This window comes from Bacillus sp. UNC125MFCrub1.1 (assembly GCF_000701305.1).
In the GTDB taxonomy this organism is placed as follows: domain Bacteria; phylum Bacillota; class Bacilli; order Bacillales; family Bacillaceae; genus Bacillus; species Bacillus altitudinis.
Genome location: NZ_JNIG01000013.1, coordinates 1 through 115,343, shown reverse-complemented (window position 1 = coordinate 115,343; position 115,343 = coordinate 1). Strand labels below are relative to the sequence as shown.

Sequence of the window (115,343 nt, the reverse complement as noted above, 5' to 3'; positions counted from 1 at the left end):
AAGGCACGCATTTTGACCTTCTGCCACTGATGTTTCAGCTAAAAGATCAGCCGCCGGTTCTGTATGATCTTCCGAAAGAGATTGTTCAAGAGGTAGAGATCACTCATCCTGAATATGATGAATTCGGTGATTTAGGACTGAAATGGTATGCTGTTCCGATTATTGCTGATATGAAATTAGAAATTGGTGGCATTCATTACAATGCGGCACCGTTTAATGGATGGTATATGGGAACAGAAATTGGCGCACGAAATCTAGCTGACGAAAACCGCTACAATATGTTGAAAAAAGTCGCTTCTATTTTAGGGCTCGATACAACAAAAAATTCGTCACTTTGGAAAGACAAAGCCATTGTCGAATTGAATGTCGCGGTTCTGCACTCTTATCGCGAGGCAGGGGTAACCATTGTAGATCACCATACAGCAGCCCATCAATTCAAGCAGTTTGAAAAACAGGAAGAAAAGGCTGACCGTAAGCTGACTGGTGATTGGACATGGCTGATTCCGCCAGTATCACCAGCTGCTACGCATATCTTCCATCGTCACTATGACAATACGATCGTGAAACCGAATTATTTTTATCAGGAAAAACCCTACCACGGGACGGAAAGAGCCTAGCGAAAAGCTAGGTTTTTTTGTATGAAATGAGTCTTTTGAATGTTGTTTGATTTGGAAAATGATGGTTTAATGGCGATGAAATCAAAAAGGGGGAATATAGATGAAAAAAATGACATTGCTCATATTTTTGGCTGTATTCAGTTTCAACGGATTTCTACCACTAGGTGATGAAAGAGCTAAAGCAACGACTGGAGCAATGGTTCAGAATGACATCGATTTAAAGGTGACAACCGATCGTTCAACTTATACTTCGCTTCATCCTCAGGTCAACGTCAACATGACCGCAACAACAAATGAAACACTTTATTATACAGCTGCTGTTCGAAAACTTACTTTCCCAGTGACACCAGTCTTTACACACGAAGGGTCTATCTCTGGACAAAACGCTTTTGCAGCACCTACTCGTTTATTACTTCCTAACAGTGGATCAGCCAACTATGATGTTCATGTGAGTCTCTACAAAGATGCTTCACGTACAACCTTGATTGGTTATTATGTTGCAAACCCATTTACTGTTGTGAAATAAAGGATACACATCAACTATCCTTTAATCCGAAAGTCTTGATAATGGGCGAACTTGGTGAGCGGCTCCATGTCCAAATGTGTGACTTTTGAAAAAGGACTACCTTTACGGACGGTCTCTAAAAAGTCAAACACCTCCTGCTGCTCTCCTTCTACTTTTAACTCCACGTGACCCTCATCTGTGTTGCGTACCCAGCCTTTTATCCCTCGATTGACGGCTTCTCCTTGAACAAAATAACGAAAACCGACTCCTTGAACTCGTCCTTTTACAATAGCGTGATAATGAACCAATGTCATCTCTCCTTTTTTCTCATCGTACCATAACCTGTCTCGTTCCTTCACGTACCGACTATGATTTGACTGTCAAACCATGTAAAATAAAAGCAATCAGACAATCAAAGGAGATGGCGAGAGTGGGGCAGACAAGGTACGACATCGAAGGAATTCAAGTAGGACAACCTATCACCACCTATGTGAATGGTAAAGAAATCAAAACAGCCATCAACAAAAAGCGTATTCACAAGCCTGTCTATTTGAGTCAGCTCAATTTTGGTGGAGACGGACAAGGTGATTTGGTTCATCATGGAGGTTATGATAAAGCCGTTTGCGTCTTTCCATATGATCACTATACTTATTTTGAGCAATTTTTAGGGGTGCCGTTACAGGAGGCAGCCTTCGGTGAGAACGTGACCGTGCATCAGCTTGTAGAGACAGAAGTCCGTATTGGAGATGTATTTCAGTTTGGGGAAGCGATTGTTGAGGTCAGCCAGCCAAGACAGCCATGTGTGAAGCTCTCTCTTAAGCATGGAAACATGAAGCTTGTGAAGGAAGTGCAGCAAACGGGATATACCGGTTTTTATTTGCGTGTGCTGAAAGAAGGAATGGTCTCTCCTGATGAAGCTCTTGTGTTAGTCGAAAAAGCGCCCCATTCCATCACAGTCCACGAAGTCAATGAAGTCAAATACCGTCAAGTAGATCAAAACAGGCTGAAAGCAGTTCTTGAAGTAGATGCCTTAGCAGATGTGGTCAGGAAGTCTTTAGAAAAACGTGTTCAGCCCATATAAAAAAGCCGTACATCTGATATGGATGTACGGCTTTTCAACATTTAAGAGCTCGTTTTCTTTTGCTCAAGAAGATTTGCAAGGAAATAAGTTTTAAAGCTTTGAAGCTTTCTTCCTTCATGCTTGGTCACACCAAGCTTCTTTAATTCTTCGACATACCAGCCTTTGCTACCATAATGCATGATAGAAAACTCCTTTCAATGGAAACTGCCTGCATTGTAACATCTCAAAAAAGGACGTGAAAAGTGTGCAGGTGTTTAGAAATGAAAACTGATTCTATCTGCCTATGATCCATGTATATGCTGGAAATAATCATTTATGAATTTGGCGGGTTGAGGGTAACGATGATCATGCCGACTGTCATAATCATGATGACAATCCCGAGGTAGGTCATCATGGATTGTTTTTTCTTAATACCTACAACCGTTAAAATAATACTTTCAATAAAGAAGATAATACCGATGATGATGAACCACATATCAAATAAGACCCCTTTCGCATATCTTTGCCTATTTTACCACAGGCATTTTTGTTTAGTCGTGACAGATTCGTGAAAGGGTTTGTCTACACGCTGAAATCCCCTCCAGTGAAGGAGGGGACCCGCTTACTTACAGCTTTGTTAAAATAATCGGTTCGTCTTTTGTGATCACAATCGTATGTTCAATCTGTGCGACCAGGCTCTTATCAGGTGTTTTAAATGTCCAGCCGTCATCCGCTTGATAAATCGATTCAGCATTTGTTGAAATGAAAGGTTCAAAGGCGATCACTGTCCCATTCTTAAACAAAGCATTATCGAATGGATCATAATAGTTCAAAATATGGTTAGGTGCTTCATGCAGGCTTTTCCCAATGCCGTGTCCTGTCAAGTTCTTAATGACGGTAAATCCTTGTTCTTTCGCCGTATTGTAGACTGCACGGCCAATTTGATTTTGTCTTTTTCCGGCTTTCGCGTGCTTTAATCCTTCAAGGAATGCATCCTCTGCACACTGGCATAATGCTTCAAGACGAGCATCTCCTGTACCTAAAACGAATGAAATCCCTGTATCGGAATAATATCCATCAAGCTCTGCTGAGATATCAATATTAATGAGGTCGCCCTCTTGTAAAATGGTTTTTTCACTTGGAATGCCATGTGCGACTTCATCATTGACACTGATGCAAGTCGTACCGGGGAAATCATATTCTTTTTCAGGAGCTGAATTGGCTCCATGTTCTTCTAATATTTTTTTCCCAATCAAATCTAATTCTTTTGTAGACATGCCTGGTTTCGCTTGGCTTTTCATTTCTTCTCTTGCCAAAGCGACAATTCGGCCGACTTTTTTTAAGGCTTCTAACTCATGATCATGTTTGACAATCACTGTTCATTCCCGCTTTCTATAACTTCATTCTATTCAATAGCTTACCACATTTTACGCCAAAAGAGTAAAGGCTGAGATTCGGGTGAGATGTGGACAAATTGGTATAGATAACTAGATGTGCATATGATATATTTTTTATGAACATCATGAGAGATTTGTTCATGATGATGACGAAGGGGGGAGAAATAAGATGGTGTTTCAGTTTTTTCAAAAGTTAGGAAAATCATTTATGCTTCCAATCGCTGTGCTTCCTGCAGCGGGTATCATTTTGGCTATTGGGCGAGAAGATGTATTCAACATCCCGTTTATTCATGCTGCAGGAAATGCAATTTTTGCGAATTTGGCTTTAATTTTTGCTATGGGTGTAGCGATTGGTATTTCAAAGGACGGTAACGGGGCAGCGGCGTTATCAGGAGCGATCTCTTATTTTATTTTGTCAGCTGGTACCACGTCGATCAATTCGACCAACAATATGGGGGTATTGGGTGGTATTTTGTGCGGACTTTTGGCAGGTTACGTTTACAATAAATTTAAGGACACGAAACTGCCTGAATACTTAGGTTTCTTTAGTGGAAGACGGCTTGTGCCTATTATGACAGCACTTTTTACCATTCTATTAGCAGCCGTTTTTGGTTATGTATGGCCTCCAATTCAAAGTGTGATCAATGATTTGGGAGAGTGGATTTTAAGTCTTGGAGCAACGGGTGCCGGGCTGTTTGGCTTCTTTAACCGCTTGCTCATTCCATTAGGACTTCACCATGTGTTGAATAATCTATTTTGGTTTCAATTCGGTGAATTCAGCGGAGCGACAGGTGATTTAGCGCGGTTTTTCAAAGGAGATCCAAGTGCAGGTGTCTTTATGACTGGTTTCTTCCCAGTGATGATGTTTGGGCTGCCGGCGGCATGTCTCGCGATGGTTGTGACCGCAAAGCCTGAAAAACGAAAAGCAACAGCCGGTCTAATGATTGGAATGGCACTGACGTCATTTATTACAGGAATCACAGAACCAATTGAATTCTCATTTATGTTTTTATCTCCACTTTTATATGGTGTTCATACGATATTAACTGGTCTTTCGCTCTTTATTGTCAACACCTTAGGCATTCATAGCGGTTTCGCTTTTTCAGCCGGTGCGATTGATTACGTTTTAAGTTTTGGAATTGCGCAAAAACCCATTCTGTTACTTGTGGTTGGGGTCATCTATGGCGTGATTTACTTTGTTGTTTTCTATTTCCTGATTAAATTGTTAAAGCTAAAAACACCGGGCAGGGAAGATGATGACATCGAAGATATTTCAGGTGATGATACACATACTGCCGGAAGTATGCTCGTAGAGGGACTAGGCGGCAAAGACAATATCACCACAATTGACCATTGTGCGACCCGTCTTCGTTTAACAGTAGAAGATACCAATTTATTAAATGAAGGTACATTGAAAAAAGCAGGTGCCAAAGGGGTACTGACGTCAGGAAAAACTTCCGTACAAATCATCATTGGAACAAATGTCGAATTTGTCGCCGATGATCTTCGCAAGGAAGTCGCTCGGGACTAAAAAAAGCGTTCAGCCAGATCAAATGGGCTGAACGCTTTTTTGTTTTCGCTGTTCGATCACCAGTACAATGCTGATGACAACAAGTAAAAACCATGAACTGATTTTACCAAGATGGACGAGAGACCAAGCATGCTGCTGATTTGGATATTGCCATGCTCCTAAAAAGGTCGTGACATTTTCGGCCACCCAAATAAAAAATCCAATCAGCAAAAACGAGATAACAAGCGGCATGCGAAAGGTCGATGAACCGACCTGAAAGGAAACTGTTGTTTTTCGAAACACAACCACTAGGAGTAATGTCAGCCACCAGCGTAGATCATAAATCCAGTGATGAGTAAAGAAATTGAAGTAAATACATAAACTGATCCCAATCGAAAGATACGGATGAGGCCATGCTTTCACCTTCACGTGAAGCCGAGTCAGTGCCTGATAAATATAGCTTGCCACGCTCGCATACATAAAACCGCTATAGAGCGGAACCCCAAAAATTTTCGTATAAGCTTCTTCAGGATAGGACCATGAACCCATATGTACTTTGTAGATTTCTAAGCCTATTCCAATCACATGAAAGAGACAAATAACCTTCAACTCTGTCAGCGTCTCAAGCCGTAGCATCAGCATGAGAAGCTGTGCCATAAGGCAAAGCAGAAGAATAACATCATATCGATGAAGAAAAGGAATAGACACGACCTTTGATAGGGCAAGCACCGTAAAGATCATGACAGGAAATAGACAAGAGATGGCCTGTAAATAAGCAAAATGAAATAATGTTTTCATACAAAATGTAACCCCTTTTTACTGTCTGAAATAACTTAGACGGCCATAGCAAGGGGAAAGTTTACCTCGACTAGATATTCATGAACAATTTGTGAATATATATGTGAAAAGGATCACAAATGTATATTAAGTAGTATAATAAGATCATAAAGAAAATGTGAAATATTTCACATAATTTAAAAGGAGGCATCATCATGTTTACAAAATTCTTACAAACGAATGTATGGGCAGCGGTTATCCTTTTGGCAGCAAGACTTTATATCGGATGGACTTGGCTGACATCTGGTATTGGAAAACTAACAGGCGGATTCGATGCATCAGGATATTTGCAATTTGCCATTGCTGAACCTGTTGTGAAAGATGGACATCTTGTTTATCCGTTCTATGTCTGGTTTTTAGAAAATGTCGCGTTGCCAAATGCCGGACTCTTCAGTGCCATGGTCATGTGGGGAGAAATCTTAGTTGGTCTAGGACTAATTGTTGGATTGTTCACAACAACAGCAGCCTTTTTTGGAAGCGTGATGAATGTCTCTTTCTTACTAGCTGGAACCGTTTCTGTTAACCCGCTTCTTCTTCTGATCGCCGTCTTTATCATAGCAGCGAAAGGAAATGCCGGAAAACTTGGCCTTGATTATGTAGCAGGTCCAGTCCTTAAGCGAAAACTGAAAAAAAAGCCGCATTTAGAAGTGGCATCATAATAAAGAAAAGCATCCTGAGCGAAAACTCAGGATGCTTTTTATTTAAGAATCACTTTTTATAAGGTTGATATGCAAGACTGTTAACGAGTGCTGACTGATATCTGGATCATGTCCGACGATAAATTCGAGCTCATAATCACCGGTCTGATAAACGTATTTCTTCTCTTTTGTTTGTGGGATGGTGCTGACTGAATCTGCTGGTCCAAGCTGTTTCTTTAATAGGGAAGGAGTCATTCCTCCGATATTCGTTTCTTTTTCTACATTTGTTCCAAAATAACGGATTTCGTTAATCTTGCCTTTTTTGTCATAGTGAAAAGCAAATCCAGGGTTGCCCATTTCGGCATGATACAAATCAAAGCCGCTTTGACCCGTTTCTGGATAAGGCTGTCCTAGTTTATGCCGAACGTCTTTTTTTGTTTGAACCCCTATTTTGAGTCCTTCTGCATAGTATGGCATTTGTCCTTTATGCGCCAGCTGATAGATGCTGTTTAGCGCTGCATTCGGCCCTTGAGGAATGGACTGTTCTGCCTGCGTTTGGGTCATGGCGTGCGCTGAAATCGATGGGCTGAAAGCAAATAAGGTGGAAGAAGCGAGTGAAGCGGTCACGAGAAATGCTGCTGTTTTTTTCATGATCAATAATCCCTCCTTCTTCACCTATACCCGGTGTCATGCGGATCAAACGTAAAAAGCCCCAGCTGATCTTGGATCGGCTGGGGCCTTAAATGAGAAAGTTATTTGGAAGACGAGCTGGATTCATCTTTGGCGGAAGAGGAATCTTTTTCATCCTGTACTTTCTTTGTGTAGTCATAATCATTTCGCTCAATTGGTGTAAAGCCTTTAGGTTTGTAGAAACGGAGTAAATCTTCCGTGACAATCTTATCAGATGTCTCTAGCATCTTTTTCACCGTTTCGTTTTCTTGTGATGCCTTTTCAGTCGGCTCGATTTTTTCACCTGTTTTGTTGCTGTAATAATTGTTGCCTACTTTCGTGTAGTCCTTAGACACGAAGTCTCCATTTCTAAATGGCACAAGCTCTTTAAAGTTCTTCGATAAGATATCAGAACCAGACATTAAATAGTTCTTCGTATCATCTCCGAGCAGGTGGAGAAGGGTAGGCGCAACATCGACTTCACCAGAGTATTTATGAATCTGTCCGCCTTTTACGCCTGGCACATGGATAAAGAGCGGCACACGCATAAGCTGGGCATTTTCATAATCTCCAATTTTTTCGCCAGTCACTTTTTCCATCGCTTCATTATGGTTTTCTGAAATGCCGTAATGGTCACCGTACATAATGACGACGGTATTGTCATAGAGACCGGATTTCTTCAAGTCATTAAAGAACTGTTCAATGGCTTCATCTAAATAATGAGCAGATTGGAAGTAGTTATCAACGACGGAGTCTCCGAAGTCGCCAGGTTCAAAATCGGTATCACCTTCATCCATACCAAATGGGAAGTGGTTTGACAGCGTAATGAATTTCGAATAAAACGGCTGTTTTAGATTTTCAAGCATTGGCATGGATTCTTTGAAGAAAGGTTTGTCTTTCAATCCATAGTTCTTCGTATCTTGTTCATTCATATCGTAGTACTCAGAATCGTAAAATCTGTCATATCCAAAGGACTTAAACATTTCATTTCGGTTCCAGAACGTTTTCGTATTTCCGTGGAATTCAGCGGACGTGTATTGGTCCTTTTTCAAAATGCCAGGAAGCGCCTGATATGTGTTTTGAGCTTTGTTAATAAACACAGAGCCTTGTGATAATGGGAAAAGCCCCGTATCCATCATAAATTCCGCATCAGATGTCTTTCCTTGTCCTGTTTGATGGAAGAAGTTATCAAAATAAAACGTTTTGTTGTCATGGGCTAATGAATTGAGGAAAGGAGTGACCTCTTTTCCATTCACTTTGTAATCAATGACAAAGTTTTGCAGTGATTCAAGAGAAATTGTAATGACGTTCATGCCTTTCGCTTTCCCGTAATAAGCCGGGTTAGGATCAGCGCTGTTCGCCTTTAGATAATTCTCTACATCTGTTACGTCACTTGAATTTGCCAGGGCACGCTGGCTGTTTGATTTCACATTTTGAATGGCATCAAACACCGTAAAATTATAAGCACCCAAGTATTTGACTAAATAATTGCGGTCGAACGATCTTGATAAAAGCTCTGGGCGATCAATTTCTGCTGCGATTAAGTTGACAACAAAAATCAGAACAGAGGACACAAGAACGAGTCTAAACGATTTTGTTTTTTGAACAGGTACAGTCGCTGTACTTGTTTGCTGCTGTCTTTTCATGCGGACTGCGAGTACGATCAAGATGATGGTATCGAGAAAGTAAAACATATCAGTCCAACGCATGAGTGAAAATGCACTATCACCTAATTGTCCGCCATTCGTTCCTGCCTGCATCACTGTAGGCAGCGTGATAAAGTCATTGAAGAATCGATAGTACACGATATTTGCGTAAAGTAAAAAAGACATGAAAAAGTGAATCACAATGATAGCGGCAGGCTGCCATTTTTTCTTGAACAATAAAGCAAAGCCAAGAAAGAACAAGCTGGAGCTAATAGGATTCACAAAAAGCAAAATATGCTGAAGCACATTTGATATACCAAGTTTAAATTCGATTAAATAAGCTGTATACGTCTTGAGCCATAACAAGATGGCTGCAATTACAAAGAAGCCGAGGCCCCTTTTTTGAATAAATGTTTTCATTTAAACACTCCTTTTCTCCGTTAAACGGAAGAGGCGGAACGAAAGAAAACGAACCATTAGAATATACCATGAAATGCACAAATAGAAAAGTCATAACCGGTGAGCACCTAAGGCAACCTGTCCGAGCTAGAAATGGGAAGACATCGAAAATATTCGATCTCCGAAAAACTTTTTGTGAAATTCATCCTAATAATTACAGAAAATTCTGTAATTTTCCTGTTGCTATATCAATAAAACAGGTAAAAAGACACAAGTCTAAAGAATTAATTTGATTTCTACAATGGTGCATTTAGGCGGATTTCCAGTGTTTATTAATGTTTATGCAGGTTAAGTAAAAAAAATGAATGAATAAACCGCTGAATTGTCTGGATAATAATTCCTTCATGAAAGTATATTGATATATATTGTTGTTTCACAAACATAATGGTTTTGATGTGTATTGTAAGGGTTTTATTCTTTTTGACGGGTGAACAAATTATCTAAATATACTTAAGTGTACAGTTCGACACTATAAACTTTTGAAACGGGGTCGATATAGACAGTGACAGGAAATCTTCCATTGAAAGGATTGATAGTATATGACTGTACGAGCACAGAACCTCGTTCAGAACTGGTTTCCGAGTGAGGACGGAAATGCAGAAGAGCGGAAAGAACTCATTAAATTAATGGAACAGATCATTTCAGGGGTCGATGACCTGAAGGATCCGAACCGTGCTCACCTAAAAGGTGAAAAGAATCGCGAGGAGGACTTTTACAAAAAGCTCACTGAAACAAGTCAAATTCCGATGAACGGACAACAAGCGGAACTTGTGAATGAAGAATTACTGAAGCTTTTACATAATCATCCATACCACACGAAGTATTTCTTCACGAACATTTTGCCAATGGCAAGTACACCAGGAATTCTAGGCATGCTGACGGCTATGCTGGTTAACGGAAACAACCTTTGGGATGTGTATGGACCAGCAGGTGCGGAAGCTGAGGTCAGAGTGGTCTCAATGATGTCTAAGCTCATCGGATATGATCCAAATGTGAGCGGGGGCTACACAACATGGGGAGGTCAAGGGGCTATTTTCTCGGGGCTTCGTTTAGCGATTGCGAAAGTTGCACCGGAGTCATTACGAAAAGGCGTCCCGCAAAATCTTTATGCGTTTTGTTCTGATGCAGCACATTACAGCTTATTTAAGTCAATGGAAGCAACAGGGATTGGCACAGACAACTTAATCAGAATTAAGACGAATAAAGATCATTCGATGGATATGGAAGATTTGCGTTGTCAAATGGAACGTGTTGCCCAAAATGGCGGAATTCCCGTTTATATTGTGGCAACAACCGGAACAACAGATGCCATTGCAATTGATGATGTAAAAGGGGTGCGTGAAACGGCAGAAGCCATTGCTGAGAAGTATGGTCTCAAGGTGCCGCATATTCATGCAGATTCGGCGCTTGGTGGATTCTTTGCTTTCTTTAATGAGTATGATGTATCTGAAAACCCGCTGCAATTCTCAGACGGTGTTCTTCGTATGCTAAAAGAAATCAAAGCGAAATTCCAGCATCTTTCTCTTGCTGACACGATGTGTTTTGACTTTCAAAAACTCGGACAAACACCGTACACATCTAGTTTATTCTTAGTGAAAAACGCTGCTGACTTAAAGCGCTTGGATCTAGAAGAACAAGAAACACCATATGTTGGACATAGAGGATACGGGGAATACCATACCGGTTATACGCTTGAATGCTCAAGAATGGGAAGCTCCATCAGCATGCTAAGTGTGCTGCTAACGTTTGGAATTGAAGGATACCAGCGCTTGCTCGGTCAATTTTTAGAGGTGAACCTTGCATTTAGAGAAGCACTTCGTCAGGAAATTCCACAAGCAGAAGTCGTCAATGATGACAATGTCGGAATGGCTACATTGTTTAGAATTTACCTAGACGGCTCTCCTCGTTTTAAGGAAGAAATATCTGGAGAAGCAACTGCTATGGAAATTGAGCGCAACAATGATTTGAACAAAATCCTCTTTGAAAAGCTTGGAGAGAAAAGAGACGAAATGTTCTTTGGTGATACAACGAAGTTTTTACAAGTCAATGCCAAAGAAGGTCAAGAATTCTATCTAAGTGTGAGTAAATTTTTTGTGATTTCACCTTATACGTTACCGGAGCATATCCCTCATATCGTATCTTATTTAAAAGATGTCATTGCATCTGTTTGTGGACAATTTGAAAGTGTAGAGGCTTAAATTAAAATTGAGAGTGGAGATGTAGAAAAAAATGGCGAAACAAAGGAAGTTTGGAGGACTTACGATATCCTCCAAAATCATGTCAGTCGTTGTCGTAACATTACTCGCAACCGTTGCATTATTCGTTCTAACATTTTATTTAGTTAGCCAGGATTTATCTTCCCAATTATTAAAGCAATTTGATTATCGATTAACAACAGATATTGATACAGCGAAAAAAGAAATCGATCATATTGATGGAAATGTCCTTAGCATTAGCGGGAAGGATGATCCCATTTATGTGGAGATCAAAAAGAAATTCACAGAACTACAAAAAGATCATACGCTTGAGAACTTATACGTGTTATCAAATAAGGGCGGCAAAGAAAGAATCATCGTACTAACAGGGGAAGACAATGATTTTGATCAAGATTATGTCTTTTCAGATGAAATGAAACAAGCTCTTTCTGAAGATAAAATGGTCAAAAGTGACATTTACGTTGATTCGTATGGGACTCATAAATCCGTCTTTTTACCAATTAAAGATTCAGGCGGTGAACTCACGGGGATTTTAGGAATTGACTTAGATGCCTCTGTTGTTCCAGCAACAACGAAAAAGCTGACAATTTATATCACAGTAGCATCTGCGATTGTGCTCATCGGCGGATTACTCTTCTCATTCTTCATGGGAAGAAGAATTGCAAAACCAGCACGCTCATTAATGGAATCAGCGGATCGAATTGCAGATGGTGATTTAACTGGCATGGTAGAAGTTCAAAGTAAAGATGAGATCGGTCAATTAGCGGCTTCCTTCCAGAAAATGCAGGGACGGATCAAAGAGCTTATTGGACAGATCTCAAACTCATCAAGTGAAGTGTCGAAAATGTCTTCACAGCTTCGCACAGTGACAACGGAATCTAGTCAAAGTGCACAACAAGTGTCAGAAGCGATGACGAATATGAGTGAAGGAATCAATGATTCAGTCGCAAACATTACAGACTGCACAACATCTGTTGCGGAAATCGATACTCAAATCGAAGGCGTAACAAAAGAAGTGGATGAAATGAAATCTGTTTCATCAAAAGTACAAGAGCAGTCAGAATCTGGTCAAAAATTGGTGCAGCATGTGCTTGAACATCTCAACATGTTACATGACATGATGACAAGCTCCAAGCAAGCGGCAGAAGAATTGCAATCACATTCAACAGAAATTGAAAGTGTCATCTCCATTATTACGGACATTTCAGCGCAAACGAATCTGCTTGCACTGAATGCTTCTATTGAAGCCGCACGTGTAGGAGAAGAAGGAAAAGGATTTGCTGTTGTGGCTGATGAAGTCCGTAAGTTAGCTGAACAGTCAGCTGATGCAGCTAAAACGGTCTCAGACTTAGTCATTGGCACACAGGAAAATAGTCAGCGTGTCCTTGAAAGCGTGGAGGAAAGCAGTAAAGCAGTGGAAGAAGGCCGTGAGCAAATGAAAGGCACATCGCAGAACTTCGCTGGTATTTATGATGGAGTGTCTCAATTTGCAAGCAGAACGAACAATTTGCTTCAATCTATTCAGCAGGTAGAACGAGCATATCAAACAATTTCTACATCGATTGAACAAATTTCGGTCGTGTCAGAAGAACATGCGGCAAGCTCTCAAGAAGTAGCGGCAGCAACAGAACAACAAAGTGCTGGCATGCAGCAAATTTCAAGTGCGATTGAACAGCTCTCTGACATGTCAGAGGACTTGGCACAAATGGTATCTACTTTTAAAATCGACAAAAAATAACGAGAAAGCTGGCTCTTGTGAGAGAGTCAGCTTTTTTGCTATGCTTAACCAAAATATCAGACGATCTGAAAGGAGACGTGTCATGGATTTTGCGCAGAGATTGTCAGAAGAACGGATCAAAAAGGCGATGGACCATGGAGCTTTTGAAGGACTATCAGGCTTTGGGAAACCTCTGCCAAAGGATGATGCTGCTCATGTACCAGAAGAGCTGAGGATGGGCTATCGAATCATGAAAAATGCTGGCTTTGCCGGGGAAGAAACCGCTTTGAAAAAAGAACTAATGACGGTCAAAGAGTTACTGAAAACGAGTATAGATGGAGAAGAAAGAAAAAAACTCTCTCTCGTATGTGAGGAAAAACAAAAACGCCTCGATGAACTCACATCCAAGCGCCAAACGTTTGCTCGACCAGCCTCCTCCTTTTATAAGAATAGGGTCTACGAAAAACTAACGGAGCATAAAAAAAGATGATGACACGCTGCCTCTCTGAGCACATTGAGGGAGCTTTTTTTATGAAAGCGCTACATTTTCTTATTGACTACATGTATATACAAATATAAAATATGAGGTGAACATGTATATACAAGTTTTGATTCTTTTTTCTTATAAAAAAACGATCTCGGAGGGGATAGCATGGCTGATTATCAGGCAGCGGCAGATCAGATTTTGAAAGCCATTGGCGGCAAAGAAAACATTGATCAAGCCACACATTGTGTGACAAGACTTCGTTTTGTGCTAAAAGATGAAGGTAAGGTGGATGAGAAAGCACTAGAACAAATTGATGAAGTGAAGGGATCTTTCTCAGCGAATGGCCAATACCAAGTGGTCATTGGTCAAGGAGTGGTGAATCGGGTTTATGCCGAAATGGTCAAACAGACGGGAATCGGCGAAGCGACAAAAGAGGACGTCAAGCGTGCCTCTGATCAGAAATTAAATCCTTTACAGCGTGCGGTGAAAACGCTTGCAGATATCTTCATTCCAATCCTTCCAGCTATCGTGACAGCCGGTTTATTGATGGGGATTAATAATATTTTAACAGCTCCTGATATTTTCTTTGATCAAAAATCCATTGTGGATGTGTATCCGGCATGGGCGGATTTAGCAAATATGATCAACTTGATTGCAGGCACTGCCTTTACCTTTTTGCCAGCATTAATTGGCTGGTCGGCTGTCAAGCGGTTTGGAGGTAATCCACTTCTAGGGATGGTCCTCGGACTGATGCTTGTACATCCAGATCTGTTGAATGCTTGGGGGTATGGAGCGGCGGAAAAGACAGGTGACATTCCTGTTTGGAATTTGTTTGGACTTGAAGTACAAAAGGTAGGTTACCAAGGGCAGGTTCTTCCGATACTCGTCGCCTCCTATTTACTCGCAAAGCTCGAATTATTTATAACAAAACGGACACCTGAAAGTATTCAGCTGTTAGTTGTTGCACCAATTACATTATTACTCATTGGATTTTTATCATTTATCGTCATTGGTCCCGTTACATTTGCGATCGGAAACGTTTTAACATCTGGACTCGTCACCGTATTCCAGCAATTCGCAGCACTTGGCGGTCTTTTATATGGCGGATTGTATGCAGCGTTAGTCATTACAGGGATGCATCATACGTTCCTAGCAGTCGATATTCAGCTGATTAACTCAAAACTGCACGGCACGTTCCTATGGCCAATGCTCGCCTTGTCTAATATTGCTCAAGGATCAGCGGCACTTGCGATGATGTTTGTCTTAAAAGATGAAAAGCAAAAAGGGCTCTCGCTGACATCAAGTATTTCTGCTTACTTGGGCATTACTGAACCGGCGATGTTTGGGGTGAACTTGCGCTATAGATTCCCGTTTATTTTTGCCCTGATCAGTTCAGGGATAGCTGGTATGTTTATTGCCTCACAAGGGGTACTGGCAAGTTCAGTCGGCGTTGGAGGCATTCCAGGAATCTTCTCGATCATTCCGAAATATTGGGGGGCATTTGCCATCGGAATGGTGATTGTGCTGATCGTCCCATTCATTGGTACCCTTTTATATGCAAAACTTAAAAAGAAGGATGTATCACAAGAACTTAACTAGTGGTGGTGAAGGAAATTGAATCAACAAACAAACGAACCGTGGTGGAAAAAAGCCGTGGTCTATCAAATCTATCCGAAGAGCTTTTTAGACACAACAGGCTCTGGTACAGGTGATATCAATGGCGTGACGAAAAAGCTCGACTATATCAAAGAGCTAGGGGCGGATTGTATTTGGCTGACCCCTATGTATGAGTCACCACAGCATGACAATGGTTATGATATTAGTGATTATACAAAAATCCATGACATGTACGGCACAATGGCTGATTTTGAGCACATGCTGAAAGAAGCACATGAACGAGGGATCCGTGTCATCATGGATCTCGCCGTGAACCATACGTCGATTTTCCATGAGTGGTTTCAAGCCTCCCGAGAGTCGAAGGAGAACCCGTATCGAGACTATTATATTTGGAAGGAGCCGAAAGCGGACGGCTCTCCTCCGAATGATTGGCAGTCAAAGTTTGGCGGGCCAGCGTGGGAATTAGATGAAGCGACAGGTGACTATTATCTTCATTTATATGATGTTACCCAGGCAGACCTCAATTGGGAACATGATGAAGTGCGCAGGAAAGTATATGACATCATGCACTTTTGGTTTGAAAAAGGGATCGATGGATTCAGACTGGATGTCATCAATAACATTTCAAAGGATCAACGCTTTTTAGATGATGCCGGGCAATCAGTGCAAGGTGATGGACGTATGTACTATACAGATGGGCCGAGAATTCATGAATTTTTGCATGAAATGAATCAGGAAGTGTTTTCGAAATATGATAGCATGACCGTGGGGGAAATGTCTTCAACGAATATTACAGACTGCATTCGGTATACAAGACCTGATCGGCAGGAGCTGGATATGACGTTTAATTTTCATCATTTAAAAGTCGACTATCCTAACGGTGAAAAGTGGGCCATTGCGCCATTTGATTTTCTAGAGTTGAAATCAATTCTGTCAGAATGGCAGACGAAAATGCATGAGGGCGGCGGCTGGAACGCACTCTTTTGGTGCAACCATGACCAGCCACGCATCGTGTCTAGATACGGTGATGATGGCACGTACCATCAGCAATCAGCGAAGATGCTGGCGACCACCATTCATTTGATGCAAGGCACTCCTTATATTTATCAAGGTGAAGAAATTGGGATGAAGAATCCTCGCTTTGAGGACATTTCGTCATACCGCGATATTGAATCACTCAATATGTACGAAGTCATGCTTGAAAAAGGGAAAACAAAGGAAGAAGCTTTGGCGATTTTACAGGTCAAATCAAGAGATAACGCAAGGACACCTATGCAATGGACGTCGGAAAAAAATGTGGGATTCTCAAAAGGTACACCTTGGATTGAACCAGCTCAAAACGATATTTCAGTAGAAGCTGCATTAAAAGACGAGACGTCGATTTTTTATCATTATCAAGCCCTTTGCAGACTTCGAAAAGAACTTGATGTGATCACCTATGGGAGCTTTACTTTACTGCTTTCAGATGATCCAAAGGTGTTTGCGTATGTGCGAGAAGGCAAAGATGAGAAGATTCTCGTGATCAACCATTTTTATGCAGGCGAGACGGACTTTACACTTCCAGATGAGCTTGCAAAGGATGTCAATGAAATGGAAGGGCAAGTCCTGCTGTCCAATTATGAGGATGTGCCGGCAGATATCAAGGGATTTACGTTGCGCCCATATGAGTCAATCGTTTATCATTTAACCAAACGCTAGTAAATGGGGCGGAAGGAAAATGAAAGAGAATAAGTTTCGAGTGATTTATGATCAGCTCGCAAGACGAATTGAACAAGGTGAATGGCAGGATAAAGGCATCCTCCCATCAGAACATGAGCTGTCTGTCATGTATGACACATCCCGTGAGACGGTGAGAAAGGCATTAAACATCCTTGTGCAAAATGGCTATATCCAAAAAATTCGTGGGAAAGGCTCAGTATTGCTGAATCGAGAGAAAATGCAGTTCCCAGTTTCGGGTCTTGTCAGCTTTAAAGAGCTTTCCCAAACGCTTGGGCGAAAGACGGTAACAACGGTTCATGAGTTCGGTTTAATCAAGCCAGATCAGTATATTCAGTCTCAGCTGAAAATCAGTGGGCAGGAGGACGTTTGGGAAGTGATTCGCTCTCGCAATATTAGCGGAGAAGAAGTCATTTTAGACAAAGATTACTTTTTGCAAAAACATGTGCAGGTCTTGTCTAAGGACATTTGTGAAGGATCGATTTACGAGTATATTGAAGGAGAACTTGGGGTCTCGATTAGTTATGCTCAAAAGGAATTTGTGGTCGAGCCATGTACTGAAGAAGATGAAAGGTATCTCGATTTGAACGGGTTTGATCATGTGGTAGTGGTGAAGAATTATGTGTTCTTGGAGGATACGAGTCTATTCCAATACACAGAAAGCCGCCACCGCCTAGATCGTTTCAGGTTCGTGGATTTTGCTAGAAGAGAGAAGTAGACAGGGCCGAGGCTCTGTCTATTTCAGGTTTTAGGGAAACAAGAGCAACATTCTAGGAGGACAAATGATCAGACTGAATAGACCATTAAAATTAAGAGATTTAGAAATTTTTAGCGTGATGAAAGATCACAGGATTTTATGTTATGTCATCATTGAAGACACGCGAAAACCGTTTACGGAAGAAGATAGAAAATTAGAGCCGTTATGTTATATGGATGAAGAAGACATTCAAGCGATTTTGAATGAATTTCATATTTCAATTATCAGTGATGAAACATTAAATGAAGAAGATTTAACCCTTGTGAAATCGTACTTTGCTGAATTTGTGAATAACACGAACTTAACGAATTTCATTACGAGAGAATATGTTCAAGAGGATTTATATGCCGTTGATGATGAAGATGATATCGCGTTTTTTAATAGAATGCTGCGTCATATAGGGTCAGATGATGTGAAAGAATTTGATGACCGTCATTGGATGTATTTATCCCAAAATTGATAGTGAGATGGAAAAAGGACAGAGCCGAAGCTCTGTCCTCAGCGTGTAGACAAACCCTCGCATTCGTTGTCAAATCTGTGCTCCGGTGCTCACGAATGTCAAATTCGCTCCGCTCCGGTGCTCGACTTTCCTAGACTGCAAAGGTTTTCTATCACGCTGAAAAAAAAGACAAAGGGCTAAAATCAAGTCCATTTTAGCCCTTTGTCCACAATCTGAAAGGACAGAGCCAATGCTCTGTCCTTTTCGATTAAGATGATACTTTGTTTCGTGTGCGCTTGCGCTGGTAGTAATAAAGGATACCGCCTGAGGCGAGCATGAGTAAGCCAATCAATACCGCTGTATACATCATCGTTGCCGTATTCGGCAGTGTGCCGCCTGGCATGCCGCTTCCATCCTGATTTGGATTCGAACCGCCTGGAGCAGAAGTTCCACCGTCTCCGCCATTTTGGTCTGGACTTGTTCCAGCAGCTTCACTTTGATTGAGTACGGTGTATTCACTAAAGTGCTCCGTTTTACCTGAGACAATCCCGTTTTCGAATGAACCGTTACTTGTTTTGGCATAGCGGTTTTTCTCACGATCGACATAATAGACACCTGGTTTTTTCGCTTTTTCAGGCGCGTCTAATGTAAAGAACAGTGTGACGGGATCTTTAAAGGTAGACACATTTTTCTGATCTTGTTTGATTTGGAAATCGTATGTGTCGGTTAATGCGTTTTTCACCTTATTTGTTTTTGCCATCGATATATCTGCATCTTGCTCTGACAAATTGGAGAGCGGTAATGCTAGACCGACTTTGTCATGATAGATGGTGACGTTTGGATCTTGCTCTCGTTTCTTCAGTTCAGCTACTTGCCCTTTTGATAGAGACAATTGAACCTTTTTCGCTTCGGTTGCTTTGTCTAAATAGAGCAATGCTTTGTTCGTATGCTGCACATACGTTTGGAATTTCTCATCATCTTGAATGTCATAGGCGCCTTTTCCTTTCAAGCGAGGAAGGAATACTTCTTTCACTCGATGGTCGATGACTGGAGAAATATGACCGTCTGCCTGTTCAATTTGCTCTTTGAAAATTTCATAGTCAACATAGCCTAAGTCTTCACCATGAGACGCTTCTGTAAAGACGCTGTAGCCATCACCGCCTGTGCCGACAAATGCATTAGTCGCCACGCGGTATGTTTTCTGATCATCAATGTCAGTCAGATTGCCATTTTGATCTTTCAATTTGACATCAATCAGTCTGCTGCCAGCTGGTTTACTCAGTGTAAACGTATATTCAATACCGGCTACATGAGGGAATGCGCCTCCGCCTTCTTCAATGCCTGAAAGACCTTGTTCAAGCGCTTTTTTAATTTGACTGCCTTTTAAATCTGCGACATATAGTGTGTTTCCAAAAGGCATCACGGTTAAAATATCCCCTAATGTGATATCTCCTTTTTCAATGCTGCCTCGAATACCACCGCCGTTTGTAATGGCAAGGTCAGCCCCAGCAGATTCTTGTGCTTTCTTTAACATGCCATCTGCAATAAAGTTTCCAAGGTTCGTTTCCTTTGCACGGACGTGTTCACGTTGTCCATCTAAAAAGACATCTGACGTCCCGACTTTTTCGGTTTTTAAATCTTGGATATCTGCCTTGTACTGATCAAGAATCGCTTTTGCGTCCGCATCTTCTTTCACAGAGTCGTCGATCGTGATGAGGTCAAAAGTAGATTCTTTTGGCTGTACGACGCCTTTTTTGTCAAAGGCCACGTCTACTTTTCCTAAAAATTGTCCGTAGTCTTTTACTTGCGCAACAATCGTTGGTTCTTTTTTATTGATGACCTTTAATTTTTCAACAAGGGTGTGGGTGTGACCACCAATGATGAGATCAATGCCATCTACTTTTTGAGCCAGTTCTAGATCACGGTTATAGCCAATATGTGTGAGCGCAATAATTTTATTGATTTTTTCTTTAGTTTGAATGGTTTTGACTGTTTCTTTTGCTTTTTTGTATGCATCTTGAAATTGAATGTTGGGACCACTGCTGGATGTAATCGCTGTGTCTTCAGTGGTTAGACCAAATACAGCGACCTTTTCACCATTTACGTCAAGTAGAATGTAAGGGTAAATGCCAGCTTCTTTTTTCTCACCAGCTTTAAATGTTGCTGGTTTTTTCACTAAATCGCTTAACTGTTTTTCCTTAGAGACATTCACGTTTGATGACACGATCGGGAAGTTCGGTTTTTCAAACTGGTGACGGTTTTTAGCATCTACACTGGATGCATCACCTGTCAGGAATTGACGAAGGACAGATGGACCTTTGTCAAATTCATGATTCCCGAACGTCATGGCATCGTATTTCATTAAGTTCATCAGTTTCAGATCGGCAAGTCCTTGCCATTTTGTGAAATAGAGATCACCAGAGAAGACATCTCCAGCGTCTAATAAAATATTGTTTTCGCTTTGGGCGCGAACTTCTTTGATCTTGGTTGCGCGTCTTGCTGCATCATCCAGATGTGCATGTGTATCGTTTGTATGCATCACCGTTAAATGCCAATTGTCTGTTGCAGGTGGTTCTGTTGTACCATCATCTTTAAACGCTAGCTTGTACACGCCAAGTCCGTCTGTGCTGGCATTCCGAATAAAGTCGACGCTGCTTGATTTCTCTGCGAACGGTTTTGCAAGTAGAGAAGATTCAAAGGTGACTGTTGCGCCTTTTACTGGTGCAATGGACCAGTTTTGATCTGCGCTTGGGTTAATGGTTTTTTGTTCAATAATATAATCCATCAGCACTTGGCGGTTCTCATCTGCTGAGGCGAGCACCACTTTATCTTGTGTGAGGTGCGGGAACCCTCCGCCGCCAGATGCACGGTAGTTGTTTGTCACGACTAAAAATTCTTGATTGTCAGAAACGGGTTTTCCGTTGTAAGACAAGTTTTTGATGCGGTTCGCACTAGCGTTAACAAGTGTGCCTGTTGTGCTGTATTTAGCAGGCTGTGTGACATCTACTTGGTACGTCACACCATCGATCACATCAAAATTATATGAGCGGTATTCTTCGTTTAAAATAGGCTGTTCATTTGAAGTATTTGGTTTGATTTGGTTAAACTGACCAGCAGACATTTCAAGCCAGTCTTTTACTTCACTGCCTTTTAGTTTTACAATCTGCACGGTGTTATCGTAAAGGTAAAGATCACCGATGTTTTTAATCGCTAAATCACCTTTTGCGATATTTGTATAATAGTTCACACCATTGCGTCCGCCGGCTTTAAATGGTGCACCTGCAGAGAGAATCGGCAAGTTTTTGTACGAAGTATCTTTCATTTTTTCTTGTGCATACCATTTCTGGGCATCTGTCACGATTTGAATAGAAGGGTCATCCATCACTTGAGCGAAAAAGCTGTTAATGTCTGCTTCTGTTTTTCCAACTGGCTTTCTGACGTAATCTAGGGTGTTTTGGTGAGTTGTTTGAATGGCATTTTTCACTGTACTGTTTTGATATGTCACCCCGGCAACGGATTCAATTTTGCCTGTTCCGTCTGTGACTTTCCAGTTGCTGCCGTCTGGCTCTAGTGTTAAATCAATGACTCCGAGGTAGCTTCCCCAGTTTTTTGACATGACGACAGGAATGCCATTAATGGTTCCTTTTGCGACATCAAATTTGTCGACGCCGCTATATTCAGCGCTTGGGAATGTGCCATGCTGATGGCCAGACACAATCGCATCAATGCCTTTTGTTTTCGTGGCAAGGTCAAAGATCATATTTTCTGATCCTTTAGGTGAAGCTGTTTTTTCAATTCCTGTATGAGCAAGAGCGACGATCACATCTGCGCCTTTTGCTTTCATTTCTGGAATGGTTTCATTGGCAGACTCCACAATATCCTGCACTTGAACTTGTCCATCTAAATGCTTCTTATCCCACGTCATAATTTGTGGTGGTACGAATCCTATGTAACCGACTTTCACAGTTTGGGAGGCTCCGTTTGCATCTTTAAAGGTTTTATCCTGAATGACATAAGGAGTAAATCGGTGTTCTCCGTTTAACTTTTTGACGTTCGCATTGACAATCGGGAAGTTGGCGCCCGCAATGGTACCGTCAAGAAAAGATAAACCATAGTTAAATTCATGATTGCCGAGTGTACCTGCATCATATTTTAATTTGTTGAGTGTATGAATAATGGGGTGAACCTTTGTTTGATTGATGATGCTGTCTTTTTCATTTTTATAAACGTATTCTCCAAGAGGGGTTCCTTGAATCAGGTCTCCGTTATCAACAAGGAGTGTATTGGGATTTTGTGAACGGTGCTTGTCAATCAGCTCGGCTGTTTTTGCCAAACCGAATTCATTTGTTTCTTTGTCACTGTAGTAATCATAATTCATCATGTTCGCATGAACATCTGTTGTGGCTAAGATACTGACCTTTACGGCGCTGCCGCTTTCTGTTTCTGCATAAGTAGGTACTGCTGGGAGAATGAGACTAATCAACATCATGGAAGTGAGCAGAATAGACAGGTTTTTCCTTCGTTTAGACCTATGTGCTTGTTTCTTCACCTGATCTCCGCCTTTCTAATTTTTTTGACCACAATACCTATTGTAGAAATGTTTCGTTAACTTTTGTAGTTATTTTTTGCAGATTATTGTAAAGATAACATAAATCATACGAATTACCTTGTTAAGGGAATGTGAATGAGTCTAAATGCTTATTTTTCTGAAAGGGGGTTTTCTCATAGGGATAGGATGTTTGATTTCAATTGGCGGGGGTATAGTGTGTAGTGTAAACGATAATTAAGCAGGAGGGTTTCTACATGGGTAAGAAAATTGCAGTTGTCTTAACAGATTACTTTGAGGATGTTGAATTCACCGAGCCTGCAAAAGCCTTTAAAGACGCAGGCCATGAGATCACAGTCATTGAAAACGAAAAAGGAAAAACAGTGAAAGGAAAGCAAGGAGAGGCAGAAGTAAGAGTCGATGCGTCTATCGATAACGTGAAACCAGAAGACTTCGATGCACTTCTGATTCCTGGCGGCTTCTCACCAGACATTCTGCGTGCGGATGATCGCTACGTGCAATTCACAAAAGCCTTTATGGACGAGAAAAAACCAGTATTTGCGATCTGTCATGGACCGCAATTGCTTATTACAGCGAAGACGCTGGAAGGAAGAGGCGCGACCGGCTATACATCCATTCAAGTAGATATGGAAAACGCAGGCGCCAAATTCAAAGATGAAGAAGTTGTCGTTTGTCAGGATCAGCTTGTCACAAGCCGTACACCTGATGACATTCCAGCATTTAACCTTGAATCATTAAAACTGCTCGCAAAATAAGTAGTTTTGACAGGATAAACAAAGCCAGCACCTTGCGAGGTGCTGGCTTTTTCTGTGCATGGATGTAAGAAAGCGGCGTCAACCGCAATTCAGTATCAGGTGCACGATTATTTTCTTAAGCTTTTCAGCTCGCTTGCAATGGCTTGCATTTCACTTGGGCTGAATGAAGATTTTTTCATCACCATTTGGTGAAGAAATTCAATATCTTCATACTTATCTGGACTGAAGTCTTCGGCTTTGATGACTCCAATATTCAGCATATTGAGCTTTTGCGAAATGTCTTCAATCAGCTGATTGACTTCAGCCGCTTTTTGCTGTGACAAGGGCGGCACGTCCTTTCCTGCATGTGTCGAATAATATGTCTATTTTAACAGAAAAGCAAAAGAATAAAAGGGCTATTATGACGACACTGAAATGTTTTTTTCCTTTTTCTCCTCTTTGATCTTATCAATGATTCGTTTGGATTCAAACACCACAACACCTGATAAACCGATGAGTCCAATTAAGTTTGGAATGGCCATCAGTCCATTGAGCATATCTGCTACGCCCCAGACGAAGTCATTCTTAAACACGGCACCGAAAAAGACAGCTATCACAAACACGATACGATAATACATGACGTACGAATCCTTCGCCAAATATGTAAAGCATTTTTCCCCGTAATAGGACCAGCCAATGATGGTTGAATAAGCAAACAGGAGCAGCCCGATTGCCACGATGGTTGAGCCAGCTGGACCGAGGAAGTGAGCAAAGGATAACGAAGTCAGCGCATCACTTTTTTCTGTTAAATACATATCTGCCATGACAATCGTAATGCCAGTGATAGAACAAACAATGATGGTGTCAATAAACACTTGTGTCATAGAGACGAGAGCTTGACGGGCAGGCATATCCGTTTTCGCAGCCGCAGCAGCAATTGGTGCTGATCCAAGACCAGCTTCATTGGAAAAGACGCCTCGTGCAACACCCCAGCGAATAACGGTTCCAATCGCACCACCTGCCACGGCTTGACCTGTAAAAGCATCTGAGAAAATAAGACTGACTGCGCCAGGAACAAGATCAGCATTCATGACAAGAATGATGAGCCCGCAAATGACGTAAAATAAAGCCATGACTGGTACAAAAATAGATGTCACTCGGCCGATACTTTTAATTCCGCCTAAAATCACGAGTGCCGTAAAGGCGGTAATGATGATACCTGTTACCCAAGTTGGAATTTGAAAAGTAGAATTCATGACGCCTGAGATGGAATTAGACTGTACCAGGTTGCCGATCCCAAAGGCAGCACTGGCACCGAAAACAGCAAATAGCACCCCTAGCCATTTCTGTTTTAAGCCATGCTCTAAATAATACATAGGTCCGCCAGACATTTCGCCTTTTTCGTTTTTGACCCTGTATTTCACAGCCAGAACAGCTTCTGCAAACTTGGTGGCCATCCCGAAAAATGCAGCAAACCACATCCAAAATACTGCACCAGGACCACCTGCAATGACAGCTGAGGCAACACCGACGATATTCCCTGTACCGACAGTTGCAGCAAGAGCCGTCATTAATGCTTGGAAATGGGAGATATCTCCTTCTGATGTTTTGTCTTGTTTTGAAAAAGCGAGCTTTAAAGAATAAGGAAGTAATCTAATTTGAATGAAGAGAACGCGAAAGGTGAGGTAGATTCCAGTACCAACAATTAAAATCAACAGGGGAGGTCCCCACAAAAAATTGTTCATCGTCGTGACAAATTGCTCAATGATTCCCATCTAATGTCCCCCTTTGTTTGTGTAATTCTCCTAAAGTTTCTCCTGTTTTTGTGTAATTTGTCAATGCCGATGGGAGTTTTTCTTGCAAAGTTTCCAAAAGAAAAAGGGCTTGATATGATAGAGAAAAGGTTTTCCAAAGGGATTCTTAGGGAAAAGATAGGAGGAGAATGAAGGATGATTCATGTATTATTTGTGTGCCTCGGCAATATTTGCAGGTCACCGATGGCAGAGGCGATGTTTAGAAAACGAGTCGAAGACGAAGGGCTGAGTGAACACTTTGTGATTGATTCAGCAGGCATTGGCGGCTGGCATCAAGGCAGTCCTCCGCATGAAGGAACACGAAAGCTGCTTGATGAAAAGGGTATCAGCTATGAAAGAATGACTGCAAGACAAATCATGGATAAGGATATCACCACATACGACTATATCATTGCGATGGATGCTGAAAATGTAGGCGCCCTCCGCAGTTTAGCCGGCTATGGAAAACATCACTTTATTGGCCGTCTTCTTGACTTTGTAGAAGACGACGATCGAGACGATGTGCCAGATCCTTATTACACTGGGAACTTTGAGGAAGTACATGATTTAATTGAAACAGGAATTGATCGTTTTTTGACGTATGTAAAAAAAGAGAAACACCTTTAACTGAAAGGAGTCAGATGAGATGGAAGAGAACAAACAAATCGTGCTTCGGGGAGCTGTTATAGGCGCAGCCTGCGGCATATTGCTGACATTATTTCATCGTCCAACAAGAACTGCACTGAAAGAAAAATGGAATGACTGCCAGCAAAAGCTGGATGAATACCGCCTGGAGCCTGGCAAGATGTCTGCTTGCGTGAAGGAAAAAATGGAAGAAACGAAGCAATTGATGAGAACGGTCTCAGATGATTTGTCTTTTCTGAATGAACAGGTGAATCAGTTAAAGGAAACAACACCAAAGGTATTAGAGATTATTGAAGAAACAAAGGATCACTTTCAAAAGAAACAGAAAGATTGATCATTGGAGATGAGGCGTATGGGTTTTGTTAAAGCGTTAATCGGACGCTTTTTGCTGCATGAAGGACCGGCAAAATCAGCTGAACTTGCGTATTTCTTTTTGCTTTCATTATTTCCGTTTCTCATCTTCGTGCTGACGCTTGTTGGTTATTTGCCGCTGACATCAAAGGATGTTCTAAGCGTCATTTCTGGTTATGCGCCAGAGGGAGCGCTTTCGATGATTGAATCCATTGCCGAAGAGACGCTGAATAACCGTAACGGCGGATTGTTGTCATTCGGGATTATTGCGGCACTCTGGTCTGCATCCAACGGTATTAATGCGGTTGTCAGAGCATTTAACCATGCTTACGAAGTTGAGGAAAATCGTTCCTTCATTCTCGTACGTTTAACATCGATTATCTTAACCATTGCGATGGTGCTTACGATTATTTTTGCCTTGATGCTGCCTGTCTTTGGAAAAGAACTTGGCTTATTCGTTGCCAAATTAGTAGGGCAGTCAGATGCGTTTCTCACCATTTGGACCGCCATGAGATGGATTATTAGTCCACTGATTTTACTAATTGTTTTTACATCCCTATATTATTTTGCCCCCAACATCAGGCTGAAATTGAAATTTGTGCTGCCGGGCGCCATATTCGCATCTGTTGGCTGGATTCTCGTCAGCATGCTGTTCTCATTTTATGTAGGCGAATTTGCCAACTATAGTGCGATGTACGGAAGCATTGGGGGAATCATTATATTAATGATCTGGTTTTATTTAACCGGCATTATGATCATCCTCGGCGGCGAGCTCAATGCGCTTTTACATAAGCGTAAAATCGTACCAGGCAAGGTGTGAAAAAAACCGGGCATCCTAAAGAAGAACGAACTTGTTCAATCTTAATGGATGGGGGAATACCGAATGTCTAAACAATCGAAAAAAGGCGGAAGCAACACAAAACAAAACAAAGGCCATCAGCCAAAGCACAAAACAAGTGGAAGTGCGAATGGGCAAAATGGGTATCACTAGATGAAAAAACTCCTCTGCATAGGTGCAGGGGAGTTTTTAATGAGAAATGGATTCGTTTGGAGTGTCGACCACTGACTGTGTACGCCCAAATCGAACACAACAAAACACAAATAAAATCACAATGCTGACAAGGTAAAGTAAATTCATGCCCTCGAACGTCTGCACAAAGAATCCGCCAAGAACCGGACCGAGAATACTTCCTGCACTAAACGCCATCCCGCACATCAAATTCCCAGCAGGCAGCAGATGCTTTGGCAATAAGTCCGTCATATAACTGATGCCAAGTGAGAAGGTCGAACCTACAGCCATACCTGCGATAAAGAAACAGATCGCAACAGACAAAACGGACTGAATAAAAATTCCTGCTAAAAGGAAAAAGAATGAACCGACGAGTGTCACAACTAAAATCAAGCGTCGTCTGCCGAAACGGTCACTCAGCATCCCGAGAGGAAGCTGAAAAACAATACTCCCAATCGCAAACGCAGGTAAAATAAACGCAACAGCATCTATCGTCACCCCGCTTCTCAGCGCATACACAGGGAAGTTACTATTGAGCGTCGTTTCTAAAAAGCCATAGCAAAACGGCATCATAAACGCTACCCAGCCAAATTGAAACGCCTTCTTGAAGCGCTTCAAACTATTTGTCTGCTCTGACGTCTGCATCTCACCTGTATCAGGATATGTATTTTTTAAAACAAACACAAGCAGCCAAATACACAAACTAACTGCACCAGACACAATAAACGGCAAGGATGGATTGATTTCAATGAGTGGTGTTAAAAAAGGGCCAGCGGCAAAACCGAGTCCAAAGGATAACCCATACAATGAAATATTTCGCCCGCGATTTCTAGATGATGAGGCATAGGTTACCCACGTCTGTGTGGAGAAATGAAGCATATGATCACCGATGCCGATCATCAGCCGCAAGAAGAACCAGACGACATAAGATTCAATAAAGACAAAGCTAAACAAACTTAAAAAGACAGCAGCGCCCCCAATGACGATCAATGGTTTAAATCCGAAGCGGCGAAGCGGCGCTTCCATAAAAGGAGACGCAAGCAGCACGCCGATATATAAACCGGTGGCATGCAGTCCGTTTAACGTCGGAGAAGTGCCGGCATGTTCGAAAATAATCGAAATAACTGGCAGTAACGCTCCCTGTGAAAAACCAGATACGGATACAAGTAAAATTAAAATCATAAAATGAATTCTCGACATAAGAAGCTCCTTACAAGTTCATGCTTTCATCGTACAATGGAACCATAGGGGTTTCAATAGAAAGGTGGAAAAGGAATGAAGCTGATATACGAAAATGATCGGTGGGTCGCAAATGCTGATCAAAGGCAGCTACATATTTCAGGAAATGAAGAAGCGGGATACAGGCCGTATCAATTGTTCGCCTCGGCTATTGCGGGCTGTTTTGGAGAAATGGTCATTCATGTATGCCGAAAAAAACGAATATCCTATCAAGGGCTGACCATTACGCCTGAAACGACAAGAGAAGGAACTGTAAACAAAATCACTCATATTCATTTACATATGATCTTTGAAAGCATCAGCACCTCTGATGAACAGCTGGAAAAAGTAATGAAACTTGCGTTGAAGCATTGTTCCATGGTGCAATCCGTGAAAGGAACGATTGATATCACCCTTTCACACGAACGAATCTAAATGTATATGATGCCGGCACTCACGAAAGAATAACAGTCAGATATGATGTAAAGGAGATTGGCTGTATGAATCGTTTGTTTCTTGTGATTGTCGCAATCGGTGTTCCATTATCTGTAATTGGTAGTTTTCTTCATTTCCCGCAGGCTGTCATGTTCGCCGTCTATTGTATCGCCATCATCGGTCTTGCAAGTTATATGGGAAGAGCGACAGAGAGTCTTGCCATTATAGCGGGACCAAGAATTGGCGGTTTGTTAAACGCTACTTTTGGAAATGCAGTGGAATTAATCATTTCATTTTTTGCATTAAAACAAGGACTCACTGCCATTGTCCTTGCTTCACTCACTGGCTCAGTGATTGGCAATTTACTGCTCGTGGCTGGACTGTCTTTTTTCGTTGGCGGATTGAAATTTAAACGACAAGAGTTCAACGTCCACGATGCAAGGCATAACTCTGGGCTGCTTATGTTTGCGATTATTGTGGCATTTGTCATTCCAGAAGTCTTTTCCATGGGGATGGCAGAAGATCGTCAATTTGTTTTAAGTATCGGCATTAGCATCGTGATGATTTTGCTTTATGTCGCAGCACTCTATTTCAAACTTGTCAGCCACAGGGGTGTTTATGTTGCCAAGCAAGAAATTGCGGAAGGGGAAGCCGCTACGGAAGAAGAAACACCAGAATGGTCGGGGAAGTTTGCCACGGCGATTTTACTCCTTGCGACAATTGCTGTGGCGTATATTTCAGAGCGGCTCGTCCATACATTTGACACAGTCGGAGAACAGTTTGGCTGGAGTGAACTGTTTATCGGGGTCATCATTGTTGCGATTGTCGGTAATGCAGCAGAACACGCATCTGCTGTGATTATGGCGTATAAAAACAAAATGGATGTCGCAGTGGAAATTGCTTTCGGTTCTACGCTTCAAGTCGCCATGATGGTCGCACCGATCCTTGTGATCAGCTCTCTGTTTTTTGAAAAGCAAATGCCACTGATCTTCTCATTACCAGAGCTCATTGCCATGGCATCCTCTGTTTTACTAACGGTCATCCTCTCAAATGATGGGGATACGAACTGGTTTGAAGGTGCTACATTGCTCGCTGCCTATTTCATAATGGCGATTGGATTTTTCCTTTTATAATCTTTTGTGGATAAGGGACGTCTTTCGGGAAAATACTATGGAAAAATGAATGAGAAAGAGTGATGATATGAAAAAGATGCCCCGCATCATGTTTGTTGTTCTCTTATCCTTAAGTTTTCTATACAGCTTTCCAGCCGAGGCAGCAAAGCCGTTTAAGGTGCCATCGTCTGTCGCCAGTATCTCAAAGGAAAATACGTATCCAAATGCGTCACAGGATCAACCGCTGCTCCAGCCGAGCGAGCTGACGGCCGAATTATTTAAAACAACAAGTGTACCAATTGAAAATACACATTTGATTAAAATGCTGAATGAATCCAGTATCTCAGGTACACCGTTAGCAGTTGGCTACAGGGCAACAATTTTTCTTGGAAGATGGGCACTCAGCTATGATTCAAACGAAACCGTCGCCAATTGGGAATACAAAAAAGTGAACACGAATCACATTGATAATAGAGGCGGAAACAAAACAGCCATCGGCAAATATGTGCAAAAGCAACAAGTAAAAGTAAGTGGAGGGCTCACAGCAAAAGTACCAAACCCAGAAGATGTGAAAACATTGATGATGCAAAAAGCCATCCAAAAAACAAAACTTCCGCTCGCCTTCGACACAGTGATTGGTGCAGGAACAAAGCGAGATCAGTCCTACCACGTCTCTCCGAAAAAAGCAGCAACCCTGCATGCATACGCTCCAGCCATTAACGAAAAAGGAAAGGTTACTTACGGAGAAGTGTATCTTGTGCTCAAGGGAAATAAACGCAAACTTGTCGTAAAAAATGTGACCTCACAAGGAATCGGCGCTTGGATTCCTGTTCAGGATCACCTGACGTTTGGGTTTCAAGGGATGAATTAAAAACAGTCATCTCCTCTTACCAAGGGGAGATGACTGTTTTTTGATTAAGATGTCCTATCTTTTTTCTTTTTCATTTCATGAATGTAAAAATCAAAGGCGTTATATAAAAACCATACAAAGAAAAGAAAGAGAAAGACTTTCGTGAATATCGTCAAATTGTTGAAAATTAAGCATAGGCCAATAAAAGGGAGGATCATAAAGCCATAATACGAAAACCACCATGTTTTAAAAATGAAACTCAGCTCCTTGGTTATTTGTGGAAACGACTCTTTCTTCATATTACATGGTCTTGAGTAGAACGTAAACCTTACCTAGACAATAAAAAAGCCAACGCGGAAGTTGAATGAATCCAACAACTACGATGGCTTAGCTGATTATTCTCCTAAATCCACATTATGATAAACTTGCTGCACGTCTTCAAGCTCTTCTAATACATCGATTAGTTTCTCGAATTGTGCTTTCGATTCATCATCTAATGTCACTTCGTTTTGAGGCAGCATTGTGATTTCAGCGACAGTAAATTCTTCTACGCCTGCCTGTTTGAACGCTTCTTGAACTTGATGGAATTGATCTGGTTCAGCGTAGACGATCACCGTATCATCTTCTTCCATAATGTCACGTACATCAATGTCTGCTTCCATTAAAAGTTCAAGCGTTTCTTCTTCACTTTTCCCCTCGACACCGATCACCGCTGTTTGGTCAAACATGTAAGCAACAGATCCACTGACGCCCATATTTCCGCCGTTTTTCCCAAATGCTGCACGAACATCAGACGCTGTGCGGTTGACGTTATTGGTCAGGGCATCAACGATCACCATAGATCCGTTTGGACCAAATCCTTCGTAACGCAGCTCATCGAAGTTCTCTTCTGCACCGCCTTTTGCTTTTTCAATCGCACGGTCCACAATGTGTTTTGGGACACTATATGTTTTTGCACGTTCTAGGACAAAGCGAAGTGCTTGGTTTGATTCTGGATTTGGCTCACCTTGCTTGGCAGCCACATAGATTTCACGCCCGAATTTTGCGTAAATACGACTTGTATTGGCATCCTTTGATGCTTTCTTTTCTTTAATGTTGTTCCATTTACGACCCATCTTATTCACTCTCTTTCAATTAGTAAATACACAGTATGAGGGTCCCCATGCTGCATGAAATCAATCTGCTTTCTATTATACATGAATCAGTCAAGAGGATAGAAGTAAGACGGCTGAAAAGAAAAGAATTCCTTAGCTGATATGTCCAAGTTGTTCAAGCGTCTTATTTTTCTCATGCGGTCTAGTCAGCTCATCACACCGAATGATTCTACCATCTAATAAAGTAAATAACGCCATCACATCTATTAGACCATGGTCTCCTGTGGACAGCTCAACATGTACAGTGTAACGAAAACACCCTTGCTGAGTCTCTTCATCAAACAACATATCATGAAAGGCGGGGATGTCGAGCTGTTTGGTCATGACTTTTAATGTGGAGAGATGCTTTTTAAATTCATCAAGGGAAGAGACCTTTCCATCAGTGACTTGCTGATAATCTGAAGAAAAATAAGTCTCCACCTTTTCTATATCTAATTGGATTAACACCTCTTGATACATTTGCTTAATAAAAAAAATCGCTTCAGTTTTTCTCAATGTAAACATCCTTTCTTTTAGTTAACCGGTGAACTATATAATATTATAATTAACTGGTTAACTAAAAACAATCAAAAAAATAACCCCATCACAAATGAGGTTATTTTGCAGGCTGTGGATAGACGAGATCCTCAAGCAATTTCACATCATGCTGATGAAGTTGTGTGATCATTTCTTTTCGCACAGCGAGGGCGGCTTCGAAGTATTTTTCATCCTCGACCATTCCTTTTACGGTGATCTCAATCCCGCGATTCAATTTATTGAGCCCCATAATGCCATGAACCTGAAAAGGTTCAATGGCGTTTTGGAATTCATCTTTTTTCAGTAAATCATGATGCATTTGATTTAACTGATCACATGCTGTTTCTAGCGCCTTGAAAGCAATGTCAGGATTTTGGTTTGCGCTGATCAAGACTGACTCTGTGATACGCATGTAGTGCATATTGTAGTTTTGGATTTGACGAATGTCTCCGTTTGAAATGGTTAACAGCTTGCCGCTCCATTCTCTAATTTGCAAAGACCTGAGACCGATTTCTTCAATGGTTCCGTTAAAAAGATTATTGACCGTCACATAGTCACCTTTATGAATTTGCCTTTCATAAATGAGGAAGATGCCGGCTAAAATATCACGAATCAAGGTCTGAGCGCCAAAACCAATGACAATTCCAGCAACACCAGCCCCCGCAAGAATCTTCCCAAAGTCATGAAAAAATAGAGAAATCACATATAAGACAAAACATATGGAAGCTGTATACTTTGAAACCGATTTGACCAAGCTCTCAATCGTTTTTTTCTTTTTATCTTCAATGAATTCAGTTCGTTTAAAGAAAATCTGAAGCGCTTTGTTGATCATAAAGACGGCAAGCCAAAGAATGAGTCCAACAAGGAGAATTTCAATGTATTTGTTCTTGACCACTGTCAGAAATGTTTCGTCCATCTATCGGTTACCCCCTGGCTGTACGAGAAGTAAAATCAACATCTTGATAATAACTGTTTTTCACAAGAACATTTGGACCAAGGCATTGCACACTTGGGCAATGACAATTCAGTTCTTTTGCCAATTTTGTGTTCATCCAGCGTGTATAAGCTGATTGCAACGTATCGGTTTCAATATTTCCTAATGGCGGTGTATCGCCAAAGTCTGTCACAATAATATTCCCATCAAAAATATTCACATTCAACCGTGAACGGCCATCAGGGTCATTTCGTACTGTCACATTTTTCGCTTGACGCAATCGAGTCAAGAGGCGCTGGTCTTCTTCATCTGTGCTGCATGAATAAAATGGCAATGTGCCAAACAGCATCCATGTGTTCTCATCACGAACATCGAGCAACTGATGAATCGCATCCCGCATTTGCGGAAGCGACAATGATTCAAGGGCGCTGGCAAAATCACTTGGATACATCGGATGAACTTCGTGGCGCTGGCATTTCATCTCGTCCACGATTTGACGATGAATGTGTTCAATATAAGGAAGCGTACGCTTATTCAGCATCGTTTCAGCAGATACGGTTACACCCGCTTTCACAAGGGCCTGACTATTCTCAATCATGCGGTTAAACAATTTCTCACGCTGCTCAAAGGTTGGCTTTCGGTCCATCATTGCAAAACCAACCGTAGCAAACTCTTCGACCGTCCCCCAGTTATGTGAAATGTGTAGGACATCCAAGTATGGAATAATCTCTTCATATCGAGCCAAATCAAGTGTTAAATTCGAATTAATTTGGGTACGGACGCCGCGTTCATGGGCATACTTTAATAAAGGAACGACATATTCCCGTACAGATTTCAGAGACAGCATCGGCTCTCCGCCTGTGATGCTAAGGGAACGCAAGAGCGGTACTTCATCTAAACGGCGAAGCAGTAAATCGAGTGGCAGTGCATTCGGATCTTTTGGCTGCAAAGTATAGCCAACCGCACAGTGCTCACATCTCATGTTACACAACGTCGTTGTCGTCAATTCAATATTTGTCAGCTTCATTTCTCCGTAATCCTGCACATCGAGATAGGCTTCCCAAGGGTCGAATGCAGGTGTAATCGGACGAAGTGCTGTTTTTTGGTTCATGGTATCTATCTCCTTTTCATTCGGGCAAACATAGACCCGCCAACAGTTAATTTTAAGCCCCATCACCGTTATACGCAAGAGGGGACACAATTGATTTACAAAGGAAAAAAAGATAAGCTATAAACAAATGCTAAAGGGAGTGTATCTATGGGCAAGGCAGCAGACAGCAAAGAGCAGCAGGTTGATTATTTAAAGAACCGATTAGATATGTTTATGAATGTGATTGATTCATTAGATCCTGAATCCACAGACGTTGAGGATATAGACAGACTCATCCAGATGATTGACGACCTAGAAGCGAAATATGAACGATTTAAAACCGATTGGAAGGAAGAATAGCTCGCGCTGATGCGGGCTTTTTTCTTTAAATTGGCAGGTCAAAAAGTGTATGAGTACCCGGTATATTCTGCACAATAGAAGAAAAACCGGGAAGTGACTTAAATGAAAAAATGCATACTGATCTGTCTATGTGCGCTTTTTGTATCGATGCCTTTTTCAAACTTAGAAGCCGTGTCTAATCAGCCGATTCATTGGGGATTTGCTAAAAGCAAAGAGCACAAGCCAGCAGATGCCGGCAAGGAACTGAAGACACTCTTAAAGAAATATGATGCTTTCTATTTAGGAAATACGAAAAAGAAAGAGATTTATTTTACTTTCGACAATGGCTATGAAAATGGGTACACACCCAAAATCTTGGACGTGCTGAAAAAGCATCAAGTACCCGGCACCTTTTTTGTGACTGGGCACTTCGTAAAGGACCAGCCCAAGCTCGTCAAACGTATGGCAGAGGAAGGTCATATTATTGGCAACCATTCCTATCACCATCCAGATTTAACAACAAAGAGCACGAAAGAAATCAAAGAAGAGCTAGATCGTGTCAATGAAGCGGTATACAAAATCACAGGAAAACAAGATAACCTCTACCTTCGTCCACCGCGCGGGGTGTTCAGTGAAAGGGTACTAAAGGAAACGAAACAGCTTGGCTACCAAACCGTTTTCTGGTCAGTAGCGTTTGTAGATTGGCACATCCACCATCAAAAAGGAAAACAGTATGCGTACAATCAAATGATGAAACAGGCGCATCCGGGTGCCATTTACTTACTTCATACCGTCTCAAGGGACAATGCCGAGGCACTTGATGATGCCATCACTGCTTTAAAAAAACAAGGATATACCTTTAAAAGCTTAGACGATCTCATGCTTGAAAAAGTATGGCATCTCCCTTAGCTATAGAAAAAAGCTTGCAGACACTGCAAGCTTTTTGACTTATCCTTCTCTTATTTTACGCTGGAACAAAAGGGGACGATGACGAGTAAAGGAGTCAATCAAGCCCTCACCGAAAATCGTGATGCTTTGCTCCCAAGGATGTCCTAGTAAACCCCAGGTCATCTCTTTCGATAAAAAGAAATAGTAATCCCCATTTGGGAGCACAGGGACTCTCCATTCTCCAAATTCATCTTTTTCAAATGAGCCGTATGGTGTGATCCAATAGCATTCGTGCTGCCAATCAAGTACCAGCATATATTCGCCGGTTCCGGTGATATTCTCCTGAAAAGACAGCAGTGCCTTCTTTTCAAGGTCTTCATCCGCACTTAGGAGAGAAGGGTCCTCGAAATAAGCAGAGATATCATATGTGATGTAAGGAGATGGTGCTTGAAAACCGGGAAAGCGAGAGATGCTTGGGTTAAATTTAAACTCTTGATCAAATGTTTTCCATGCGTACTTTAGTTCTTTGTCTGTCAGTGGAATCCAGTTTTCCATAGTATCTCCCTTTCAAGCACTTCTCTCAAAAAAACTATTTGAAAATCCTAAACCATCCTTTATGTTTAAACCACAAAAGCATCCCTGAGACAAGCAAACCCATGAAAATCAGTACGCCAAAATAGCCATATTTCCAGTGTAATTCAGGCATGTTATCAAAGTTCATCCCATACACCCCAACAATAAAGGTCAGTGGAATAAAAATCGTCGAGACAATGGTCAGTGTCATCATGATGGCATTCATTCGATTGGAATTTAGTGTTTGATAGCTGTCTCGTAAATCGGCTGTCATATCACGGTTTGACTCAACGATTTCTGTTAGTTTCAATAGATGATCATAAATATCATTAAAATATGCTTGCCGGTTTGCATCGCTTTTCATCATATTCGTGTTCACAATTCGATATAAGAGGTCCCTCATCGGAATAATGGTTCTGCGCAGTTTGAGCAAATCGGATCGAATACCGAATACTTCGTTCATCAAAGTACCATACGTTTTATGCCCTTCTTCATCCTCGATTTCATTGAGCCTGTCCTCAATTTGATAAATAATAGGAAAATAATCATCGACGAGCTGGTCAATCAGCATATAAGCCATATGCTCTGGCCCGCTCTCTCGTGCTTTATCAGACCCTTTGAGCTTTCGAATGACTCGATCAATGTAGGGGGCTTCCTTCAAATGAAAAGTAACGATATAGTTTTCTCCAACAAACAGGTCGACTTCTTCAGATCGAAGTGTTTTTTGATTGAGGGCATGAAGGACGAAAAATAAATACCCTTCATAAAAATCAAGCTTTGGCCGCTGTAAATAATGGAAGCAATCTTCAATCGCAAGCGGATGGAACTGAAAAAATTCCTTTAACAGTGCTGCTTCCTTTTCCGTTGGCGCATAAAAATCAATCCAATACCAGGCAATATCGGGGCTTGAAAGCTGCTGCAATGTTGCATGTTCAATCAAGTCGCCGTTTTTTGTCACTGCAAGTTTTTTCAGCATGTGCACCCCTCCAGACTTGCATTATATCATGAAGCAGCAGCGGTGAACTTATACGTTTTCACCATAAAAAAGCCGATCTCATCGCTGAGATCGGTCCAATGTGCGTGTATGATTGATGGATAAAGCGAGAATTAAGGACGACGGAAGTTGACGAAACCACCGTTACGGTCGAACCAACCTCTAAATGCCCAGTTGATGTAACCGCCATCACCTTTGTTTGTGAAAGATCCATTTTCAAATACCCAAACTCCGTACGTAATGCTTCCGTATTTAACAGTAGCAAACGTTTTAACACCGTTGAAACGAGTCTCATAGCCTTGGCTTAAGTTAAAGACCATGACATTGTATTTTGCGCCAGCAGCATAGAAAGCAGACTCCATTAATCCTTTGACAAAGCCTTCACGGTTCGTGTTAGCATTTGCAGCATTAATTAATGCATTGGCAATTCCAAGTACGTCAAAGTTAATGTTAACATTTGTCGCATTTGTCGTTGCTTTACCTTCAGCAGCTTTGTTTAACACAGTTTGCTGAATAGTTGTTGAAACTGGAGCAGTTTTTTGCTCAGCAGCGTCAGCGAATACTGGTAGTGTCGAAGAAACAGCAGTGGCAAGGGCAACAGAAAGAATTGTTTTTTTCATTGGTCGGATCTCCTTTGTTTTTAAATTTTGGGTCTTCTTTTAGTAAAACGTGAAACTAGGTGAAGCCGGTTATCAATGAGGTAAATATGTTCCTGCAAGATGAAACAAATGATTGCCTAATCCGCTAATTCCTTTGTTCACCTCCTTGATATGTCATAATTATACAAATATTTTTGAAATAGAAGATATCACCCATAGGTTCTATTTCTAATTTAAGGAAAATGATCCTAAAATGTTGAAGATTGCTGTCGAATTTTAGCTGAATTCGACTAAAAATTTTCATCTATCCAAAAGGAGAATGACCATAAATAAGGAAGATATAACTGATAAATTCTTGTACTCTTTATATTTAAAAGTATTCAATATAGAGAATCATTCATGCAAAGTGAAACAATCACATCTGCGTGTGTTGACAGAAAGGAAGAGGAAAAACATGTGGGAAAAACACCTATTGGTTGAACCACCCTATCACTTCGATCAAGTGCTGAGACGTTTATCGAGCGATCCATTAAAGGCGGTCGATCTGGATAAAAGAGAAATCAAAGTACCGATGAGGCTGAATCATAAACCGTACATTGCAGTCGTTCAAGCGACAGGAACAAAAGAAGCACCTTCGTTCCGGGTACAGGCTAACGGGCCGGAGGAAGCCATCCTTTCTGAGGTGAAGCGGATATTTGGCATGGAACATCAATTACATGCTGTGCATGACCATTTTGCTCAAACAAATCTTGCGCCCATTTTTGACCGTCATATCGGAACGCCGCTTATGCTGGATTTCCATCTATATCATTGCTTGATGAAATGCATCATTCATCAGCAGCTCAATCTTGCATTTGCTTATGAGCTGACGAAACGGTTTGTTCATACGTATGGTGAGCAAATCGACGGCGTCTGGTTTGACCCTTTACCGAAAACCATTGCATCACTTGAAACCGACGATTTGAGAAAACTGCAATTCAGTCAGCGAAAAGCGGAATATGTGATTGATGTCTCAAAGCGAATAGTGAGCGGCTCTCTGGATTTAGAGGAATTACACGACTTAACGGATATTGAAATTGAAGAACGTCTGCTTCCGATTAGAGGGATTGGACCTTGGACGGTTCAAAATGTCCTCATGAATGGACTAGGAAGACCAAATCTCTTTCCAATGGCAGATATCGGGATTCAAAATGCGATCAAACGTCACTTTGACCTGCCAGAAAAGCCAACAAAAGAAGAGATGGCAGTTTTAAGCAAGGAGTGGGCACCTTATTTAAGCTACGCCTCCCTTTATTTATGGAGAAGTATAGAGACAGATAAATAATTGAAAGGCATTTTCTCTCTTCGTCCAAGTCGTGATATACTATTCAGATGGAATAAAATGAGGACAACCGATAAAGGTTTAAATAGAACGGAGAGAATAAACGTGAAAGAAAAACAGCAAGGAGCCCTTCTGCAAAAGGGGCAGCAGTTCCCGCTTACCATTAAACGCCTTGGCATTAATGGGGAAGGGGTCGGTTATTTTAAAAAGCAAGTGGTCTTTGTCCCAGGTGCACTTCCAGGTGAGGAAGTAGTAGTTGAAGCAACGAATGTTCAAGCGAAATATGCAGAAGGTACGGTGAGGAAAGTTCGCAAGCGCTCAGAACATCGAGTGAAACCGCCGTGCTCAGTATACGAAGAGTGCGGAGGCTGTCAGCTTCAGCATTTGGCATACGAGCAGCAATTAAAGGAAAAACGCGATATTGTCATTCAATCAATGGAGCGTCATACAAAGCTGTCGGTTGAAAAGATCGATATTAGACCAACAATCGGTATGGAAGATCCATGGCACTACCGGAATAAAAGTCAGTTCCAAGTCGGAAGATCACATAGCGGCGACATCATCGCAGGGCTTTATGGGCTGAATTCTCATAAACTTGTTCCGATCAAGGAATGTATCGTCCAGCATCCGAAAACGAACAAAACAACAGGCGTCGTCCGCAAAATTTTAGAGAAATTCGGCGTATCTGTCTACAACGAGCGGACAAGAAAAGGCGACGTGCGCTCGATTGTTGTGCGTGTCGGCTTTGAAACAGGTGAAGTACAAGTCGTCCTTGTCACATCAAAGCCTGAGTTTCCAAAGAAAAAAGAAATCGCCGAAGCCATTCAAAAACGTCTGCCAGAAGTGACGTCTATTATGCACAATATCAATGGCGAAAAAACGTCAGTCATCTTTGGGCATAAAACATCGCTCCTAGCTGGCAACATGGTCATCCAAGAATTTTTAGGAGACGTCTCATTTGAATTGAGTGCACGGGCTTTCTTCCAATTGAATCCGAAGCAGACATTAAAGCTTTACGACGAAGCGAAAAAAGCGGCCAAACTGACTGGCAAAGAAAAGGTAGTCGATGCGTATTGCGGTGTTGGAACCATTGGAATGTGGCTCTCAGATGGAGCAAAAGAAGTAAGAGGTATGGATGTCATCAAAGAATCAATTGATGACGCGAAGAAAAATGCCAAAAAACACGGCATGAAAAACGCAACTTATGTGACAGGCACAGCTGAACACTGGCTGCCAAAATGGGTCAAAGAAGGCTTCCGTCCTGACGTTATCGTCGTCGACCCGCCAAGAACAGGCTGCGAACGCACTTTCCTAGACACCGTCAAACAAGTCAAACCAAAACGCTTTGTCTACGTCTCTTGCAACCCATCTACACTAGCAAAAGACCTCGAATACATGTCAAAAGACTACAAGATCGAATACATGCAACCAGTGGATATGTTTCCGCATACGGCGCATGTGGAGTGTGTGGTGTCTTTAGTCCTTAAATAATAGTGGGCAAAGAACCGCAAAAGGCCATTATGATCATTTAACCTTCTAATATGATGTAATCACCAAATTTTTTTCTGTTAAGTGAGCTTAAATATCATCAGTCATGTTTTATCAATGGAAGTTTTATATGAATATATGCATGGTCTTATCGCAGATGGTATCTATGGTCCAAAACCAAAGAAAAAAGCGCAGCTCGAAGCCTTCTTGAAGTAAACAAATAGTCCCCTTGAATTTTCGAGGGGACGTTTTTGTTTATTCGATGATTTATTCTCTTTTTAATACTCGCATACTTTATTTTCGCACTCAGGTTTTTCTTTAGCATCTACAGTGAAAGATATGACTTCGTCATTGCCTTTATCATAGATTCCCCATATTTCTTTTTTCTTATTTTCATTGAGATAACCATTAATTTCAATACCGCCCATTGGGTTTATCTCATAATCATCAGTATAATCAATTCGTTTAATATCATTATAGTTTGTTTTAATAAAGTCAGTCATTCTTTTCTTAGCCAAGGAATACAATTCTTCTTTTTTAGCTTCTTGGGCAGCTGTTTTTTTGTCGTGTTGTTCCTTCATAAATATCCCTCCAAGTGATATAATAACCAAAGTCATAAGGATAATTATGTATTTTTTCATAAAACCATCCTTTCTATCTTAGATTTTACATGAGAGAAGGGGCATTGTACATGAATACAAAGACGGACATACCTAATTTAACAGATAAAGATTATTTTTCTCTGAGCCAAAATACATATAGTGAAAAGAAAATGAGAAAAGCCTATGAGAATAAGACACCACTTGTAAATGATTCAAAAAAAGCTTTTTACGTAGATAAAATCAAAAAAGACCCAGACACAGGGCTAGATGTTTACGTATTTGTCCAAGCCAAGAAAAAAGAAGGTAAATGGGTTAAACCAAAAGAGCCTGAGAATGTTGTCGTAGGTTTTCAAGGAACGAATCAAGAACAAATCAAAGCTGACGTGATAAGTGCAGATGGCGGCAACGTGGTAATGGGTCAAGACCCGAAAAAGAAAGTCAAATACATCATGAAAAAAGAGGCACCTGAAAACTCTAAAGCGATTACCAAGTATAACGGTAGTATGGAACAAGCCATGTTGTTGAAAAGTGGAGAATACAAAATTGTCACTAAGACATCTCAATTTGATCAAGGTGATAAGCTCGTCGCCAATGAAGTGAAAAAGTATGCTGGCACTAATACAGTGATTTCAACAACGGGACACTCACTTGGAGGGGCAGATGCGGAATACGCTGGTGTAAACAATCATGTTTACAGTGTAGCCTTTAACAACCCTTCCATTGTTAAGCTGCATGATGAAGAAACACAGAAGAAAATCAGAAACGGCGAATTTGATTTGTATCATAAAGCCATCATTAATCCCGATGATATGGTGGGGGCAGGTTGGTTGTTGGAATATGACAGGCACAACGGAACGACAATTTATACGAAAGATCCTAGTCAATCACGAAGAGAGCGTATAGATCGGTTTGTGTCTCCGCTTGGTGTTCCTGGGGTTTTAGGGAATTTGATTACTTCCTTCTATGGCCAAGCATTCGCAAAAGATCCGGATACTCATAGTTTAAATGAGTCGAACTTTACATTTGATAAGAATGGTCATATCAAAAGTGTGGATGGAAGCGAAGGTGTTTATAACCGGAATATCGAATCGTTCTCATCTTATTCAGGTATGAATGGACAAACCATCAAAGTGGATGCTAAATATGCAAAAGAATTAGCTCATCGATTACAGGCAGCTATCGAAGACTTAAAAACAAAAAAACAAGCAATTGAACAATTCCCTCATGATCACAGCAAAATGGTGTATGACGTGAAATCTATTTGCGGAAAAAGGTTAGGAGAATTCAAGGATTTAGATCCAAGTGACGTTGAAAAAGCTATATTGTTTCACGCCCCTTTTGTGAAAGATGGAGCAGCATTTTATGACTCAGAAGAACAGTATCAAACTGAGGCTTCTCTACATTATTTGATTAGAGATTTAGAGGATATTAGTGAGTTTATTGTGAAAATGGCGGAGGATTTAAAAGATAAGGATAATGAATTAGCAAGATGGTTACGGTTGTAAGGGGGATTTCAATTGCCATATGGAGTTAATATGGATGCAGATGAGTTTTACAGACGATTACAACAGAATGAGGAATTAAAAAAAATTGTAGGTTCAAGTTTAAAAACGCATTGTCAGCATCTAAAAGAGGACACAAAACATGCGTCAGACTTTTCTTCAGCACAACAGGTTGTAGCTGAAGTGTATGTTGCTTTACTCTCTTCATTTGAAGGAAAAGCTAAGGATGCATTGGTACAAAGACTCAATGAAAATGCGAAGATGCTGACAAATGCAACAGAGAACAGAAGTGCCTTTCTAAGAAGTATAAAGACAAAATAGTGAACATAACCTCTTCGCAACGATGTGACAGAGGTGTTTTTATATTTGAGAATCGTCTTATAAATTCCTTGACGCTTTATTCACAGCTGGTATCAGCTTATTATTTAATATGACACATAAACATTGACAAGCAAGATGATTAATACCGTGTATGTGAAGACAGTTGTATCGATGGTACGAGTGTAAAAAGTGAAATGAATAAAAATGGTTCGTGACTTGAATACTGGTTTCTAGTTTGTACGATGATCACGGACTTTTTTATTAACTTATTCATAGAGATCGATCAAAGAATTTTTAATTCATGAAAAGGTGGAGGATGAGGTTGAGTCAATTTGAGATTTTAACAAACTATATCCCTATGCTTCAAGGCGATGATATTGGTGAATGGGTCATAGATCAAGAAAATGACGGAACAGCGGAACACCCGATTCAGATACCCTATGTGAATTATTCCGAAACGGTCCGTCGTTTTATCGAGGATGTCTATACATTTGCAGAACAGCATCAAGAACTGGAGATTACCCGCTATAGAGAGATCCTCAAAGAAAATGGAATTGAATGGGGAATGAACGACATGGAGGATGTGGACGCTTCCAATTTAAATTCGCAGTGTGTACTGGCTCTCATCATGGGGGTTCTGAGAGCTGAACGATTTTGCGAGGGTGTTATACTCGATTTCTTTAAAAACGGAGCTATTGTCAAGTGGCTTGAAAGATTGGAACGTTTGGAGTAAGAGAGACTAGATTTCGGGGTGATCAATTGAAAAACAAAACAGATGTATCCCACATGTTTCCTCCTATGAAAATAGAAGAAATTGATCATATTTTATTATATGATCTTGATGCAATAAAAATGGAAAAAGAAGATGAACGTATAAAATTCATTTTACAAGATCCCTATTGTCCTGATAAACATCATATTCACAGTGTGTATGTCATCTATAAAAGGTCTATACTCAATTTACTTGAAGGTAGGATTCGTTCTATTCATAGTCATGAATTCATGACTGCTAAGAAAAAGGATCGAACAATTTCTATAGAAGATATAGAATATGTATTAGAGATCGCTACAGTTGTGGTTCTTGCAAGTGAAAATAATGGAATATTGACGAATTATTTTTATAGTGGAGTCGGACAAAGGTTAGATTGTATTTTTCATCTATGCTTAGGCTATTCAACAGATTTACAAAAGAAAGAGCATAAAGTAAGTTTGCAACGATTTATGGATGATATAAAGATTGTTGAAGCGATGGGATTGTTAGCAAAAATAGTAGGATAATGAGCAAAACCTAGATTTTAGAGAAATCTAGGTTTTTTCGTCTTTTGAAAAATTTAATCAACTTCATTTTGACCTTCCCCTTAACTGAAAGGTTTATACTGTGATCAGATCAACAAATCGGAGGAGATGCAGGATGTTTAAGATCGGCGATTTTTCTATGTTAAGTAAAGTGCCTGTCAAAACCTTAAGGTATTACGACCAAATTGATTTATTAAAGCCTCAGCAGATTGATCAAGATTCGGGATACCGTTATTACTCAGCTGAACAGCTGCTTGAGGTCAATCGAATTTTTCTCTATAAGGAATTAGGCTTTACGTTAAAGCAAATGGGGCAGCTACTTCGTGAAGATATTTCTGTCGAGCAGATTCAGGGCATGTTTCTCTTGAAAGAGAGTGAGATTCAGCAATTGATCGAAAAAGAACAACAGAAATTAGCCCGTATTAAGGAGCGGATGCACCTCATCAAACGAGAGGGGTGTGTTGAAAAAGAACAGGAGGTCATCATCAAATCTGTTGAAAGCAAACGCATCATGTCTTTTCAATCCAACGGAACTGTTGAAGAAATCCCTTCATTCTTTCAAATGTTTCATCATTTATTACATAAACATCAACAAGAATCGATCTCGGGACCACAAGTAGTGCTATGGAGAGAATCACTGGATAAAGAAAGTGAGTTTGAATTTGAGGTGGGGTATTCCGTCAAATCGTTAAGGTGCTCTCTTCCTCAGGGAATGACAATTCGCACGTTACCTGCAGAAGACACCATGGCAACACTCTTATTTCATTCCCATTCTCCATCCGCACAAACTGCTTGTGTTGATCTGGCGACATGGATCGAACATAACGGATACCGCGTGAAAGATGATCAGCCGGGCCGAGAAATCTATTACCCATTGTCAGAAAATGAAGAAGGCAGACTCATTGAAATTCAAATTCCTATTAAAAATGAAATCAAATCGTAAACATGGCCCAAAGGAGAAACGTCACGATGCAAAATAAAACCGTTGTCTATTTACTTGCTTTAGCAGCTTTTTTAATCGGAACGATCGAATACATCATTACTGGCATTATTCAAATGGTCGCATATGATTTACATATCACAACGTCTACAGCTGGCTTATTGGTCACATCTTTAGCACTTTCGGCCGCAATCGGTGCACCGATTGTCATCGCACTAACCATCAATATGGACCGCAGAAAAATATTAACATGGACGCTGATCATTTTTATTTTAAGTAACTTCATCACAAGTATCAGTCATTCGTTTGAAATGGTCATGATCACAAGAGTTTTACAAGGAATCAGTGGGGGAACGGCGATTGTAGTGGCGATGGCGGTTGCAACTCGTCTTGTAGAACGGGAAAAAAGAGGAACAGCGATTGGCATCATTTTAATGGGATTAAGCAGCTCCTTGGTTTTAGGCGTTCCAATCGGGACATTTCTAAGCAGTATGATCGGATGGAAAGCATTATTCGCAGCCATTGGAGTGATCACGCTTATTCCGCTGATTGTGGTGTATAGGCGGATCCCTTCTATGAAAGAACAAGAACCGGTGACGCTTCGTATGCAATTATCGATTTTAAAAGACAAGCGTATATTACTTGCAGTGGCAGTGACGCTATTTTATGTAGGTGGATATTCCACGTTATTTACCTATTTAACGCCCTTCCTGCAAGCATCAGCCAACCTTAGCATTACAGAAATCAGTGGCATTTTGTTACTAGCGGGAATATGCAGCTTTTTAGGATCAAGCCTTGGAGGGATGGCAGCAGATAAAAAAGGACCCATCTTCACGATTTTTTCTGGCATCATCTTGCAAATCATGATGCTCATGCTACTAGCATTTGTCACAGGGAATCTCGTGGTCATGGTGGCTGTTATCATGATATGGATGATCGCTACATGGAGTACATCACCAGCTCAGCAGCTATATCTTGTAACCCTTGTTCCAAAATCTCCTGATATTGCATTAAGTGTCAATACATCATTTATTCAATTCGGATTTGCTTTAGGATCGGGGTTAGGGGGGATTGTGTTGAGCAGGACATCTATATTGCACCTGAGCTGGATCAGTGCTGGAACGGTTCTTCTCGCTTTACTCATGACCATCTTGATGGTGGCGTTTGACAGAATCTCTCAGCAGAAGAGTTTGAAGGTGATCGAGCAAGGAAGGTAACTTAAATTCAATTTTGTATGGAAGGGACTACTTATTTTGGGTAGTTCCTTTTTGGTTTGAAGAATGCACCAGTAAAGTGGTTTATTTGATACAATAGGGAGCAATATCCAAAGATTGAAGGCATTCATATATTTCTTTTAAAAACGATGAATATCAAACAAAAGAACCACTAGACGAGGAGAGAAAATAAATGCAAATCAGCGAAGAGATCATCAATCGAAAAGGCGCTCGAAAGGGGACTGATATCCCTCATGACGTCTTGTTCCTTTTGAATCAGGGAAAAATAGAGAGTGTGAATTTAACTGAATGGCTGGCTGTCAATCATCTGACGTTATTACGTCATGTTTTGCCATCCGTTGGTTTAGACCATCATTTAGACGATGTATCATCTGATGTCACTCAACAAAAGGCTGAGTCTGGAATGAAAGCAATTCGTCTCATCGGTCAATTGTTAGATGAAGTGTTACAGAAAGAGAATGGGGAAAAACAAACGGAAGTGCTACAGGCGTTTACTCACCATGTATCTGATAGCGTCCGCTGTTGGGCTGCTTATATGAACAAACACCGTTTATCAACTTTGGAAGAGAAATTGGCGTACATTCAGCCATTTGCAGCTGATCCTCATTTTGGAGTTCGAGAAATTGCGTGGATGTCAGTGAGAGAAAGCCTAACGGATCAGCTCGATCAAAGTATAGAACATTTAACAGCATGGGCTAAAAGTAATGATGAAAATATTCGCCGATTCTCAGTAGAAGCTATTCGCCCAAGAGGTGTTTGGACAATGCATATTGAGTCATTAAAACAAGAGCCAATGAGGGCACAGCCTATTCTAGACTTGCTCAAATCTGATCCATCAACATATGTTCAAGATTCTGTAGGAAACTGGCTCAATGACGCTAGTAAAACACAACCAAATTGGGTCATAAACCTGTGTGAACAGTGGTTGAAGGATTCTGATACAAAAGCAACTAGGAGGATTGTCAAGAAAGCCAAAAGAACGATTGTGAAGGGGAACTTGTGAAGAAGTACATAAACTGAATTTCCCCTTTTGGAGGGTATTTCTATCAATAGATCATTAGAAAGAAAGTCTCAAAGTTAACTCAGTAAACTAACTGCCCCATTTCGTGGGGTTTTTCATTTTTTATAAAAAATCTAGTCTCCTCAATTCTGCATTCTTTATATAGATCTTATCCTCTCATCGTCGTACTTTTGAATGAAATTGACTCAATAGAATTGACGTAAGAACCATGAATAGGCGAAGATGATATAAAATGTAAGATAAAGGGAGACGAATAATGATACATATCGTATTTGGGGCAGCAACTGCTGGTAGTTTAAAACAAGCATTACGAGAAATGAAGCAAAAACCAGTGGAAGACATCATCACCTTTGATGATATCTACTCCATTGGCCCACTTACACACTTACATGAACGTCAAGGACAAGAGACTCGTATTGAGTGGCTTCGTCATGTCATGTCCAATGAGTTTGGTAGATTTGATGATATGGTCATCGATCAGCAAATAATGATTCAACAAGTGAAGGATATAAAAGATGGATCACATTTAATGATATGGATAGGCAACAATGCACATGAACAAATAGGTCTACGATTTGCCATCTATTTATTAAAAGGAAAAAACGTGGACGTGTCTGTCATCAATACAGCGATTGCATATGATCACCATTTTAATACAAAGACGTTTCGCATGGACCTTCGACATACTGGGGAAATCCCATCTGAAAAATTTAAAATTATTTATGAAAGTAAAAATCACTTTCACACCATTTCCAAGGAAGAAAGAGAACGATTACAAGAAGAGTGGCTTCACATTGCCGAAACAGATCATACGCTGCGGATATGGCGAAGTGAACAAACAATTAACGTACCAGAAGATGAATTTGATGCTTATTTAGTAAAAATGGCTAAGCGGCTTCATCTGTCCGAGCCAGAAGAGGAATACATTGTAACTCCACGCTTAATTGGAGAAGTCCTTGGTCATTTAGAACAATATATCGGAGATGATTTTATTGAGTATCGGCTAAAGAAGCTGATTGATCAAGGTGTTTTTGCTATGAAAGGAAAACGAACGTCCATGCGTTATTACTCGATAAAACTGACAACATTTGGTCAGGAATTCAAAAAATGGGTATGTTGTCGTGATTTTGAGCACCAACCTTATGTGAAAATTGAAGGAACCTATGGTGGCGAACCTTTTCAATGCGGACATTGTCAATGTCATTTAGAAAGAGATGATGTACCTATAAGCGATGTACTATTCTCTAAAATATGGAATTGGGCCATACAGTATGGTTGTTGGTTTGATGAAGAAACAGATGACTTGCTGCCAGAAGGGGTAGAAATGGAAAAGAAATTTAATCAAGCAGGGGAGTGTATAACGGAAGAAGTGAAGAATGCGTTATCTCCTAAGTATCAAGTCGAATATAGCCCCAGTGAAATGACAAGACATTTCATTTAGTGAATAAAATTCAATAGCACTATACAAAATAAATCTTTACATCATTCCCCATCATCATGTAATATATGGAGAAATCAAAAGCGAAGAAAAGGACATGAGCAGCTTTTATTGGTTCACAGAGAGGGAAGTCACGGTGAAATCTTCCTAACGCAGAAAAGTTGTCTTACCACCTTTGAGCTGTATTGGGGAAATTACAGTATCCAATACCGTCTACGCCACGTTACGGCACCAAGAGCCATAAAGCGAAAACGCGTTATGGGAATTTGGGTGGAACCACGGATCACACATTCGTCCCTTTATGAGGGATGGGTGTGTTTTTTTTGTTTACTTTTATAGCATGATTGCTTTGAAAAGGACATGAGTAGCTTTTATCGGTTCACAGAGAGGGAAGTCACGGTGAAATCTTCCTAACGCAGAAAAGCTATCTTACCACCTTTGAGCTGTATTGGGGAACATTACAGTATCCAATACCGTCTACGCCACGTTACGGCACCAGAGCCATAAAGCGAATACGCGTTATGGGAATTTGGGTGGAACCACGGATTACACATTCGTCCCTCTATGAGGGATGAGTGTGTTTTTTTATTTCAAAAAAGAGAAAGGTGTGTCAGTGATGAGAGAAAAAATGGTGAAAATTCAATTTCCAGATGGAAAGATCAAGGAGTTCTCCGCAGGTACGACAGTCGCAGAGGTTGCCTCCCATATTAGCCCAAGTTTAAGAAAAAAAGCAGTAGCGGGAAAGATCAATGATCAGACAGTGGACTTAAGTTATCCGTTAAACAACGATGCGGGGGTTTCGATTCTAACACTTGATTCAAAAGAAGGGCTGGAAGTGTTACGTCATACAGCTACACATGTATTAGCCCAAGCTGTGAAAAGGTTATATGACAATGTGACACTGGGGATCGGACCTGTCATTGAGAATGGATTTTACTATGATATGAAGCTGAATCAAACGTTAAGCGTAGAGGATTTGGCAATGATTGAAAAAGAGATGAAAAACATCATAAACGAGAATCACCTTATTCAAAGAATGGAAGTCTCTTACAAAGATGCTGAAGTGATGTTTGCACATGATCCATATAAACTGGATATTTTAAAAAGTCTCCCTCGACAAGAAGCCATCACGATTTATCAGCAAGGAGAATTTATCGATTTGTGCCGCGGTCCCCATTTACCTTCTACAGGGTATTTAAAGGCATTTAAACTAACACGTGTGGCAGGGGCTTATTGGCGGGGAGATAGCAATCAGGATGTCTTGCAGCGAGTGTATGGTGTAGCGTTTCAGCATCCAAATCATCTAGCTGATTATCTTCATTTCATGGAAGAAGCAAATAAACGTGATCACCGGAAATTAGGGAAACAGTTATCCCTCTTTATGTTTTCAGAAGAAGCGCCAGGCATGCCGTTTTATTTACCAAAAGGTCAGATTGTCAGAAATGAATTAATGGCCTTTTCTAGAGAAGTGCGAGGAAAAGCGCAATATGAAGAAGTAAGTACGCCATTTATGATGAACCAAGAACTTTGGGAAAAGTCAGGTCATTGGGATCATTATCATGAGAATATGTATTTCTCAGAAGTAGACGATACAAGTTTTGCTTTAAAGCCGATGAACTGTCCAGGGCATATGCTCATGTTCAAAAATAACTTATATTCCTATAGAGACCTTCCAATTAGAATGTCTGAATTTGGTCAGGTGCATCGTCATGAATTCAGCGGAGCATTAAATGGATTGTTCAGGGTCAGAACATTTTGCCAAGATGATGCCCATATTTTTTTGAGAGAAGAACAAATTGAAGCTGAAATTAAACAGATTTTCCAATTAGTTGATTACGTATATCGGACATTTGGTTTTGAGTATTCAGTCGAACTATCCACTCGTCCAGAAAAAGCATTAGGGGATGACGCTATTTGGGATGTATCCGAAAAAGCGCTAAAAAATGTGCTTGATCAGTTAAAGATTGACTACTACTTAAATGAAGGAGATGGGGCATTTTATGGTCCGAAGATCGACTTTCATATTCAAGATGCACTAAAGCGGAGCCACCAGTGCGCCACAATTCAGCTGGATTTTCAAATGCCAGAGAAATTTGATTTAACATATATCAACGAGAAAAATGAAAAGGTGCGGCCAGTTGTCATTCATAGTGCCATTTTTGGTTCACTTGACCGGTTCCTTGGTATTCTCATTGAACATTTTGCGGGCGTCTTCCCGTTATGGCTCGCACCAATCCAAGTACAAATCATACCTGTCTCAAGCGTTCACCTTGATTACTGCATAGAGGTGCGGCAGCAATTAAGAAATATCGGAATTAGAGTCACAATCGATGAACGGGATGAAAAACTCGGCTATAAAATGAGAGAAGCACAAATGCAAAAAATTCCTTATATCGCTGTCATTGGAGATACAGAAATGCAAGAAAAAACACTGAACATCAGACAACATGGAGAAAAAATGTCAAAGCTGCTGTCTATTGATGACTTTAAACACTTGGCAGCCCAGCAAATAAAAGACAGAACAGCTCAAATATGATGTGCTGATTTCATGAAGAAGGATAAGACGTTCATTGAATGGTGGGCGTCTTTTCATTTGTGAAAAAGCCGAATTGACAATTGAAAGGGAAAATATTGAAACATTTTTTCGTTAAAATCGTAATAAGGATAGAGCGTTTATCAGAAAAATTTGAAACGAGGAGGAGTTTATCACATGGAACAAGCTGCACTAAAAAAGATGAGGACAAAACAAATCGCTATCTCTAATTTATTTGTCGGACTTATGATCATCATTTTTTTTATGTTGATTCAAATTGTTAAAATCCAACTGACACATTTCCTTTTTTGTTTAGGAATTTTAATCCTTATCCAAGGCATTTTAGGCTTTATCAGAAAAGGAACAACAAAGTCTTTCATCCCTATTTTAGAGCAGGTAGCTATTTATGAAAAAGAGAAATTAGGGAAAGAGTGGGAAAAAGAAAAACGGTTAGATCATGTGTGGAAAATCATATTGAGTGTCATTATGTTTATTCAATCATTCACTTTACAAAATGTGGATAATGCATTCAGTGACGTCGATCCTGCATTGATCATTTTCTTGTTTTTGATGGTTCTAGCCATTTTAAATATAAGCATGCTTTTTCGTTTTAGAAAAATTGACCGATCGACTGTAGGTGAATTAACAGGCTACACAAAAGAGTCAAATATAATGGCAATCGCTTTAGGATTTTTTATGGCAATCGTCATTTTCATCTTTATCGTTATTTTTATTCTTCCATAAAACATCATCATTTTGAGGTGAATTTATTGAAAGCAAACATTCAACAACTGATCGATCAGACAAAGGTGACATTTGGCTTAGATCTTTACTATCTAAAAAGACACAGTTTTCATCGCTACGTCAATATGTTCAATGAAACGGTGTATACATTGAATATGGAATGGTTTCCCTCTCATGAAACGGAACCCGAGGACGATGATCTAAACCCAGACGGCACAGCTGTCATTGAAGTGAACTTGAATACAGGACAGACCGAATCAGTTATTTTTGTTATGGACAAAACCTATGCGCAGCATGGTGTCACGTTTAAGAGACCTTATCCAGCTCATGTCATTCAATGGATCGAACAAGAAACAGGATTGATCTATGGTGAGCATTTTCATATGCATCAGAAGGAAAAAGGGGAACTTTCTTTCGAAGAAGCAATAGATGGTGTGAAAGTTACACCTTCAGGCAGAATCGAAGTGAAATGGAATGAACATGGACAGCTCATGTACTTTACACACCACGGTCCATTTTTAGCTAAAACATTACTGAAAGCTGAGGAATATGTGCTTTCCCTTGATCAGGTGAGGAACTTAGCTGAACAGCAAGTGCAGCTATTTCAATGGCCTTCCTTCGAGCACACTCAAATCCGTTCTATTTATGCGTTAGAAGAAATCTATGTGAAGAACGATGGAACAGGAACTCTTCCGTTTGAAATTGGGCGTGAAGAAACAAATTGTATACACATGAATGAAGTCATTGAGTGGAATGAACCGATAAACAATGCCTTTGAAAAAAAGGAAATGGACATTCATGAGAACATTTCAGCTGAACAAGCTTTCTCATTGGAACCGTCACCAGATTCCTTCCCGATATCAAAAGAAGACCAGGATGAGTGTATCAAAGCAGTCCGCACCTTCTTGGCGCAAAAATATCCAAAGGATACAGGAAAGTGGGTTCTAAAAACACTCCAACGTGATCATGGATACATCCATGCGATATTAAAAACGAATGAGCAAGAAGGCAGTGGATTTATGGATAAAATCAAGGTCTTCATTGATGCCAACACTTTTGAAGCCATTAATTACATAGATAAAAAGGAGATGTTTCAAGTATGTGGGATACTCAATCCATCTCAAACAGCTAGTGAAATCACCATAACTCAGAAACAAGCCTTTGAAACATTGAGAGAACGCCTCGAACTTACACCTATCTATGTCTATGACGATGTGCAAAAACAATATGTTTTATGCGGCAAGCTCGATTGTCATGATGGCGTTGATGCAGTGAGCGGCGAAGTGTTCTCTTTGACAGACCTTTCATAACTTCCAAAAGAACAGTGAGGAGCTGTTCTTTTTTTGTCCCAACTCCCTCTTTTTTGCAGAAAAATGGAATATTGTAGCAGGAAGTTGTCGTTTCATCACGAAAGAAAACAGGTAAGAATATGATCATAGGTCCATTGTTTGGATTCGTGGTGGAGTCAATGAGATGACATAGGAAACGTTATACATATTAAACATTCGTGACAGTACAGTCGATCTACAGTTCATGTCTAAAAAGTGAGTGATTGTGTCTCAAGCCGTATGCGAAAATACGTGTACCGAGATCATATGATGAGTTGGTTCCGTTTGTTTTTAGGTGAGTTTGAAGCCAAGTTAGAAGAAAGTGAGGATATCTACCTTGAGTACATTGGAAGTGTTTCGTCAGTTTTTGGTTGACCATTATCCTGCGTTACAAGATGAGCTTTGGCTGAAAGATGTTGATACCCTTCGAATCTCTCCTATTCTTCATCCTTTTCTGAAAAGCAAGCTGCCAGATGGGATTGAAAAATTCACTTGTGTCCTATTCACGCAGCAAACAGATCAAACCACTGCCCCGCTCAAAGTATACCTTTTATTAGATGAATATGAGCAATCGCTTTACGCCATTGATTTGATGAATGAACAAATCGTGCTTCATTAATACAGAACCAAAAAGCTGCTTGAGCATGTCTCAGCAGCTTTTTTGGTGAAACTTAGTTTGTCATATCAACCAATCTTGATTGCAAGTTGTCCAATTCTTTCTTTGTTGGAAAAGAGCTGATCAGCAGCGTAGACCGTCCTAATTGATGAGGAAGCTCAGTATCGGTCACAATCATATCAATCCCAAGTCGATCCATTGTCAGTTCATTTAATGTATTTTCTGGACTTGTGAAAATATGAATGAGAGGAGGCAATCTTAATTTAATTAAATCCGCAATAAACAAACTATGATTATAACCTAATGTTGAAATGACAAAAATGTTCAACACGTTTCTCCGATCCATTTCCAAATGAACAAGCCCTCTCCAGTTAGAAGTAATGATACGAATCAATTCTCGTTCATTTTTCACAAAAGAAGCGAGTATATCGTCTGTTTTTAACTCTTGGATGATATGAGTAATCCTCGAATAGAAGTAAGGAAGCTGTTTTTTTACCTCTGATAAATAACTCGATTTCTTTTTGAAAAGGAATCCATCTCTTACGGTAATTTCCCTAGAATACACATAATATTGGAGAAGAATCAGTGTCATCGCCTTGCGATTAGCCACCTCTTGATGAAAAATCAACTCCAATTGATTGATAAAGGAATGAATGGCTTCAAAGAGCTGTGGTGTATGCGATTGAAAGAACGTCAATTTTTCTTCGACCGTTTCAATTGATTTATAATGGCCAATAGCTGGTTCAATCAATAATAAAAAGACAAATTCGTGACGATCCAATGTAACACCAAAAGTGTCCTTTGTCATTTGGCAAACGTGTTCTTCCAAGTTTTTGATTTGTTTATAGATACCTTTAGCTGTAGATGTTTGTTTTTCCTTATCCATTGAGTACCTATAATTGCGTCGTATGGTAAAATTTTTCCTCAATCGGTGTATGGAAACGGCGAGCCATAGGCAAAATTTATCTAAAGCCACATCAGGTAGATTGACTTCGAGCACCTGAAATAGCTTTTGTAAAAAATCAACTGCTTCTTGCTTTTGAATATCATCGAATGGCCAAAGCCTGCTTCCATAAACTTCAAACAAAAATTCCACAAAAAATTGACGAATCTCCTTCTCATTTCCATGGAACTGCATACTATCTGGTCGTAACTCAATGTCATACGAGGTAAGAAGCGAATTGATTTTATGTATGGTGTTATACAATGTGGATCTACTGATATTCAGCGTGTCCATCCATTCATAGAAAGACCTGTTTTGTTCAAAGAAAACGCCGTCAATCAATCGAATTTCAATCGTATCTTTTAGAATTTCTTTGATATAGTAGTCGACTCGTATCGTCTGTGTATAACAAATGGATATGCCTTGTCTTGGCTTTATGCGGATTAACGGCTCACCGTTCTCTGTTTGGAACGACTTCATTTGTTCTAAATCGTTTTGAATGGCACGAACCGAACCGATTTGTTCATTCGATATCTCTTGAAGGCTCCACCACTTATCTTTTGATACAAGCAGTTTTAGAATTTTTATCCATCTCTTTGATTTATTATCAATGAGCTCCATTAAACAACTAACTCCTTCCCTTGGCTTGCCTTTATATTATGAAGTTCACTTAAAGAACATTTTAATTTCTAAATAGGCATAAAATGATTTTAATGTTTAGGCTAAATCGTTTTGTCTTCACTTTTCATGATAAAAGAGAAAAAAATTAGACGAAAACAAATGTTATACCCTAATTCTCCATATCTTTCTTTTAAAAGATGATAAGTATGCCATGAATCCCATAAAAATGGATCATTTTGTTTATTTTTTTGCTGCTCAAACGGTAAAAGTAAGAATAAAAAGCATCGGCTTTTTGATTACCATATGGAAGGGAGTAGAAGGAATGCGATCTATATGATGCTGAACTATCTCACCATACATACCATATGATACATGCTTATTTTATATGAACGTTCTATATGTGAATACATGCTTATATATGCATGTACTAATCATTTGTTGTTCATTCCAGTATAAATAGAAAAATTCACATTTATTCTTTTCATGTTCCCTCTCACTATTCCCCATTGCTATAGACCCCTATCCAGCTACTATATCTACTACTCATGATGACCTTTCAAACTCATGGTTGATCAACTCATTTTATTCATAGGGTCTTAAGATGCAATTTTTAGAAAAATTTGATCAGAAGCGGAGTGATCGATCTGACAGTATACAACTGATTTTTTTGTCATTGTTGAAAATTAATTGTAGAAAAGGGTGGATGTATTGAAAAGAATATTGTCATTGGCTCTCATTGCGGTGTTAGTCATACAGTCTAGTATATTAGGAATCTTGCCTTTAGCAGGGGCACAAGCTAAAGACATTCAAGAGAATATCTATGGGAATATTGAGTTTGCTGATAGCGAAGGCAACAAGTTATCAAACATAGAAGATCAGCAAGTTAGAAAGGCCATTGTGCATTGGTCTATTAAAGGAATTGATCTCAAAAAGCAATATCCGTATATTCTCTCTCTTCCTTCAGTCATGCAGGTAGAGAAGGAGCAGAAAGAACTCATTACTGTCGATGACATACCAATTGGTGAGTATACCGTTTCAAAACAAAATGAAGTGACTGTCACATTCAATGAGGATATTGAGCTTGATCCGAATTTAGAAGGATCTATAGATATTGACGTCACCAGTATAGCTGAGAAAAAAGAGAAAACAAAGCAAAATGAGCATAAAGAAAATCTTTCAAAAGATGATTCAACCTCATCGCAGAAAGACAATACTGCTAACAATCAAGAAACTGTTCAAAAGACACAAAGCGATGAAGAGGAGTTACTAGAAAACAAAGTGAACGTGTCTAAGCATGTAGGGCTGCAAAGTGTTTCAAAACAAATGCAGATACAAGAAAATCTCCTTACTGATGCGAAATTAATTTTTGAAGATCAGGAAGGTAATTCAGTAGAAAGGCCTGATATCAACTCACTGATTTCCATTAACTATAAGTGGGCCATCCCGAATGGTCATAACTATAATGGCGGGGATGAATTCCATTTCAAGGTTCCAGAGGAATTAGTGATTTACGAAAAAATCGATCGTCTCGAGATGAAATTTAATCAATCGATCATCGGTTATTTTTCTGTAGATGAAAGCGGAAATGCCTCCATCGAGTTCACAGATTTTATTAAACAATATTCAAATATCCAAGGAACACTTCAAGTATGGACACAATTAGATAAAAAAACAGTGATCACTGAAGAAAAAGAAGTGGTGATTACCCCGATTGAAGGCAAAGATACGATATCGATCCCGATTCAATACATTCCAAATGGTCCAAATGTCTCTAAAAAGGGAGAACCCAATCGATCTTACAATGCTGAAACCATTCAATGGACAGTCGATTTTAATATGGACTTAGATGATGTGAAACAAGCGAAACTGTTAGATCCGATTCAAGAAGGTCAAGCGTTAAAAAAAGATTCAATCAAGCTTTATCGTGTAGATACAAAGCTAAATGGTGAAACATCGCTTGGACAGCTGCTTGACGAAAACCACTACACCATCGGCCAAACAGCAGATGGTCAAGATTTCACGATCGAATTTAAAGATGACGTGCATCTCGCTTACCGTTTAATGTATGAAACGGACATTACGAATCAAGATCAGTCTGCGTTTCGTAATAAAGCGTCCCTTGTCTCTGCTGATAAAGTGATTAGTTCAGCAGAAGGAACCGTGAATGTGACAAGAGGCAGTCCTTTAAATAAAAAAGCCGCCCACTACGATCCAGTCACTCAAACGATTACTTGGGAAATTCGGTATAACTATAACGAAAAAAAGCTGGCTCAAAAGGATGCTTTGATAGAAGACTTCTTTAACGGTACACAGGCGCTAATATCTGATTCAATTCAAGTCAAAGAAGTCACAATTGATGAGAATGGCAAAGAATCAGGAACAAAAGCGTTTGAAGATTATGTGGTTCAACCTCAAAAAAAGGATGAACAAAACGGGTTTACCTTGCAATTCAATCAAGATATCCAATCGGCTTACCTGATCACATATCAAACAAAAGCAACCGAGCGAATTTTCGAAGCTGAAGACATTATCAATACTGTAACAGCTGGTAAAGAGAGCGAACAAGGGAAGCAAAGAATTGATCAGCAAATCCTAACGAAAGACCACGGAACACCGGATTACAAGAACAAGACCATTCCATGGCGTATCATCTTCAACAAAGATCAACAAACCATGAACAACGTAATATTAAAAGATTCGTTTACCAACGAAGGATTGACGCTGCAAAAAGATAGTTTAAAAGTGACGACAGGTAATACAGTGCTTGAAGAAGGCACAGATTATCAAATCGTTGAACATGCAAATGGATTTGATATTCAATTTACGAAAGAAATCAAGACAGAACATACCATCACATATACAACGTCTTTTGATTATGAAAAAAGAGCAGATAAAGATCAAAAGAACCTGCGTAACCATGTAAAACTTGAATGGGTAAATAAAGATGGCAAGGATTTGACGAAGGAAAACCAATCTGTCTTTACGCCTGACACATACACGCAGTCAAATGGGTTCAAGAATGGAACATATGATGCAAAGCAAAAAGAGATCACATGGAATATCGGTGTGAACTATAATTTGAAACATCTAGAAGAGGCGAAAATCGAGGATTTCATTCAAGGAAATCAGCGTTTGCTTAAAGATTCAATCATCGTCTACTCGCTTGATTTACAAGGCGGGGAAAATGGTGCGGAAGAAAAAGAAGTATTAGCGAAAGAACATTATGACATCAAATTCCTTGAAAATGAAAAGGGAGAATCAGGCTTCGAAGTCATTTTCAAACATGCCATTGATTCCCCATACAAAATCACGTATCAAACAAGTGTTGAAGGAATGGATTTAGTACAGAAAACCTACGAAAATAAAGCGACCCTTTATGATGGAAAGACAAAAGAATCAGACGTGAATGCTGTGGTGTCCATTCCAAATGGAGGGAAATACACGAGCAAATCAGGAAATCAACAAGGGAAAGTCATTGATTGGAAACTGAATATCAACTTTGGTCAATCAACAATCCAAGATGCGACGATTATCGACCATCCGAGCAGTAACCAAGCCATAATAGAAAACTCATTTCATCTGTACTCGACAACAATAGATGAAAAGGGGCAAGTGACCAAAAAGGAAGAGCTTGAAAAAGGGAAGGATTATGAACTAGACCTTGAATTCGATCCAGATTCTTTTCAAATCAAATTTAAAGAAGAAATCACGAGACCCTATATTTTAGAATACCAATCTCTCATTTTAGATAAGGTGGGAAGTACACTTCAAAACGAAGTAACGTTTAGAGGTGAAAATGTAAAAGAAATCAAAAAGGAATCCGAAGCCTCAATTGTGGTCAAACGTACCGCTGGCATGGGAGATGGCACAGGAGCGATTGGCGCTTTAACCATTCATAAGGTAGATGCGAGTAGTGGAAAAGCGCTAAAAGGAGCAACCTTTTCTCTGACTGATGCTGCGAGCGGTATCGTCATTGGAACAAAGACAACAGATGAAGAAGGAGCTCTTCGATTTGATCGTCTTCTGTATGGTGACTATATCGTGACAGAAGAGAAAGCACCTGATGGTTATTTGAAAACGAAGGAACCGATCAATGTCACGATTGATCAGCCTTACGAATCAGGAGATCAAGCAAAAACAGGAAATAGCATAACGGTGCAAAACCAAGAAATCCGCCAGCATGTGAAGCTCACGAAAAAAGACAAAGAAACGGGTGCGGCATTAGAAAATGCAGAATTTGAACTGAAAAATGAATCTGGAGATACCGTCCAAACCCATTTGAAAACGGATGAAAAAGGAGAAATCCTTTTCAAACATCTTGAGCCAGGTTCCTATTATTTTGTTGAAACAAACGCACCGAAAGGCTATCAATTAAATCAGCAAAAATGGCCGTTCACCATTAAAGAAAATCAAACAGAAACAACGGTTGTCACCGCAGTAAATGACATCATCAAAGGCTCTGCAGAATTGAGCAAAATAGGTGAAGGTGGAGAGAGACTAGAAGGTGCACAGTTCAAGCTCTTAGATCAAGATGGGCATGAGCTAAATGGTGCGCTTGTCACAGGAAAAGATGGCAAGATCACGATCAATGAACTAAGACCGGGTACGTATCAGCTCATCGAAACAAACGCACCAGACGGTTATGTATTAGATGAAACACCCATCACATTTGAAGTACCACTCGATCCAAAAGAACCAGTCATCATTTCACAAAAGAACCTCTATGAAACAAGTGCATTAGAAGTGATGAAAGAAGGGGAAGATGGCAAGAAGCTTCAAGGTGTTCGATTTGAAGTCTTGGATCAAAATGACAAAGTCGTGCGTAAAGATTTGACAACAGATGAAGATGGGAAGCTGTTGGTCGATGACCTCAAACCGGGCAAATATCAGCTTGTGGAGACAGAGAGTATTGATGGTTACCAAAAGAAAAATAAACCTTATCCGTTTACCATTGAAATCGCACAAAAAAAACCGGCAGAAATCAAAGTGATCAATGATCTCAAAACTGGAGCTGTCCAGCTCACGAAACTCGGTGAAAAGAATGATGTGCTTGAAGGAGCAGAATTCAAGCTAGTAGATGCAAATGGAAAAGAGATAAAAACAGGTCTTGTCACAGATGAGAACGGGAAGATCATCGTCAACAATCTGAAACCTGGAACCTATCAGTTTGTTGAAACGAAGGCGCCATTCGGTCATGAGCTTGACGAAACACCTGTCACTTTTGCTATTCCATTTAACCCTGAGAAGCTGGTCAGTGTGACAAAAGAAAATAGCCGCACAACTGGCGGAGTGCTATTACACAAAACAGGCGAAGATGGGAAATCATTAGAAGGGGTTGTCTTTGATCTATCTGATGCCAAAGGAAAGATAGTGGCAGGAGGAGAAGGGATTACAACCAATCAGGATGGAAAGATTACCTTCACAGGTCTTAAACCTGGAACCTATCAATTTGTTGAAAGAAAGAGTCTTGAAGGCTATGAATTGAGTGCGAAACCACTTGTCTTTGAAGTTGAATTAGGTCAAAAAGACTTGATTCAAGTGGAGGCAATCAATCAGCTCAAGAAAGGTTCTGTAGAACTAACTAAAATAGGGGAAGAAAAAGAAAGATTGAAAGGCGCAGAATTTACCCTTTTCAATGACAATGGTAAAGAATTGCTGTCAGGTTTAACAACCAACGAAAAAGGCATCATCACTGTCAACGATTTGAAACCAGGCGCTTACCAATTGGTTGAAACGAAGGCTCCTTTTGGACATAAACTAGATGCAGAACCAGTAGACTTTCAGATTGATTTCAACCCAAATCAACTGGTGAAAGTGACAAAAGAAAATATTCGCACGACAAGTGCTGTGAAGCTTCAGAAAAAAGGGGAGGATGGTCAGTTGCTCGCTGGCGTGACCTTTGACCTGATTGATGCGCACGATCAGCGTGTGAAGAAAGACTTAAAGACAGACAAAAACGGTCAACTGACAGTCGATCAACTGAAGCCAGGAACCTACCAATTTGTCGAAACAGCAAGCATTGCCGGCTATGAATTGGATCAGACACCTGTCTCATTTACGATTCGTCTAGGTCAAGACAAACCAGCAAAAGTAGAAATGATCAACAAACTGACGCCGGGAGCAGTGGAACTGACCAAAGTGGATGCTGAAGGACACACGCTGGAAAACGCAGAGTTTGCTCTTCAGAGTAAAGACGGGAAAACGCTGAAGAAATCACTTGTAACGGATCAAAAAGGAAAGCTTCACATCAACGATCTAAAACCGGGAGAATATCAATTCGTTGAAACGAAAGCGCCTCATGGCTATGAATTAGATGATCAGCCGATCCGGTTTACGATTGAGAAAAATCAGCAGAAGCCTCTTCAAGTAACAGCGAAGAATCACTTGATTTTAGGAAGTCTGCGTATCATAAAGGTAGACCAGCAGACTGATAGAACCTTAAAAGGTGCAGCCTTTGACATTCGTACAAAAGCCGGGAAAATCATCAAATCTGTGACAACAGGAAAAGACGGAGAAGCCATTGTCAAAGGGCTTAAACCTGGTGAATATACACTCACAGAGACGAAAGCTCCAAATGGTTATGTAGCGTTAAAAAAACCAATCGCTTTTACAATTCAAATGGGCGAAGTGGAGATCAAGACATTGATTGTGAAAAATGCTCCAATGAAGAATGAAGTGGATCACACAAATCCCCCAGCCTCAGATCAAGGGGATCAACATCCGCCTCATGATTCAAACGGTGAATTGCCAAAGACGGGAGAAGAATGGCTACGTTATTTGATGTATGCAGGGATTTTACTAGTAGTGTCTGGAACTGTTCTTCTTGTAGTCAGAAGAAGGACCATTCAGTAAAAGGAAGGAACGAGTGTATTGATGAAAAAAAGAACCTTATTAGGCAGCTTTTTGGTGGTCGCAGGACTAATGCTTATCTCCGTTCCTTTTCTATATGAGTGGCGAACGTCTCAAGAGGCAGCAGCCATGGAAGAGGCATTGAAAATGATTGAAGAAAATGACAGTGATGCCCTTTCTTCTATTCCACATTTAACTGTGTCAGAAGAAGACCTGCGAGATACGATGGAGCTTGAGATCCCGTCAATTGATTTAAATGAAAAAGTGCTACCTGTTACATCAAAAGAAAATTTAAGTATTGCACTGACTCAAATCAAATCTCATCAAATGCCAGGTGAAGGAAATTTCACGATTGCAGGCCATAGAGGGTATAGAGGCGACCGGCTTTTCCGACAGCTGCCAGAGGTGCCTAAAGGGGAAAAAGTCGTCTTACATCATCAAGCAGAAACATACGAATACAAAATTGTCAGCTCAGCTACGATAGAACCGACGGATGTTGATGTACTAAAGGATCGTGGGAAAAATGAACTGACATTGATCACTTGTACTCTTGATGGCCAGAAACGATTTGTCTTAAAAGGAATACGAATCAATGCTTCAAAGGATAAGCAACCGTCGGATGTATAACACCAACATAATAGATGATGAGTTTGATGGAAAAGCAGCGTTCACGACCGACATGTTACACCAATTGTTAGTAGAGCATTATCCCACTTTAAAAAACGAACGTTGGGATGTGGATATAGATACAATTCGGACTTCGCCTATTCTTCATCCTTTATTAAGAAGAAAGATTCCGATAGGTATTGAAAAATTCACATGTGTTTTGTTCACGCAGCAGACAGGGTCCTTTGGAGAGCCTTTGATTGTATACTTTTTATTGGATGAAAAAGGCGAATCGATTTACGCAATGGATCTCTTGCTTGAGCAGCATGATCCACATTAAACGAGAAATAAAAAAGGAAGGGCTTTGATTAACGGGTTCGGTTTTAAGGTGGGAAAATTGTATTAGTCATATAATGAGGACTCTAATTCGTATATGAATTGGAGTTCTTTTATTTGTTTATATGAAAGAGTACAAGCTATCGTCAAGACCTGTGCAGAATATATGGAGTATAGTGAAAGCGAAGTCGTTGATATGTTGTTGCTCCATATTTTAGATGATAAAGATTTTATAAAATGAATTGAAAACAGACGTAATCATCGGCGGATTGTGGTTAAACGGACCAAAGAAGACCATCTAGATTTTATCCCTTTCCCTGTTTCTTCGGAAAAACTCTGATAAAATTCATTTAGATATCCATCATTTGTAGGTGTGGAGGTAAAAGAATGTTAAAAGAAGACCCTGAATATATTTTTCGTCATGATGCACGACCAGAAGCTGTTCATGATTTAGCCGATGTAGATGAAAATGCCACTGAGTTAGTAATCACAGGTAAAATTAAAAATATTGAAAGGTTGAACTCTTTTTCTAACCTGACGAAATTGTGGATTTACAAAGTGAGCCAAAAGGAATTCAATACGATCTTGAGCTTAGTTAATCCCAAAATGCTCTATATGCGTGAACTGAGAGTAGAAGATTTATCAATCATCAGTTCTCTTCAAGATGTTGAGGTATTGGCACTTGAATGGAATACAAAGGCACAAAGTTTATGGGATCTATCAAAAAACACTTTTTTAAAATCTTTATCCTTAACAGATTTTTCAAAGTTGAATGACATAGCTCCTTTGCAAAAAAACACTGGTTTAGAATGGTTGCAATTGTCAGGTGGGATTTGGAACACATTAAATTTAAATACGCTTCAACCTTTAAGATACCTTAAGAATTTAAAATATCTGTGCTTATCAAATATAAAAGTGAAGGACGAGTCTTTAGAGCCAATATCGGCATTAGAGGGACTCAAGGAACTTGACATTTCAAACCAATTCCCGACAGAAGAATACGCTAGATTATCCGTCACCCTTCCAAATACGAAGTGTGATCGTTTTGCACCATACATCTTTTTATCAAGTCCTATTGTAGATAAAGATGTAATGGTAATTGGAAAGCGAAAACCGAAATTAAATTCAAAAGTCGATGGAGAAAAGTTGAAAAAATACGAAAAACAATTTAAAGCGTACCAAGAAAAGTATAAAAATTAACTGGAAAAGCAATGGATAATCTATTCCATTGCTTTTTCTATTACGCAAATAACTTCAGCCCAACGACGCCAATCACAATCAGCAGCAAGCTGAGGATACGAATCATGTTTTTCGGCTCTTTAAATAGAATCATATTAAACAAGACAGAACCCGCTGTTCCAAGTCCAATCCAGACCGTATAGGCAATGGACACTTGGACGGAAGAGAACGAGGCGTACAAAAACAAAAAGGATAAGGCAAATCCGCCGACAAATAACATGCCTGTCGTGAGTTGCTTTTTCTTACTAAACATATTGAGGCCAATGGTTCCGCCAATTTCGCAGGCAGAGGCCAACAGTACAAAAAACCAGCCCATTTATACCGCTTCTCCTTTCTGCTCATGTGCATCTCCATCAGACACCTTCAGTCCAATAATTCCGAGAATTAAAATGCCCATAAATAAGAGCTTTTCTAATGAAAACGAACCGCCGAACAGCGCATAATCCATTAAAGACGTACCAATCGTTCCAACTCCGGCAAACACGGCGTACACGGTCCCTGTCGGCAGCTTCTCGCAAGCTTTCATTAAAAAATAAAAATCAACCGGGATCAGGCAGATAATGATCGCCCACTCCCACACAGCATCTGCTTTATTTAAACCAAACACCCAAAGTAATTCAAATAAACATGTGAGTGCGACATACATCCAGCTTTTTTTCATCGTATTTCCTCCTAAACCTTAAAACTGACGATTCGTCATTTTGAAGCCAAAAAAGAGCGTACAGCAAGTGCTGTACTAAGTTAAGGTGTCTCTATACCGAGTGCGTAAAGAAGGAATTGCTTGACCTCTCGCTTTTGAATCAGAACCTCTTCTGTATCTGTTTCTGTAAATAAGTACATTTGCTCAGCTGATGATTCAAGTAAACCGATAATGAATTTCGCAGCATATTGACAGTTCAAGTTCGCACGTACTCTTTTGTCCTGCTTTGCCTTTTCTAAAAAAGAAGCGACCCATTTGTAAATCGGTTCATAAATATCTTCCCATTCCTTTAAATGCTCGGTGGCAGCTAAACCTGAATACGTCAGGGCAAGAACATCACGGTATTGCCTTGTAAAAGCGAAAATGAATTCAACAAGCGCATCTGCTTGATCGAGGACATCTGCATGCTGAGTTAATTCCTTTTCGATCGCAGGCACCATCTGTGCGATCAGATGTTCAGCGATGGCAGGCATGACAGACAGCTTTGAAGGAAAATATAAATAAAAAGTTCCTTGCGCTACTCCTGCTGTTTTCACAATATCCGATATAGTCGTCTTTTCAATTCCCTTCTCTTTAAAGGCATCTATCGCAGCAAGCATAATTTTTTCTCGTTTTGACACAGGATCACCGACCTTAAAATGACTGAATGTCAGTCAGTTTAGCGGAAAAATGACGATTTGTCAATATCGCATGAATTGTGAGAATAAGTGATGAATAGATACAGGAAAGCTTGAATAACCTGTAATATGGTCAAGCATGGTGTAAGAAAGGGGCAGCTATTTGTATGACATCCAGTGCTATGTTTTCAATGGCTTATTTTCTTCTGCTCGTCCCGTTCTATCTAAATATGAGATATAGGCTGGCAAAAAAACAGCAACGTTTTATCTATTTACGAACAGAAATGGTCCTTGCTTTTCTATTTGTATATACGAATGTTCTCTTTTATTTAACGGTCTTTCCGAATCGCTTTTCAGCACCAAAAGATCAAGTGAGCGTCAATCTGATTCCCTTCCACTCCATTCAACAAAACCTACACGCCTTTCGGCATGGCTATCCAAACCTTGTCTTGTTAAATTTGGCAGGGAACATTCTCTTATTTGTGCCGCTCGGTTTTTTTCTATATCAAGCCTTTCGGACATGTCGCTTTCAAAAGGCGGTGCTGGCTGGGTTGATCTTGTCAGCGATCATCGAAATCCTTCAATGGATATTCTCACAATCTGGTATGATTACAAGAAGCAGCGATATAGATGATATTCTCTTAAATACACTTGGCACAGCGCTAGGTTGTATGTTGTATCGGATGTATCAACGAAGGAAGGAGAAAATCAAGTGAAGCGAGTTTGTATCATTCCATGTGGGGCGAAGAAAATATGGGACGTCCATCCAGAGGCAGGGAGCCAGCCGGCGAACCTCGTTTATTTAAGTCCGCTGCATCAGCGTACGAAAAGCTATGCCCGAACGTTCTTTTCAGACTACCTAATCATTTCAGCGAAGCATGGATTCTTAAAGGCAGATGATATTATTCATGAAAATTATGATGTGGCTTTTGGTACACCGCATACTGATCAGATAACAAGAGAAGCACTAAGTCAGCAATTTCATGAAAAACATCTCACTGCATATGATGAATTAGTGATACTAGGTGGAAAGAAATATCGAAAGGTGATCGATCCGTTATTACTTCCTCATCAGACAGCGATTTATCCGCTGGCTTCATATAAAGGAATTGGCTATATACTTCAGGCGTTGAAGCAAGCCGTTGAGACAAAAGTAGAACTTCCGCCGCATATTTAACGTATTCACATCTACCGGTAAGCAGGGTTTTGATCATTAAAAAGAGAATGAATGAAGTAGCGATGCTGATTGTTTCATATCTTTTCAGCAGCCACTTGGATGTCCGCATCGCTTATTAGAGTGGCTATATGAAAAAGGAGGCGTATGAACATGACAACCATCTATTTAGCTGGTGATTCAACCGTTTCATCTTACCCAGATCGTCCTGTTCAAGGAGGGTGGGGAGAGTTTTTACATCGCTACACAGCGCAGGGTGTGAGCGTCGACAACCGCGCAATCGGTGGAAGAAGCTCAAAAACATTCATTGAAGAAGGACGGCTTGATAAAATATTGGCTGACATTCAGCCTGGGGACTGGCTTTTCACACAAATGGGGCACAATGATGCTTCAACGGAGAAGCCCGAACGGCATACAGATCCTTTCACAACGTATAAAAGCTATTTGTCTCAATATATTCACGGAGCAAGAGCGAAAGGAGCTACACCGCTTTTATTAACGCCAGTCGGCCGCTTTCATGAAAAAGACGGAGAATATATCAATGATTTCCCTGATTACTGTGCCGCTATGAAAGAACTTGCCGATGAAGAAGAAGTTCTTCTCGTTGATTTAAATACAGTTAGTCTCCAGTTTTATCAAATTTCCGGCATAGAGAAAACGACTTCTTACTTTATGCTGTCAACAGGTATAGAGGATCGCACGCACTTTACAAAAGAAGGGGCAGATGCGATTGCAAGACTTGTTTCGCTGGAATTAAAGGACCTTGGATTAACGATTGTGTGATGGATGACAGGACGAGAAAGCGCTCGTCCTGTTCTTTTTTTGCAGAAAGCTATTGATTCCCTTCACCAGAGTAGACTACAATAGGTACATATGATAATGAGAATCAATATCACTTATAAATAGATCAATCGATGAAAAACTGGAGGGACTCAAATGACAGAACAACTTGAATTGTTTGACGTCACCATTATTGGCGGCGGTCCAGCAGGAATGTACACCGCCTTTTATAGTGGGATGCGGGATTTAAAGACGAAGGTACTGGAGTATAACGAAAGCCTTGGCGGGAAAATCCTACTGTATCCTGAAAAGGTCATTTGGGATGTGGGCGGTTTGCCGCCAACAAGAGGTGAACAGCTGATTCAGCAGCTAGAAACGCAGGCGAAAACATTTGAACCAGAGATTGCGTTGAATCAAAAAATCACGCAATTCGAGCGGGATGAGAATGGTCATATCCTGCTGACGGCTGAAAATGGCGATCGTCATTTGACAAAGACCCTCATCTTAGCCATGGGTCACGGAATTCCAGTTCAGCGAAAACTTGAAATCGAGCATGCAGACCGTTATGAAGTAACAAACCTTTATTACACCGTGCAGGAGCTAAAGACGTTTGCAGGAAAGCGGGTGGTCATCTCTGGAGGCGGAGATTCAGCTGTTGATTGGGCCAATGCCCTCGTTCCAATTGCTGAAAGTGTGACCGTTGTGCATCGTCGTGATATGTTTGGTGGACATGAAAAAAACGTCGCCAACATGAAAGCATCTAGTGCTCGCATTCTCACACCGCATGAACTCACAGAGCTTCATGGTCAAGGTGACAAAATTGAAGCCGTCACCATTCAGCACTTAGAAACAGGCGACATCGAACGAATCGAAACCGATGCTGTCATCGTCAATCATGGCATGAAAGGTGATTTAAGCGTTCTATCAGAATGGGGACTCAAGCAAGGTGAGTGGGGACTCATCGAGGTCAATGAAAAGATGGAAACCAATTTACCTGGCGTCTATGCAGTTGGCGACTTATGCACACATAAAAGTAAAGTGCGTTTAATTGCCGGTACGTTTGTTGATGGAGTCAATGCACTCAATAGCGCAAAGCTATACATCGAACCAGAAGCAGAAAAAGTAGCGTACGTGTCTTCACATAATGAACGCTTTAAAGAGAAAAACAAAGAATTACAAACGGCTGGAGCGCGATAATCACCATTCAGTCAGACATTGAAGTGCTAAAATGGTTTATTTTAGCACTTTTTTATATGGAAGGAGAAAGAGAAAATGACCGCCTATACTCATACAATTCTTCGCATGAAAGAAAGCAGTAAACGATCTCTTTCTGTGAAACAAACGGACTCATGGCAAACATCTTCACTGATGTTCTTGACTACGGACGGTGCGGTGAGACTTGACATGGAAGGAATTCGATATGAGCTAAATGCCAAAGACAGTGTGTTGATCCGCTCAGGAATAGATGTCATGGTTGAATCTTTATCCAGCGAGCAAGTAGTGATCTATACTGTCACATTTGACCAATTCACTCTGGCACATGATGCACAAAATGAATTGGTCTATAAGGTGAATCACGATCATCTCCCTGATAACGGGGAAGTGGTGAAAGGCTCTGCCGTCCTTTTTTCTTACATCAAACAAATACAGGCGAGCCAAATCATACAAGAACAGGCGAAATGGCTGGAAGAAATCATGTTCATTTTCCGCAAACAATCCAAGCCATACAACGAAAAAGTGCATTATTCGATTAACATGATCTTGCAGTATATGGCTGAGCATTATGATCAAAAACTAACAAGAAAAGACTTAGCTCATAAGATGGGGTTTCATGAGAGTTACTTTTCTACCTTTTTCAAACAAAGTATGGGGATGAGTGTGACAGAATACATTGCACAAATTCGAATAGACGAAGCCAAAAAACGTCTTTTACAAACAGACGATCAAATTCAAATCATAGCACGGCAAGTCGGGTATGCAGACAGTTTATATTTCAGCAGGAAGTTCCGTCAAAAAACAGGAAGAACGCCCAGTCAGTTTCGAATGAACCGAAGACCAGAGCGGATTGCAGCTTTTCAATTTGTCGGGTCATTGGTTGCAATAGGCATTGAGCCTGTTTGTATTGACGAAGAAACCGATCTCCATTCAGATATACTGAAAGAACAACTGGCTAGTTCGCTTATCATAAATGAACATACGCCTGATGACGTCTTTAAATCACTTCAATTAGATGTCATCATCGTCCCTAACTATTATTATTCAAAACCTGCATTGATCAAGCGATTGGAGCAAATCGCACCTGTTCTTGTTCTGCCATACGCCGGTCATCATGCTGTACAAGATGTACTGTCTATAGGACGCCTTTTAGGAAGAGAAGATGAGGCAAACGATTGGGTGAAACGATTTGAACAGCTTAGTCAACAGGCAAGAAACACCCTGTCTTCCTTTAGAGAAAAAGGCGAGACCGTTGCAATCTATGAAATGAGAGGACATGACAAAGTGTATATGTGGTCCTATGAGGCAAGAGGTGCCTTCTATCTTTACGAAACGCTGGGCTTAAAACCTCCAAAAGCCATTTTAGAAGAAGTTCTTTTTCCTAATCAACATACAGTCATTCCTTTAGAGAGACTTGGAGAATACGAGGCGGATCATATGTTTTTTATTGTCTCTGACCAATATGGGTGGTATAAGCAAATGGACAAGCGAATGGAAGAAAGTGATGTTCTTCGTCAATTATCGGCTGTGAAAAATGGTACCTTTTATCCAGTAAAACTGGAGGAGTTTCGATTTGATGAAGGAGAGCGTGCACTTCTTTTGATGGACCGGTTTGTCTCTCAGTTGACACAGCTAGCCTATCCAACAATTGTCCATATGTAAGTTGCGAGAATCCTCCATAGACCACGACAGATGAGGTTGATAGAATACATGAGACTAGTAATTGATAACTATTCTCATTTGTAGTGGCGAAAATGAAGGAGGAATTTGGAGATGAAAAAGACGTATTGGATATGTGCTGTCATTCTTCTAATGATATTGACGGCTTGTGGCAATAAAGAACAGGCCAAAACAGCAGAATCAAAGCAAGAAACGAAAACGGTTGAAACAGTGAAAGGAAAGATAGAGATTCCAGCTGAACCTAAACGAATTCTTGTAGATGGATATTTAGGGAGTGTGATTGCACTTGACGTTCAGCCTGTTGGATCGACAACGCAGGATTTAAAGAACGTACACTTAAAGGGCAAGATAAAAGGAATAGAGGACATCAGTGACGAGCGTTCAGCTGAAAAAGCACTTAGCTTAAAGCCTGATCTGATTATCACAGCCGTACAGGATGAAAAAGTCTATGATGTGTACAAAAAAATAGCGCCTACCATCGTGTATCCTTACGGTTCTTTCAAAGATGCACATGAAGAATTAACGACGCTGGCAAAAATTTTAAATAAAGAAGAGGAAGGAAAAGCATTCCTCACCGCCTTCGATCAACGAATTGAGGCTGCTAGGAAAAAAGTGAAGTCTGCTTTAAAAGAGAATGAAACGGTCTCGATCATGGGTGCTTTTAAAAATGATGTCTATGTATATGGTAACGGAATTTATCGAGGCGGGCAGGCATTATATCAGCAATTACAGGTAAACCCGCCAAAACAGGTCAGAGATACAATTTTAAAAAGTAAAACAGGGTATGAAGTCATTTCTTATGAAACCCTTCCTGAATATGCAGGAGACTACATTTTCATTGATGAAAGCAACGGCGGAACATTTGATAAAAACAATTCTATTTGGAAGAGTCTAGAATCTGTCAAAAAAGAGCAGACCTATCAAATGGATACAGAGTTCTTCTGGCCTTACGATCCGATTGCAGTAGCCAATCAAGCGGAAGAGTTTGCTTACATATTGACAGAAATGTCTGATCGGTAGGAGGTCTGTCAATTGTTAAAGCGTTTCTTTTCATACTACAAACCATATATGGGGCTGTTTATATTAGATTTTTCCTGTGCGGTACTGGCAGCCTTACTCGAATTATCCTTTCCCCTTGCCATCAGTAAAGTGATGGACGATTTACTGCCAAACGGTGATTGGGATGCCATTTGGTTTTGGGGCATTCTGCTCCTCGTTTTATACGTGATCAGTTCTACCATGCATTATGTCGTGACCTATTTTGGGCACAAATTAGGCATTAATATAGAAACGGATATGAGGAATCAGCTATTTTCTCATGTACAAAGAATGTCCTTTCGCTTCTTTGACAAAAAGAAAACGGGAAAACTCGTGTCCCGTATGACAAATGATTTAATGGATATTGGAGAAATTGCGCATCATGGCCCGGAGGATTTATTTATCGCTATCATGACACTTACGGGTGCCTTTGGCTTGATGCTGTCAATTAATTGGCAGCTGGCGGTTCTCACATTTATTGTCGTTCCATTCTTGATCGGATTATCCGTCTACTTTACGAAAAAAATGTCTGCTGCTTTTGATAAAATGTTCTCGAGTATTGGTCAATTCCATTCACGTGTGGAAAACAATATTAGTGGCATACGTGTTGTGAAAGCATTCGGAAATGAATCACATGAAATGGACCGATTTATTGAACATAACGAGCAATTTAGAAAGACAAAGCTAACCACATATCAAATGATGGCTGTGCATACCGCTGTCAGTCATTTTCTTATTAAGAGTGTGACAGTGTTTGGCCTTGTATGCGGCGCATGGTTTGTGCTGCAAAAAAATATGACGTATGGAGAATTTGTATCATTTGTGCTATTAACAGGCATCTTCTTAGGACCCATTCAACAAATCAATGCAGTCATTGAAATGTATCCAAAAGGTGCAGCAGGCTTTAAACGATTTGCATCACTCATCGATCAATCACCTGATGAAAAGGATGCGAATGATGCCATTGAAGTTGATCAGTTAAAAGGGGATATCGTTTTTGAGCACGTGTCTTTTCAATATGAATCAGACAAACCGGTTCTTCATGACATCAATCTTGAGGTGAAACAAGGAGAGACCATTGCGGTCGTAGGTCCCTCTGGTGCTGGGAAATCGACGCTTTGCAGTTTGCTGCCACGCTTTTACGAATGGCAGGAGGGTACCATTACAATTGATGGCATAGAGACAAGAAAGATGACACTGCCTTCGCTGCGGAGACAAATTGGTGTCGTCCAGCAAGATATTTATTTATTCCATGGGACCATCCGAGAAAACATTTTATACGGAAAACTCGATGCATCTGATGAAGAAGTGTGGCAGGCAGTGGAGAAAGCCCAACTGAAGGATCTGGTAAATAGCTTGCCAAATGGGCTTGATACGATCATCGGTGAACGCGGGATGATGTTATCTGGCGGACAAAAACAGCGTATCTCCATTGCACGTATCTTTCTTAAAAATCCGCCAATTTTTATTTTAGATGAAGCCACATCTTCTCTGGATACGGAGACAGAATCCTTTATTCAGGGCTCACTTGAAGAACTATCTGAAGGACGAACCACGTTTATTATTGCGCATCGCCTAGCGACCATCCAGCATGCTGACCGGATTGTGGTTTTAACAAAAGAGGGCATCAAGGAGCAAGGCAGGCATGAAGACCTGCTGGAAATGGACGGGATGTACCGGCGTTTGTATGAAACACAATTTAGAATGTAAAAGAGGAAAAGCCGGCATATTGCCGGCTTTTTAGCGTGTGATCAACATCCGACCATTAACTGCGGGGGGCAAATAACATCACACTGACACCAGCTAAACAGATCAAAGCACCCAACCAGTCATAGAAATCAGGGGTTTTGCGATCGACCCACCAGCCCCAAAACACAGCGAGAACGACAAAAACACCGCCATAGGCCGCATAAACCCGCCCAAAGGTCGGGAACTGCTGGAATGTAGGGATGACGCCGTAAGCGACCAAGATGAGGCTACCTGCGATTCCGTAGCTGACGGGTTTTGCTTCACGCAGCCACAGCCAGACAAGGTAACCGCCACCTATTTCAGCCAGACCAGCTAATAAAAAAAGAACAATCGTTACAATCATTGACGGACACTCCAGTTCTCCTGTTTCGTTCTATTATGACATGATGAAAGGATGTGTTCTACCTGATGTAAATTGAGAGCCTGACGAGAGTTTGCTAAAATCAACTGAACAGTGAATGAAACACATGGATTCTTGACTTTCCTTGAGGTGGGTGATCCAAATGGTCAATCCATCCGTTTAGTAAGTACATTCTCATGAGGAACACATTTCCTTTTTCAGCGCTCTTTTTTTCTCCTTGAAAAAAGAGTAAAGTACAAAGGAGGCTTATCTCAGCAATTTGAGTGATGAGCCATACGTGAAGATTTCATGATGAATGCATAATGCTCTTTCTCATGAAAAAGGAAGGAGATGACCATGGACACACTGAAGGATTTTGAGCTGTATCACAAGATCAAACATGATCGACACAAGCCCTCGCTTGAAATATTGTACGATCGCTATGAACGTGTGTTATATTCGTTTATTTATAAAATGACTGGAAACCGTGAGCTGGCGGAGGAAGTGCTTCAAGAAGTCTTTATCAAGCTCTGGCGCGGCATAGGAGAATACAATACAGATAAAGGGAAATTTTCCTCATGGTTATTTATGATGTCACGAAACACGGCAATCGATCTATTAAGGAAACACCGAAATGAAACAGCTCTTGAAGATGAGCATATTGAATACTTGGCAGATCATCAAGAAGATGTGTCAAAAGAAGTAGAATGGAACGAAGAAAAACAAATCATACGTGAAGCAGTATCAACATTGTCGAAAGAACAGCAAACCATCATCGAAGATGTCTATTTTAAAGGAATGACACAAAAGAGCATTGCGGAAAAACTAGGCATCCCTATTGGAACGGTGAAGGGAAGAGTTCGATTGTCATTGAAGCATTTACGAACGAAACTGTCTCGCGGAGGAAAGGAGGAAGAGGCATGACTCAGTGTAAACATCAAGTCATTGATTACTTTAACGGGCATTTACAAGGAGAAGAAAAGACGCAATTTGAAGAACACATCAAACATTGCTCGGATTGCAAAGAAGAGCTTGAAGAACTGACATCGCTCATGTCTGATATTCCGTTTCTAGCAGAGGACGAAACGCCTCCGGCAGGGATGAAAGACCGCATTTTATCAAGAGTATTTGAAGAAGAGATACGAGAGACAACAATCGCTGCAACATCGAACCCGCCTCAAGATCTCAAAATAGTGCGTGATGCAAATGAGATGAAACCGCCAATGAAGAAGAAAAATCAATGGCTTTTGCCTCTCGTTGCCGCACTACTTCTCATTTCTGCAGCTGGGAACGTATATTTCTTAACAAATGGAACAGATCAAGCAGAACAACCTGTCAAAGTTGTTGCGACAAAACCACTGACATCTGCTGAATCGGCAAAAACAACGGGTGCTTTTTCAGTGATTGAGCATCACGGCAAAAAAGAGCTTGTCGTGAGTGCCGACGGATTAAAAGGCCAGCTTGATTCATCAGCTGTTTATCAAGTATGGCTCATTAAAGGAGATCAGCCCGTTCCGGCCGGTGCCTTTAAAACAGATAGCAAAGGAGAGGGCACCGTCACCTATGCGTTATCTGAGAAAGAAGCAAACGAATCATGGGATACGGTGGCTGTCACCCTTGAACCAAAAAAGGATAACAAGCTTCCGCAAGGCCCTGTCGTACTGAGTGCTGCATTTTAAGCTTGATTCATGAAGGATGCCTTTTTCAGGGCATCCTTTTTTGATAGGCAGAAGGAACCTTATGACAAATGAGACGTACTACATATAGAGGTGAGACACATGCAGCGATACATAGAAAAACAACTATTTCTCTTATCAGCTAGACACGCATTTACCGCATTTTATTTTTTGGTGATCCCATTCATTATAAAAGACCTTTTTAAATCAACTCCTTTATTGATGGTCATGATCGCTCTTTTTATCATTCATCATCTAGTGACAAGTATCGTATGGTTTTATAAATCAAGAAACATTCGAAAGCGTCAATCAGGTGACCTAACCAAACGGGGACATCTCGTTATCCAGATCATGCAGAGGCTCGAACAGCTCATGATGCTCGGTTTTGTGATGGTATTGATCAGTGGATGGATGCAGGGAGACATTGTGACGCTATTATTCACAATTTTTCTGTTCATCGTCGTTTTCTTGCAGCACATTCAGTTTTATTATGTTCAGTACTTTTTTAAATCGAGCGGCTGGTTCACCTATGTCCTCTCTTTACAAAAGGCACGTCCTTCTTACATCGTGAGGGAACGAAGGGCTTTGAAGAAATCCTAAATATGCAATCGCTTGCTGACTGATCCATCAGCATTAGAAATGTATGATAAAATGTGGAAAAGAAGCATGGAGAAAGGGAGTGCGAGCGAGTGAAAGCAGTTGGATTATTTGAGTATTTGCCAATTGAGCATGAACAAAGCTTGATCGATCAGGAGGTGGCAAAGCCCAAAGCAGCTGGCAGGGATATTTTGGTGAAGGTAGAGGCTGTGTCGGTGAATCCAGTGGATACAAAGGTGAGGTCACCGAAGAATCAGAAAGAAGATGAATTGAAAATTCTTGGCTACGATGCAAGTGGTACGGTGGTGGAAGTGGGCGAAGCGTGTACGTTGTTTCAGCCGGGTGACCACGTCTATTACGCAGGAGATATCACGCGACAAGGCTCAAATAGTGAATACCAGCTTGTGGATGAGAGAATTGTGGCGAAAAAGCCTGCAAATCTCTCTTTTGCCGAAGCAGCTGCCATGCCTCTTACAACAATTACGGCATATGAAGCGCTATTTGACCGAATGCATATGAAGCGGAATGCAGAAGGCTCGACCTTGCTGATCATCGGTGGTGCAGGCGGAGTGGGCTCCATCGCCATTCAACTCGCCAAATTAGCAAAGGCGACTGTGATCGCCACTGCATCAAGACCTGAAACAAATGAATGGTGTCTCTCATTAGGGGCTGATCATATCATTGACCATCACCAGCCGCTCTTAGCGCAGCTTCAGGAAAAAGGGATTGGCGAAGTGGAGTACATTTTATGCTTAAATGATACAGATGGCCATTTCAAAGGGATGGCAGAAGCGATTAAACCTCAAGGGACGATCTGTACCATTGTTGAAAATCAGCACCATTTAGACATTCAATTACTCAAAAATAAAAGTGCTGCATTTGTATGGGAATTCATGTTCACACGGCCGATGTACAAAACCTCGGATATGATGAAGCAGCATGAGCTTTTAAAAGAAGCGAGTACATTATTTGAAGAGAAGAAGTTAAAACATACATTAACAAAGGTGCTCAGCCCCATCAATGCCACCAATTTGAAGCAGGCACATCAAACACTTGAACAAGGGAAGATGATAGGTAAATTTGTTCTAGAAGGATTTTAAGGAGGGGCAGCAAATGACGACGTCATTACAATATCCGATTGGCTTATATGAACGGGTGGACCAACAAACGAAAAAGCAGCTGGAGGCATGGATTGATGAGCTGGCACTCATTCCTCAAAAGTATGAAGAGGCAGTTGTCCCATTGACAAATGATCAGCTGGATACCCCATACCGGCCAGGTGGATGGACTGTTCGTCAGCTCATTCACCACGTAGCGGACAGCCATCTGAACGCTTACTTGCGATTTAAGCTTGCGCTGACAGAAGAAACACCGCACATACGTCCATATGATCAGGAGGCATTTGCTTCACTTCCTGACAGTAAGGCGCCTATCAGCCTATCACTGCCGTTAATCAGCAGTCTGCATCGCCGGTGGGTCACATTACTTCGCGAGATGACAGAGGAAGATTTCAACGCTGCATATTACCATCCGGCCGATCAACAAACGGTGTCCTTATATGATGCAACAGGAATGTACGTCTGGCATTCACAGCATCATCTCGCCCATATCACGGAATTAATCAAAAGAAATCAGTGGAAGTAAAGGAGTCAACACATGTCTAGTAGAAGAATTGTCGGCGCTATGTTTATCTGCATGGCGGCATTGTTTTATATAGCAAAATTCGTTTTGTTTGAGATTCGTTATGGTGGAAATGTAAGCACAGTAAGAACGATCGAGGAACTGGAAGATATACTCCCAGGCGGTACGTGGATCAGCATCATTTTTCTCATTATCGGTTTAGGTTATCTCCTGTGGGATGATCGGGAAGTCATTCGTCAATATCTTTTCACGCCAGATAAACAAGGAAAAGAAGAATGAAAAAAGACGGACCTCAAGTGACCGTCTTTTTTCCTTTTTTAGCCACGTTCAGGACGAAGTGCTTTTTCTAAAATGGCTAGACCTTCATTGACTTTTTCTTTTTCTTCGTCATTGAGCCGTTGCAGGGAATTTTTAATTTTTTCATGCCCTTTTTGATAAATACTTCTGAAAATATTTTTCGCTTCCTCTGTCAATTCTACGACAATGATTCGACGATCACGCTCAGAATGCTTTCGTTCCACAAAGTTCGATTGTTCTAACCGATCAAGCAGCCCTGTCATATTGGACAAAGAAGCCCCCATTTTTTCAGCAATTTCGGACACCTTAAGAGAGCCATGGTTATTGAGTAGCATGAGCACCTTCATTTGAGGCATACTCATATCCAGCTTCATCCATTCAGAAACATCTCCAAGTCCTGCAGCAGTGAGCACTTTCATATACAGCACCCATGTCTTTTTTTCCTCAGGAGATAGGATTTCCTCTTTTAGTACGGTGGTGTCATGAATATTATATTCCACGCTTGTTCACTTCCTTTAAGCGGCTCTTTTCTTTATATTACTGATTTTTACTTCTAATTGAAAGTATCATGAAGCTTTTGAATGTTAAACTGCATGAATTAAGTGGTATTTGTTGTATAATAATGGTCAGTTGAAATTAATGAAGCAACTTAGAAAGTTGGGAGAAACATGTGGAACAAAAAAACGGGTATGACGATCTTAAAAATGCTCTTTCCGATCGTGATCATCCTTGTCTTAATTTTTGTCGCCAAGCAGGAGCTGAGCGGCCTTTCCATTAAAAAGACGTTTTATATTATTGACAGCTTGAATCGAATGGACTTGTTTATTCTTGTCTTTCTTGGACTTGTCGCTGTTTTATCCATGTCCTTATATGATTTTATTTTAAGAAAAAGCCTTGATATGCCCATCAGCGGCTGGAAAACGATCCGAATTTCTTGGATCGCCAACTCCTTTAATAGTGTACTTGGATTCGGTGGTTTATCAGGAGCAGGGCTTAGAACGCTCCTATACAAGGAATACATAACAGATACGAAAAAACTGCTGAAAGGCATTGCCCTTTTAACATCCTCTGTTCTGCTGGGCTTATCTATTTTCAGTGATTTGATTTTAGTTAGGGTCTTGCCAGTTGAAAGTATTATTAGTCAGGAGCCGTGGTTATGGGCATTTGTCATTATTTTTGCTTGTATTGTGCCCATTTACATCATCATGGCGTCCATTCGAAAAAGCTCGATTGAGAGCGGTGAAAACGGACTGAAGCACCCGATCTATGCTTATATTGGTGCATCGTTTTTAGAGTGGCTGGCAGCTGGTCTTGTCATGTACATGGCTGTTGTCTCTATGGGGATGAACGTTGATGTCCGTATTGTATTAGGCGTCTTTGCGATTGCGTCAATCGGCGGTTTAATCAGTATGGTTCCGGGCGGATTTGGTTCGTTTGATCTGATCTTTTTACTCAGTATGCAATACATTGGGTTTGATAAAGAGATGGTGCTGACAGCGCTTGTCTTGTACCGCTTCGTTTACTCCATTTTCCCGTTTATTCTTGGACTTTGTCTAGCGGCATACGATTTAACTGGAACAACACTCAGGCGTCTTGAAGGCAATCCGAGAATGGCGCCTGCAATTGAAACAACAAACGTCTTAATTGTTTTGCACCGAGCGCTGCTCATCCGTTTATTGTACGGATCTTTGTCCATTTTAACGTTTGGAAGCGGTTTGCTCATTATGGCTTCCGTTGTGCTTCCTGTTGATCGTTTAGGTGTGATCACAACCATTCCACGCTTTTTGTTATCAGGATTTAATGGTCTTTCTTTAATGTTCGGGATCATTTTAATGATTTTGTCCATTGAAGTGTATAAAAGAACGAAACGGTCTTATCTATTGACAATGATTGCCCTAGCAGGCGGCTTTGTGTTTACTTTACTAAAAGGGTTTAACCTGAGTTTGATCTTTATATTGCCGGTCATCATGGTGGTATTTTTCTCGCTTCGAAATCAATTTGTGAAGCAGCAGGCCCCTTATTCTTTGAATCAGTTTGTGGCCGCCGCCGCCGGATATTTACTCGTGTTGTTTAACTATAATGTCATTGGGAACTTCATTTGGATGAAAATTGGTCATTTCCTAAGCAAGGACTATTTGGTTCATAATGAACGGCATATCACGATGACCAGTATGATTGCTTTAATTGGCGTCCCTCTTTTCTTTTTCATTAGCAAATTGATTTTTAATAAAAAAGCAGTTCCAATCGGCGAAGAAGCAGATGAAGAAAAATTAAAAACTTTTCTCGAAGAAAAGGGAGGCAATGCTCTTAGTCATCTAGGTTTTTTGGGAGACAAAAAACTGTTTTTCTCAAGTGATGGAGAGGCGATGCTTCAGTTTGGCCGGATTGGCCGCTGCGTTATTGTGCTTGGAGATCCTTCTGGCCGTAAAGCCTCTTATCCGCTTGTACTGGAAGAATTTTTGGAGCAGACAGAAAAAGCAGGCTATCGTGTCGCTTTTTATCAAGTAGAACGTGAAGGAATGGCGCTTTATCATGACCTAGGTTTTCACTTCTTTAAGCTTGGGGAAGAAGCCATGGTCAATTTAGAAACGTTCTCTTTGTCAGGAAAGAAAAAATCAAACTTACGGGCTGTCGCAAATAAATTTGAACGAGAAGGCTATACGTTTGAAATGCTGGAGCCGCCCTTTTCAGAGGAATTGATTTCAACCTTAAAACAAATCTCTGACAGCTGGCTGGGCAAGAAAAAAGAAAAAGGATTTTCATTAGGCTATTTCCATGAAGACTACCTTCAAAAAGCACCGATTGCAATTTTAAAGGATGAACAAGGGCAGATCATATCTTTTGTGTCCTTAATGCCGATGTATCAAAAAGGAGAGATATCCATCGACCTCATGCGTCATATGCATGATGCACCGAACGGGATGATGGATGCACTCTTTATCCACCTTTTTCAATGGGCGAAAGAAAAAGGCTACACATCCTTTAACATGGGAATGGCGCCATTATCGAATGTTGGCACGTTCCACCAGTCCTTTCTGACAGAACGTTTGGCGAGTGTCATCTTCAATAACGTCAGATATATGTATAGTTTCAGCGGCTTAAGGTCGTTTAAACAGAAATATAAACCAGAATGGCGCGGAAAATATTTAGCGTATAAAAAGAATACATCACTGCCTGTCACAATGGTGCTCGTCACTAAGCTGATAGGAATGGACCCAAATCGAAAACGGCGTCCATAAGTCCAAAGAACCTTTACCTTTCACTAGGTGAAGGTTTTTTTAGACAAAAGAATAGCAAAAGTGGTAAAGTTGAAGGGTAAGGGGGATGTTCACATGACACTAAATGAATGGTTTACAAAGGGATTAGCTGAACGTACATATGTACACAACATGGAGAAAAATCGTGAAAACTTACTCACGGTGTACAACCAGTACGCAATTCATCAAAAGGAAAAAGAGCTGCTTCAAAAACTTCAAAAGAAAAAACTGAGAGCGCTTGTGATCACGGCAGATTGGTGCGGCGATGCGATGGTCAATGTACCTATTTTCATGCGTATTGCAAATGAAGCACTGATTGATGCGCGCTATTTCATTCGGGACGAGCACCTAGACCTGATGGATCAGTATTTAACGAACGGGACCGCAAGATCGATTCCGATTATCGTCATTATTGATCAGGACGGGAAAGAAGTGGGGAAATGGGGACCTCGCTCAGCAGAAGCTCAGCGCTTTGTCGACGAGAAAAAGCCGGATAAAGATGCACCCGATTTTGAGGAAGCATTTAAAGTGTTTGCGAAAGAAGCCGCACATCACTATACGACAGATCGTTACTTATGGAAAGATATTGAGAAAGAAATAGTAGAAGTTTTGGCAAAAATATAAACCAAAAGACTACTTCGCCGCAATGGGAAGTAGTCTTTTTTTATCTTGTTTTTGCGTTTCACCTACAAAACACCGCATAAAGATGTAGAAAAACCGCAGAATTCTATCAAATACCGCAGAAAACCGCAAAGCATCACGATTTTCCCAACCACTTTTAGTTGAAAAACCTCATATATGCCATGAAATCAGCTATTTTGCCCTTATCTAAAGGCTCATATAACGCACGTCGGATGGCTTTTTCCCAATACAAGAGGCCCAGCAACTATAGTAATCTAGTTGTAATCTCCTTTGAACGAACTAAAAAAAATAAATGAAGGAAAAGGGCTGGCGATCAATTTATGAAAAAAATCATCTATCTCGATCAAGAAAAAAAGAAGCTCGCTGAATCAAAGAAAAGAGAACAGCGTTCCATCAAATCACTCAGACTGCTTGTGTTTTATGACGGACAAAGTCCTTCATGTGCAAAAGCAATTGACCTGTTGAAATCACTCGATTGGAAAAACCGAATTCACTTTGAATCATTTAGACACTCACAGCTGCTGAGACTAAATAAAATTAGTGAAGAGAAGGCAGAGAAACGAATCGTGTCTATTTCCTTAGCGAAAAATCAAAAAAACTCAGGGATTTATACGTGGCTGAGAATGGCTTGTCATATCCCTGCATTATGGGGAACGGTCCCATTCATTGTACTCAGCATTTGGCTTGGCTTTGGGCAGCATGCTTACGATTATTTTGCGAGAAAACGGTACATTCATTCTGTCGAACAAGTCACCCGTCCCGATACAGATCAACAAAAGACCATCTAATCATAGAAAAAGCATGACCTTCGATCGGCAGAAGGTCATGCTTTTTTGTAATATGGGATAAATGATGCTAAGTGATCAAGCAGCTTCGTTGTGTAAGACATATATGCACGCTTATCAAGCTCAGAAGCCGCATAGGAAAGCAAGGTTCTAAGAGCAAATAAGTACTCATTGTGGAGCTGATTGTGTTCAAAGTAAGGAATCGCTGCTTCTACTAAATAAGTTTTCAAATCATGAGGATTCTCTTCAATCATCAATTTATAGATTTTAATCATATATAAACAGTTTGGTTGAATACGAGGCTGTTTGAGCAGCTCGTGTATGTATGGAAGCGCCTTTTTGCGATCATATTCCGCATACAATGTTGCGATTTCATAAAGCGTTTCACAGTAACGATCTTCTATCTGTTCTTGATTAAAATAATTGAGTGAATCTAGTAAATAAGGCACAGCGGATGAGAAATCTCCTTGGCGTTTTAAGAGAACCCCGTAATAAAAATAAGCTGTCATCTTAATATAAGCATCAGGGTGAAGCGACGTGTGTAAAATCACTTCTTTTAAATATCTTTTAGCTGTTTGAAAGGCCTTTAATTCCAGTGAGATGACCCCATGAATGAGTGTACAATGAATGACCCGCTTGAAATTATTTTTTTGTCTATACAAATCCATTGCTTGATGTGTGGCCTCAAGCGCATCACCGAGATGCCCCATAGCTCCAAGTGCTTTTGCATAGTGATAATACAGGTCACTCTGTTCAACAGAAGCGTAAGAAAAGCAGCTTTCAAGTCTTTTCAATCCTTCTTCGAGCTGACCGATTTTAATCTGGTGGATGCCATCTAGATATTCAAACGTTTCTTTTTCAGTGTCAATAAAGGTTTTTTCAAACTTCTTAAGCACGCGGTGCGTTTTTAAGGCAAGCTGCTGTTTTTCTGTTAATAAATAAAATTGAAATAAGGACAAATGATACTGAATCCCTAAATCTAGCGAAAAGAACTGTTCCTCGTGATGAATGATCATTTCTGCATTTTGCTCTGCTTGATCGAGCGCATAGAAATACATGTTCATCTGAAACTCATCGAGTAATGACAACAGATGACGCGCCTTTTGCGACAGCGTTTCTTGACTAATTCCAAGCCGTTCAAGCAAAAGATTGATCGTATCTTGATTGGCCTCTTTTGAGCCATTTTCAATTTTACTTAAATGAGAGACAGAACAAATTCCTTCTGCCAACTCCGATTGGGTCATATTTTGTTTGTAACGATAGAGTTTGATGATTTGCCCAATATTGATTTTCATTCCATTCAGAAGCCTCCCTTCCAATCATGGGTTGAAAGCTTTTTGAAAAAATAGCCGCATGAGACAAAGTGGAAATACCTGAAATCATTTCATCATCTTGGCTTTTTTCTCAAAATTTGTTTAAAACGTAATATGATTGTAACATTACTTGAAAAAGGCAAACAACTTTTTAGCAGAGAGGTGAGGTCCTATTTGCAAACAACACATGATCATGTTTATAATGTGAATGAGAATCAATTTCAATTAAGGTTGATTGAAAGGATGACATATATGCCAGAAACAAAACAACAAACAGAAGCGTTAACGGTTCGAGACGCTGTCAGATATAGACGATCGATTCGAAAATTCAAAGAAACGCCGGTGAGCATTGAGCAGCTTCAGCCATTATTAGAGGACGCAGTCTATGCACCCAATCATAAAATCACGGAACCTTGGCGTTTTTTATATGCAGTGACGGATGAAGCGAAAGAGGTATTTGTTGAGCGGTTTATTGCTTTCTTTAAACGCAACAATCCAGACGCAAAAGAAGAAAAGATCAATCAGTACAGAGATTATTTTTCTAAAGTACCAGCACTTTTACTTGTTGTTCTAAAAGAAGACGAAAATCCAGTTGTGAGAAATGATGATTTTGCCGCTGTGAGTGCGCTCATTCAAAACTTCCAGCTGCTGGCTTGGGATCAAGGAATCGGTATGGTATGGAAGAGCGGCCGTATCTTATACGACAAAGGGTTTCAACTGGATATGGGATTAAAGGAAAACGAACGCTTTGCCGCGATTCTTCACATCGGTTATCCAGAAGAGGTGCCTGAGGAAAAGTCACGTCAGAAGGCATCAAGCCTGCTAACTGAAATCAAATAAAAACAGACCTTGTGATAAGGTCTGTTTTTTTTACTTATTGTTTTTTGGCACGCTGATCGGCTGCTTTCATACGTGCCATCGCTTTTACGTCATTCGGATCTGCAAGTTCTTTGGAAAATTCAACATATTCGCCATCCGTCTCTTGTGCCGCAAGCTGGTGGTTGGATTTTTTGTGTTGGTCTTTTTTCAAAGCTTTTCCCTCCTTTACAAGATCACTTTAGTTATGTGCTTGTAAAAGAGGAATATCCGTTTTATTTGTTTCTTTTTTCTGCTGCTCTTTCCGCTTTTTTGAATTCCTGCTGATACAGAACTTCCTGGGTTTTCTTCAGTTTTGAAGTCGGCTGGTGTTCTTTTTTCTTCATCAAAATCGCCCCCTCATCTCATTTTTAATAGGATGGGTGTTTTTGACAAAATTTATTCCTCTGAATGCAAAATCGCTTCTTTTAGCTCAGGGTGTAAAAACTCATAAGAAGACAGCAGTGCCTTTTTCGGCAGAGCACGTTGGCCTTCTAGAACAAGCAATGACATGTCGCCAAGTGCGGTTTTGATAACAAAGGACGGCACCTTCAGCCAGTGAGGGCGATGAAGGACAGATGCAATGGTTTGCCCCAGCTGCTTCATTTGAACAGGATTTGGAGACGTGACATTGAGTGGACCTGATATGTGTTCATGCTCAATGGCATACGCAATGAGATGTGCTACATCCTCCACATGAACCCAAGATACCCATTGCGAGCCAGAGCCGATCGTTCCACCGGCAAACAGCTTGTATGGCAAGGTCATAAGAGGAAGTGTGCCTTTTTCTCCTAATACCACCCCAAAGCGTGTATAAACCGTGCGAATACCAAGCGCCTCAATTTTTTGCCCTTCAGCTTCCCAAAGCTTTGACGTATGACTTAAAAAGTCTGTATCGGCTGGTGGGGCCTCCTCCGTAAAATCCTCTGTCTTGGAAGTGCCATAGATACCGACAGCACTTGCTTGAATGAGCACAGATGGTTTCGATTCCTGCGCTTCTATGATGCGTCTTACTTCTTGCGTTGATTGAAGACGACTGGAGAGAATGCCTTTTTTTGCTTTGTCCGTCCAGCGTGTGAAAATGGATTTTCCAGCAAGGTTAATCCATACATCAATCGCAGGCAATTCATGTTCAGGCTTAGCACCTTCTGTCAGCCACTGCACATAGTGTAAATGATTTTGTTCGGATTCCTTTGGATTTCTTGTTAAAATATATAGATGATGTCCTTCAGCTGCGAGCACCTTTGTGACATGCTGGCCGATAAACCCGGTTCCTCCGGTAATGGCGATATTCAATTGACATCTTCTCCTCTCATATACATACCTATATCTTTCACGATTTTGAATCAGAAGAAACATCCTGACTGTTTGAAAAAAGGAGTGATCACAGGATGCCCTATATTACGAAAATCTCTGCTCAGCAAAACAATACAGAACGCGTGAACATCTTTCTTGATGAAAAGTACGCTTTTAGCGTTGATCTAGATGTGCTCGTCCAGCATGATTTGAAAAAGGGAAAAGAGCTGGACGAAGCCGATATCATAGAGATTCAATTCGGTGATGCAGTAAAAAAAGGATTTCAGCAGGCCGTCGATTATTTATCGTATCGGATGAGATCAGTGAAAGAAGTCACCGATTACTTGACGAAAAAAGACATACCAGCACCTGCTATTAGTGAAATTATACACAAATTAAAACATTATAAGTATGTAAATGATCTTGAATTTGCAGAAGCGTATGTAAGCACCCACCGAAAAACGAATAGCAAAGGCCCGTCAGTGCTAAAAAAAGAATTAAAGCTGAAAGGCATAGACGATGACACCATCGAACAAGCACTATCGCAATATCCGAATGATTTGCAGCTAGAGGAAGCAGTGAAACAAGTGCTAAAGCTGGTTAAGAAAGAGAAAAACCGGTCCGCAAAAGAAATTGAACAGCGTATCAAATTGCAGCTTCAGCGAAAAGGATTTTCATTTGATATCATTGATAAAGCCCTTCAAGAAGCCTATGATGGACAAGAAGAGGAAAAGGAAGAAGAAGCCCTTCACTATATGCTTGAGAAGGCAAAACGCAAGGTAGGATATGACGGATCATTTGAGAAAAAAATGAAAGTGAAGCAATTCCTTTACCGAAAAGGATTTGATCTTGATACAATTGATCACGTTTTAGACAAAGGGGAATGACAGATGGAAAAACGCTATAGTGAAATGACAGAATACGAATTAAAGCAGGAGATTGCCGCTCTTTCTGAAAAAGCAAGAAAGGCTGAGCAGCTAGGCATTGTGAATGAATATGCCGTGTTGGAGCGGAAAATTGACATGGCGAAAGCCTATTTATTAGATCCAGCTGCTATTCAGACGAAAACGACCTATCACATCAAAGATACAGACGAGCAGTTTTATGTGGAGTATTTAAATGGTGTTTTTGCTTGGGGCTACAGAGTATCAGCGCCAAATAAAGAAGATGCCCTACCGATTTCAATGCTTACGCAAAAGGACTGATCCCTAGAGATCAGTCCTTTTCTTTACTTCGAACGTTGTTTACGGACGTTGTTCTGAAGTACGATGTCGTGCTGCGTTTGCTGCGTTTCTCCGTTGACCTGAGAGGCAGAATGTTTAGCATTCGCCCATGGTTGAGGGTAAGCGGTTGTTCTTAATTGAACAAAGTCTTCCATATACGATTTCCCATTTGAACTCATATCTCAAGCACTCCCTTTGGAAAAATTAGCGTTTCCCTGATGCCCTCATACGTTCCTGTGGACGTGTATTCGTCTCACCGTTCGGCCTTTTAGATGCATAAGCATCTGTGGCCCCTGGTTCGCCTTCAAACTTGTGATTCACTTGATTTGGAAAGCCCTTTGCTTTATTACGCATACTGATTCCCTCCAAACAATACAAATCATTTGCGTCTTTTGAAGACGTAAGGGTAGTATATGAAAAAAGAGATTTTTTTAAAAAGGCACTTTCTGCTAGATGAAGGAGGAACCAGTATGGAACAATATTTTGAGCGATTAACCGAACAACTAATGGAAAAAAACAATATGCTCACATATGAAGAAGCACGTACATGGGTAGAGCTCCTTTGGAGTGATTTTGAAACAACCTATGCAAAGGCTGGCCGCAAATATAAAGGACAGGAAACGACTGAACGGATTGTCCGAGAATGGATCGAAAGCTATGGTGCTCAGCTGCATTTATTTCAAAATAAACAATCGAAGGCAAATGAGCATCTGCAACAAAACGACAAAGGGCTGCTTCATTAAAAGGGTTGCCCTTTTCACATCCACTCATCTTTTTCAACAAACAGGAAAATATATAAATGACCAAACAATTTTATGAAACAATACCCAGTCTGTGATCAAAATTACAGGCTTTTTACAATGGATAAACTTAAAATTACATTAAATTCATGTTGGTGAAAATCACTGGAAATAAAACTCTGATATAATGTAACGATTAAGGATACATGAAATTTATGGATAATAAAAAAGGGTTTCGTTTTCTGACAAAAAAGGAATAATGAACATAACAGACTATGTGAAAAAAGTGAAGAGAAGGTGCGATATGGAACGGGAACTGCTCTCTGTTATAATTCCTTCTTACAATGAAGGTGAAAACATCAGACGAATCTTTGAGGCACTCGAGGAAGAGTTTCGCGATTTTCATTATGACTTTGAAATCATCTTTGTGAATGATGGAAGCAAAGACAATACGCTTCAATACATGAGAGAGCTCTCTCACAAAAGTGCAAAAGTCAAATACATTTCCTTTTCTCGTAACTTTGGGAAAGAAGCTGCAATTTTAGCAGGTCTTGAGCATGCAAAAGGGGAAGCTGCGATCATTATGGACGCCGACCTGCAGCACCCAACGTATTTGATTCAGGATTTTGTTAGAGGCTACGAAGAAGGTTATCATCAAGTCATTGCCAAACGAAACCGTAAAGGGGACAGCAAGCTTCGTTCTTACCTATCATCGATGTATTATAAAGTGATGAACAAGGTGGTCGAAGTGGACTTGCGTGATGGTGTAGGAGATTTCCGCTTAATTTCCCGTCAAGCGATCGACGCATTGCTTCAGCTGAAAGAGGGAAATCGTTTTTCAAAAGGGCTTTTTTGCTGGATTGGCTTTGAAGAAAAGGTCATCTATTATGAAAATGTGGAAAGACAGCATGGTGATACAAAATGGTCACTGAAGAAATTATTTAACTACGGGATTGATGGTGTCATTTCCTTTAACAACCGCCCGCTGCGTATTTGTTTTTATACGGGTATTTTGATCTTATTTCTCTCTTTGATTTACATCGTGGCGACCTTTATTCAAATCGTCAGAACGGGCATCATGGTACCGGGTTATTTCACTTTAATCTCAGCTGTGCTTTTCCTCGGTGGTGTCCAGCTCTTGAGTCTAGGTGTGATTGGAGAATACATTGGCCGAATTTACTATGAAACGAAAAAGAGGCCGCATTACTTAATTCAAGAATCAAATGTCATGGAACAAGAGACAAGCTCAAAAAAACAAGACCGAGTGTTAACGCAGTTATTTAAATAACGTGGAGTCAAATAACCGGCAAGCACGAATCGCTTGCTGGGTTGTTTTGTTTCAAAGAACAGTGGATCTTTTGGAGAAAGGATTTAGATGATGAAACGTAGATGGATACTCATTGGAATATGCCTCATTCTTGCTTTATTAGGCCACTCCTTTTTCTTATATGAATATACGCAAGACCGATATATGACGGGAGATGGGGATGGCATTTCGCAAATGCTCCCGTTTAAAAAGCTACTGTATGACGAATACGTCAAAGGAAACTTCTTTTATTCCTATCAATTTGGTCTAGGCGGCGGTACATATACGCAATTAGGTTATTATTTTACAACGTCGATGGTCTTTATGGTCACAGTCGCTGTTGTCTGGCTGTTAAATGCGCTTCACCTTATACAGTCAACAGACATTCACTTTTGGGCAAATGCTGTAATTTGGCTGAGTGTGATCAAGCTGACAGTCATTCTGTTCATCGCATATCGTGTGCTCCTTTCGATTGTGCAGCATAGGCTGGGGGCGCTGACAGGTGCCGGTATTTACGGACTGTCTATTGTGTACTTTCGGCATCAAACGTTTTGGGAGTTTTTCACCGACAGCATGATGTGGCTTCCGCTGCTTGTGCTTGGGGTTGAACGTATTTTCAAAACAGGCAAGCCAGCATGGTTTATTGCGGCTTGCAGTCTCATGCTGATCAATAATTTTTACTTTGCTTACATTCACTTTATCTTTTTAGCCATTTATCTCGTCTTCAGATATATGATTAAGCTTCAAAGCGAGGAGCGAGGCTGGAAGGTGTTCTGGACCCTTGCGATTTCTACGTTGTTATCGTTTGGGATCAGTGCTGCCTTTTTTATCCCGTCTGTTTACGGCTTTCTCAATAATGTAAGACCGCCGTATGAACAGGCAATTCCTTGGTTCGAGCTGCATGATCATCTGCTGTTTACAAGCAGGGTGTACTTATTGCCGGTCATCTTTCTGATTTGTCTGTTCCTCGTTCCGCTTTACCGGAACAGATGGTTTTTCATGTTCACATCGATCAGTGTTCTGCTGATCATTTTTCACTACAGTCCAAAGATGGCGAGCGTGTTTAATGGTTTTTCTGCACCGCAGTACAGATTTGAATATATTCTTGCTTTTACAGTTGGAGCAGCCGTAGCCATCACCATCAAGCATTTCTCGCAAATGGAGTGGAAGTGGAAAACACGTGCGGTTTTAGGCGCTTGGCTTGTATTCCTTCTCGCAGTCGCCCTTTCAGAACGAGCAAAGGGAAATATGGATGTTGTTGTATTTACCGGAATAGGACTGCTTGTGATCAGTTTGTTCTTCCTCTCGATACATGTGGGAAAACGTCTGCACCTTCGACTCTTTTCAGCTGTGCTCATCGTTGTGAGCTTACTGACAGCAGGCGTGTATCAGCAGGGCTACTTATTTGAAAGAAGCAATATTAAGAGCGTATCAGATACGTATCTGAATAGTGAGGCGTATGCTGGACATGAGCAAATGAAGCTCATTCAGCAGATTCAAAGCCGCTCAAAAGAAGATCCGCTTGCCCGGATTGATTGGATGAACGGCGTGCGCAACAACACCCCATTGTTTGAAGGCTTTCAAGGCATGAGTGCGTATTCAAGTATATTGAATCAGCATCTGCTCCATTTCTACTGGAATGACCTGCAAATTGATATGGGACGGGAAAGTGTCAGCCGGTATGCAACAATGGGGGACAGGGCGAATTTATACAGTCTGACCTACGGGAAGTATTATATGAGAGACAAATCGATGTCTTTCTCACCGCCGGTTTATTTTAAGCCAATATTGGAAAGCGAACATTATGAAGTGTATGAAAATACACGCCCGCTCCCATTTGCAAGAACAACGAGTACCGTCTATTCAGAAAAGTCACTAGAGCATGTGTCAGCACTTGATAAAGAACATGCGATGTTGCAAGGTGTGATCTTAAACAAAAAAGGAAATGCTGAAATCGACCAATCGCCTGATCGAATAAAGGATACAAACATTCATACTGAACAAGCGGTATACGAAAATGGCGTGCTTGATGTATACGGGGAAACGGGCGGGCTGAATATCACCCTTCCAGATGATATCGCTCGCGTGGGGGATGTGTATGTGAGTTTTTATGTGAAGCGGACCGACCGAAACGAAGGGTTTCAGTTATCTGTGGATGACTACGTCACATCACGCAAAAGCAATACGTCTATCTACAAAACAGGCGTTAATGACGTGACGATTCGAGTCCCTGCGGAAAAGAATATCTCCATACGAGTGCCAAAAGGGACGTATGAGCTGAGTCAATTAAAGCTGTATCATGAGCCTTACCGCACCCTTGCGCGGGCATCTGAAAAAGAAAAACAGGATGATGGCAGCCAGCAGGTGAAGCTTAAAAATAACCGCTTTACGATTTCTTATGAGAACAAGCGCGGCGATGATTATATGATTCTGCCTGTTCCATATGAAAAAGGCTGGGAGCTCACGGTGAATGGCCATCAAACCGAGATTGAACAAGCCAATTATGCGTTTATCGGTTTTCCAATAGAAAAAGGCAAAAACGAGATCGTGCTAACCTACTATCCGCCTTATATCAGAATACTAGCGTTCATTTCACTGATCAGTTTGATCGCTGCGATTATATATGCATGGAGAAAACACAAGAAACACCACTTTTTAGCATAAGTGGTGTTTTTTTATCTTTCATCTCATACGTAAGTTTCTTCATCCCATTCAATCGTGTATTCGTTCATTTTTTTATCAATATCGTTTTGAATACTCATGTGCTGAAATAGCGCATTCAATTCTTCTGTCCTCTTTCTTCGATCTTTTTCATAATAATAGAACGCATCTCGATAATCATGATCCCTTAGCATCTTTGCTATGAGCATGGCATCTTCTAGACTATACGATGCTCCTTGACCAACAAAAGGGTTCGCCGTATGTACCGCATCACCTACAAGAACAACACGTCCTTTTGACCACACAGGAAAATCCTTTATTTCATAGATACTTCTTGGAAAGAACAAGTTAGTATGATCGATGATGTCAGAAAGGTGTTTAGGAATGTTCCAATGTGCCATTTGTTTATATAATAACTGTCGGATGGTTTCTTGATTGGCTTTCTCAAAATGTTTTGTAGGTAACTTCTCAGGACACTGAGAGAAAGCTTGCCATAAAATATTCATTTTATTTGTTGGATGCGCTTTTCCAAAAATGAATTGAAAGTTTCCGTCATTGTAAAAATAACTTGTTGCCTCATCCAATACAAAATCCTTCACAAACGATACTCCTTGTAGTCCCCAAAAACCGCTATAGTCTAATTTAGCATTAAACGCAATAGCCTCTCTTGTTTTAGAAAAAGTTCCATCTGCTCCTATTACAATATCACCTGTTATCTCAGTTTCATCTTCAAAAAGAACCTGAACGGAATGAGGCTGCTGTTTGATCGAGGTTAACTTTTTGTTGTATTTCACTTCTATTCCTTGACGGTGAACTTCTTTTAAAAGTGATTTGATGATTTGGTCTCTCATGACGTTCAGTAAAGGAGCATCATAATATTTTTCACTATAATTGTGAAAGATCGCTTCTACTTCATTTTCACTGTTTATTTGCTGGATCTTCTTTATCACGGTTGCATTTGCTATCACTTCATTTTTACACCCGATTTCATCCAAAATCTTTACCCCATTCGGAGACAGTAAAAAACCTGCTCCTGTTTCTAATTCTTCATCTGACCTGCTTTCATAAATCGTACTTTCCATTCCAGCCTTTTTTAAGAATAAAGAAGTAGCCAATCCTGCTACACCACTGCCGATAATGATCACATTTTGAGATTTCATTATTTTCCCTCCTATTTTATAAACAGACCGGTCGGTTTATTTTAGTGCAAAAAAATAAGCTTTTTCATATAGGACAGCGTATCACAATTCCCCCTCTTCATTTGGTAATTAAAGTATATGATAATATGTTATAAATGATTTCGCAAGAATGAAACTAACCAATTTCTGATCAACTTCTTTTAAAAACATGAAGGGGATAACAAAACATGAACAAAGACACCGTGATAAAACACTATGAACACACCCTTGAATGGGTACATTCACTAACGGAAGTAACAGAAGAAGAATGGCGTTGCACCATTGCTGATGGAAAGTGGAGCATTGCTGAGATCATCGCACATTTCGTTCTATGGGATGAATTTATTTTACACGATCGCCTAAAGGAATTTTGGAACAATAAAGCGTTACCTCAGGCACCTGATGTGCATGAAATGAATCAGCAGTCAGCCGAAAGAGCAAGAAAGGAAGAGAGAAGCGAGACGATCGGGCGATTTATTGCTGTTAGAACAAAATTGCTTCAAAAAATGAAGAAAATCGAAGCACCTCGCTGGACTACACCCTTTCTGATCGGTCAAACCGAGCTGACGTTATCAAGTTATTTTCAAGGTTTGATTAAGCATGATCTTCATCATATGGAGCAGGTCAAACAAGCGCTCTCCACAAAAAGACGATAGCGCCTCACGAAGCTTCCTTATCAAACGAAAACGTCGCATAATCAAACAAAAAATGAAATAGCCAAAGACTTAGCGCAAAGAGAATTTCTTCAGAAGTAGTCAGCAAAATGCCGTCAACCAATTCGTCTGATAAATAGACAGCACCCCAAATAAACAAAAGGTGAAATAAAACGGTATAGAAAACAATGGATCGTTTTTTGGACCGACACTTACGAACAAAACACATGAGCACGTGTTCCAGATGTTCAAAAGAGATCCCGAGTACAACGTAGATGCCCATAAACAGAAGCAACGATAAAACCGATTGATAAAAAGCACCCGTCAAATGAAAGAACAGTACACAAAACAACAAAAATATGTAACAGACAGCTGATAGCGCTATCAGGCATTTCACCCCTTGCCATAAAGCGTGAATAGATTGCTGCATGGATAAACAACACTCCCTTACATGAAGATACCTGCAAAAAGGACAGCCTTTTTGCAGGAAGGTGGAATTAATCCTCTTTTTTAGGTGCAGCGATGACAGGGTGTTTTTCTGTATCAAGCAATTTCAAGAATTCTTCGCCTTGATCTAAATGATCCAAAACAAGCTGTTTCGGTGTGACCGCAAGCCACTGATTGAGCGAGATATCTGCATAATGGTCGCTCTTGAAGATTTCTAAGAAATAAAGCGGTTCGTCACCTGTATTTTCTACATAATGCCCCATCGCAAATGGCACATAGCCAACATCTCCCGCCTGATAGTTAAAGGTTCTTGCATGTCCATCAGAAGCAAATACCGTCATTCGAGCTTTTCCAGAAATGAAATATTGCCATTCATCCGTATTTGGATGCCAGTGCAGCTCACGGATGGCACCTGGATCAACTTTCACAAGAGCGGATGCAATCGTTTTAGACGCTTTAAAATTGGTAGAGTCCGCAATCCACACTTGTCCGCCGCTTGACGTAATTGGCTCCTGTTTTAACAGCTCATATTTAAAGGAATTCGGGACCTCTCCTTGCTCTGTTTGCACCTTGTCACACTCAAGGGAACCAGGAATTCCTTTTTGGAAAATATACTTTTCTTTCTCTGGCAGCTTGTTAAATTGTTCTTTTGTCATTCCAAAGTTTTGGAGAACGATTTCCTCTGGCGTATGGGCAAGCCAATCAGTCACTTGGAACGTACTATTTTCAGAGAAAGACCCATCATCAAACACAAGCAAGAATTCCGCTCCCGGTTCAAGTGCTTGGATAGAGTGCGGCAAGCCAGAAGGGAAGTACCATAAATCTCCCTCAGTCACATCCTCTGTAAAATTCCGCCCCTCTGCATCAACCGATGTAATTCGGGCTTCCCCATAAATCATGTACGCCCACTCCGCTTCCTTATGCCAGTGCAGCTCGCGAATCGCACCAGGCTTTAGCCGCATGTTCACAGAGGCAAGACTTTTAGAAATTGGCAGTTCACGTACCGTTACCTCGCGGGCATAGCCGCCTTTTTCTAAACGGTTGTGCGTATCAGAAAAAGAATATTTCATGTTGGGAACCGTTCCATGATCGGTTTCTGGTGGCGTGAGCATATCTGGGTTTTGTCTGTCTCGCTCGAGATTACGTGGAATTTTGACCGTTGCTCCTTTTTCTCCTCGAATCGGTTGCGGTACACCATTTTGCTTTTCACTCATGATAAAATCCCCTTTCAACATCGTATTGTGTGAGGTGACAAAAGGCCTTTCATTTCGCCCTCGTTTTCATAAGGTGAAACGAATCAAGAAGATGTCAATCTGATTCATCATTTTTTTGAACAGCGACCAATCGTTGGATGAGCTTGCTTAATTCATCAAACTTTCGTTCAAAACGTGTCAGCAAATAAACCGTTAAAATGGCAGGGAAACCAGCCTGACCAAGCTGCTTCAGCCATTCCTCCGAAAAAAAGGTCTCCATTTGTCTCACCTCCCAGCGAATGCTCGTCTTCTCTATAAGTGGTATGAAAGAAGAAATAGGAAATCAAAGGGGGAGAAAATGAACCATTAGACCCGTTTCAAAAAGTTTACTTTTTTTAACTTTTGTCCACTTAATGCAAGTAGAGAGAACAAAGGGGAGGATGCACATGGATTATCGGCTGTTATTGAAAGCAAAATGGAAGGAAATCGTTGACCACCCGCTCATTCAGCAATTTTTAAGCAATCCTAAAAACCAGCAGCTGCTCCGGCAAGTCATGGAAGAGCCAAACGAAGAAAATGCGAAAAAACTAGATTCCGAGTTCAAACAGTTTTATCAAAAAATCCGCATCATCAAGTATATTTCCACAATGATCCGCATCTTTTCAGTCGACTTTGATAAACGAGTGAAAAAAAAGCAGCAACGTTTTCCACTCATACTCGATCATCCCGATACACAAGAAGTGAAAGATCCTGTTCAAACAGATACGTATGAAGCCGTGCTCTTCAACCAGCAAGACTTAGGGGAGCACCTGCAAGACCCAAGATTGTACAAGGCCTACCAGCAGCTCACAGACAAACAAAAAATGGTCTTAACCAATATTTATGTTGAAGGTCAAACAATGAAAGAAATAGCCGACCGGCTAGGCGAAACGAGACAAAACATCTCAAACATCCACAAAAAAGCGCTCAACAAACTAAAAGAAGAAACAGGGGGAGATGTCCGTGCACGAAGACAAAATGACCAATGGAGAAATGGAAGAACTCATTGAAACCTTCACACCCATGATCAAAAAGAAACTACAAAACACGGCATATCAAGAAAGAGAAGACCTCGAACAAGAACTCTATATCAAACTCATCGAAAAAGTAGACTGGCTGATTTACCAAGAGGGACCTGGCTTTTGGGAGTTTATTGTGGAATATATGACGAAGATGTAAGAGTTGTAAGCACAAAAAAAGACTCGCTCACACAGAGCCGAGTCTTAATTTTTTTTGCAGTTTTTCTTCACTGAAAATCCAGCCGGTATAGGAATTTTTGATTTGGTGGTCCATGTCGATATGGCAGATCGCGACAAAAGGATAGTGACCTTTGCTGCGGTAGCGCAAATCAATGAACCGTACTTCATAATGATCCTTGTATTTATCCACTTCCCACCGGTAGACAGGGGAGAAGGAGAGAAAGGCTGATATGTTTTCATCTTGCTTGGCAATTTTCATAATCTCTGTATCAGGGACCGGCACACGGTTAAAGGTGTCTAAAATGATGATCTCACCATTCATACTGCGTCCAACATGGAAAGAGGATTTACATTTCACAGCAATACGCCATTGTCTAAACTTCATTGTAGGCGAAATGATTATTTCCTCAATCTCATCGAATCGTGCACGCAGCTGGCGTTTAATCTGAAGCTGCATGATGACTCTGACGATATAATAACAGAAAATCACGGCATACAGCGTAATAAACGTATAGCCGGGATGCCCGCCAATCGCCCAAACGACAATGGCGACAAGATGTGTAAAAAAGATAAACGGATCAAACGTGTTAATGATCCCAAGCGCTACCCATTTTTTTGAAAATGGACGAATGGCCTGCGTGCCGTAAGCATTGAAAATATCGACAAACACATGAAGCACGACGGCTAATAGTGTCCATAACCAAAGGTGAAGTAAATTTGCCCCCGGCACAAATGGGAAAATCACAGCCGGAATCAGCAATGACCAAAACAGTACAGCCGGAATGGAATGAGTAAATCCTCGGTGATTTCTTATATAAACTGCATTATTTTTTAGTTTTAGCACAGTATCAATGTCTGGTGCTTGGGAGCCGGCGATGGTCGCGATCATCACAGCGTGTGCCATGTGTGGATCTGCGCTGACGGCTGGATCTAAAAGCGCAAGTCCCCCAAGAGAAATGCCCATTACTACATGAGTACCAGTGTCCAATTGATTACCTCCTAGTTGTCATGCTTAGGAACAATCATACAAAGTATACGTTTCTCATCAAGACTATGTGCAAAATCACTTTTGCTTTATCCCGATTTAATGTAACATGTTAACGTATCTACAAACAGTATACAACAAATAAGGTTCTTTTCAGAACGTTAGCTCTCGGTTCGATAAGAAGGAGTATAGAGATGAAAGACATTCAAGAAAAGCTGGACCGCAAAGATATTGCGGGCTTTCAGTATGATTTAATCGATTGGTATGAAAAAGAACAACGGACACTTCCATGGCGTGAAAATCAAGATCCATACCGCGTCTGGGTATCAGAAGTGATGCTTCAGCAAACGAGAGTGGATACGGTCATTCCGTACTTCAATCGGTTTATGGAGCAATTCCCGACGGTGAAAGATCTCGCACTAGCTGATGAAGAAAAGGTCATGAAAGCATGGGAAGGTCTTGGCTACTACTCAAGAGTGCGTAATTTACAGGCTGCTGTGAAAGAAGTATATGAATCCTACGAGGGCGTTGTCCCTGATACGAAAGAGCAATTTTCAAAGCTGAAAGGTGTAGGTCCGTATACGAGCGGCGCAGTGCTGAGTATCGCCTATAACAAGCCATACCCTGCGGTAGACGGCAACGTGATGAGGGTCATTTCCCGTATCTTGTCCATATGGGATGATATTGCAAAACCAAAAACGAGAAACATTTTCGAATTTGCGGTCGATCAACTCATTTCCCGGGAAAAGCCATCAGAATTCAATCAAGGGCTAATGGAGCTAGGTGCGCTTATTTGCACCCCAACCTCTCCTGCATGCCTCATGTGTCCTGTAAACATGCATTGCTCGGCACTTGAGGAAGGCGTTCAGCATGAGCTGCCGGTGAAAAGTAAAAAGAAAAAGCCGACTGCGAAATCAATGGCAGCGGTGGTGTTATTTGATGATGAAGGCCACCTCTATATTCATAAGCGTCCAAGTACAGGTCTGCTTGCGAATTTATGGGAGTTCCCAAACATGGAAACAATGAAGGGAAGAAAAACGGAAAAAGAGCAGCTGATTGATTTCTTAAAAGAGGAAGCGGGTGTACAAGCAGAACTTGGTGATTTAGAAGGCACCATTCAACATGTATTTACCCACCTCATCTGGAATATTTCTGTTTTCTTTGGACGTGTGACCTCTGTATCAGATGACACGATGCTGAAAAAAGTCACAACAGAAGAATTTGAGGCATATGCTTTGCCAGTCTCACATCAAAAAATATGGAAGATGGCACTTGAACAGCCTAGTCATATTTAACCGTTGTACCATGGGTATAATCGGCTTCATTTCGGTGCAGACCCCCGCGGTTTTCAATTTCAGAAATGATTTCTCGATACTTAGATTGCCCTTCTTCGTTTAAATAAGGTAAAATTTGTTGGAAAGCATGATGAAAAAATGCAAGCTCAGTATCTTTCCATTGATCCTTTGACATCATGCCAAGCTGGCTTAAATCGCGTCCGACATACATGAATGTAACCTCCTAATAGGAACTTTCCTATTAGTGTGAAGCGAATGGACGAAAACTATTCAAATCAGGAGATGAACCATAATGAACAAGCGTAAATGTGCACTAATTACAGGCAGCAGTAGAGGTGTCGGGAAAGAAGTAGCCCTTCGCCTGGCTGAAAAAGGATATGACATTGTCATTAACTATGCAAGAAGCAAAAAAGCAGCACTTGAAACAGCTGAAGAAATTGAAGCGATGGGTGTTAAAACATTAGTTGTCAAAGCCAACGTTGGTCAGCCAGAGAAAATCAAAGACATGTTCCAGCAAATTGACGAAACGTTTGGCCGTTTAGACGTATTTGTGAACAATGCGGCATCTGGCGTTCAGCGCCCAATCATGGATCTTGAAGAAAATCATTGGGACTGGACTATGAATATCAATGCGAAGGCCTTGTTATTCTGCGGACAAGAAGCAGCCAAATTAATGGAGAAAAACGGCGGCGGACATATCGTCAGCATTAGCTCACTAGGCTCTATTCGCTACCTTGAAAACTACACGGTGGTCGGTGTATCTAAAGCAGCACTAGAAGCTTTGACACGCTACCTATCCGTTGAGCTGTCACAAAAAAATATCGTCGTAAATGCCGTATCAGGCGGCGCCATTGATACAGATGCACTCAAGCACTTCCCAAATCGTGAAGAGTTATTAGAAGACGCTAAGAAAAATACACCAGCAGGCCGTATGGTGGAAATTAAAGACATGGTCGACAGTGTAGAATTCCTTGTATCAGGCAAAGCAGATATGATTAGAGGACAGACGATTATCGTCGATGGCGGACGTTCTTTGCTTGTTTAAAAAAATGATGAATAAGATGTACACCTTCTGCACAAATTAATGTGCGTGGAGGTGATAATGATGGATAAACAACAAAACAAAACAAACGCACAACAAGTGAAAAAACAAAACCAAGCTGCTGCACAAGGCGGTCAATATGGCACTGAATTTGCTAGCGAGACTGACGCACAGCACGTAAAAAAATACAACCAAAAAGCTGAGCAAAACAAACAACAAAACAGCTAATCACTGAAACAAAGGGAAGCACTTCATCTACGAATGAAGTGCTTTTCTTTTTGCCTCTTTCCACCATCCGACAAAACCTGTAAAACCTCTACATAAACAGTCAAAGGACTTCTTCCTTCTTTCAAGAAATGGTATAGATACAAAAAGTGGAATCGAAGGAAAGGGAGGAGTTAGATGTCTGATTTCGATCAGCTTGTCAAAGAACAAATGCAGCTTATGGATCAGCTGCTCGATGTACAAGGAGAACTTGATCTGTACTTAGAGACAGAAAAACAATTGCTGCAAGGTGAAAAAAAGGAAGAGCGGCATAAGCTTCATGATCAAATCAAACAGAAACGAGAGGAACTGCAAAAAGTCCAGACACTATTTACAAAACAGACTAAACAAGTCATCAATTCGTATAAACAAATGGAGAAGAGCTCAACCGTGATGTAAAAGAGTGTGCCGTTCAATTGGGTTGAATGGCTTTTTCATTTCATTTTTTAATGATGTAACGGTATAATATAATAGAGACATGTTTAGTTGGGAAATTAGGTCTTTGGACTGTTAGGTTTGTTTGTTATAGAAAGTAGGGGAGAAAATATGGGCTATCCCAAGGAAGGAGAAACCATCCAAATTCAAAGCTATAAACATAATGGCTTGATCCACAGGATTTGGAATGAAACCACCATTCTGAAAGCAACGGAATTGTGTATCATTGGTGCAAACGATCGAACAATGGTGACTGAATCCGATGGCCGAACATGGATGACAAGAGAACCGGCTATTTGCTATTTTCATGCAAAACAATGGTTTAATGTCATTGGGATGCTTCGAGATGATGGGGTGTATTATTACTGCAACATCAGCTCTCCTTTTGCGACAGATGAAGAGGCGATTAAGTATATTGATTACGACTTAGATGTCAAAGTCTTTCCGGACATGACATATAATATTTTGGATGAGGATGAATATGCAGATCATAAGAGGCAGATGAATTATCCAAAAGAAATCGATAGTATCTTACGAGAGCATCTAAATACATTACTGCATTGGATTCACCAGCGGAAGGGACCGTTTGCTCCAGAATTTGTGGATATGTGGTATGAACGTTTTTTGCGTTATACAAAATAAGTAACAGCAGCTAAAACCTGTTTGGCTTTTCAAAGCCAACAGGTTTTTGACTGCGTACGGATAAGAGGCACTGATAGATTGGGAAGGAGATTTACATGGGGGTCATAAAACGTTACATGGCTTTTGTAACACCGTATAAAAAACAGATTGCATTGACAATGGTGATCGGAATGATTAAGTTCTCGATCCCCTTAACATTGCCTCTGCTTTTAAAGTATGTCATTGATGATGTCATTCAAGGCTCTGGATCGGCTGAAGAAAAAACATCCACTCTCTTTATTATTATGGGAATCATGCTTGTATTATTTTTAGTGATGAGACCGCCTGTTGAGTACTACAGACAATACTATGCGCAGTGGACAGGCAGTAAAGTATTATTTGATATTCGGGAAAAACTGTTCTCGCACATTCAAAAGCTAAGCCTTCGTTATTACGCCAACACGAGAACAGGGGAAATTATTTCAAGGGTCATCAACGATGTGGAGCAAACAAAGGAATTTGTCATCACAGGGCTTATGAACATTTGGCTTGATTTGATGACCGTCCTGATTGTGATAGCCATTATGTGTACACTGGATCTTAAACTCACCATTGTGTCTGTCATTATTTTTCCGCTGTATGCGTTAGCAGTGAAGTATTTTTACGGCCGGCTTCGCAAGCTGACAAAAGAGCGGTCGCAGGCACTGGCTGAGGTACAAGGGCACCTGCATGAGCGAGTACAAGGAATGCCTGTCATTCGCAGCTTTGCGATTGAAGAATACGAACAAGAGAATTTTCACGATGAAAATAAAAATTTCTTAAACAAAGCGATCAATCATACGAATTGGAATGCCAAAACATTCGCCGTCGTCAATACGATCACAGACATTGCGCCGCTGCTCATCATTGCTTTTGCTGGCTATACCGTCATTAACGGGTCGCTTTCAATTGGGACAATGATTGCCTTTGTCGGCTACATTGACCGGATGTACAACCCGATTCGTCGTCTCATTAACTCATCGACGACGTTAACTCAGTCAGTAGCATCAATGGATCGTATTTTTGAGTTTATTGATGAACCGTATGAAGTAACAGACAAGCCCAATGCAAAAGAAGCCAATCACTTAAAAGGAGAGGTAGAGTTTAAAGATGTGTCGTTCCGTTATGAACATACACAGGAAGAGATTTTACATAATATCTCCTTGAAAGTAGAAAAAGGTCAAACCGTTGCGCTTGTAGGAATGAGTGGCGGAGGGAAGTCGACACTCGTCAGTTTAATTCCAAGATTTTATGATGTCACAAGCGGATCACTCGAAATTGATGGCATTGATATTAAAGAGTACAAGGCAAGAAGTCTGCGGAATCAAGTCGGGATGGTGCTCCAAGATACATTCTTATTCAGTGACACCATTAAAGAAAATATCGCTGTAGGAGACCCCGAAGCATCCTTTGAGAAAATTGTGTCGGCTGCCAAAGCGGCTAATGCGCATGATTTTATCATGTCTCTTCCTGAAGGATATGACACGAAAGTAGGAGAACGTGGCGTAAAGCTATCAGGCGGTCAAAAACAACGAATTTCAATTGCGAGGGTATTTCTTAAAAATCCACCGCTGCTTATTTTAGACGAAGCGACGTCTGCACTTGATTTAGAAAGTGAACATTACATTCAAGAAGCGATGCAAAAGCTGGCAAAAGATCGCACAACTTTTATAGTTGCGCACCGTTTATCAACGATTACACATGCGGACCTCATTGTGGTCATGGAACAAGGCGAGATTGTGGAAAAAGGAACACATGAAGAATTAATGAACCGAGACAGCCACTATCGCCATCTATTTACCATTCAAACATTAAATTAGTAGAAGCCTATCCGATTCTAGCGGATAGGCTTTTTTATGCTTGTCAAAAACATGACATATTTCCCAGCTTGTCTCAATACAATTTTAAAAAGTATGACGGGGTGGTGAAGATGTGAAAGAACAAGAAGTATTGCTAGATGTCAAACAGCTGTCCATTGCCTTTCAGCAAAAAAAGCAGAGAGTACCGATCGTCCATGACATCTCATTCTCTATTCAAAAAGGAGAAACCTTAGGTATTGTGGGCGAATCTGGCTGTGGGAAAAGCATCACATCGATGTCTTTAATGGGGCTGAATCACCAAACAGAAACAACAGGTCACATACAATTTGAAGGTCAAAACCTGCTGTCACTGTCGGAGAAACAATGGCGAGAGGTCAGAGGGAATGACATCTCAATGATTTTCCAGGAACCCATGACTTCTCTCAATCCACTCATGACCATCGGCAAGCAAATGGCAGAAGCCCTTTTTACACATCAGACTATCAGCCAAAAAGAAGCAAAAGTGAAGGCGGTAGATTTGCTTCAAACGGTAGGCCTGAAACAAGCAGCGTCATTACTCAAAAAATATCCACATGAACTATCGGGCGGCATGCGTCAGCGTGTGATGATTGCGATGGCGATGCTGTGTCACCCAAAGCTCATGATTGCAGATGAACCAACGACTGCACTTGATGTCACCATCCAAGCACAAATTCTTCGTTTGCTCAAAAAGTTAAATGAAGAGATGGACACCGCTATTTTATTTATTACTCATGATTTAGGCGTCGTGCGGCAAATATGCCAGCGTGTCATGATTATGTATGCCGGTCGAATCGTAGAAGAAGGAACCGTTGACCGTATTTTTCAAAAACCTCTCCATCCCTACACGAAAGGTCTTTTCGCCTCTGTTCCATCATTTAAAGAGAAAAAAGAAAAACTCATGTCGATTGCGGGTCATGTACCTAAGCCAGGAGCTATTCGGTCCGGCTGTCAATTTGCACCACGCTGTCCATATCAAATGACGCAATGTCTTGAAAAAGACCCATCTTTACAATCCATTTCACACAATCACCGCGTCGCATGTTTTCTAATGGAAGGAGGAGAAGACACTGAATCACCCACTGTTGCAAGTGAATCAACTGACGAAGCGTTATGACACATCGGCATTTTTTTCTAAACACAAACAGACGACTTTGGCTTTAAATCAAGTGTCCTTTCACGTGAAAGAAGGAGAGACGCTCGGCATTGTGGGCGAATCTGGCTGCGGGAAATCAACCCTTGGCAAAAGCTTAATGAGATTAATCGAACCGACTTCTGGCTCAATCCAAATGAAAGGACAAGAAGTGACGCTTCTGAAAGAACGAGACATGCGTTCCTTCAGAAAAGACATTCAAATGATCTTCCAAGATCCATACGCTTCCTTAAATCCACGAATGAAAATCAAAGACATTTTAGAAGAACCGCTCATTGTCCATAAACATGGAACAAAAGCAGAAAGACAAAAGCGGGTAAAAGAGATGCTGCACATTGTTGGGTTTGACCCATCTTATGGAGATCGATATGCGCACCAATTCAGCGGCGGTCAGAGGCAGCGTATTGGAATTGCTAGGGCGCTGATTACTCATCCAAGTCTTGTGATTGCCGATGAGCCAGTTTCCGCTTTAGATGTATCGGTTCAAGCGCAAATTTTGAATTTAATGCTCGAATTGCAAAAGACGCTTTCTCTGACGTACTTGTTTATTTCTCACGATCTAGGCGTTGTCAAGTATATGAGCGACCGAATTGCAGTGATGTACGCTGGCCGTATTGTAGAAATGGGTCCTGCGGAGGACGTATTTCACAAGCCGCTTCATCCTTATACATCGCTTCTTCTGACATCCATTCCACATATGGATCACGTGCTGGAAACGCAGGATGTGTCAGCGGAAGAATCCACCCTGGTGTCAGAAGATGGCTGTCCTTTCTATAAAAGATGTCCAAAAAGGTGGGCGCAATGCTTGCAAGCTGTTCCGCCTTTGTATGAGGAGGAAACAGGTCATGCAGCTGCGTGCTATTTATATCAAAAGGAGGAACACAATGAAGAAGACATGGTTATTCAGTAGTTTCATTTTTGTGCTGGCACTTGCGTTATTTTTAGGGGGCTGTTCATCTTCATCAACATCAGAAGAAAAAGCCACAAAAGACACTCTCGTATTCGGCAGAGGAGGGGACTCTACGTCACTTGATCCGATTACAACAACAGAAGGCGAAACCTTCAAGGTCACAGAGAATATGTTTGAAAAGCTTTTGAATTACGGTGAAAAAGACACGACTATCCATCCGGGCCTCGCAACAGAATGGGATGTTGCAAAGGACGGAAAATCGTACACGTTCTACTTAAGAGAAGGTGTGAAATTTCACGATGGCACAGACTTTAATGCAGAAGCAGTGAAATTCAACTTTGACCGCTGGATGAATGGAGATGCCGAAAAATTTCCTTACTACGGCATGTTTGGCGGCTATAAAAAAGATAAAGGGCATGTCATTAAAGACATCATCGTTAAAGGAGAGCATGAAATTGAATTTCAACTCAAACGCCCGCAAGCAACATTTCTGAAAAACATCGCCATGTCACCATTTGGTATCGCTAGTCCTGCAGCAGTTGAAAAAAGCGGTGATTCATTTAGAGAAAACCCAGTTGGCACAGGACCATTTAAGTTTAAAGAATGGAAGCAGAACGACCGTATTGTCTTAGAAAAGAACGAAGATTACTGGCAAAAAGATAAACCAAAACTGAAACAAATCATCTTCCGCTCTATTCCTGAAAACTCTGCTCGTTTAAATGCGCTTAAAACAGGCGAAATCGACTTAATGGATGGCGTCAATCCGTCCGATTTAGATGGCATTAAAACAGACAAAGCGCTCCAGCTGATTGAAAGACCATCCATGAACGTAGGTTATATCGGGCTGACAGTGACGAGAAAGCCGCTTGATAACAAGTTGGTTCGTCAGGCACTCAATTATGCAGTTGATAAAGAATCAATCATCGAGTCGTTTTATGGAGGGCTTGCTGAACCAGCAAAAAATCCACTTCCTCCGTCATTAGAAGGCTACAATGACGAGATTGAGCCATATCCATATGATCCGGAAAAAGCAAAAGAACTATTGAAAGAGGCAGGCTTCCCTGACGGTTTTCGCATCAAGCTTTGGGCAATGCCTGTGCCGCGTCCATATATGCCAGACGGGATGAAGGTAGCTGAAGTCATTCAGTCAAACTTTGAAAAAGTTGGTGTCAAAGCCGAAATCGTCACATATGATTGGGCGACTTATTTAGATAAAGCAAGTAAAGGCGAAGCAGATGTGTTCTTATTAGGATGGACAGGGGACAATGGCGATCCTGATAATTTCATCTATACATTATTAGATAAAGACAGTATTGGCGGTAACAACTATACATTCTTCCAAAACGATAAAATGCATGACATCCTCATTGAAGCGCAGACCGATACGGATCAAAAGAAGCGAAATGAATTATATCAAGAAGCTCAAGAAATCATTCATGATGAAGCGCCTTGGATTCCATTAGTCCATTCAATTCCAATGCTTGCCGCATCTAAAGATTTAAAAGGCTACCAGCCGCATCCGACTGGTTCTGAAGCATTGACTGACGTATATTTCGAATAAGCAAATAAGGGAGATTGTTCGATCTCCCTTATCCAAACAATGAAAAGGCGGTGAAAGCTGTTTGTTTGCTTATTGTATGAAGCGAGCAGGAATGCTCATTCCAGTACTGATCGGAATGACCTTAGTTGTATTTTCTATTATACGGTTTATCCCTGGAAATCCGGCGCAGGTCATCTTAGGACAGCGGGCAACGAAAGAAGCAGTAGAGCAATTGACGATTCAGCTTGGTTTAGATCAGCCGTGGTACGTACAATATGGTCACTACATGCTGGGGCTTTTAAAAGGCGATCTAGGGACTTCCATACGAACAGGAGCGGCTATTGCCCAGGAAATGAAGCCTTACTTATTTGCTACATTAGAATTGACTTTCTTCGCTATGTTGCTGGCGATTATTGTCGGTGTGAATGCCGGAATCATTAGTGCGTGGTTTAAACATTCTTTCTTTGATTATGTGGCCATGTTTATTGCGCTCATTGGGGTGTCCATGCCGATTTTCTGGTTAGGCTTAATGGGACAGTGGCTATTCTCGATTGAATTAGGTATTTTGCCGACTACAGGACGAGAAAACGTCAGAAATCCGGTAGAGTCGATCACCTATATCCATACGCTGGACACGATTTTGCAAGGACGATTTGATCAATTTTTTGACAGCATCAAGCATTTAATTTTACCAAGTACCGCTCTCGCAACGATTCCTGCTGCGATTATTGCAAGGATTACGAGGGCAAGTATGCTGGAAGTTCTTCATTCAGATTTTATACGAACAGCAAAAGCAAAAGGGGTACGTTCATTTTTCATCATTTATCAGCATGGGCTGAAAAATGCGCTCATTCCGATTTTAACGATTATTGGTCTTCAAACAGGTCTCTTGCTAGGCGGAGCCATTTTAACAGAAACGATCTTTGCTTGGCCGGGAATTGGGCGATATATTTACGATGCCATTAGCTATCGTGATTATCCTGTCATTCAAACTGGCATTCTTGTTGTTGCGCTCATATTTGTGCTGATCAATTTCATTGTGGATATCTTGTATGCAGTCATTGATCCGAGGATTAAATACTAGAGAAGGGAGAGTGACGACATGGAAGCGCAAAAAGAGCTTCAAGCACCTGAACAAAAGGAAGAACGCTCTCAATCACTGATTCTTGAATCGATGAAACTGTTCTTTCAGCACAAGCTGGCGGTCATTGGCACTGTGATTGTCTTTTTATTTCTGATCCTAGCAATCTTTGCACCGCTCATTGCTCCTTATGGAATCAACGAGCAGTCGCTAGGCGAACGATTTAGTGCCCCTTCAGCTGCGCATTGGTTTGGTACGGATGATTTCGGGAGAGACATATTTTCTAGAGTCGTGCATGGAGCTCGAATTTCATTATGGGTGGGTTTCTTCTCCGTTCTCGGGTCGGTTATTTTAGGAACATTGCTCGGATTGATGGCAGGTTACGGCGGTAGATTGCTGGATGCTGTCATCTCAAGACTATTTGATATTTTACTCGCTTTTCCTAGCATTCTATTAGCGATTGCGATCGTTTCCATCTTAGGCCCTTCCTTACAAAATGCCCTTATTGCCATAGCGATTATTAACGTCCCGACTTTTGGGCGGCTGGTTCGTTCAAAGGTGCTGAGCATTAAGCAAGAAGAATATGTTTTAGCAGCAAAGGCAGTCGGGATGTCACACCGCCGCATCGTTCTTCGTCACATTCTGCCAAATAGTATGGTGCCGGTCATCGTTCAAGCGACGCTTGCGATTGGTACTGCCATTATCGAAGCGGCGGCTTTAGGATTTTTAGGATTAGGTGCACAAGCGCCAAGTCCAGAGTGGGGGAAAATGCTTGCCGATGCGAGACCTTATCTCGTACAAGCGCCATGGACTTTATTTTTCCCGGGGATTGCGATCATGCTGACGGTTCTTGGTTTTAACTTGATGGGAGATGGATTAAGAGACACCCTTGATCCTAAAATGAAGAAAATAAAATAAGACCGATTCTAAGAATCGGTCTTTTCTATTTAAGCTTCTTTTTCTTCTGTCTCAATCTCACTATCTTTTGGGTGATACGTTTGGAAGCTTGTAATCAAAGTATCTAGATGCTCCAATTCATCACGGTATTCAATAATACTCGACATCACATTCAGCATATTGTAATCCAGCAAGTCGTTTTCTTGATTTTGCTGGTGCTGAATAAATGATTTCGTTAATGCTTCAAGACGAAGAGAGCATTCATTTTGAAATTCATCGTCCTGCGGTTTCATTTTTCCAACAAACTTCATCAAGGTACGTTCATGCCAATAAAGCAAATAATCAATCTCATCTGTTAAGCTCTCTCTGAAATGCTCTGGCATCAAATGAATTTCATTTTCTAACTTATGAAGCTTTTTCAGCAAGTACAGCGCTCGATTAGACGTCATGATTGCCTGTCTGAATAAAACAAGCTTTCTAGATTTGACATAAGTTGTTTTCTTTAAATAGCTTCGTTCTTCTTTGTATAACAAGTAAATGTGATCTAATTTGATCATGCGTTCTTTTATTTGATCGATGTCATCCTTTAAAGTGGAATGATCAGTTGACTGTCTGGAGCTCAGACGGATCCATTTTAAAATCTCCTCCGTATTTTCCATAATGTGATGAACAAGCTTTGTTTCATACTTTGGCGGCAGGAAAATCAAATTCACTAAAAATGAAGAAAGTACGCCTAACACCACAGTTGCTGTTCGAATTAAGGCAAAGGAAAGGAAATGATCCCCTGCACTTTCTAAAATCGCGATGACGGTTACGAGTGCAATCGGAATCGTGTGTTCAATCTTCAGCTTTAAATTAATCGCAATGACCATGACGGCAGTTAAGCCGATGATGACTGGTCCTGTGCCAAAAAGCAGACCGAACGTAATGGCAAGTGCTGCTCCAATAATATTGGCTTGCACTTGATCAACAATCGTTAAAAATGATCGATAAATAGATGGCTGGATAGCAAATACAGCTGCAATTCCCGCGAAGACGGGTGTCGGCAACCCAAGCCATGTTGCCAGGTAAAGCGCGAGTACAATGGCAATACCAGTTTTTAAAATACGGGCTCCAAGTTTCATTGGTTTTGTCCCTGCATTCCTTTCTTTTCGATAATAGATGACCACTTGTCATATATCATAAATATTTTGATGAAACAACTAAGTAATATACAGCGGTCTTCCGAAATATTCAAGTGATTTTTGAAAGTTCATGAAAACATCAAAAGAAGGTATTGAGAAAAAATGTAACAGATTCACTCGCTTTTGACAATCAAGAGCTGGTAAATAAAAAAACAGACGCATGAATTTACGTCTGTTTTTCTCTTCATTATGATTGTTTCAGTTGTTCAAACGCATGATCTACTGCTTTTAGCGTTTCAGAAATATCATTTTCAGTATGTGCAATGGTTAAGAACCACGCTTCATATTTAGAAGGAGCGAGGTTAATACCTTGTGCGAGCATGAATTTAAAGAAACGGGCGAACATTTCGCCATCCGTATTTTCAGCCTGCTCGTAGTTCACAATCGTTTCCTTTGTAAAATAAATGGTGAGAGCACCTTTTAAGCGATTCACTGTAATATCTACTTGATGTTTTTTTGCGTGGGCTAAAATTCCCTCTTCTAACATTGCCCCGAGCTGATCCAGACGTTCGTAGACTCCGTCTTCTTTTAACACTTCCAAGCATGCAATACCAGAAAGGATGGAGGCGGGATTACCTGCCATCGTACCAGCTTGGTAGGCTGGTCCAAGCGGGGCGACTTGCTCCATAATTTCTTTTTTGCCGCCGTAAGCGCCAATTGGAAGACCGCCGCCGATAATTTTACCTAATGCAGTGAGGTCAGGTTTTACTTGAAGCAAGTCCTGTGCACCACCATACATAAAGCGGAAAGCTGTAATGACTTCATCATAGATGACTAGAGCCCCTTTTTCATGAGTCAGGTCATTAACCTGCTGCAGGAAACCGTCTTTAGGCTCTACGATGCCAAAGTTCCCGACAATTGGCTCAACAAGAACAGCTGCTACTTCATCACCCCAGCGGTCTAATGCTTCTTTGTAGCTGTCTATATCGTTGAATGGAACGGTAATGACTTCATTGGCAATACTTTTAGGCACGCCCGCTGAATCTGGTGTTCCTAAAGTGGAAGGTCCAGAGCCGGCCGCAACTAGCACAAGATCAGAATGACCGTGGTAACATCCGGCAAACTTAATGATCTTTGTTCTGCCTGTATAAGCGCGAGCGACACGAATTGTCGTCATCACAGCTTCTGTACCTGAATTGACAAAACGAACTTTATCCAAAGCAGGCATCGCTTCCTTCAGCATCTTAGCAAAAGTGACTTCATGCTTCGTTGGTGTTCCGTAAAGGACACCTGTCTCGGCTGCTTTCGTGATGGCTTTTGTAATATGAGGATGAGCATGTCCCGTAATAATTGGACCGTATGCTGCCAAATAGTCGATATAACGGTTTCCGTCAACATCCCAAAAATAAGCGCCTTCGCCTTTTTCCATTGCAACAGGTGACCCGCCGCCCACTGCTTTATATGAACGAGATGGGCTGTTAACCCCTCCAACAATATGCTCCAGCGCCTCTTGATGTAATTTTTCTGATTCGGTGAATTTCATAAATAGCCTCCTATCTCAACGTATCACGTCGTCTATCATTATTTTAACATGCCGATGCAAGCGTATTTAGTTGAATATCTTCTCGAAATTGGATAGGCTAATGAAAAAATAGGTTGGAGGGATTGTATCATGACAATCGAAGTGGGGCAGCAAGTACCTGATATTGAATTACTTGGTGATAATGGAGAGAAAGTAAAGCTCTCTGATTTTAAAGGGAAACACATTGTCCTTTATTTTTATCCAAAAGATATGACGCCGGGGTGCACAACGGAAGCCTGTGATTTCCGTGACCGCCATCAAAGCTTTGCCGAATTAGATGCTGTCATCATCGGCGTAAGCCCAGACGGTCAAGACAAGCACCAAAAGTTTAAAGAAAAACATGACTTACCTTTCCTGCTTCTTGTAGATGACGAACAAAAATTGTCTGAAGCTTTCGGTGTATGGAAGCTGAAAAAGAACTTTGGTAAGGAATACATGGGAATTGAACGCTCAACGTTTCTTATTAATAAAGAAGGAAAACTTGTGAAAGAGTGGCGTAAAGTAAAGGTGAAAGATCATGTGGAAGAAGCGCTTGAGGAACTGAAAGCTCACGCTTAATATGTTGACGAGATGAGATCGGCAGTCGTGCCGGTCTTTTTTGTATAGAAGAATAGGTAAAAAAGAGGATTGTAATTGACAAAGTTTCGGCTCTGGGGGTACACTATTTATAAAGATTATAATATAAGAATATTTTTGAAAAGAGAGGTGCATGATGAAATGGCTGCTCACGAACTAAAAGCCGCTTTAGATGCTCTAAAAGAAACCGGTGTTCGAATTACTCCGCAGCGCCATGCCATCTTGGAGTTTCTCGTAAATTCTATGACACACCCAACCGCGGACGATATATATAAGGCACTTGAAGGGAAATTTCCTAATATGAGTGTAGCAACGGTTTACAACAATTTACGAGTCTTCCGGGAATCTGGATTAGTAAAAGAATTAACGTATGGGGATTCCTCAAGCCGATTTGATTTTGCGACATCTGACCATTACCATGCGATTTGTGAAAACTGCGGAAAGATCGTTGACTTTCACTATCCTGGCCTTGATGAAGTAGAACAGCTTGCATCCCATGTGACAGGCTTTACAGTAAGTCATCATCGCTTGGAGATCTATGGCACTTGTCAAGAATGTGCAAAAAAAGAAAATCATTAATGAAAAAGCTGACCAGTTGAATGGTCAGCTTATTTTTATGACTTTTTTCGATTGTAGGATTCATCAAACTCTTTACCCTCTAATGCTGGATCAAGTGTAAGCGGTTCTCGGCAATGCATGCACATATCCACTCGTCCGAGCACCTTTGTTTCCTTCTCACAGCCTGGACAAATTACTCGTACAGCCTTGGTAGAAAGCATACCGATCCAAAAGTAAACGGCTGTACTCAATCCAATCGATAACACGCCGAGTAGCATAAAGAAGGTCGACAGCCAGACCGATTCCTTGAAGAACACACCGATATACATGATCAAAAAACCAACAAAAACCAAACTAAGTGCAAATGTTCTGATTTTATTAATCTTACTGGAGTATTTCGCCATCCCTAGTCCCCCTTATCTCCAATATAGCACATTTTACCTTTCTATTTGAATTAGTTATAGAGTTTTGTGAATAAATTGCTTATAATGATTCAATGATCTTTTTTCATGTATTGAAGGAATTTTGATTCTATGAGGAGAAATACATAGCATTAGAGAAGAACCTTACACCCGAGTATTGGAGGAATCACTATGGAAAATCTTCTCCGTCCTATTTATCAAGAGAGAGCAAGTCATCCAGATACATTAGCTGTGATTATAGTAGAAAGAAGACATAAAGTATCTTCTGAGACGGATAACTTTGATGCAGCGCTTCTAGTCATCGTAAAGGATGCGGAAGAACCGTTATTTATTAAGCACTATGAATCCGATCACCAAACAGCTTCTTTAAATGTTGTCACAGATGATCAGTTGAAAGAATGGATTACCTTAGGTACCAACAGACGGATTATTGATTGGATTTTAAACGGAAAAGTCCTGTTTGATCGAAATGAATATATTTTCAACTTTATTGATGAACTGAGTACATTCCCGTTTTCTAACCGCAAGCTCAAAATTGGTTTAGAATATGGCAAGCTCATTCGCAGATATATAGAAGGAAAAGCATTTTTTGAATCAAATCAATTCCTCGATGCATATAATTCCATTGTGCATGCCCTGCATCATCTGGCGCGTATTGAAGTGATTGATAAAGGCTTCCACCCAGAAGTGACCGTTTGGAACCAAGTACGTCATATGGAGCCGGAAGTATATAAACTTTATTCAGAGCTGATTGAAAGCCACGAAAGTCTTCATAAGCGGTTAGAACTTTTATTCCTAGCGAATGATTTCTTGATTCATTCAAAAGCAGAAATTGGTGCGGCTCATTTGCGTCAAGTCATGGAACAGCAGGAAATTTGGCTGTTTGGCGAGCTTCTTGCACATCCTGATCTCAAGCATTTCACACCTGATCTTAGTGTGATGATTGATTTCTTTGTGGAAAAAGGAATTGTGCTAGTAGAGCCAATTGAGACGAAGGGGCAAAAAATCTATCACCGAGGATATTTTGTTAAAAAAGATATTGACGCATGAATATTATGATGGTATATTATTAAACGTCGCTAATGAGCAACCGAGTTGCTTTGAAAGAAAAGCGGACAAAAAGAAATTCAGAAAAACACTTGACGCACACGGTGCTCAAATGTTATATTAAGAAAGTCGCCTCTGAGCGACAATGAAGATGATCTTTGAAAACTAAACAAGACAAAACGTACCTGTTAATTCGAGTTTTTATAAAAAAATCCTATGATACATCATAGGTAGTCAGTCAGACTGACGAGGCAGGAAATGATCACATGCTAAGTTCGCTACATCGTGTAGCAACGCATGTGTGATATGCATCCTGCATACCTCGGAGAGTTTGATCCTGGCTCAGGACGAACGCTGGCGGCGTGCCTAATACATGCAAGTCGAGCGGACAGAAGGGAGCTTGCTCCCGGATGTTAGCGGCGGACGGGTGAGTAACACGTGGGTAACCTGCCTGTAAGACTGGGATAACTCCGGGAAACCGGAGCTAATACCGGATAGTTCCTTGAACCGCATGGTTCAAGGATGAAAGACGGTTTCGGCTGTCACTTACAGATGGACCCGCGGCGCATTAGCTAG

General features: G+C 40.8%; 117 protein-coding genes, 1 rRNA gene, 1 pseudogene and 2 other annotated features (1 of these 121 running past the window's edge). Of the genes and pseudogenes, 79 read left to right on the top strand and 40 right to left on the bottom strand.

The window, feature by feature from the left end; translation table 11 throughout:
- Together N521_RS11340 and N521_RS11335 are read left to right on the top strand one after the other, a co-directional pair.
- Window positions 1-617 carry the 3' portion of a nitric oxide synthase oxygenase gene (locus tag N521_RS11340; RefSeq protein ID WP_035391368.1) on the top strand. The gene continues 490 nt to the left of window position 1, outside the view, so 617 of the gene's 1,107 nt are visible here — the last part of the coding sequence; the start codon falls outside the window, past its left edge; its stop codon occupies window positions 615-617.
- Between the two features lie 100 nt (window positions 618-717).
- Window positions 718-1,143: a hypothetical protein gene (locus N521_RS11335; RefSeq protein WP_017366807.1), complete on the top strand. Its 426-nt coding sequence runs from the start codon at window positions 718-720 to the stop codon at window positions 1,141-1,143.
- Between the two features lie 14 nt (window positions 1,144-1,157).
- Here N521_RS11335 and N521_RS11330 read toward each other — a convergent pair whose 3' ends face one another.
- Window positions 1,158-1,430, bottom strand: coding sequence for an acylphosphatase (locus N521_RS11330; protein ID WP_035391366.1), 273 nt, complete (start codon window positions 1,428-1,430; stop codon window positions 1,158-1,160).
- A 122-nt stretch (window positions 1,431-1,552) separates the two neighbouring features.
- Here N521_RS11330 and N521_RS11325 point away from each other — a divergent pair, with 122 nt between their 5' ends.
- Entirely contained in the window at window positions 1,553-2,203 is a 651-nt protein-coding gene (locus N521_RS11325) for an MOSC domain-containing protein (RefSeq protein WP_035391364.1), read from the top strand.
- A 41-nt stretch (window positions 2,204-2,244) separates the two neighbouring features.
- Here the strand turns inward: N521_RS11325 and N521_RS19270 are convergent, their stop codons facing one another.
- The 3 genes from N521_RS19270 to map all read right to left on the bottom strand — a co-directional run bounded on the left by N521_RS19270 (window position 2,245) and on the right by map (window position 3,558).
- Window positions 2,245-2,382, bottom strand: a complete 138-nt coding sequence (locus N521_RS19270) for a YflJ family protein (RefSeq protein ID WP_008341771.1) — start codon at window positions 2,380-2,382, stop codon at window positions 2,245-2,247.
- Between the two features lie 134 nt (window positions 2,383-2,516).
- The gene (locus N521_RS19680) at window positions 2,517-2,678 is read right to left on the bottom strand and encodes a hypothetical protein (RefSeq protein ID WP_017366810.1); all 162 of its coding nucleotides are present in this window, start codon (window positions 2,676-2,678) and stop codon (window positions 2,517-2,519) included.
- Between the two features lie 130 nt (window positions 2,679-2,808).
- Window positions 2,809-3,558, bottom strand: coding sequence for a type I methionyl aminopeptidase (gene map / locus N521_RS11320; RefSeq protein WP_008341769.1), 750 nt, complete (start codon window positions 3,556-3,558; stop codon window positions 2,809-2,811).
- A 190-nt stretch (window positions 3,559-3,748) separates the two neighbouring features.
- Between map and nagE the strand changes: the two genes are divergently transcribed.
- Window positions 3,749-5,110, top strand: coding sequence for an N-acetylglucosamine-specific PTS transporter subunit IIBC (nagE, locus tag N521_RS11315; RefSeq protein ID WP_035391362.1), 1,362 nt, complete (start codon window positions 3,749-3,751; stop codon window positions 5,108-5,110).
- A gap of 18 nt (window positions 5,111-5,128) precedes the next feature.
- Here nagE and N521_RS11310 read toward each other — a convergent pair whose 3' ends face one another.
- A complete protein-coding gene (locus N521_RS11310; protein ID WP_035391361.1) occupies window positions 5,129-5,887 on the bottom strand; it encodes a DUF817 domain-containing protein in 759 nt (252 codons plus the stop codon).
- Between the two features lie 194 nt (window positions 5,888-6,081).
- On the opposite strand from N521_RS11310, the gene N521_RS11305 reads away from it, so the two are divergent.
- Window positions 6,082-6,585 (top strand): DoxX family protein, encoded by a 504-nt coding sequence (locus N521_RS11305; protein WP_035391360.1) that lies wholly within the window; start codon window positions 6,082-6,084, stop codon window positions 6,583-6,585.
- Window positions 6,586-6,627: 42 nt separating this feature from the next.
- Here the strand turns inward: N521_RS11305 and N521_RS11300 are convergent, their stop codons facing one another.
- Both N521_RS11300 and N521_RS11295 read right to left on the bottom strand, forming a co-directional pair.
- Complete coding sequence (locus N521_RS11300; RefSeq protein WP_035391517.1) at window positions 6,628-7,215, bottom strand: YjgB family protein; 588 nt, start codon at window positions 7,213-7,215, stop codon at window positions 6,628-6,630.
- A 101-nt stretch (window positions 7,216-7,316) separates the two neighbouring features.
- Window positions 7,317-9,299 (bottom strand): lipoteichoic acid synthase, encoded by a 1,983-nt coding sequence (locus tag N521_RS11295; protein WP_017358781.1) that lies wholly within the window; start codon window positions 9,297-9,299, stop codon window positions 7,317-7,319.
- A 578-nt stretch (window positions 9,300-9,877) separates the two neighbouring features.
- On the opposite strand from N521_RS11295, the gene N521_RS11290 reads away from it, so the two are divergent.
- The 7 genes from N521_RS11290 to N521_RS11260 all read left to right on the top strand — a co-directional run bounded on the left by N521_RS11290 (window position 9,878) and on the right by N521_RS11260 (window position 18,308).
- The gene (locus N521_RS11290) at window positions 9,878-11,536 is read left to right on the top strand and encodes a pyridoxal phosphate-dependent decarboxylase family protein (RefSeq protein WP_007496575.1); all 1,659 of its coding nucleotides are present in this window, start codon (window positions 9,878-9,880) and stop codon (window positions 11,534-11,536) included.
- 31 nt (window positions 11,537-11,567) lie between these two features.
- Complete coding sequence (locus N521_RS11285) at window positions 11,568-13,292, top strand: methyl-accepting chemotaxis protein (RefSeq protein WP_035391358.1); 1,725 nt, start codon at window positions 11,568-11,570, stop codon at window positions 13,290-13,292.
- 82 nt (window positions 13,293-13,374) lie between these two features.
- Window positions 13,375-13,761: a DnaJ family domain-containing protein gene (locus tag N521_RS11280; RefSeq protein WP_035391356.1), complete on the top strand. Its 387-nt coding sequence runs from the start codon at window positions 13,375-13,377 to the stop codon at window positions 13,759-13,761.
- A 162-nt stretch (window positions 13,762-13,923) separates the two neighbouring features.
- Complete coding sequence (gene treP / locus N521_RS11275) at window positions 13,924-15,357, top strand: PTS system trehalose-specific EIIBC component (RefSeq protein WP_035391354.1); 1,434 nt, start codon at window positions 13,924-13,926, stop codon at window positions 15,355-15,357.
- 15 nt (window positions 15,358-15,372) lie between these two features.
- Entirely contained in the window at window positions 15,373-17,073 is a 1,701-nt protein-coding gene (treC, locus tag N521_RS11270) for an alpha,alpha-phosphotrehalase (protein WP_035391352.1), read from the top strand.
- 19 nt (window positions 17,074-17,092) lie between these two features.
- Complete coding sequence (gene treR, locus N521_RS11265; protein ID WP_007496585.1) at window positions 17,093-17,809, top strand: trehalose operon repressor; 717 nt, start codon at window positions 17,093-17,095, stop codon at window positions 17,807-17,809.
- 64 nt (window positions 17,810-17,873) lie between these two features.
- Window positions 17,874-18,308 (top strand): hypothetical protein, encoded by a 435-nt coding sequence (locus N521_RS11260; RefSeq protein WP_035391351.1) that lies wholly within the window; start codon window positions 17,874-17,876, stop codon window positions 18,306-18,308.
- A 247-nt stretch (window positions 18,309-18,555) separates the two neighbouring features.
- On the opposite strand, the gene N521_RS11255 is transcribed toward N521_RS11260, so the two are convergent.
- Window positions 18,556-22,836, bottom strand: a complete 4,281-nt coding sequence (locus tag N521_RS11255; protein WP_035391349.1) for a multifunctional 2',3'-cyclic-nucleotide 2'-phosphodiesterase/3'-nucleotidase/5'-nucleotidase — start codon at window positions 22,834-22,836, stop codon at window positions 18,556-18,558.
- Window positions 22,837-23,090: 254 nt separating this feature from the next.
- Here N521_RS11255 and N521_RS11250 point away from each other — a divergent pair, with 254 nt between their 5' ends.
- On the top strand, window positions 23,091-23,609 hold the full coding sequence (locus N521_RS11250) for a type 1 glutamine amidotransferase domain-containing protein (RefSeq protein ID WP_035391347.1): 519 nt from the start codon (window positions 23,091-23,093) through the stop codon (window positions 23,607-23,609).
- 107 nt (window positions 23,610-23,716) lie between these two features.
- On the opposite strand, the gene N521_RS11245 is transcribed toward N521_RS11250, so the two are convergent.
- Both N521_RS11245 and N521_RS11240 read right to left on the bottom strand, forming a co-directional pair.
- The gene (locus N521_RS11245; RefSeq protein ID WP_008341757.1) at window positions 23,717-23,932 is read right to left on the bottom strand and encodes a DUF1128 domain-containing protein; all 216 of its coding nucleotides are present in this window, start codon (window positions 23,930-23,932) and stop codon (window positions 23,717-23,719) included.
- 75 nt (window positions 23,933-24,007) lie between these two features.
- Window positions 24,008-25,363 carry an alanine/glycine:cation symporter family protein gene (locus N521_RS11240; protein WP_007496593.1) on the bottom strand — a complete coding sequence of 452 codons (1,356 nt, stop codon included), beginning with the start codon at window positions 25,361-25,363 and terminating at the stop codon, window positions 24,008-24,010.
- A gap of 174 nt (window positions 25,364-25,537) precedes the next feature.
- On the opposite strand from N521_RS11240, the gene N521_RS11235 reads away from it, so the two are divergent.
- From N521_RS11235 to N521_RS11225, 3 genes are read left to right on the top strand one after another with little or no spacing between them, the layout of a single operon-like run.
- Window positions 25,538-26,008 (top strand): low molecular weight protein-tyrosine-phosphatase, encoded by a 471-nt coding sequence (locus N521_RS11235; protein ID WP_035391345.1) that lies wholly within the window; start codon window positions 25,538-25,540, stop codon window positions 26,006-26,008.
- 19 nt (window positions 26,009-26,027) lie between these two features.
- Window positions 26,028-26,360, top strand: a complete 333-nt coding sequence (locus tag N521_RS11230; RefSeq protein ID WP_035391343.1) for a hypothetical protein — start codon at window positions 26,028-26,030, stop codon at window positions 26,358-26,360.
- Window positions 26,361-26,378: 18 nt separating this feature from the next.
- The gene (locus N521_RS11225; protein WP_008341753.1) at window positions 26,379-27,197 is read left to right on the top strand and encodes a YihY/virulence factor BrkB family protein; all 819 of its coding nucleotides are present in this window, start codon (window positions 26,379-26,381) and stop codon (window positions 27,195-27,197) included.
- A gap of 207 nt (window positions 27,198-27,404) precedes the next feature.
- Here N521_RS11225 and N521_RS11220 read toward each other — a convergent pair whose 3' ends face one another.
- On the bottom strand, window positions 27,405-28,586 hold the full coding sequence (locus tag N521_RS11220; RefSeq protein ID WP_035391341.1) for an MFS transporter: 1,182 nt from the start codon (window positions 28,584-28,586) through the stop codon (window positions 27,405-27,407).
- Window positions 28,587-28,661: 75 nt separating this feature from the next.
- Here N521_RS11220 and N521_RS11215 point away from each other — a divergent pair, with 75 nt between their 5' ends.
- From N521_RS11215 to N521_RS11205, 3 genes are all read left to right on the top strand, one after another.
- Window positions 28,662-29,039, top strand: a complete 378-nt coding sequence (locus N521_RS11215; RefSeq protein ID WP_007496602.1) for an OsmC family protein — start codon at window positions 28,662-28,664, stop codon at window positions 29,037-29,039.
- A 65-nt stretch (window positions 29,040-29,104) separates the two neighbouring features.
- Window positions 29,105-30,172 (top strand): calcium/proton exchanger, encoded by a 1,068-nt coding sequence (gene cax, locus N521_RS11210; protein ID WP_035391339.1) that lies wholly within the window; start codon window positions 29,105-29,107, stop codon window positions 30,170-30,172.
- Between the two features lie 67 nt (window positions 30,173-30,239).
- A complete protein-coding gene (locus N521_RS11205) occupies window positions 30,240-31,022 on the top strand; it encodes a YfkD famly protein (RefSeq protein ID WP_017366830.1) in 783 nt (260 codons plus the stop codon).
- 374 nt (window positions 31,023-31,396) lie between these two features.
- On the opposite strand, the gene N521_RS11200 is transcribed toward N521_RS11205, so the two are convergent.
- The 4 genes from N521_RS11200 to yfkAB all read right to left on the bottom strand — a co-directional run bounded on the left by N521_RS11200 (window position 31,397) and on the right by yfkAB (window position 34,716).
- Window positions 31,397-32,116 carry a YebC/PmpR family DNA-binding transcriptional regulator gene (locus N521_RS11200; RefSeq protein ID WP_007496614.1) on the bottom strand — a complete coding sequence of 240 codons (720 nt, stop codon included), beginning with the start codon at window positions 32,114-32,116 and terminating at the stop codon, window positions 31,397-31,399.
- A 132-nt stretch (window positions 32,117-32,248) separates the two neighbouring features.
- Complete coding sequence (locus tag N521_RS11195) at window positions 32,249-32,659, bottom strand: nuclear transport factor 2 family protein (RefSeq protein WP_224562626.1); 411 nt, start codon at window positions 32,657-32,659, stop codon at window positions 32,249-32,251.
- Between the two features lie 91 nt (window positions 32,660-32,750).
- The gene (locus tag N521_RS11190) at window positions 32,751-33,587 is read right to left on the bottom strand and encodes a mechanosensitive ion channel family protein (protein WP_025206933.1); all 837 of its coding nucleotides are present in this window, start codon (window positions 33,585-33,587) and stop codon (window positions 32,751-32,753) included.
- A gap of 7 nt (window positions 33,588-33,594) precedes the next feature.
- The gene (gene yfkAB, locus N521_RS11185; protein ID WP_017358799.1) at window positions 33,595-34,716 is read right to left on the bottom strand and encodes a radical SAM/CxCxxxxC motif protein YfkAB; all 1,122 of its coding nucleotides are present in this window, start codon (window positions 34,714-34,716) and stop codon (window positions 33,595-33,597) included.
- A gap of 147 nt (window positions 34,717-34,863) precedes the next feature.
- On the opposite strand from yfkAB, the gene N521_RS11180 reads away from it, so the two are divergent.
- Together N521_RS11180 and pdaA are read left to right on the top strand one after the other, a co-directional pair.
- A complete protein-coding gene (locus N521_RS11180) occupies window positions 34,864-35,055 on the top strand; it encodes an SE1561 family protein (protein WP_003218031.1) in 192 nt (63 codons plus the stop codon).
- A gap of 102 nt (window positions 35,056-35,157) precedes the next feature.
- On the top strand, window positions 35,158-35,943 hold the full coding sequence (gene pdaA / locus N521_RS11175; protein ID WP_035391337.1) for a delta-lactam-biosynthetic de-N-acetylase: 786 nt from the start codon (window positions 35,158-35,160) through the stop codon (window positions 35,941-35,943).
- A gap of 39 nt (window positions 35,944-35,982) precedes the next feature.
- Here pdaA and N521_RS11170 read toward each other — a convergent pair whose 3' ends face one another.
- The 3 genes from N521_RS11170 to N521_RS11160 form a co-directional block, all read right to left on the bottom strand.
- Complete coding sequence (locus tag N521_RS11170) at window positions 35,983-36,477, bottom strand: DUF2716 domain-containing protein (protein ID WP_035391335.1); 495 nt, start codon at window positions 36,475-36,477, stop codon at window positions 35,983-35,985.
- 34 nt (window positions 36,478-36,511) lie between these two features.
- Window positions 36,512-37,471: a magnesium/cobalt transporter CorA gene (gene corA / locus N521_RS11165; protein ID WP_007496624.1), complete on the bottom strand. Its 960-nt coding sequence runs from the start codon at window positions 37,469-37,471 to the stop codon at window positions 36,512-36,514.
- Window positions 37,472-37,602: 131 nt separating this feature from the next.
- Complete coding sequence (locus N521_RS11160) at window positions 37,603-38,109, bottom strand: hypothetical protein (RefSeq protein ID WP_007496625.1); 507 nt, start codon at window positions 38,107-38,109, stop codon at window positions 37,603-37,605.
- A gap of 433 nt (window positions 38,110-38,542) precedes the next feature.
- On the opposite strand from N521_RS11160, the gene N521_RS11155 reads away from it, so the two are divergent.
- Both N521_RS11155 and rlmD read left to right on the top strand, forming a co-directional pair.
- Window positions 38,543-39,412: a DNA-3-methyladenine glycosylase family protein gene (locus N521_RS11155; RefSeq protein ID WP_035391333.1), complete on the top strand. Its 870-nt coding sequence runs from the start codon at window positions 38,543-38,545 to the stop codon at window positions 39,410-39,412.
- Window positions 39,413-39,514: 102 nt separating this feature from the next.
- Window positions 39,515-40,900: a 23S rRNA (uracil(1939)-C(5))-methyltransferase RlmD gene (rlmD, locus tag N521_RS11150; RefSeq protein ID WP_419761245.1), complete on the top strand. Its 1,386-nt coding sequence runs from the start codon at window positions 39,515-39,517 to the stop codon at window positions 40,898-40,900.
- A 275-nt stretch (window positions 40,901-41,175) separates the two neighbouring features.
- On the opposite strand, the gene N521_RS11145 is transcribed toward rlmD, so the two are convergent.
- A complete protein-coding gene (locus N521_RS11145; protein WP_035391331.1) occupies window positions 41,176-41,538 on the bottom strand; it encodes a DUF1433 domain-containing protein in 363 nt (120 codons plus the stop codon).
- A gap of 50 nt (window positions 41,539-41,588) precedes the next feature.
- On the opposite strand from N521_RS11145, the gene N521_RS11140 reads away from it, so the two are divergent.
- The 12 genes from N521_RS11140 to N521_RS11085 all read left to right on the top strand — a co-directional run bounded on the left by N521_RS11140 (window position 41,589) and on the right by N521_RS11085 (window position 54,476).
- Window positions 41,589-43,004, top strand: coding sequence for a hypothetical protein (locus N521_RS11140; protein WP_035391329.1), 1,416 nt, complete (start codon window positions 41,589-41,591; stop codon window positions 43,002-43,004).
- 12 nt (window positions 43,005-43,016) lie between these two features.
- A complete protein-coding gene (locus tag N521_RS11135) occupies window positions 43,017-43,322 on the top strand; it encodes a hypothetical protein (protein WP_007496635.1) in 306 nt (101 codons plus the stop codon).
- 322 nt (window positions 43,323-43,644) lie between these two features.
- The gene (locus N521_RS11130; protein WP_079919183.1) at window positions 43,645-44,055 is read left to right on the top strand and encodes a DUF6508 domain-containing protein; all 411 of its coding nucleotides are present in this window, start codon (window positions 43,645-43,647) and stop codon (window positions 44,053-44,055) included.
- A gap of 26 nt (window positions 44,056-44,081) precedes the next feature.
- On the top strand, window positions 44,082-44,600 hold the full coding sequence (locus N521_RS11125; protein WP_035391324.1) for a hypothetical protein: 519 nt from the start codon (window positions 44,082-44,084) through the stop codon (window positions 44,598-44,600).
- A 133-nt stretch (window positions 44,601-44,733) separates the two neighbouring features.
- Window positions 44,734-45,561, top strand: coding sequence for a MerR family transcriptional regulator (locus N521_RS11120; protein WP_035391322.1), 828 nt, complete (start codon window positions 44,734-44,736; stop codon window positions 45,559-45,561).
- A 26-nt stretch (window positions 45,562-45,587) separates the two neighbouring features.
- Window positions 45,588-46,775 (top strand): MFS transporter, encoded by a 1,188-nt coding sequence (locus tag N521_RS11115; RefSeq protein WP_035391321.1) that lies wholly within the window; start codon window positions 45,588-45,590, stop codon window positions 46,773-46,775.
- A 190-nt stretch (window positions 46,776-46,965) separates the two neighbouring features.
- The gene (locus N521_RS11110; protein WP_035391320.1) at window positions 46,966-47,796 is read left to right on the top strand and encodes a DNA alkylation repair protein; all 831 of its coding nucleotides are present in this window, start codon (window positions 46,966-46,968) and stop codon (window positions 47,794-47,796) included.
- A gap of 274 nt (window positions 47,797-48,070) precedes the next feature.
- On the top strand, window positions 48,071-49,255 hold the full coding sequence (locus N521_RS11105; RefSeq protein WP_035391318.1) for a DUF1835 domain-containing protein: 1,185 nt from the start codon (window positions 48,071-48,073) through the stop codon (window positions 49,253-49,255).
- A gap of 74 nt (window positions 49,256-49,329) precedes the next feature.
- Window positions 49,330-49,554, top strand: a binding site (T-box leader).
- A 38-nt stretch (window positions 49,555-49,592) separates the two neighbouring features.
- Window positions 49,593-49,817, top strand: a binding site (T-box leader).
- Window positions 49,818-49,868: 51 nt separating this feature from the next.
- Window positions 49,869-51,788: a threonine--tRNA ligase gene (thrS, locus tag N521_RS11100; protein ID WP_035391515.1), complete on the top strand. Its 1,920-nt coding sequence runs from the start codon at window positions 49,869-49,871 to the stop codon at window positions 51,786-51,788.
- 174 nt (window positions 51,789-51,962) lie between these two features.
- A complete protein-coding gene (locus tag N521_RS11095) occupies window positions 51,963-52,529 on the top strand; it encodes a hypothetical protein (protein ID WP_025206950.1) in 567 nt (188 codons plus the stop codon).
- A gap of 26 nt (window positions 52,530-52,555) precedes the next feature.
- On the top strand, window positions 52,556-53,839 hold the full coding sequence (locus tag N521_RS11090) for a hypothetical protein (RefSeq protein ID WP_035391316.1): 1,284 nt from the start codon (window positions 52,556-52,558) through the stop codon (window positions 53,837-53,839).
- A 355-nt stretch (window positions 53,840-54,194) separates the two neighbouring features.
- Entirely contained in the window at window positions 54,195-54,476 is a 282-nt protein-coding gene (locus N521_RS11085) for a hypothetical protein (RefSeq protein ID WP_008341718.1), read from the top strand.
- Window positions 54,477-54,528: 52 nt separating this feature from the next.
- Here N521_RS11085 and N521_RS11080 read toward each other — a convergent pair whose 3' ends face one another.
- Complete coding sequence (locus N521_RS11080) at window positions 54,529-56,037, bottom strand: AcpB/EbpR/MafR family transcriptional regulator (RefSeq protein WP_035391314.1); 1,509 nt, start codon at window positions 56,035-56,037, stop codon at window positions 54,529-54,531.
- A 708-nt stretch (window positions 56,038-56,745) separates the two neighbouring features.
- Here N521_RS11080 and N521_RS11075 point away from each other — a divergent pair.
- The 4 genes from N521_RS11075 (at window position 56,746) to N521_RS11060 (ending at window position 65,028) form a co-directional block, all read left to right on the top strand.
- The gene (locus N521_RS11075) at window positions 56,746-62,889 is read left to right on the top strand and encodes a SpaA isopeptide-forming pilin-related protein (RefSeq protein WP_035391312.1); all 6,144 of its coding nucleotides are present in this window, start codon (window positions 56,746-56,748) and stop codon (window positions 62,887-62,889) included.
- A gap of 21 nt (window positions 62,890-62,910) precedes the next feature.
- Entirely contained in the window at window positions 62,911-63,513 is a 603-nt protein-coding gene (locus N521_RS11070; RefSeq protein WP_008341713.1) for a class D sortase, read from the top strand.
- Entirely contained in the window at window positions 63,506-63,832 is a 327-nt protein-coding gene (locus tag N521_RS11065; RefSeq protein WP_035391310.1) for a hypothetical protein, read from the top strand. The genes N521_RS11070 and N521_RS11065 overlap by 8 nt, the downstream gene beginning before the upstream one ends.
- Window positions 63,833-64,215: 383 nt before the next feature.
- Window positions 64,216-65,028, top strand: coding sequence for a leucine-rich repeat domain-containing protein (locus N521_RS11060; protein WP_035391308.1), 813 nt, complete (start codon window positions 64,216-64,218; stop codon window positions 65,026-65,028).
- Window positions 65,029-65,068: 40 nt separating this feature from the next.
- Here the strand turns inward: N521_RS11060 and N521_RS11055 are convergent, their stop codons facing one another.
- From N521_RS11055 to N521_RS11045, 3 genes are all read right to left on the bottom strand, one after another.
- Window positions 65,069-65,383, bottom strand: a complete 315-nt coding sequence (locus N521_RS11055; protein ID WP_035391306.1) for a DMT family transporter — start codon at window positions 65,381-65,383, stop codon at window positions 65,069-65,071.
- Window positions 65,384-65,728 (bottom strand): DMT family transporter, encoded by a 345-nt coding sequence (locus N521_RS11050; protein ID WP_017358819.1) that lies wholly within the window; start codon window positions 65,726-65,728, stop codon window positions 65,384-65,386. It abuts the gene before it with no gap.
- Window positions 65,729-65,808: 80 nt separating this feature from the next.
- On the bottom strand, window positions 65,809-66,366 hold the full coding sequence (locus N521_RS11045) for a TetR family transcriptional regulator (protein WP_034647861.1): 558 nt from the start codon (window positions 66,364-66,366) through the stop codon (window positions 65,809-65,811).
- Between the two features lie 185 nt (window positions 66,367-66,551).
- Here N521_RS11045 and N521_RS11040 point away from each other — a divergent pair, with 185 nt between their 5' ends.
- The 7 genes from N521_RS11040 to N521_RS11010 all read left to right on the top strand — a co-directional run bounded on the left by N521_RS11040 (window position 66,552) and on the right by N521_RS11010 (window position 73,981).
- Window positions 66,552-67,100 (top strand): VanZ family protein, encoded by a 549-nt coding sequence (locus N521_RS11040; RefSeq protein ID WP_035391304.1) that lies wholly within the window; start codon window positions 66,552-66,554, stop codon window positions 67,098-67,100.
- Window positions 67,097-67,561, top strand: coding sequence for a DUF6884 domain-containing protein (locus N521_RS11035; RefSeq protein ID WP_035391302.1), 465 nt, complete (start codon window positions 67,097-67,099; stop codon window positions 67,559-67,561). The genes N521_RS11040 and N521_RS11035 overlap by 4 nt, the downstream gene beginning before the upstream one ends.
- Window positions 67,562-67,711: 150 nt before the next feature.
- The gene (locus tag N521_RS11030) at window positions 67,712-68,341 is read left to right on the top strand and encodes a rhamnogalacturonan acetylesterase (protein WP_017358823.1); all 630 of its coding nucleotides are present in this window, start codon (window positions 67,712-67,714) and stop codon (window positions 68,339-68,341) included.
- Between the two features lie 153 nt (window positions 68,342-68,494).
- Complete coding sequence (locus tag N521_RS11025; protein ID WP_007496663.1) at window positions 68,495-69,535, top strand: NAD(P)/FAD-dependent oxidoreductase; 1,041 nt, start codon at window positions 68,495-68,497, stop codon at window positions 69,533-69,535.
- Window positions 69,536-69,610: 75 nt separating this feature from the next.
- On the top strand, window positions 69,611-71,215 hold the full coding sequence (locus N521_RS11020; RefSeq protein WP_035391299.1) for a helix-turn-helix domain-containing protein: 1,605 nt from the start codon (window positions 69,611-69,613) through the stop codon (window positions 71,213-71,215).
- A gap of 111 nt (window positions 71,216-71,326) precedes the next feature.
- Window positions 71,327-72,253, top strand: a complete 927-nt coding sequence (locus N521_RS11015; protein ID WP_035391297.1) for an ABC transporter substrate-binding protein — start codon at window positions 71,327-71,329, stop codon at window positions 72,251-72,253.
- Between the two features lie 12 nt (window positions 72,254-72,265).
- Window positions 72,266-73,981 carry an ABC transporter ATP-binding protein gene (locus N521_RS11010; RefSeq protein WP_035391295.1) on the top strand — a complete coding sequence of 572 codons (1,716 nt, stop codon included), beginning with the start codon at window positions 72,266-72,268 and terminating at the stop codon, window positions 73,979-73,981.
- Between the two features lie 55 nt (window positions 73,982-74,036).
- Here the strand turns inward: N521_RS11010 and N521_RS11005 are convergent, their stop codons facing one another.
- The gene (locus N521_RS11005) at window positions 74,037-74,363 is read right to left on the bottom strand and encodes a YnfA family protein (RefSeq protein WP_035391293.1); all 327 of its coding nucleotides are present in this window, start codon (window positions 74,361-74,363) and stop codon (window positions 74,037-74,039) included.
- 354 nt (window positions 74,364-74,717) lie between these two features.
- Between N521_RS11005 and N521_RS11000 the strand changes: the two genes are divergently transcribed.
- From N521_RS11000 to N521_RS10975, 6 genes are all read left to right on the top strand, one after another.
- Entirely contained in the window at window positions 74,718-75,284 is a 567-nt protein-coding gene (locus N521_RS11000; RefSeq protein WP_008341682.1) for an RNA polymerase sigma factor, read from the top strand.
- A complete protein-coding gene (locus N521_RS10995; protein WP_035391292.1) occupies window positions 75,281-76,039 on the top strand; it encodes an anti-sigma factor in 759 nt (252 codons plus the stop codon). The genes N521_RS11000 and N521_RS10995 overlap by 4 nt, the downstream gene beginning before the upstream one ends.
- A gap of 99 nt (window positions 76,040-76,138) precedes the next feature.
- On the top strand, window positions 76,139-76,636 hold the full coding sequence (locus N521_RS10990; RefSeq protein ID WP_035391291.1) for a hypothetical protein: 498 nt from the start codon (window positions 76,139-76,141) through the stop codon (window positions 76,634-76,636).
- A gap of 89 nt (window positions 76,637-76,725) precedes the next feature.
- Window positions 76,726-77,733, top strand: coding sequence for a zinc-binding alcohol dehydrogenase family protein (locus N521_RS10985; protein ID WP_035391289.1), 1,008 nt, complete (start codon window positions 76,726-76,728; stop codon window positions 77,731-77,733).
- A gap of 13 nt (window positions 77,734-77,746) precedes the next feature.
- Complete coding sequence (locus N521_RS10980; RefSeq protein WP_035391287.1) at window positions 77,747-78,277, top strand: YfiT family bacillithiol transferase; 531 nt, start codon at window positions 77,747-77,749, stop codon at window positions 78,275-78,277.
- Between the two features lie 12 nt (window positions 78,278-78,289).
- Window positions 78,290-78,553: a hypothetical protein gene (locus N521_RS10975; protein WP_035391285.1), complete on the top strand. Its 264-nt coding sequence runs from the start codon at window positions 78,290-78,292 to the stop codon at window positions 78,551-78,553.
- 38 nt (window positions 78,554-78,591) lie between these two features.
- Here the strand turns inward: N521_RS10975 and N521_RS10970 are convergent, their stop codons facing one another.
- A complete protein-coding gene (locus N521_RS10970; RefSeq protein WP_008341672.1) occupies window positions 78,592-79,071 on the bottom strand; it encodes a MarR family transcriptional regulator in 480 nt (159 codons plus the stop codon).
- A 168-nt stretch (window positions 79,072-79,239) separates the two neighbouring features.
- On the opposite strand from N521_RS10970, the gene mprF reads away from it, so the two are divergent.
- From mprF to N521_RS10955, 3 genes are all read left to right on the top strand, one after another.
- The gene (mprF, locus tag N521_RS10965) at window positions 79,240-81,810 is read left to right on the top strand and encodes a bifunctional lysylphosphatidylglycerol flippase/synthetase MprF (protein ID WP_035391283.1); all 2,571 of its coding nucleotides are present in this window, start codon (window positions 79,240-79,242) and stop codon (window positions 81,808-81,810) included.
- A 93-nt stretch (window positions 81,811-81,903) separates the two neighbouring features.
- Window positions 81,904-82,452, top strand: a complete 549-nt coding sequence (locus tag N521_RS10960) for a thioredoxin family protein (protein ID WP_008341670.1) — start codon at window positions 81,904-81,906, stop codon at window positions 82,450-82,452.
- 338 nt (window positions 82,453-82,790) lie between these two features.
- Complete coding sequence (locus tag N521_RS10955; protein ID WP_007496690.1) at window positions 82,791-83,258, top strand: thiol-disulfide oxidoreductase DCC family protein; 468 nt, start codon at window positions 82,791-82,793, stop codon at window positions 83,256-83,258.
- A 35-nt stretch (window positions 83,259-83,293) separates the two neighbouring features.
- Here the strand turns inward: N521_RS10955 and N521_RS10950 are convergent, their stop codons facing one another.
- The gene (locus tag N521_RS10950; RefSeq protein WP_035391280.1) at window positions 83,294-84,550 is read right to left on the bottom strand and encodes a transcriptional regulator; all 1,257 of its coding nucleotides are present in this window, start codon (window positions 84,548-84,550) and stop codon (window positions 83,294-83,296) included.
- 270 nt (window positions 84,551-84,820) lie between these two features.
- Between N521_RS10950 and N521_RS10945 the strand changes: the two genes are divergently transcribed.
- Window positions 84,821-85,408, top strand: coding sequence for a nitroreductase family protein (locus N521_RS10945; protein WP_035391513.1), 588 nt, complete (start codon window positions 84,821-84,823; stop codon window positions 85,406-85,408).
- Between the two features lie 34 nt (window positions 85,409-85,442).
- On the opposite strand, the gene N521_RS10940 is transcribed toward N521_RS10945, so the two are convergent.
- The 3 genes from N521_RS10940 to N521_RS10935 form a co-directional block, all read right to left on the bottom strand.
- Window positions 85,443-85,598, bottom strand: a complete 156-nt coding sequence (locus N521_RS10940; protein WP_008341997.1) for a YfhD family protein — start codon at window positions 85,596-85,598, stop codon at window positions 85,443-85,445.
- A gap of 61 nt (window positions 85,599-85,659) precedes the next feature.
- Window positions 85,660-85,770, bottom strand: a complete 111-nt coding sequence (locus N521_RS19245) for a YfhE family protein (RefSeq protein WP_017358836.1) — start codon at window positions 85,768-85,770, stop codon at window positions 85,660-85,662.
- Window positions 85,771-85,822: 52 nt separating this feature from the next.
- The gene (locus tag N521_RS10935) at window positions 85,823-86,719 is read right to left on the bottom strand and encodes a TIGR01777 family oxidoreductase (RefSeq protein WP_035391278.1); all 897 of its coding nucleotides are present in this window, start codon (window positions 86,717-86,719) and stop codon (window positions 85,823-85,825) included.
- A gap of 95 nt (window positions 86,720-86,814) precedes the next feature.
- Between N521_RS10935 and recX the strand changes: the two genes are divergently transcribed.
- Together recX and N521_RS10925 are read left to right on the top strand one after the other, a co-directional pair.
- Window positions 86,815-87,606 (top strand): recombination regulator RecX, encoded by a 792-nt coding sequence (recX, locus tag N521_RS10930; RefSeq protein WP_035391276.1) that lies wholly within the window; start codon window positions 86,815-86,817, stop codon window positions 87,604-87,606.
- 3 nt (window positions 87,607-87,609) lie between these two features.
- A complete protein-coding gene (locus tag N521_RS10925) occupies window positions 87,610-87,924 on the top strand; it encodes a YfhH family protein (RefSeq protein WP_008341991.1) in 315 nt (104 codons plus the stop codon).
- A gap of 23 nt (window positions 87,925-87,947) precedes the next feature.
- Here N521_RS10925 and N521_RS19240 read toward each other — a convergent pair whose 3' ends face one another.
- Together N521_RS19240 and N521_RS10920 are read right to left on the bottom strand one after the other, a co-directional pair.
- A complete protein-coding gene (locus N521_RS19240; RefSeq protein ID WP_003217811.1) occupies window positions 87,948-88,121 on the bottom strand; it encodes a YpzG family protein in 174 nt (57 codons plus the stop codon).
- Between the two features lie 25 nt (window positions 88,122-88,146).
- On the bottom strand, window positions 88,147-88,296 hold the full coding sequence (locus N521_RS10920; RefSeq protein ID WP_003217849.1) for a small, acid-soluble spore protein K: 150 nt from the start codon (window positions 88,294-88,296) through the stop codon (window positions 88,147-88,149).
- 116 nt (window positions 88,297-88,412) lie between these two features.
- Between N521_RS10920 and N521_RS10915 the strand changes: the two genes are divergently transcribed.
- The 3 genes from N521_RS10915 to N521_RS10905 all read left to right on the top strand — a co-directional run bounded on the left by N521_RS10915 (window position 88,413) and on the right by N521_RS10905 (window position 92,652).
- Entirely contained in the window at window positions 88,413-88,685 is a 273-nt protein-coding gene (locus tag N521_RS10915; protein WP_017366871.1) for a YfhJ family protein, read from the top strand.
- Window positions 88,686-88,986: 301 nt separating this feature from the next.
- Window positions 88,987-89,970: a glycosyltransferase family 2 protein gene (locus N521_RS10910; RefSeq protein WP_017366872.1), complete on the top strand. Its 984-nt coding sequence runs from the start codon at window positions 88,987-88,989 to the stop codon at window positions 89,968-89,970.
- An 87-nt stretch (window positions 89,971-90,057) separates the two neighbouring features.
- A complete protein-coding gene (locus N521_RS10905) occupies window positions 90,058-92,652 on the top strand; it encodes a YfhO family protein (RefSeq protein ID WP_035391273.1) in 2,595 nt (864 codons plus the stop codon).
- A gap of 23 nt (window positions 92,653-92,675) precedes the next feature.
- On the opposite strand, the gene N521_RS10900 is transcribed toward N521_RS10905, so the two are convergent.
- The gene (locus tag N521_RS10900) at window positions 92,676-93,809 is read right to left on the bottom strand and encodes an FAD-dependent oxidoreductase (protein WP_035391271.1); all 1,134 of its coding nucleotides are present in this window, start codon (window positions 93,807-93,809) and stop codon (window positions 92,676-92,678) included.
- A 206-nt stretch (window positions 93,810-94,015) separates the two neighbouring features.
- Here N521_RS10900 and N521_RS10895 point away from each other — a divergent pair, with 206 nt between their 5' ends.
- The gene (locus N521_RS10895) at window positions 94,016-94,483 is read left to right on the top strand and encodes a DinB family protein (RefSeq protein ID WP_035391269.1); all 468 of its coding nucleotides are present in this window, start codon (window positions 94,016-94,018) and stop codon (window positions 94,481-94,483) included.
- Between the two features lie 4 nt (window positions 94,484-94,487).
- Here the strand turns inward: N521_RS10895 and N521_RS10890 are convergent, their stop codons facing one another.
- The 3 genes from N521_RS10890 to N521_RS19235 form a co-directional block, all read right to left on the bottom strand.
- Complete coding sequence (locus N521_RS10890; protein WP_035391267.1) at window positions 94,488-94,910, bottom strand: regulatory YrvL family protein; 423 nt, start codon at window positions 94,908-94,910, stop codon at window positions 94,488-94,490.
- Window positions 94,911-94,977: 67 nt separating this feature from the next.
- On the bottom strand, window positions 94,978-96,141 hold the full coding sequence (locus tag N521_RS10885) for an oxalate decarboxylase family bicupin (RefSeq protein WP_035391265.1): 1,164 nt from the start codon (window positions 96,139-96,141) through the stop codon (window positions 94,978-94,980).
- Window positions 96,142-96,235: 94 nt separating this feature from the next.
- Window positions 96,236-96,400 (bottom strand): YvrJ family protein, encoded by a 165-nt coding sequence (locus tag N521_RS19235; protein WP_003217819.1) that lies wholly within the window; start codon window positions 96,398-96,400, stop codon window positions 96,236-96,238.
- A gap of 166 nt (window positions 96,401-96,566) precedes the next feature.
- On the opposite strand from N521_RS19235, the gene N521_RS10880 reads away from it, so the two are divergent.
- Window positions 96,567-97,169, top strand: a complete 603-nt coding sequence (locus tag N521_RS10880; protein WP_035391263.1) for a sigma-70 family RNA polymerase sigma factor — start codon at window positions 96,567-96,569, stop codon at window positions 97,167-97,169.
- On the top strand, window positions 97,117-97,338 hold the full coding sequence (rsoA, locus tag N521_RS10875; protein WP_035391262.1) for a sigma-O factor regulator RsoA: 222 nt from the start codon (window positions 97,117-97,119) through the stop codon (window positions 97,336-97,338). The genes N521_RS10880 and rsoA overlap by 53 nt, the downstream gene beginning before the upstream one ends.
- Before the next feature lie 27 nt (window positions 97,339-97,365).
- Here rsoA and N521_RS10870 read toward each other — a convergent pair whose 3' ends face one another.
- A complete protein-coding gene (locus tag N521_RS10870; protein WP_035391259.1) occupies window positions 97,366-98,346 on the bottom strand; it encodes a metal-dependent hydrolase in 981 nt (326 codons plus the stop codon).
- Window positions 98,347-98,537: 191 nt separating this feature from the next.
- Between N521_RS10870 and mutY the strand changes: the two genes are divergently transcribed.
- Complete coding sequence (gene mutY, locus N521_RS10865) at window positions 98,538-99,638, top strand: A/G-specific adenine glycosylase (protein ID WP_035391257.1); 1,101 nt, start codon at window positions 98,538-98,540, stop codon at window positions 99,636-99,638.
- Here mutY and N521_RS10860 read toward each other — a convergent pair.
- Window positions 99,625-99,849, bottom strand: a complete 225-nt coding sequence (locus N521_RS10860; protein WP_008341962.1) for a hypothetical protein — start codon at window positions 99,847-99,849, stop codon at window positions 99,625-99,627. The two genes, mutY and N521_RS10860, sit on opposite strands and share 14 nt — an antisense overlap.
- A gap of 81 nt (window positions 99,850-99,930) precedes the next feature.
- On the opposite strand from N521_RS10860, the gene fabL reads away from it, so the two are divergent.
- From fabL to N521_RS10810, 10 genes and pseudogenes are all read left to right on the top strand, one after another.
- Window positions 99,931-100,683, top strand: coding sequence for an enoyl-[acyl-carrier-protein] reductase FabL (fabL, locus tag N521_RS10855; protein WP_007496726.1), 753 nt, complete (start codon window positions 99,931-99,933; stop codon window positions 100,681-100,683).
- Window positions 100,684-100,758: 75 nt separating this feature from the next.
- Window positions 100,759-100,908, top strand: a pseudogene (locus tag N521_RS10850) (gamma-type small acid-soluble spore protein); the annotation flags it as partial.
- A 174-nt stretch (window positions 100,909-101,082) separates the two neighbouring features.
- The gene (locus tag N521_RS10845) at window positions 101,083-101,343 is read left to right on the top strand and encodes a YgaB family protein (protein ID WP_035391255.1); all 261 of its coding nucleotides are present in this window, start codon (window positions 101,083-101,085) and stop codon (window positions 101,341-101,343) included.
- Window positions 101,344-101,490: 147 nt separating this feature from the next.
- Window positions 101,491-102,021 carry a nucleoside tri-diphosphate phosphatase gene (gene ntdP, locus N521_RS10840; protein WP_008341956.1) on the top strand — a complete coding sequence of 177 codons (531 nt, stop codon included), beginning with the start codon at window positions 101,491-101,493 and terminating at the stop codon, window positions 102,019-102,021.
- Window positions 102,022-102,116: 95 nt separating this feature from the next.
- A complete protein-coding gene (locus N521_RS10835) occupies window positions 102,117-103,859 on the top strand; it encodes an ABC transporter ATP-binding protein (protein ID WP_007496730.1) in 1,743 nt (580 codons plus the stop codon).
- 112 nt (window positions 103,860-103,971) lie between these two features.
- Entirely contained in the window at window positions 103,972-104,994 is a 1,023-nt protein-coding gene (locus N521_RS10830; RefSeq protein WP_008341948.1) for an ABC transporter ATP-binding protein, read from the top strand.
- Complete coding sequence (locus N521_RS10825) at window positions 104,963-105,940, top strand: ABC transporter ATP-binding protein (protein ID WP_019743187.1); 978 nt, start codon at window positions 104,963-104,965, stop codon at window positions 105,938-105,940. The genes N521_RS10830 and N521_RS10825 overlap by 32 nt, the downstream gene beginning before the upstream one ends.
- Entirely contained in the window at window positions 105,915-107,501 is a 1,587-nt protein-coding gene (locus tag N521_RS10820) for an ABC transporter substrate-binding protein (protein WP_017358851.1), read from the top strand. The genes N521_RS10825 and N521_RS10820 overlap by 26 nt, the downstream gene beginning before the upstream one ends.
- 61 nt (window positions 107,502-107,562) lie before the next feature.
- Complete coding sequence (locus tag N521_RS10815; RefSeq protein ID WP_017358852.1) at window positions 107,563-108,564, top strand: ABC transporter permease; 1,002 nt, start codon at window positions 107,563-107,565, stop codon at window positions 108,562-108,564.
- A gap of 18 nt (window positions 108,565-108,582) precedes the next feature.
- Window positions 108,583-109,479, top strand: a complete 897-nt coding sequence (locus N521_RS10810; RefSeq protein ID WP_008341942.1) for an ABC transporter permease — start codon at window positions 108,583-108,585, stop codon at window positions 109,477-109,479.
- A gap of 29 nt (window positions 109,480-109,508) precedes the next feature.
- Here N521_RS10810 and N521_RS10805 read toward each other — a convergent pair whose 3' ends face one another.
- Window positions 109,509-110,582, bottom strand: a complete 1,074-nt coding sequence (locus tag N521_RS10805) for an FUSC family protein (RefSeq protein WP_007496742.1) — start codon at window positions 110,580-110,582, stop codon at window positions 109,509-109,511.
- A gap of 247 nt (window positions 110,583-110,829) precedes the next feature.
- The gene (locus N521_RS10800) at window positions 110,830-112,125 is read right to left on the bottom strand and encodes a glutamate-1-semialdehyde 2,1-aminomutase (protein ID WP_008341922.1); all 1,296 of its coding nucleotides are present in this window, start codon (window positions 112,123-112,125) and stop codon (window positions 110,830-110,832) included.
- 129 nt (window positions 112,126-112,254) lie between these two features.
- Here N521_RS10800 and bcp point away from each other — a divergent pair, with 129 nt between their 5' ends.
- Both bcp and perR read left to right on the top strand, forming a co-directional pair.
- The gene (gene bcp / locus N521_RS10795; RefSeq protein WP_007496746.1) at window positions 112,255-112,722 is read left to right on the top strand and encodes a thioredoxin-dependent thiol peroxidase; all 468 of its coding nucleotides are present in this window, start codon (window positions 112,255-112,257) and stop codon (window positions 112,720-112,722) included.
- A 159-nt stretch (window positions 112,723-112,881) separates the two neighbouring features.
- Complete coding sequence (gene perR, locus N521_RS10790; protein ID WP_035391512.1) at window positions 112,882-113,319, top strand: peroxide-responsive transcriptional repressor PerR; 438 nt, start codon at window positions 112,882-112,884, stop codon at window positions 113,317-113,319.
- 35 nt (window positions 113,320-113,354) lie between these two features.
- Here perR and N521_RS10785 read toward each other — a convergent pair whose 3' ends face one another.
- Window positions 113,355-113,702 (bottom strand): YgzB family protein, encoded by a 348-nt coding sequence (locus N521_RS10785; RefSeq protein ID WP_017366887.1) that lies wholly within the window; start codon window positions 113,700-113,702, stop codon window positions 113,355-113,357.
- A gap of 189 nt (window positions 113,703-113,891) precedes the next feature.
- Here N521_RS10785 and N521_RS10780 point away from each other — a divergent pair, with 189 nt between their 5' ends.
- Both N521_RS10780 and N521_RS10775 read left to right on the top strand, forming a co-directional pair.
- A complete protein-coding gene (locus N521_RS10780; RefSeq protein WP_035391251.1) occupies window positions 113,892-114,770 on the top strand; it encodes a nucleotidyltransferase-like protein in 879 nt (292 codons plus the stop codon).
- 316 nt (window positions 114,771-115,086) lie between these two features.
- Window positions 115,087-115,343 (top strand): 16S ribosomal RNA (locus N521_RS10775); the annotation flags it as partial.

What these genes read in the sequence shown, in the direction of transcription:
- N521_RS11160 (WP_007496625.1), bottom strand. Translation starts at nt 38,109, where the DNA reads ATGAAAAAAACAATTCTTTCTGTTGCCCTTGCCACTGCTGTTTCTTCG.
- N521_RS10920 (WP_003217849.1), bottom strand. Translation starts at nt 88,296, where the DNA reads ATGCGTAATAAAGCAAAGGGCTTTCCAAATCAAGTGAATCACAAGTTT.
- N521_RS11040 (WP_035391304.1), top strand. Translation starts at nt 66,552, where the DNA reads ATGACATCCAGTGCTATGTTTTCAATGGCTTATTTTCTTCTGCTCGTC.
- N521_RS11200 (WP_007496614.1), bottom strand. Translation starts at nt 32,116, where the DNA reads ATGGGTCGTAAATGGAACAACATTAAAGAAAAGAAAGCATCAAAGGAT.
- N521_RS10835 (WP_007496730.1), top strand. Translation starts at nt 102,117, where the DNA reads ATGGGGGTCATAAAACGTTACATGGCTTTTGTAACACCGTATAAAAAA.
- N521_RS10925 (WP_008341991.1), top strand. Translation starts at nt 87,610, where the DNA reads ATGGAAAAACGCTATAGTGAAATGACAGAATACGAATTAAAGCAGGAG.
- N521_RS11190 (WP_025206933.1), bottom strand. Translation starts at nt 33,587, where the DNA reads ATGGACGAAACATTTCTGACAGTGGTCAAGAACAAATACATTGAAATT.
- N521_RS11030 (WP_017358823.1), top strand. Translation starts at nt 67,712, where the DNA reads ATGACAACCATCTATTTAGCTGGTGATTCAACCGTTTCATCTTACCCA.
- N521_RS11205 (WP_017366830.1), top strand. Translation starts at nt 30,240, where the DNA reads ATGAAAAAGATGCCCCGCATCATGTTTGTTGTTCTCTTATCCTTAAGT.
- recX (WP_035391276.1), top strand. Translation starts at nt 86,815, where the DNA reads ATGCCCTATATTACGAAAATCTCTGCTCAGCAAAACAATACAGAACGC.
- N521_RS11180 (WP_003218031.1), top strand. Translation starts at nt 34,864, where the DNA reads ATGGGCAAGGCAGCAGACAGCAAAGAGCAGCAGGTTGATTATTTAAAG.
- N521_RS11305 (WP_035391360.1), top strand. Translation starts at nt 6,082, where the DNA reads ATGTTTACAAAATTCTTACAAACGAATGTATGGGCAGCGGTTATCCTT.
- N521_RS11220 (WP_035391341.1), bottom strand. Translation starts at nt 28,586, where the DNA reads ATGTCGAGAATTCATTTTATGATTTTAATTTTACTTGTATCCGTATCT.
- N521_RS10885 (WP_035391265.1), bottom strand. Translation starts at nt 96,141, where the DNA reads ATGAGTGAAAAGCAAAATGGTGTACCGCAACCGATTCGAGGAGAAAAA.
- N521_RS11215 (WP_007496602.1), top strand. Translation starts at nt 28,662, where the DNA reads ATGAAGCTGATATACGAAAATGATCGGTGGGTCGCAAATGCTGATCAA.
- N521_RS10915 (WP_017366871.1), top strand. Translation starts at nt 88,413, where the DNA reads ATGGAACAATATTTTGAGCGATTAACCGAACAACTAATGGAAAAAAAC.
- N521_RS11280 (WP_035391356.1), top strand. Translation starts at nt 13,375, where the DNA reads ATGGATTTTGCGCAGAGATTGTCAGAAGAACGGATCAAAAAGGCGATG.
- N521_RS10805 (WP_007496742.1), bottom strand. Translation starts at nt 110,582, where the DNA reads ATGAAACTTGGAGCCCGTATTTTAAAAACTGGTATTGCCATTGTACTC.
- N521_RS11095 (WP_025206950.1), top strand. Translation starts at nt 51,963, where the DNA reads ATGGAACAAGCTGCACTAAAAAAGATGAGGACAAAACAAATCGCTATC.
- corA (WP_007496624.1), bottom strand. Translation starts at nt 37,471, where the DNA reads ATGCTGAAAAAACTTGCAGTGACAAAAAACGGCGACTTGATTGAACAT.
- N521_RS10950 (WP_035391280.1), bottom strand. Translation starts at nt 84,550, where the DNA reads ATGAAAATCAATATTGGGCAAATCATCAAACTCTATCGTTACAAACAA.
- N521_RS11240 (WP_007496593.1), bottom strand. Translation starts at nt 25,363, where the DNA reads ATGGGAATCATTGAGCAATTTGTCACGACGATGAACAATTTTTTGTGG.
- N521_RS11115 (WP_035391321.1), top strand. Translation starts at nt 45,588, where the DNA reads ATGCAAAATAAAACCGTTGTCTATTTACTTGCTTTAGCAGCTTTTTTA.
- N521_RS11120 (WP_035391322.1), top strand. Translation starts at nt 44,734, where the DNA reads ATGTTTAAGATCGGCGATTTTTCTATGTTAAGTAAAGTGCCTGTCAAA.
- N521_RS11005 (WP_035391293.1), bottom strand. Translation starts at nt 74,363, where the DNA reads ATGATTGTAACGATTGTTCTTTTTTTATTAGCTGGTCTGGCTGAAATA.
- N521_RS11195 (WP_224562626.1), bottom strand. Translation starts at nt 32,659, where the DNA reads ATGTTTACATTGAGAAAAACTGAAGCGATTTTTTTTATTAAGCAAATG.
- fabL (WP_007496726.1), top strand. Translation starts at nt 99,931, where the DNA reads ATGAACAAGCGTAAATGTGCACTAATTACAGGCAGCAGTAGAGGTGTC.
- N521_RS11170 (WP_035391335.1), bottom strand. Translation starts at nt 36,477, where the DNA reads ATGGAAAACTGGATTCCACTGACAGACAAAGAACTAAAGTACGCATGG.
- N521_RS11025 (WP_007496663.1), top strand. Translation starts at nt 68,495, where the DNA reads ATGACAGAACAACTTGAATTGTTTGACGTCACCATTATTGGCGGCGGT.
- N521_RS19245 (WP_017358836.1), bottom strand. Translation starts at nt 85,770, where the DNA reads ATGAAGAAAAAAGAACACCAGCCGACTTCAAAACTGAAGAAAACCCAG.
- N521_RS10845 (WP_035391255.1), top strand. Translation starts at nt 101,083, where the DNA reads ATGTCTGATTTCGATCAGCTTGTCAAAGAACAAATGCAGCTTATGGAT.
- N521_RS11000 (WP_008341682.1), top strand. Translation starts at nt 74,718, where the DNA reads ATGGACACACTGAAGGATTTTGAGCTGTATCACAAGATCAAACATGAT.
- N521_RS11295 (WP_017358781.1), bottom strand. Translation starts at nt 9,299, where the DNA reads ATGAAAACATTTATTCAAAAAAGGGGCCTCGGCTTCTTTGTAATTGCA.
- perR (WP_035391512.1), top strand. Translation starts at nt 112,882, where the DNA reads ATGGCTGCTCACGAACTAAAAGCCGCTTTAGATGCTCTAAAAGAAACC.
- N521_RS11045 (WP_034647861.1), bottom strand. Translation starts at nt 66,366, where the DNA reads ATGCTTGCTGCGATAGATGCCTTTAAAGAGAAGGGAATTGAAAAGACG.
- N521_RS10900 (WP_035391271.1), bottom strand. Translation starts at nt 93,809, where the DNA reads ATGAAATCTCAAAATGTGATCATTATCGGCAGTGGTGTAGCAGGATTG.
- N521_RS10905 (WP_035391273.1), top strand. Translation starts at nt 90,058, where the DNA reads ATGATGAAACGTAGATGGATACTCATTGGAATATGCCTCATTCTTGCT.
- N521_RS11015 (WP_035391297.1), top strand. Translation starts at nt 71,327, where the DNA reads ATGAAAAAGACGTATTGGATATGTGCTGTCATTCTTCTAATGATATTG.
- N521_RS10810 (WP_008341942.1), top strand. Translation starts at nt 108,583, where the DNA reads ATGGAAGCGCAAAAAGAGCTTCAAGCACCTGAACAAAAGGAAGAACGC.
- pdaA (WP_035391337.1), top strand. Translation starts at nt 35,158, where the DNA reads ATGAAAAAATGCATACTGATCTGTCTATGTGCGCTTTTTGTATCGATG.
- N521_RS10880 (WP_035391263.1), top strand. Translation starts at nt 96,567, where the DNA reads ATGGATTATCGGCTGTTATTGAAAGCAAAATGGAAGGAAATCGTTGAC.
- yfkAB (WP_017358799.1), bottom strand. Translation starts at nt 34,716, where the DNA reads ATGAACCAAAAAACAGCACTTCGTCCGATTACACCTGCATTCGACCCT.
- nagE (WP_035391362.1), top strand. Translation starts at nt 3,749, where the DNA reads ATGGTGTTTCAGTTTTTTCAAAAGTTAGGAAAATCATTTATGCTTCCA.
- N521_RS19235 (WP_003217819.1), bottom strand. Translation starts at nt 96,400, where the DNA reads ATGGAGACCTTTTTTTCGGAGGAATGGCTGAAGCAGCTTGGTCAGGCT.
- N521_RS10800 (WP_008341922.1), bottom strand. Translation starts at nt 112,125, where the DNA reads ATGAAATTCACCGAATCAGAAAAATTACATCAAGAGGCGCTGGAGCAT.
- N521_RS11155 (WP_035391333.1), top strand. Translation starts at nt 38,543, where the DNA reads ATGTGGGAAAAACACCTATTGGTTGAACCACCCTATCACTTCGATCAA.
- thrS (WP_035391515.1), top strand. Translation starts at nt 49,869, where the DNA reads ATGAGAGAAAAAATGGTGAAAATTCAATTTCCAGATGGAAAGATCAAG.
- N521_RS11055 (WP_035391306.1), bottom strand. Translation starts at nt 65,383, where the DNA reads ATGGGCTGGTTTTTTGTACTGTTGGCCTCTGCCTGCGAAATTGGCGGA.
- N521_RS11285 (WP_035391358.1), top strand. Translation starts at nt 11,568, where the DNA reads ATGGCGAAACAAAGGAAGTTTGGAGGACTTACGATATCCTCCAAAATC.
- N521_RS10780 (WP_035391251.1), top strand. Translation starts at nt 113,892, where the DNA reads ATGGAAAATCTTCTCCGTCCTATTTATCAAGAGAGAGCAAGTCATCCA.
- bcp (WP_007496746.1), top strand. Translation starts at nt 112,255, where the DNA reads ATGACAATCGAAGTGGGGCAGCAAGTACCTGATATTGAATTACTTGGT.
- N521_RS11235 (WP_035391345.1), top strand. Translation starts at nt 25,538, where the DNA reads ATGATTCATGTATTATTTGTGTGCCTCGGCAATATTTGCAGGTCACCG.
- N521_RS11225 (WP_008341753.1), top strand. Translation starts at nt 26,379, where the DNA reads ATGGGTTTTGTTAAAGCGTTAATCGGACGCTTTTTGCTGCATGAAGGA.
- N521_RS10910 (WP_017366872.1), top strand. Translation starts at nt 88,987, where the DNA reads ATGGAACGGGAACTGCTCTCTGTTATAATTCCTTCTTACAATGAAGGT.
- N521_RS11070 (WP_008341713.1), top strand. Translation starts at nt 62,911, where the DNA reads ATGAAAAAAAGAACCTTATTAGGCAGCTTTTTGGTGGTCGCAGGACTA.
- mutY (WP_035391257.1), top strand. Translation starts at nt 98,538, where the DNA reads ATGAAAGACATTCAAGAAAAGCTGGACCGCAAAGATATTGCGGGCTTT.
- N521_RS10860 (WP_008341962.1), bottom strand. Translation starts at nt 99,849, where the DNA reads ATGTATGTCGGACGCGATTTAAGCCAGCTTGGCATGATGTCAAAGGAT.
- N521_RS11110 (WP_035391320.1), top strand. Translation starts at nt 46,966, where the DNA reads ATGCAAATCAGCGAAGAGATCATCAATCGAAAAGGCGCTCGAAAGGGG.
- N521_RS10895 (WP_035391269.1), top strand. Translation starts at nt 94,016, where the DNA reads ATGAACAAAGACACCGTGATAAAACACTATGAACACACCCTTGAATGG.
- N521_RS11290 (WP_007496575.1), top strand. Translation starts at nt 9,878, where the DNA reads ATGACTGTACGAGCACAGAACCTCGTTCAGAACTGGTTTCCGAGTGAG.
- N521_RS11230 (WP_035391343.1), top strand. Translation starts at nt 26,028, where the DNA reads ATGGAAGAGAACAAACAAATCGTGCTTCGGGGAGCTGTTATAGGCGCA.
- N521_RS10975 (WP_035391285.1), top strand. Translation starts at nt 78,290, where the DNA reads ATGTCTAGTAGAAGAATTGTCGGCGCTATGTTTATCTGCATGGCGGCA.
- N521_RS11105 (WP_035391318.1), top strand. Translation starts at nt 48,071, where the DNA reads ATGATACATATCGTATTTGGGGCAGCAACTGCTGGTAGTTTAAAACAA.
- N521_RS10995 (WP_035391292.1), top strand. Translation starts at nt 75,281, where the DNA reads ATGACTCAGTGTAAACATCAAGTCATTGATTACTTTAACGGGCATTTA.
- N521_RS10960 (WP_008341670.1), top strand. Translation starts at nt 81,904, where the DNA reads ATGACACTAAATGAATGGTTTACAAAGGGATTAGCTGAACGTACATAT.
- N521_RS19680 (WP_017366810.1), bottom strand. Translation starts at nt 2,678, where the DNA reads ATGTGGTTCATCATCATCGGTATTATCTTCTTTATTGAAAGTATTATT.
- N521_RS10955 (WP_007496690.1), top strand. Translation starts at nt 82,791, where the DNA reads ATGAAAAAAATCATCTATCTCGATCAAGAAAAAAAGAAGCTCGCTGAA.
- N521_RS19270 (WP_008341771.1), bottom strand. Translation starts at nt 2,382, where the DNA reads ATGCATTATGGTAGCAAAGGCTGGTATGTCGAAGAATTAAAGAAGCTT.
- N521_RS10980 (WP_035391287.1), top strand. Translation starts at nt 77,747, where the DNA reads ATGACGACGTCATTACAATATCCGATTGGCTTATATGAACGGGTGGAC.
- N521_RS11250 (WP_035391347.1), top strand. Translation starts at nt 23,091, where the DNA reads ATGGGTAAGAAAATTGCAGTTGTCTTAACAGATTACTTTGAGGATGTT.
- N521_RS10890 (WP_035391267.1), bottom strand. Translation starts at nt 94,910, where the DNA reads ATGCAGCAATCTATTCACGCTTTATGGCAAGGGGTGAAATGCCTGATA.
- N521_RS11335 (WP_017366807.1), top strand. Translation starts at nt 718, where the DNA reads ATGAAAAAAATGACATTGCTCATATTTTTGGCTGTATTCAGTTTCAAC.
- N521_RS11300 (WP_035391517.1), bottom strand. Translation starts at nt 7,215, where the DNA reads ATGAAAAAAACAGCAGCATTTCTCGTGACCGCTTCACTCGCTTCTTCC.
- treR (WP_007496585.1), top strand. Translation starts at nt 17,093, where the DNA reads ATGAAAGAGAATAAGTTTCGAGTGATTTATGATCAGCTCGCAAGACGA.
- cax (WP_035391339.1), top strand. Translation starts at nt 29,105, where the DNA reads ATGAATCGTTTGTTTCTTGTGATTGTCGCAATCGGTGTTCCATTATCT.
- N521_RS11140 (WP_035391329.1), top strand. Translation starts at nt 41,589, where the DNA reads ATGAATACAAAGACGGACATACCTAATTTAACAGATAAAGATTATTTT.
- N521_RS11260 (WP_035391351.1), top strand. Translation starts at nt 17,874, where the DNA reads ATGATCAGACTGAATAGACCATTAAAATTAAGAGATTTAGAAATTTTT.
- N521_RS11310 (WP_035391361.1), bottom strand. Translation starts at nt 5,887, where the DNA reads ATGAAAACATTATTTCATTTTGCTTATTTACAGGCCATCTCTTGTCTA.
- N521_RS11050 (WP_017358819.1), bottom strand. Translation starts at nt 65,728, where the DNA reads ATGAAAAAAAGCTGGATGTATGTCGCACTCACATGTTTATTTGAATTA.
- N521_RS11060 (WP_035391308.1), top strand. Translation starts at nt 64,216, where the DNA reads ATGTTAAAAGAAGACCCTGAATATATTTTTCGTCATGATGCACGACCA.
- N521_RS10990 (WP_035391291.1), top strand. Translation starts at nt 76,139, where the DNA reads ATGCAGCGATACATAGAAAAACAACTATTTCTCTTATCAGCTAGACAC.
- N521_RS10820 (WP_017358851.1), top strand. Translation starts at nt 105,915, where the DNA reads ATGAAGAAGACATGGTTATTCAGTAGTTTCATTTTTGTGCTGGCACTT.
- rsoA (WP_035391262.1), top strand. Translation starts at nt 97,117, where the DNA reads ATGTCCGTGCACGAAGACAAAATGACCAATGGAGAAATGGAAGAACTC.
- N521_RS11020 (WP_035391299.1), top strand. Translation starts at nt 69,611, where the DNA reads ATGACCGCCTATACTCATACAATTCTTCGCATGAAAGAAAGCAGTAAA.
- treP (WP_035391354.1), top strand. Translation starts at nt 13,924, where the DNA reads ATGGCTGATTATCAGGCAGCGGCAGATCAGATTTTGAAAGCCATTGGC.
- N521_RS19240 (WP_003217811.1), bottom strand. Translation starts at nt 88,121, where the DNA reads ATGAGTTCAAATGGGAAATCGTATATGGAAGACTTTGTTCAATTAAGA.
- N521_RS11080 (WP_035391314.1), bottom strand. Translation starts at nt 56,037, where the DNA reads ATGGAGCTCATTGATAATAAATCAAAGAGATGGATAAAAATTCTAAAA.
- N521_RS10945 (WP_035391513.1), top strand. Translation starts at nt 84,821, where the DNA reads ATGCCAGAAACAAAACAACAAACAGAAGCGTTAACGGTTCGAGACGCT.
- mprF (WP_035391283.1), top strand. Translation starts at nt 79,240, where the DNA reads ATGTGGAACAAAAAAACGGGTATGACGATCTTAAAAATGCTCTTTCCG.
- ntdP (WP_008341956.1), top strand. Translation starts at nt 101,491, where the DNA reads ATGGGCTATCCCAAGGAAGGAGAAACCATCCAAATTCAAAGCTATAAA.
- N521_RS11065 (WP_035391310.1), top strand. Translation starts at nt 63,506, where the DNA reads ATGTATAACACCAACATAATAGATGATGAGTTTGATGGAAAAGCAGCG.
- N521_RS11145 (WP_035391331.1), bottom strand. Translation starts at nt 41,538, where the DNA reads ATGAAAAAATACATAATTATCCTTATGACTTTGGTTATTATATCACTT.
- N521_RS10785 (WP_017366887.1), bottom strand. Translation starts at nt 113,702, where the DNA reads ATGGCGAAATACTCCAGTAAGATTAATAAAATCAGAACATTTGCACTT.